Raw genomic sequence first — 115,343 nt, forward strand, 5'->3', positions numbered from 1 at the left:
AGACACAATAGGCAAAGCCACTGAACTCGTGTCTAGTAGCCATCAATCAGTTCGAAAATATGTCATTAGATGAATACGTATACCCATGAACTAATGCTAGGAAATTAAGTATGTTTGAACGGTTTTTTAATTATTCTAACGAGCTACTTTGTATTGCATCCCTAGATGGTAAGTTTATTCAAGTTAATGACGCTTTTATAAATTGCTTGGGTTTCGACAAAGCGTATTTGTTATCTGAATCTTTTCTAAATCTTGTTCATCCTGATGATGTGAGTAAAACCCTCCATGAACTTGAATGTTTGGGTGCAGGAAAAGAGGTTATTAATTTTGAAAACCGCTATATCTCCGCCAGTAAAGAAATCAAAATATTGAATTGGAAGGCGACATTCGATCAAGAAACGCAGTTGATATTTGCCACGGCTAGAGATGTCACGTCTGAACGACTAACTTCAAGTCGATATACACAGCTCTATCAAGCCATTACCGAGAATATCATTTTTGCTAAAACAGATGTGAGAGGTGTGATCTGTGAGGTTAATCAGAAGTTTTGCGATATCAGCGGTTACAGCAGTGAAGAGCTTATTGGTAAAACCCATAAAGTAGTGAACTCAGGGTGCCATGATAGGGCTTTTTTCAAAGAGATGTGGACAACTATTTCATCGGGTCAAGTTTGGACGGGGCTAATCAAAAATAGAAAGAAAGATGGTGACTTATATATTGTAGAAAGCATTATTATTCCGGTATTCGATTTAGATAACAAAATAGAAGCCTTTATTGCCCTCAGACAAGATATTACGGAGCGAATTCATTTTCAGAAATTGAATGATAAAACATTAGAGATGTTAAATCAGACGGGCGAAATAGCCAAAGTTGGTGGCTGGGAGCTTAATCTAGAAACTCAGCAATTAACTTGTACTCAAGAAACCTGCAAAATTTTTAATTTAGACTCAACTCATAATAACGATATCTCGTTTTTGCAAATACATTCATGTTTAACAGAGTTAGACCAACAAAGTTTACTTGAAGATATGACGTTTTGTGAAAAACAACAACGAGCATTCTCCAGAGAGTGTTTAGTGAGTTTACAAAGCGGTGAAAAGAAGTGGGTTAACTTTACAGGAAAGCCAAATAATACCGGTAAAGATGCTTTTCTCCTATCTGGCACAGTGCAAGATATTCACGAAAAAAAATCAAACGAGATAAAATTCAAGCAAGAAAGACAAAAGAGTATTCAAAACGCGAAGTTCTCCGCGTTAGGCGAACTTGCTGCGAGTGTGGCTCACGAAATTAATAACCCCTTGGGGATAATTTCTGGCTATGCAGAACTATTGCAAATGCAAGGTGGGAGTGAAAATGATAAGTACCAGGCAATTCTAAAGTCTTGCGATCGGATCACTCATATAGTTAAAAACTTAAAACGCTTCTCAAGAACCGATGATTCCCCGCAAAAATTACCCATTAACTTACTTGAAGTTGTTAATGATGCAATCTCACTCACTTTACCTAGAGCCAAACGTCAGCATTCAAAAATTTATTTTAATACGCATGAAGAAGTATGGGTATTGGGTAATCATATTGAGCTTGAGCAGGTGATTATAAATTTAATCAACAATGCGTTAGATGCGGTTGCAAAGCACAATTTAAGAACAGTCACTGTCGAACTCAATGAACAAAACACGATACCCACGTTAGTTATAGAAGATACGGGGGGGGGGATATGCCCATCGGTAATACAAACGATTTTTGAACCGTTTGTTACAACAAAACTTGCAGCAAATGGAACGGGGTTAGGTCTTTCGGTCGTAAAAGGTATTTTAGATGACCATCAAGCAACAATCTCGATGACAAACAATGAGCTGGGAGCCTGTTTTGTGATCACATTTCCGGCAATAGAAAAAGAGGTGCAAGATGGTCAGCATAGTGTACTTAGATGATGAAGTGTATCTAACCGATATTTTCCTTTGTTTTTTCAAAGAAAAAGGGGTTGATTTAACCGTATTTAATGATGAGTTTGCGGCCATTGAATTTTGTATCGCCAATCCGCCTGATATTTTATTTGTTGATTTTCGTCTTGAAACACTTAAAGGCGATGAAATCGCGCAAAGAGTACCGAGTCAGATTAAAAAAGTATTAGTGACCGGTGATATTCAAATTGATACTCGTTATGAGTTTGATGCCTTGGTTGCAAAACCATTTAGATTGGCAGAGTTGTTAGACACAGTTAAGTTGTTGTCACCAGACTTTGAAATGGCGCATTAGGAGGGATTATGTCGATAAATAGATTGATAGTCTTAGATGATGACCCCGGGTATATCGATATTTTGTCAGGATTCGCCGATGCGCTTGGGTTAGATTTCGAAGGGCACACATCGTATGCATCCTTTTGTATTTCTAATATGAGTAATGAAGATTTGTGTTTAATTGATATTTATATGCCAGATAAAGATGCCTTAGATGTCATTTTAGAGCTGGCTGAAAATAGCTTTTCTAGCAGTCTTGCCGTGATGTCAGGTGCTGATGAAGAAATTATCTCTTCGGTCGAAGCGACGGTGAAAAAGCTAGATATTGCTTTTGCAGGCTCGCTCAGCAAACCCATTAAGTTAACTAAGCTTTCACAGCTAATTGATATGGCGAATGCGTGTCCCAATAAAACCAGGGCTTTATTTGAAAAAGCGAAACCAAGTATAGAGTCATCTTTAAAAGCGACTGATTTAGCAATTTGGTTTAAAAATGAATACGTTTATCCTGTATTTCAACCGCAGTTTTCTAGCATAAACTCGGCTTTAACAGGATTGGAATGCCTAACCAGAATCAACCATCCTGAGCTTGGTAATGTGAGTCCTTTTGAATTCATTTCTGTGCTTGAAAAGTGTCAGTTGATAGATGATTACACGTTGAAATTGATAGATAAGGCACTTGAAGAAATCAGTCACTTTTTAGTGCAAGATAATACGCTGACATGCTCTTTTAATATATCAGCACAAAACTTAGACAAAGACTTTGCTGATAGCTTGGTGCAGTTATTTAAGCGCTACCAAGTCACACCCTCACAGATCACCTTAGAGCTCACAGAAAGCATTGCTATACAAATGAATGCAGAGGCGCTATATGCAATATCAAGATTGAAGCTCTTTGGGGTTAAATTGTCTATTGATGATTTTGGCACAGGTTATTCGTCTATTAGCCAACTCGTAGATTTGCCCTTTGATGAAATTAAAATAGACAGAAGCTTTGTTTCCCAATTAGGCCAAAATACCAAAGCACAAGCAATTGTGTGTGCAACCTTTAACCTTGTTAACTCCTTAAGCTTTACTTTGATTGTTGAAGGGGTAGAGACGCAAGAACAACTTAATTTCTTGCAAGCACAAGGGAGTTGTATCGTGCAAGGTTTCTTATTTTCAAAGCCGCTTAAAGCTAATGAACTCAATTACTTTATTTCAAAAAAAATCGAGAAATCTAGAAGCTCACATTAGAACAGAGTTTAGTGTTGGCTATACTTAAATTGGATGTAATCAAGCAACAAATATGACTTAGTTGAATATTTTATTTAAGAGACAGCGTTTATGCAGCTTCGCACCCTGATTATGGCAATCATGTTTTTCAGCACCATGCTGCCTTTGGTGGTATTGCATATGATTAACATAGACAACGAAAGGGCATTACTGCTGAGTGAAACACAGTTTAAGTTAAAAGAAATTGCAGACATACAACATCAAAGGATTAAGACGCTGCTTGCAAATAAAAAGCAAGCAGTGGCATTGATTAAAAGTCGAACTCAGCTTCGCGCAATTATAAAAGAAAGTGCATCAAATTTATCAAAGCAACAAACTGAAAAGCTCAGGAAAATCATTTCCGATGTCATTGAAGCGACTGATAACATTGAAGGTATCGCCTTGTACAGTAAACAGCAAAATTTACTCTTCTCATCTAATAATTGGCTAAATATTCCGACTTTAAATCGAGGCGCCAGTTACGAAAAAAATGCCTTTAATGTTGAGGTGATTTTCATTGAAGACCAGCAACAATTACTGTTTATTGAACCAATCAACTTGAACAATGAAGTGATAGGTTTTATGAAAGTTGCGTTTAAAAGTGACGAATTAAACCGAATTGTCAGTGACTTTACAGGGTTAGGCCAGACAGGGGAGATAGTCTTAGCTGCAAAAGACAAAAATGGCGATGCTATATTTTTAACCCCAACCAGACATGACCCTTCAGTTGCACTTACTCTCACAGTCTCAAAGAATAATTTAGAAATCCCCATCACTCATGCGATGAATGGCGTCAATGATGTTTTCCCACATTATGTGGACTATCGGGATATTCCTGTCTTAGCCATTTCTCATCACATACCAGAAACCAATTGGGGCATGATAGTTAAAATAGACAAGCAAGAGATGTTCAGAAAACTGGAAGCGCTGACTCTACGCTCTTTCAAAGTGTTACTAGCGGCGCTCTTAGTGGTTACTTTTACTTCAATCTTGATTGCTGCTTGGTTTACAAAGCCCTTCATCAACATTTATTTAGCATTGGCTAAATCTGCAAAAGGGAAAATTGAGTTTATCGAAGAGCATTCAGCCATCAAAGAAATTAAAGAAGTAAGTAAAGCAATTAACTCAATGAATAAGCAAAGACTTGAGTCTGATAATTTTTTGCATAAATCGATTTCGGAGTTAACAGAGTTAAACGCCAAGCTCGACTCAGAAGCTGAGCGGTTTAAGCGTTGGAAGGAGTCTAACTTTATTGGCATCATTCATTCTGATGCACAGGGGCACATTTTAGAGGCTAACTCGACCATATTAGATATGATTGGGTACTCAAGAGAAGAGCTTGAAAGTGGAGAGATTGATTGGAAAAATTTAACCCCACCTGAGTATCTTCATTTAGATATAAAAGCTGTGGAAGAGGCCAATATTAAAGGGTATTGGACTCCCTTTGAGAAAGTGTATATCCATAAAGACGGGCATCCTGTTCCGATATTAATTGGTGGTTCAATTTTTAATAAAGACAGCCAAGAATTTATCGTTTTCGTGGTTAACTTATCTGAGAAGTATCATCAGATGAAAGAGTTAAAACGTTACAAAGGGATAATAGAAAATTCCCGTGATATGTTTGCTTTTCTTGATTTAGAGTATCGATATAAAACTGTCAATCAAGCCTACCTTGATATACATGGTTTAACCCGAGAAGAAATTATTGGTAAGTCGGTATCTGATATCTTGGGAGAAACATTATTTTTTAATAAATTAAAAGAAAAAATAGACAAGGCATTACAAGGGGAGTCAGTGAGCTTTATTGAAACTAACTTGCCAAACACAACAAAGATTAAAGCTTTAAAAGTATCATATGTCCCCTATTGGTCTGATGACGGCATGATAGTCGGCTTTATTTTTAAAGGAGAAGATATCACTGAGCTCGAAGCTAAACAGAGGATCATTGAACTTAAAGAAGCCGAGCAAAAGCACATCATAGAGTCTATGCTTGAAGGCGTTTTTACCGTCGATAGTAAGGGTAAATTACTTTCATTTAACCCAGAAGCTGAAAATATTTTTGGTTATAAAGAGTCCGAAGTGGTGGGTAGGAGTGTTGATATGCTCACTGACGGCGTAGGCCACCATAAGGAAAAAGTTCAGAATTTTATTAAAACTGGATTCTCGCAGATTATTAATAATCGCCTTGGTCGGGATATACGAGCAAAACACAAACAGGGTCATACATTCCCTATTAGAATCGCGGTCGCAAGCATGCCTCCGACAGAGCAAGGTGACTTGCACTTTATCGCTAATTTTCAAGATATGAGCGAACATGAGCAGCAGAGAAAACTTATAAATAGAAGTTTAAAACTAGAGTCATTAGGAAATATCGCTGGTGGCGTTGCTCATGACTTTAACAATATTTTGGGGATCATATTAGGCTATACCGAACTGTTAAATGAATTTAAACAAGACCCCAGTTCATGTATTGAAGCCATTGAAAATGCGTGTTCACGAGGCCAGAAACTAACTAATAATTTGCTCACTTTTGCAAAAAAGAATAATTTATCTCCGGTGCAAGTGAATATTAATCAGTTAATTGACAAGAATAAAAAGTTACTTGAAACGGCAATGACTTCAAAAATCAAGTTGCATATTGAGTTAGACAAACAAATTGGTGACGCCTATCTAGAAGAAAATTTATTTGAAGATTTGTTATTGAATATGGCAATCAATGCCATGCATGCCATGCCTGATGGTGGGCAGTTTTTGATAAAAACGTGTCGACATACTTTAAGTTATGAAGAGTCCAGCGCTCTTGAGCTTAATGCTGAAGAAGTGATAAAAATGACATTAACAGACACAGGATGTGGCATTCCTCCTGAGCATGTCGATAAAGTATTCGACCCATTCTTTACAACGAAAAAAGAGTCAGGCAATGGTTTAGGTCTCGCGCAATGCTATGGCTTTATCAAGTCTTGCGGTGGCAGTATTGATGTGGTTTCTGAGTTGGGAATGGGAACATCATTTTTAGTCTACATTCCAATGTGCGAGCACCGTGAAGTTGTAAAAGCCGTAGATGATAAAAAATTAGAAAGTCGATTACCTGACACATTACAACAAATTCTGCTTATTGATGACGAAGAGAGTATTCGCTTTTTGATCAGAACTTTTTTAGAGGCTGAAGGCGTTAAAGTATTTGATACAGAAGACCCCGTTGAAGCGCACAATATTCTCAAAGAACAACAAATTGATTTTGTGATCAGTGATGTTGTTATGCCGAATAACGGCGGTATAGAGTTTATTAAGCAAGCCAAACTACATAATCCAAGCTTAAACTATTTATTTATCTCGGGGTACATAGGCACTGATGACCCTGATCAAATTATTGGTGATGCAATTCTCTATAAACCCTTCAATAAAGATAAACTGCTCAATATGATCAATACTATTTTTAAAACTTAGTAATTAAGCAGGAAGAATACAGCCTGCTTAATTTATTCAAAGCTATTAACGTTCACCCTGAACTTCGAATTCATCTTCAATAAGGCGCGCTTTACCATCTGCTTCAATACGCCAAAGTTCGCGATGAACGACACCAAATGCTTTGTTCATGGTCCATTTTGAAGTCAAAATGAAGCTTGTATCATCAAATTTGCTCCACTCTACATGAGTATATTCAACATCTCTGAAGCCCTGATCAATAATGCCTTGCCAGAATGACTCTATCATTTGCCTGCCTTCAAAGGTGCCAAATGGGCGCGCTTGCATAATAGCATTATCATTATATTGCTCAGCACAGCCTTTAGCATCTTGGCTATTAAAGGCTTTTTGCCATGTTGCGATCCCTTCTTTGCATGCCTCTAGTACTTGTTGTTCGGTCATTTCTAGTCTCTCTTTTACATCAATATTTGTGAGGCTAGATTAACGAACTGAAAAGTTTTGAAAAACAGATATAATAGAAAAAACTGTTTTTCTATACAGAACAATGAAATGAAACGCTTAAAACAAATGATGATTTTTGCCGCGATAGTTGAAGCAGGATCTATATCTGCAGCAGGTGAGCAACTATCACTCTCAAAGTCAGTGATCAGTCAAAACTTAAAAGACCTTGAGCATGCGCTTGGGGTTATTTTGTTAAAACGTACAACGCGAAAGTTGTCTCTCACAGATGCGGGAAATCGGTTTTATTTGCAATGCAAAGAGATAAACCAGATTGCCAGTAATGCGTGGGAACAGGCTCAAACTTTTCTAAATGAACCTAAAGGGCGAGTAAGGATCACAGCGCCAAATGCTTTGATGGAAACTTTAGTGACGCCAGTGATTGCTGAGCTGATCAAGCGCTACCCAGACCTAAAACCTGAATTGATAAGCGCCGATGAGCAGTTAGACTTTATGGAGCATGATATTGATTTGGCAATTCGAGTTGGCCGCTCTTCAGATAGCAGTTTAACGCAAAAGCGCATTGGCTCATTCAAAGATGTACTTTGTGGTATGCCAGAGTTTGCTGGTCAGCAATTAAGGTCGTTACCCTATATTGCCAATGTGTGGCAAGGTAAAAAGGTATCGCACACCTTTGTGGAAGAGAATAAAGAAGTGCAGCAATTTTCTACAGAGGCACAATGTATAACGAACTCGTTTTACTCATGTATATCATTGCTTAAAGCGGGTGCGGGCATTGGAGTTGTGCCTGATTTTTATTTGTCTCAATTTGCCGATGAGCTGGTGGCTGTAAATTCTGAATTAGTACTGCCTAGTAATCCTGTTTTCGCAATGCACCCTTATGGCAAAAATCAACCATTGAATGTCAGAGTGTGTATTGAAGCGATAACAGAGCAACTAACAAAATTAGTTGCTCAAAGTACCCATTAATTTAAGCTTGATAAAGTTCATAGAATGATACTTGATCAGGCTTACTGAGCGCCTTAGGGCGCATTGCTTGTACTTTTTCTTTCGCTTCAGCTTTGCTGTAGCCCAGCTCAACGAGCAATATGGCAATCATTAAGCCTGTGCGACCAGAGCCACCCTTACAATGTACAGCGACAGTTGCCGGTGTATTAAGTAAAGTCAGCAGCGCTGATCTTTGCTTTTGCCAAGCATCAAAAAATTGTTCATCAGGTCCTTTATCATCAGAAATAGGTAATTGAAACCAAGTGATGTTTTGGTTAGCACAGACTTCACCGAGTGTTGAGGCATTATTTTCAGCAAGTTCTTCATCAGACATCAGTGTCACAATGGCACTGGCACCAGCCGCTTTCAATTGCGATACAGAGTCGACTAAATTAGCGTCTTTTATCCCCGGACAAGGCGTGAACAAAAAACTAATGTCGTTTTTTACGGTTAATTTATCAAATGGATGTAAAGACATAATTTTTCCTTTCTAGAGTTAAGGGCAACAGGCTGAAACACGGGCTGGTCTGTCACCCATTTCATTTAAGCGCGCCAAGTCATTTGCTAAAAATTCAGAGTTATTCTCCGTGGTGCTGCTCAGCACAGTTTTAGCCCACTCTGGGAGTTCGCTGTTAATGCTGTAAAAGACCCATTGGCCCTGACGCTTGTCGGTAAGTAATCCGCACTTTCTGAGCTGCGCCAAGTGACGCGATATTTTGGGCTGGCTTTCTTCAAGTGCAGCCATTAATTCGCACACACACAACTCTTGCTCTTTCTCTATAAGAAGCAGGCTTTTCAAGCGAGTTTCATCTGCAAGACATTTATAAAATTGTACAGGTTCCATAATTTTCCTCAGCCTTGGATAGCAAGCTTCAACTCGTTCGCTTAATTAAGAGGGTTAGTATAAGAAGCTTGCTAAAACAAAGTGCGCTTTTATTTAAGCGAAAATTGAATATATGAAAAATCATATATTTAATTGTGTTTTCCAGCAAGATTTTACTAATAAATGTAGTCAGTTTATGTCTGCATGGAATGAAATGAGCTCAAAAGCCTCAATAGCGAACAGTTCCAATTGCTATTAATTGATAAATAAGTAGATGAAAATGATGGATATTTAAATTATTGTATATTGAATTCAAACTTTGGAGCGATGTATGGAACCAGACTATACGCATTACACTTACAGGGAATTACTTGAGGCTTTAGAAAGTATTGATAAAGAAGCCTACCCAAAGCGGGTTAAAGCGTTGGAGTTACGACTTAAAACTTGGTCTGAAGAAACGGTTCTGAAAGCTAAGCGGCCAAATAACAATCTGATAGGTAGCGTTACTATATTCATTTCCATGGCATATTGCACATGGATACTGTTCACGGAAGGATTAGTTAAAGCTAAACTTTTTTTTGCGCCTTTTATCTTGATAGCAACACCGTTTATTTATTTGCTGCAAAAGCGAAAGTATCAGCGACATAAAGACGATTATTTACGACTAGATAAACAAGGTGTCAGGTTTAAACTTGCTAAAAATGAGCACTTTCTACTTTGGACAAATGTTCGTAGTGTAATTTGTTCAGTGAATAAGTCTCATCAGGCTTATTTCTTTGAAGCAGATAGCAGTCAACATTCATGCTCTTTTGAAGCGCGCGAATTCGAGGTAGATGAAGACGCAGTCTTTGATTTTATTTCTCAGCAAGCAAAAAAGCATAGTTTTGACATGAAGTCCGATTAGCGCAGGTTTCTCAAGATTTGTTATGACTGAATAATATTATTGGTGCCGTATTGGCACTAATGTTTTTAAGAATTGCGTATTTTTCTGCACAGATATTCTCCGTACGATCACATTAATCACTTTTATCGGAGAATGTCATGAACAAACTTAGCTATACACTTAGCGCAGTTGCTTTAGCCTTAGTGCTGAGTGGCTGTGGTCAATCGAATGCACAACAAGGCCAACAACCGCCGCCATTAACTATTGATGTGGCTAACGTTCAATTAGAGGAAGTTCAGTCTTGGCATACGTTCACGACTCGATTAGAAGCACCTGAACGTGTTGTTCTTAAACCACGAGTATCTGGTCAACTTAAAAGCATGGCATTCAAAGAAGGTGAGCGAGTAGAAAAGGATCAATTACTTTTTAGCATTGACCCTCGTCCATTTGCAACTCAGGTTGAAAGCTTGAAAGCACAACTTGTAAGTGCAGAAGCAGCATTAAGCCAAGCGCAAGGCGAAGCGGAGCGCGCACAACGTTTGGTTGCTAAAAATGCCATGTCGACAGAGCAAGCAGATCAACGTGATGCGACTTTGCGTCGTGCCATCGCAAACAAAAATGCCATTGCTGCACAGCTTGAAAAAGCGCAATTAGACTTAGAGTTTAGCCAAGTAACTGCGCCTATCAGCGGCGTTATTTCTCGTGCCGATGTCACGCAAGGTAACTATGTGAGTGCCGGTGATACAGCCCTTACAACCATTGTTTCTGATGACTTGGTATATGCGTATTTTGATGTAGACGAACGCACATGGAGCAAGCAGTTTGCTGGCATGAATGCAGATACTGGCGTGATGGTGCAATTACAACGTATCAATAGCCAACAGCCAATTGCAGGTAAAGTCGACTTTATTGATAACGAAATCAACCCAACAACTGGTACGTTGCGTGTTCGCGCAGTGTTTGACGCGCAAGCGCATAACTTAAAGCCGGGTGCCTTTGCACGTATTTCAATGGCTGCACAAACGCCAAAAACCTTGGCAATTGTACCGGAGCGCGCAATTGGTACTGATCTCAAAAACCGCTTTGTTTTAACCGTAGATGAAAATAACACCTTGCAATATCGCTTGGTTGAGCTTGGTGAGCGCTACGGTGCGTACCGTGCCATTAAAAGTGGTTTAGTTCGTGGCGACCGTATTGCAGTAAATGGTCCAGCACGCGTTGGTCCAGGTATGCCAATTACACCGAATAAGGTGGCATTTAATTTTGAGAATACTCAGTTTGTTCTTAAGTCTACAAATACCTCAAGTGATTTATTAGTCAGCGCAGCGAAGTAGAGAGTATTATGAACTTTTCACACTTTTTTATCTCAAGGCCCATATTCGCGGCCATGCTCTCTCTGATCTTCGTGATCACTGGAGCAATTTCATTGTTTCAGCTACCAGTAAGTGAATATCCAGAAGTGGTACCACCTACGGTTGTGGTAAACGCAACGTATCCGGGTGCTAACCCGAAAGTTATTTCACAAACAGTTGCAACGCCCCTTGAGCAAGAGCTAAATGGCTTAGAGAACATGCTTTATCACTCGTCTCAAGCTACCAGTGATGGCCGTTTGACGTTAACTGTGACATTTGCACTGGGGACTGATCTTGACCAAGCGCAAGTACAAGTGCAAAACCGAGTGAATAACGCCTTGCCGCGTTTACCACAAGAAGTACAGCGCTTAGGTGTAACGGCACAAAAGTCGTCACCAAACTTGGCGATGGTGGTGCACTTGGTTTCACCTGATGGCGCTCAAGATACCGCTTATATGGCCAACTATGCTGATATTTATATCAAAGATGAGCTTAAGCGTTTACCGGGTGTGGGTGACTTACAGCTATTTGGTGGCTCAAAATATTCAATGCGTGTGTGGTTAAATCCAGATGCATTAGCGGCTCGTAACCTCACAGCGACAGATGTAATGGGCGCTTTGCGCACGCAAAACCAACAAGTGGCAGCGGGTTCTTTAGGTGCACAACCTTCGCCTGAAGAAAACCAGTTTCAAATTCTTTTAAACGTTAAAGGGCGTTTAGAAAGCATCGAAGAATTTGAGCAAGTCATCATCAAAGTGGGAGAAAACGGTCAGCTTACACGTCTTAAAGACATTGCTAAAATTGAACTGGGTCAAGAGAACTACGCATTGCGTGCCATGCTTGATAACCAGCCAGCACTCGCGATGCCGGTATTCCAGCGCCCTGGCTCAAACGCAATTCAGCTGTCAGATGATGTGCGCGAAACCATGGCGCGTTTGCAGCAAGATTTCCCAGCAGGCATGACGTATGAAATAGCCTATGACCCAACGGTTTTCGTACGCGGCTCAATCGATGCCGTGATTGCAACCCTAGCTGAAGCGATTCTATTGGTTGTTGTGGTCGTAGTGTTGTTCTTACAAACTTGGCGCGCCTCTATTATTCCTCTAATTGCTGTGCCAGTTTCATTGGTTGGTACTTTTGCCATCATGCAATTACTAGGTGTGTCTATTAATACCTTGTCGCTGTTTGGTCTTGTGTTGGCAATCGGTATTGTTGTGGATGATGCCATTGTTGTTGTTGAAAACGTTGAGCGTAATATTGCCGATGGTCATAGTCCATTTGAAGCTACTAAAATCGCGATGAGTGAAGTAACAGGCCCAATTATTGCGATTGCATTTGTACTGTGTGCGGTATTCATTCCTACGGCGTTTATTACCGGTCTTTCAGGACAGTTTTATAAGCAGTTTGCGTTAACCATTACTATTTCAACGCTTATTTCAGCGTTTAATTCATTAACGTTATCACCTGCATTGTCGGCAATTTTATTAAAGCCACATGATGCACCACAAGATAAGCTGACAAAATTACTGAACGCGTTATTCGGTACTTGGTTATTCAAACCATTCAATCGCTTATTTGATAAAGGCGCACAAGGCTACGAAAAAGTCGTGAAAAAGCTGATCCGTATGAGTGTGGTTGTCGGTGTGGTGTATCTTGCTTTAGTTGGCTCAACTATTGGCTTATTTAACTCTGTACCGGGTGGCTTTATTCCTCAGCAAGACAAGCAATATCTAGTTGCAGTGGCACAACTGCCAGATGCGGCAAGCCTTGATAGAACTGAAGAAGTTATTAAGCAAATGCAAGAGATTGCCTTGGAAGTACCGGGCGTTGCGCATACGGTTGCTTTTCCTGGTTTATCGGTAAATGGCTTCACCAACAGCACCAATAGCGGCATTGTGTTCACGCCACTGGATGATTTTAGCGAACGTAATGACCCTAGCTTGTCGGCCTTTGCCATTGCAATGCAATTAAACCAACGTTTTGCTGCCATTGATGAAGCGTTTGTGGCTGTATTCCCACCACCGCCAATTCTGGGTTTAGGCACAACAGGTGGCTTTAAACTTCAAATTGAAGACAGAAGTAACCAAGGGTTTGAAGCGCTGTTTGCTGCACTGCAATCAACCATTGGCGCTGCACAAAAAGACCCTGCACTCATGGGCTTATATTCAAGCTTTAGAATTCAAGTACCGCAAATGGACATTAACATTGACCGTGAGCAAGCGCTAATTCAAGGCATTCCGTTAGACGAAGTATTCAACGCACTACAAGTCTATTTAGGTTCTGCATACGTGAATGACTTCAATATGTTTGGCCGTACTTATCAAGTAAAAGCGCAAGCTGAAGCGAAGTTTAGGTCGAAGAAAGAGCAGATCAATAACTTAAAAGTGCGCAATGCTGCAGGCCTCATGGTGCCTCTAGGTTCTGTTGTGACTGTAGAAGAAACCACAGGTCCTGATCGTGTGATGCACTATAACGGTTATGTTACCGCTGAATTGAACGGCAGCCCTGCACCGGGTTATAGCTCAGACCAAGCGCAACAAGCCATTGAAGCGGTACTGGCGAAAACACTGCCAGAAGGGATCACCTATGAGTGGACTGAGGTGACGTATCAACAGATCTTAGCGGGTAATACTATGGTGTATGTATTCCCACTGGTGGTTGTATTGGTCTTCATGGTATTGGCAGCGCAATATGAAAGCTTACGTTTGCCATTGTCGATTATTTTAATTGTACCAATGACGATTTTCTCAGCGCTGGCAGGTGTTTACATGCTCGGTGGCGATAATAATATCTTTACGCAAATTGCTTTGATTGTACTGGTTGCGCTGGCTTCTAAGAATGCAATCTTAATGGTCGAATTTGCCAGAGATAAGCATTTACAAGGTGCAACGCATCTAGAGGCGATCATTGAAGCGTGTCGTTTACGTCTTCGTCCAATACTGATGACATCAATTGCCTTTACGGCAGGTGTAGTACCTCTGGTACTGGCATCAGGCGCAGGGGCTGAAATGCGTCAAGCAATGGGTAATGCCGTATTCTTCGGCATGATTGGTGTAACGGTATTTGGCTTGTTATTCACGCCAGTATTCTATCGTCTAGTAACGGCTAGGGAGCAATAAAATGCGCGTATTTAAAATGACGTTATCGGGTATTGCTCTGGCCGTGTTGGCAGGATGTGCAAGTGCCCCAAATATTGACCAAGCACTGCAAACGTCGCAAACCTTCAGTAATGCATTAAACACACATGTGTTGTTATCTGAAGTGGCGAAACAAAGCGAACAAAACTGGTGGCAGCAACTGAACATCGCTGAGTTAGACCAACTTGTGGTTGATGTATTGGACAAAAACCAAAACTTAAAAGCATCGTCGGCGCGTTTGCGCGCCGCCCTTGCTGGGTTATCAGTGCAGCAACGCGCAAACCTGCCGCAAGGTGGCTTATCTGTATCTGGTAACCGCTCTAATACGCCTAGTAGCACAAATCCAAATGCAGATGTTGTGAGCTCAGCAGCCGCGGGTGGTAACGTGAATTGGCAACTGGACTTATCGGGTCGCATTGCTGCACTTACTTCAGCGGCAGAAGCGGTTGCAGTTGATAGCCAAGCGCAATATCAGCAGTTACTGACTGAGCTAGTTAGCACGTCTGTTCGTAGCTTTTTACAATGGCAGAACTTACAACAGCAACATGCATTAACCCTTAACCAATTAAAAGCACTCGAAGACTCGATGGAGATCATTCAAGTGCGTATTGAAGAGGGCATAGCGACAGATCTTGAGTTAAATAGAACACGTGTGCAGTACTTTGAGCTTAAGCAACGATTGCCTCAAATTGGTGTTGAGCTTGCCCAAGTTGAGCAAATTCTAAGTGCACTAACCGATAAACGTGCCGATGAACTTAGTTTCACTGTGTTGAGTCAAACAGACTACGATGCGCTTAATTTAACAGTGAATGTGCAATCGGCAGATGACGCACTCATGCAGCGCGGTGATATTCGTTCAGCGATGGCCAAGGTACATCAACAAGGTTATTTGGCACAAAGTGCAGAGCGTGCGCTTTATCCTGATATTAGCTTATCGGCCTTTGCTGGCGTGTTAAATATACCGGGTATGAACTTCAATAATACCCAATCGAATTGGCAAGTTGCGCCAAGCATCAATTGGTCTTTATTCAGTTACCCGCAGTTATTGGCTCAACTTGACGCTCAAACTGCATTATCAGAAGCAAGCTATCACAGTTATAAGCAAACTTTGACCGATGCATTGTCGCAAACTGAGCTGTCTTTACGTGCTTTACAACATGCTCAGCAGCAGTTTGCACTCTCTACGCAAACTGTAAAAGCCGCGCGAGCTGCTTATCAACAAGCTGAAGCGGGATATCAAGAAGGACAATTAGCCTACCTTGATTTACTTGCAGCAAGACAAGACGTGCTCAGTGCTGAGCGCAGCCAAGTGTTGATCCGTAACCAATGGTTAAGTGCTTCTGTTGCAGCATATAGCCAATTGAGCGGTGGCTGGTCATCACAATTAATCTCTAATCTCTAACAGAGGAGGCCTCATGTACAAGGATAACAACAAAATGAATGCATTGGAGTTACGCCAACATGGGGCTGACTTCGATTTGAAAATGACACAGCTCGATTTGCCTACTCCTAGAGGCAATGAGCTATTGATAAAAGTAGAGTGTGTCGCATTAAATCATTTAGATGCCAGCTTTGCTGAAAAAGGCTTTAGCCAGTGGCAATATCCACATATTTTGGGCTCAGATGCTGTGGGTACGGTTGTTGATGCACCAAAAGGAGTATTTCCGGCTAAAGGCGCACGGGTTTTATTTCATGCGAACCTTGCCCAGCAAGGCATGCTAAAGCAATTTACTGTTATGCCAAATCATGCGGTTTCTGAGTTACCAGAGCAAATCGAAAGCGAATTAGCTGTTGCATTGCCAAACTCGGGTATGGCGGCATTGCTTGCAATTGAAAAACTTAAGTTGCAAGAAGGGGACACACTCGCAATAAATAGTGCACAAGGTGCAGTGGCTCATTTTGCGATTCAGTATGCAAAAAAACAGGGAGCACAAGTATTTGCGTTTGCTCAAAAGCCACATCATAAACGTTTGAAAAAACTGGGTGCTGACTTTGTGTTTGATTGTAGTAAAAAAGACGATGCAATCTGTGCGCAAATAAAGCACGAAATTGGCCCTGATGGCTTTGATTGTGTGATTAACACAATTGGCAAAGAAAGCGTCGTTCAAGATATTCAAAAACTAAGGTTCTGTGGGCGTATAGCTTGTCTAAATGGGTTTTCTGCGATCCCCGAAGAGTTACTATTCGAAAAAGCACCTAATATTGGCGTGGTGTCGATTGCAGGTGCTTGGTTGGCAAATAGTTTATGCGCACAACAGCATTTATGTTTTATGGGCGAAACGCTTTTAAAGGATATTGAAAGTGGTGTCATACAAGCACCAGAAATAGAGTTGATTGAGTTTAACGTCGAAAGCGTAAAAGACACGTTACAATGCCTTTTGAACCAAACCTGCATCAAGCGACCCGTTGTTAAAATTACTTAATGTTTGTGAAAGCTTATTGAAAATAAGCTTTCACAAAATCGATAAATACTCTCAGTTTGTAAGGCGGGTAAATGAGCTGAGGGTAGAACATATAAAGCTCGCCACTGTTTTTTATTTTCTCTTGTTGTAACACTTCAACGAGCTGACCTGAATTTAGCTCATCTTTAACGAAATAATTCGCGATCCTGAAAAGCCCACCGCCTTGTTGAGCTGAGCGCTTTAACATGTGATTATCGTTACTAGATAGCCAACCATTGATGTTTACTTGTTGGGAAGTAAAAGGCCAGATGGTTTGCTCAGTCACTGTCAGGCATTGGTGATTTTCTAAGTCAACAACCGAGGCTATTGGACCATTTGATTTTAGGTAACTCGGAGAGGCAACAATGATATGCTCATAGTTGAACAGTTTATTGGCAACCATGTTATCTGGCGGTGATGAGGTGGCACGAAAAGCCAAATCAAAATCTTGTTGGTTTAAATTAAACGTCCGGTAACTTGAGTTAATTACAAACTCAATATTCGGATGCTGTTGTTTAAACTTATGGCAAATGTCGAAAAGAAAGATGCTCGCAAACATTTTTGGTGCAGTGAGTCTTATAACCCCAGTAACTTGTTGTGAGTCAGTGGTTTTTTCGATATCAAACAACTGGGTTCTTATTCGCAATGCTTGTTCATAAACGTGAACACCTTGGGCGGTAAGTTTGACACTACGCGTTGTTCTTAGAACTAAAGGCGTTTTTAAGTGGGTCTCAAGCTGTTTTATTTTTTCAGAAAGATAACCTTTAGAGATTCCTAACTGTTCCGCGGCTTTTGTAAAGCTAAGTTGTTCTGCTAGTGTTAAAAATAGCATCAGCAACTCAACACGTTTATGTTCATTTATAATCATTACTGTTTGCTATATAAAACAATGTTTTCTTAATTATACCCTTTTATTCATTGCACAGAACAATAAACTAGAGAGACTAAAAAACTAATTAAGGTGACTTGATGACGAAACAGACTTTACCACTTAAAAAATATTACCCTTATGTCAGTCGCATTGCCTACGGATGTATGGGTTTAGGCGGTGAGTGGGATAATTCTTCGATTATGAATAAAGATATCTCACAAGCGCATTCTGTGATTGAAGCGGCACTGGCTTATGGTATTAATTTCTTCGACCATGCTGATATCTATCGAAATGGTAAAGCTGAGCAGGTTTTTGGTGAAGTGTTAAAGAAAAAACCGGAACTGAGAGAAAACATGATACTGCAATCTAAATGTGGGATCCGTTTTAAAGAAGGGGTTTTACCTGGCCGTTATGACTTTTCTGAAAAGTGGATCAAGCACTCGGTTGAAGGCAGTTTAAGACGTTTAAATACTGAGTACCTAGACATTTTAATGCTGCACAGACCAGATCCCTTAATGCAAATTGAAGAGTTGGCTGAGACATTATTAGAATTAAAATCAGCAGGCAAGGTTAATCATTTTGCGGTTTCTAATATGAGTCATCACCAGATTTCATATATGCAGAAACATCTTGAACTGCCAATAATCGCAAACCAAATCGAGATGAGTTTAGGAAAGCTGGATTGGCTCAATGACGGTGTCATGGTGGGCAGTGCGGGCAATCATCAGGTGGACTTTGTAAGTGGTACTCTAGAATATTGTCAAAATGAGCGGATACAACTCCAAGCTTGGGGATGTTTAGCTAAAGGTCGGTTCTCAGATCAAGGTTTGCAGTCAGAGTGTCATGTGACGAGACTAACTACCAAACTCATCTTTGAATTGGCTGAAGCACATCATGCAACACCAGAAGCGATTTTACTGGCATTCTTATTAAAGCATCCGAGTAATATTCAACCTGTTATTGGCACAACTAATTTAGATAGAATAAAAGGTGCGACCATGGCGCTCGATTTCGAGCTTACAAGAGATGAATGGTATAGCCTTTTTGTGAGTGCGAGAGGGCAAGCACTACCTTAGAATGAAGAGGAATTAATAAGTGCTATTGGTTGTTAAAAAGGGTCACATAATGTCACCCTTTTAGTTTGAAACTCTCTTATAAAGAGAATGTTCTTGCTACTGACAGCACGATACGTTCATCGGCTGTATCCCAATCTAGGTTGGTGTTTTCAGCAGCCACTTCAATATTAAAACCTTCGTAGCTTGTCTGATAAGCTAGACGATAATGATGGTAAGACTTGTCAGTTGCTTGCCAGCTAAATTTATCACCATCTAATGAGTTTGAGATATCAAAGCTGGCTCTTAAATTGTGGTTTGGCGCAAGTTCAACGGTGTGTGCCACCATCGCAATCGTATGGCCCGCATCTGTTCCAAAATAATCCCAGCTATACCAGAAGTTAAACTCGGTATTACCTAGCTCATTGTTAAAACCGAACTTGGCGTATACTTCAGGGTAGTTACCGTCGCTAGAAGCGCTTTCACCATGATACGTGTAATAAGCGATACCATAATCAATGCTCCATTGGCTGTTTAATTCAGCGTAGTGGCCTACATAAAAATCCCACTCTAAGTTAGTGTCGGTACCCAAATCGACATTCGATGCCCAAGAGCCTGCATATACGCCATTATCGAATGCTTTATCAAGACTCGCTTGAATAGCAGGGCCATTATCAGTTTGGCTAACACCATTGAAAGTATAATCAGATGCGCCAGTAACGGTTGTACTCCAATCTGCCATTGCCAAATTTGAGCATAGCGCGAGAGAAATAAGAGATGTTTTAATCATTGTTGTCATAATTAGCTTACTGTTTCTATTTTTGTATAGTCGATTTCATTTTCTTTTGGTGAACCTTCAATATTGGCTACGGCTTTATATTTTTTCACCAAGATATAACCAAAACAGGCGAAGAAAATGCCGATCACAATGGCGCCAACCCATTGGATCTGTAAAAAGTTGAGTTTGAAAAGTAGGGTCAGTAGAGACAATGCGCCAATGTTCAGCGCGATGTACTTTGCTTTACCTAATTTCTGTACTGTCATGCCCAAATTGTCGGTGTACAAACGCACAAGCGAGTCGAGAGAGTTGATCACAAATACAATACCAACAAACACCATGGCAAAATTCACTAAGCCATTTGTGGCAATGCCAGCTTCATGGTAGTGATAAAGCACTGCAAACCAAGCCGCAATTGGAATTGATGGGAATACCAGCATCGCAGCGAGTACTTGATAGGTCTTTAGTCCACCCACGAAACGTGAAGTAAATTGACCGATCATAATGCTCCAAGCAAACCACCAGAATAAGTAAAACTCATGGTAATCATTAATTGGCAATACAAACTGATGCATGTTGGCAAAATAGTCGCCGATCAAAGCAAAGTTATTGAAGTAACCCGAAATCGCACTGTCACCAAATACGAAAGCATTGGCCCACATTAACGCAATTAAACCAATGAATACCCAAGTGGTAGTGATACTTAAAAAGCGTACATACTTAATGTCAGTGCTTGAGTAAACGGCAAACGCGATGGCTGCAAATACAATGAGGTAGAAAGTCGGAATGATTGACTCACCGTCTCCCATGCTCGGTAAATACCAAGGCAGGTTTGAAAGTAGTAGATATGCAGTAAACGCACAGGTACCGATGATCACCACGTTATTAATAAGCTTTACTAGAGGGATCTCGAAGAACTTTACTTTAGGTTCAATTACACAGAAATAAAAGCAGGTAAGGAAGTAGAATCCCCAGATCAAGAAACCCCAAAAACCAAACTCGATAGCAAGTGGGTTTGTGAAGCCATATTCTGGGCTTGCGTTTATGTCTGCATAACCTGCAAACTCAGTGAGAGGAAACATCACTAAGCCAACATCTAGACCTGAAGTAAACAAGATAGCAATAAAGGTAAAGGTTTTGACCGGTGTAACACCGACCACTTCGACGTTGCCCCATTTATAAATAATGAAAGCAATTGAAAGTAGGGTAAATAAAATGCCCGCACTAAGCCATAAGGTCATTGTCACCCTCCCAAAATAAGTAGAAATAACTCATATTTTCTCCCGTTATGATTGTTATATGTCGTTGCTCTCATTCAACCTAAACGGCTCACCATGACAGCAAGGTGCAACAATTAAGTGCACCTGTGAGATTCTTTATCTTTGCTTGCTACGCCAACCTTCATGCAAATGCACTTTGGCATTCATAGGTGCCAATGGCGTGGTACCTAAAATCATATCTGCGGCTTTTTCAGCGACCATGACAGTGGGGGCGTTCAAGTTGCCATTCGGAATAGTTGGAAAAATAGAAGAGTCCACCACTCGCAGGCCCTGAATACCATGAACTTGGGTTTGCGAGTTCACAACGGCCATCTCATCTTCGCCCATTTTGCATGAACACGAAGGGTGGTAGGCACTCTCGACGGCTTGTCGGACAAACTCATCAATCTGCTCATCAGTTTGTATATGTTCACCAGGTTGAATTTCACCATCACGATAGTCATCAAAGGCAGGTTGAGAGATGATCTCTCGCGTGAGGCGCACACAGGCTCTAAAGCCCTCAATGTCATCTTGGTGTTGCAAGTAATTAAATTGAATTTTCGGCGGCACCAGCGGGTCATTTGACTGAATGGTTACACTCCCTCGACTCTTCGGTTTGTTATGTCCAACATGTACTTGGAAACCATGGCCATCAAATGCAGACTTACCATCGTAACGGATCGCCGCTGGCAAAAAGTGATATTGAATATCAGGCCACTCAATACTGGCTTTTGAGCGAATAAAAGCACAAGATTCAAAGTGGTTTGTAATGCCAAGCCCTGATTTATTCAACACCCATTCAGCGCCGATCAAGCCCTTTGAAATCAAGCCAAGTTTACCGTTTAAAGTAATTGGCTTTTTACACTTGTATTGGAAGTAAAACTCCAGGTGATCTTGTAAGTTTTTACCGACTCCCGGCAACTCATGCTTAACTTCGATACCCGCATTTTCTAAGGCTTTGCGTTCACCGATACCAGATAATTGCAGAATATGAGGAGAGCCTATTGGGCCCGCGCTTAAAATGACTTCTTTACTAGCATCCGCTTGGCATACTTTGTCACTCACACGATATTCAACGCCTGTGGCTTTTTTATCGAGCAAACACACCTTGCTGACAAGGGCACCTGTGACCACAGTTAAATTGCTGCGATGTTTAATTGGGTCTAAATACTCGCGTGAGGTTGAACTACGCACGCCGCCTTTTACCGTCATGTGCATCGGGCCAAAGCCTTCTTGCTGCTCACCGTTGTAGTCATTTGTCACTGGGTATCCGGCTTGAGCGCCCGCCTCAATAAAGGTGCTATAAAGCGGGTTTTTCATTTCATTACCGTTGTTGACGCCCAGTTCACCGGTGCCACCACGATAGGTGTTCTCACCTTGATACCAGCTTTCAGCTTTTTTGAAATAGGGTAAGCAGGCTTGATAATCCCAGCCTTGTGCACCGTGCGCTTGCCATTCATCAAAGTCTTTGGCGTGACCTCTCACGTACACCATGCCATTAATTGAGGACGACCCACCTAGCACTTTGCCACGTGGGCAGTGCATTTTTCGGTTGTCTAAATAAGGCTCTGCTTCAGTATGAAATTGCCATGCATACTTGTCAGTATTCATTGGAATAGACAGCGCAGTAGGCATCTTGATAAAAATACTCTTATCAGAGCCACCTGTTTCTAGTAATAGTACCTTGTTTTTTGCATCCGCTGAAAGGCGATTTGCCAGCACACAGCCCGCAGAGCCTGCACCGACGATGATGTAGTCGTACTGCATATTAGACTCCTAAAATGGGCTTTCGATTTGACTCATACCCACATAAACCGACTTGGTTTGTGTATAGCTATTTAAAGTCTCGATGCCATTTTCGCGACCAATACCTGATTGTTTGTAACCGCCAACTGGCATTTCGGCAGGGGAATTACCATAGCTATTTATCCAACAAATACCGGCTTTAAGCTGGTGGATAACACGGTGCGCGCGTTGAATATTTTGACTAAATACACCGGCACCTAGCCCTAGCTCAGTATTGTTAGCGCGGGTGATCACATCAGCTTCATTTTCGAAAACTAACACGCTCATAACTGGGCCAAAGATCTCTTCTCTGACAATGGTCATGTCGTCAGTACAGTCTATGAAAATAGTCGGTGCAACGAAGTAGCCGTTAGGTGCTGATTCAGGTGATAAAGCATGGCCACCTGTTAGTAAAGTGGCACCTTCGGCTTTGCCTTTTTCGATGTAATCCAGCACCAACTCTTGGTGTTTTTTGGAAATAAGCGCGCCCAGATTAACATTAGGATCAAGGGGATCTCCTGCGATAATATTTGCTTCAGTGCGCGCTTTAAGCTCTTTAATAAATTGCGTATAAACCGATTTGTGAACATATACACGAGTACAGTTAGTACAGATCTCGCCCTGGGTATAAAAATTACCTAACATGGCTGCACTTACAGCTTCTGTGATATCGGCGTCATCAAATACGATTAATGGTGATTTGCCGCCAAGCTCCATGGTCACATCTTTTAAATTCGATGCGGCGCTTTGCATGACTTTTTTACCTGTGCCAACTTCGCCAGTGAACGATACTTTTTCGATCTCTGGATGTGTTGTCAGCCATTGTCCGATTTCTGCAGCACCTTGCACAACGTTGAATACACCTGCAGGCATACCCGCTTCAATGAAGATTTCAGCTAGCTTAATTGCGCCAAGAGGTGTTTCTTCTGATGGCTTAAAGATTAAAACGTTACCAGCAGCAAGCGCAGGGCCTGATTTCCAACATGCAATTTGTAGCGGGTAGTTCCATGCACCGATACCTGCACAAATACCTAAAGGCTCTTTGCGGGTATAGAAAAAGTCGTTGCCAACGGGTTGTTGTGTGCCGACTTGTGTAGGTGCAAGACCTGCAAAGTATTCAATTACATCGGCGCCAGTTTGAATGTCTACACAATCCGCTTCTTGAATTGGTTTACCTGTGTCTAATACTTCAATTTTAGCTAGCTCGTCGTTACGCTCACGTAATAAACAAACGGCTTTGTTTAGAATTCTACTTCTTTCGATTGGAGCCATTGCTGACCAAGCAGCAAAACCTTCGCGTGCACTGGCAATGGCTTTTTTTTGAATTGACTCATCTGCAACTTCGACTTGATAAATTACTTCGTCAGTTGCAGGGTTTTTCACTGCAAAAGTTTCTTTACTTTGGTTTGGCACAAATTGTCCATGAATAAAATTCTGATAAACAGGAGTGGTCATTTTTAGGCTCCACAAGATGAAATGAGGGAAGACACATAATGTTTTGCAAGTTGCTCGGCTTGCTTAAATTCTTGCTCTGAGGCCTTACTTAAAACAGCCCTTAGCCATAAGCCATCGATCATACCCGCCGCTAATTTAGCAGCGCGTTTGGCATCGTTTTCTGGCATTAACGTTTTGAAAGAAAATGCTAGGTTACTGTATAAGCGTTTTGCATTTACGGTTTGCAATCGGTGCAATTGTTCATCATGCATTGATTGCGCCCAAAAACTTAACCAAGTTTTGGTACTACTGGTTTGCTGTTGAATAACTGAAAAGTTCGCCTCAACAATAAACATTAACCGTTCTTCAGCAGAGCAAGATAGCTGGGTTTTACTGATTAAACTGGTTTTCAAACTATTTAATAAAAAGCGTACAGTCGCCTCAATGAGGCCTTGCTTGCCTCCAAAGTAATGGCTAATGATCCCTGAGGATAAGCCCGCTCTCTTACTAATGCTGTTTATGGTCGTGGCATGTAAGCCCACTTCTGCGACCGACTCTAACGTTGCTTCAATGAGTTGTTGGCGACGTATCGGTTCCATTCCTACTTTTGGCATAACTTTTTATTAATTGATCGTTCAATTAAAATAAATTCTATAGAGTTCTAAGTAATTTTTCAAGCTTGTATAGGTTTTTGCTATTTGTTCTTATAAATGTGCTTGGTTTAACTTTTTGTTTATTATTGGTTTTAACTTTTTATGTTTGGTTTTAATTATTTTTGTTTGAGTAGTTAAATTTATAGTTAAAATTATTTGTTCCTGTGGTTTTTTACTGGTTTTTACATTGATTAAGTTGTTTTAAATTGCGGGGAGGGGCGTTTTTTATGGTGCTATTTTAAAATTTACAGGGTGTTTGCTGAAAATATAGTCTGAAATAGTGCTTGTACGGCTAGTGTTCCTAGTGATTTGTAATTTGATTCGAGTTCTAATAATTGTTAATATGCTTCGAATACAAAGTATTTGAAAGCCACTTTGTAGCGTCATGCCTTTCTTGGTTAAATTTATAAATCACTGAATATAAACAAATAACCTTAATTGGATTATTCGGGTGTGTGTGCGTTTTAAAGTTTTAAATCAAATTATTTTCGACAATGGTTTGTATTTAGTAAGTGTTTTCTCGCATTAACCTATTTATGGAGAGATCATGTCAGCCGTAGCAAGTAGTTATTACGACTGTGATGAAATTGTTGAATTTAATCAAATCCGCCATGGTCAGTTAAATAGCAGAATTTATGTGACTGACTCGACGATAAAAACCCCAAATACTTTCCATGAGGCATTAGTTCAAGTCGCTTTAGCGCAAGGTTATGGCAAGATAATCGCAAAAGTAAAAGGCTCACAATTATTATCTTTTTTGAAAAAGGGCTATAAGATTGAAGCGACAGTACCGGGTTATTTCGGGAGCGAAGATGCGGTATTTATTTCTTATTTTTTAGATAAAAATCGTGAGCAAAGTGAATTCAGTCAACAATACGATGAAATCGTTGCCGAAGCCTTAAAATCTAACCCTTGGCATCTGGGAAAGTTTAACGAGCCGGTTCAATTCAGAAGCTGTAATCTCACCGATATTCGTGCTTTAAGTAAATTATACGGGCATGTTTATACTAATTACTCATCCCCTGTAAGTAATGAAGAATTCATTAAGACGAGCATGAATAGTGGTGTGCAATACTACTGCGCTGATTATATGGGCGTTATTGTTGGTTGCTTGCGTGTTGAGCTAGATAAAGACACCAGCAATGCGCGTATTTACGATCTAGGCGTGATGACGCAATTTCAGAATCAAGGCATAGCATCTGCGCTTTTAAACAAAGTTAAGCAGTTTTTACAACAACAAGATATTAAATACGTTTATACCTTATGTTTGGCGACTTCATTACCTATCAACAAGATATTTTCGCAGCAAAAATATGAGTTTGGTGGACGGCTAACTAATAACAATCGAATTGAAGATGAATTCAAGTCTTTGAACCTCTGGTTTAAAAAGTTAGCAGAGTAATAATACCAATCCTCAAAATAGATCACTTAATTAAGAGGATTGGTAAAATCAGAAGGGTGACAATATAAGATTACTGTCTTTGATTAAAAAGCTTATTCTGCTTCTGTTTGCTTTTGGCTGCTGAGGTGCATCGGATCAATTTCAAGCACAGGTGCAGCATCGATTTCTGTTGCATCCATCATAGAAGCAATACGTTGCATAGAGGAAAGCAATAAAGATTGCTCCCATTCTTCTAGCTGACAAAACTTTTGGATAAAGTGCTCTTGTAGAGGTTGTGGTGCATCAATTAATGCTGTCTTACCATCTTCAGATAAAAACAACCCAACACGTCGTTTGTCTTCAGAGCTTCTAACTCGTTGGATCAAGCCGCGGTTTTCAAGTCTATCTAATATGTTCGTTACTGTTGCTGCACTGAGGTTAATTTGTTTGGCAACCTGACTCGCCGTCACACCTTTAACTCGCGCAATTTCTTGCATGATAAGTAACTGTGGACCTGTTAGACCCGATGATTTATTTAATTGCTTAGAATGCAAGTCAATCGCACGGATGACTTTTCTGATTGAGACTAGTAGCTCTTCGTATTTTTCCATGATTACAGCACTGATAGACTATTTGTGCCGATAATAGCATCTATCTCAAAAGGATTAAAATACTGATGAAGAATCAGTGATTTTAGTATTTAGCGTATGTTGGAAAGGCACTATCAGGCAAGTTTTGCGTTTATCAAAATCTTTTTTAGTGCCTTAAATTGTTCTTTTTGTAAATTTTTTGTTCTTTTAAGTCTAATTAAGTTCATCCTTTTGCATTAAATTTGTTGCTATAAATACTCTCGCTCATATAATGTTCACAAAAAGTGCATAGTAGTGCACTTTACTTTGTGGTGCGGTGTGTATGCGGTTTTGTGTTCTAACATTTTTTCTTTTACTTCCTAATTGGTGTTTTTCACAAACGCCTTTGGTGGTAGATATCATGCAAAGTGAAAACTTTACGCAGCGTTATCAAAGTTTTTTAAATGGTCGCTCCCCTTATGAAGTCAAAGACTTTCATGCCACAACAAAAGGATCACACATAGAAATTATTGAAATGATCCTGTTACAACAAGCGTTAAAACTTGGAGGTATTGATAGACCTATCGTTTTTAACCCAAAACCTTCTATCAACATTTTAGAATATTCAGATCTAATTGCTGGAGACAGTCTGGTTTTGGCTCGCTCTGTGTGGCATGAAGACATTCTCAATTATCGAGGGTCATTGTTTGTAAGTGAACCTTTAGTTAAATTTGGCGAATACGAAGCTGGTTTATATGTTGCTAAGCGTAACGTGCATCTCCACAATTTAGCTAAGGCTCAGCTAGAAAGCCTAACCGTGGTTGCAAACCCCAGGTGGAAGGTAGATTGGCGTGCACTTCATAATACCGACTTAAACATTGTGAGCTTTATTGGCCTTTGGGAAACCATGTTGGAAATGGTAGAGACCAGTGTGGTGGATGCTATGCTGATCAACTTTAGTGTTAGTCAAAGCTTAGAGTTAAACTTTGAGAATCGCTTATATGTGCCGATCAATAATATTAAGGTATTTTTGCCAGATTCTAGACATTTTGTCGTAAGTAAACGCCATCCAGAAGGTCGCGCAGTATTTAAGGCGCTCAATAAAGGTCTAAGTATACTTCGAACAAATGGCACAATAGAAAAAGCGTTGAAACAGTCAGGTTTCATTAATGAGAAAGTCACGGATTGGCAAACGATAAACATTCAAATGCTCAATCCGGGATTGCAATGATTAAATATACTTCTCAGCTTATTGCGTTATTTCTTTTCTTTTTTTGTTTTGAATCTTCCAGTAAAACATCTGCGTCTAAGTTTCAAACAAAAAGTTTTGCTGAGCTACCCGCAAAGCTAGAGGTGTATAAAAAAGCAGTATTGGCAACATATGACTTAAAATTATTGCCAAACCTAAAGGCGCTCGAGCAAGAAGCGGCTTCTGTTAACAATGCTAAAGTTCAAGCTGAAGCATTATTATTGGTGGCATTACTTAAACACCGTTACGGTGACTACAAAGAGAGCTTAACGCTTAATCAACAGGCGCTAGATATTGCGGTGGAGCAGGCCGATCCCGCTCTGTTGATCAGTGTTTACCTTTCAATTGTTCATTTAGAGGTATCTTTAGAGCGCTTTAAGCAAGCATCAGAAAAAATGAATAAAATAGCACTTTTAGTCAATCAATTACCTAAAGTCAGTATTTTGAGGGCTAAGGTTTTTCTTTGGCAGGCTAGGATCTATTTCAGTAAAGGTAGTTATTTGCAAGCATTGTATGTGCTAGATGACGCGCTAGACAAACCGAATATGAGCAAGTCGATTTACATTGAGTTGCTGATTGAGAAAGCCAAAGTAAAGTTAGAAATGGGTGAGCACATTGCAGCACAGAATTTGATTGATCAAATTAGCCAGTACAACTCAGACAGTCAATTCCATCATACTAAGTTAATGGTTAAAGTGCTGCAAGCGAAGACATACCTTCAAGCTGGTTTGTTTGCAAAAGCGATTTTAACTGCCCAAGATGGTCTACAAAGTACTTTTCACACACGTTTTTTAGAAGAGCAAGCACAATTACAACATACTCTGGCTGCCAGTTTTGCTCAAATCCAAGATTATCAATGGGCGCATCTATATCTGAAGCGCTATGCATTTACACAAAAGGCATTAGACCTGCAAAAAAGAAATAACAAGTTACTGCAGCTTGAGGCTAGGTTTGACTTTGATCAGCAAAGGCAGCAGTTGTCTTTACTCGAAAAAGATAATGCCCTAAAAGAGCAACAGATAACGCAACAGATGCAAGCAATCGAAAACACCGCTTTATTACAACAGCGAGTGATATTACTTGTGGTGTTGTTTTTTACATTACTATTTTTTATATATTGGCGCTGGCAAAACAGACGTACGTTGAAAATACTTGAGCAGCAAGTTGCTCAGCGTACACAAGAGCTTGCAATTAGAAATAAACAGCTTCAAGCATTAAGTTATACAGATAGTCTAACAGGGGCCTATAATCGTCACTTCTTATTCACCCACATTGACGAATATTTACCCACTGATATTATGACCGAGTCAACCATTATGTGTTTAATTGATATCGACTTGTTTAAGCGGGTCAATGACACCTATGGGCATAGCGCAGGTGATGCAGTTCTAAAATCTTTTGTAACTGTGCTAAAACAAACGATTAGGCAAAATGATGTCATTATTCGTTGGGGTGGTGAAGAATTTTTACTATTAATGCCTAATATCTCGCGTGACGCAGCAGCAGAAATACTAGAGCGGATCAGAGTTAATATAGAGTCTTTTGAGTTTAAAGATAATAACATACGAATTCCGGTTACTGCTTCATTTGGCTTTACACCATTTCCTTTGCAAAGAAACTCGGCTTTGCTTGACTGGGAGCAAACCATCGAACTTGCAGACTTGTGTTTATATACGGCGAAGAACGGTGGCAGGAATGCATGGGTTGGGATCACAGAAGCAAAGTTTGACAAAGCCCTTAAGGCTGAAGATATTGTTAATAATGCCAAGCAATTAATAGAGCAGGGAAACCTAAAGGCAATCTCAAACCGTGAGGAGATCGTCAATACCATGATAAACTAAACAAAAAGTTTATCTATTTGAGCGAAACTGTGCTGCCGATTGAATCTGTTTTTTCACAATTGACCGACTCCTTATCTTCTCACCCGAGTGTATTACTACAGGCCCCCCCAGGTGCAGGTAAATCAACTTGGTTGCCTTTACAACTCATGTTATCAAGGCAATTTAAGAAAATAGTGATGTTAGAGCCGCGCAGATTAGCGGCGCGCAATATTGCTAATTTTTTAGCTCAACAACTAGGTGAACAAGTCGGCGAGCAAATCGGATTAAGAATAAAGCAAGAAGCGAAAGTCAGTCACCGAACGCGTTTAGAAATCGTCACTGAAGGCGTTTTAACACGCATGATCCAGCAAGACCCAGAGTTAGATGGCATAGATCTACTTATCTTTGATGAATTTCATGAGCGCTCATTACAAGCAGATACTGCGTTGGCTTTATCATTAGAAAGCCAAAGCGCACTGAGAGATGACCTTAAAATTTTAGTCATGTCTGCGACATTAGACTCTGAGCGTTACCAGCAGTTTTTACAATGTCCTTTGATTCGCTCGGAGGGTCGAAGCTATCCTGTCGAAGAAATGTATGTGCCACTTCGCAACGAGCGAGAGTGGTTAGCAGCTATTCCAAATGTAATACATAAAGCGATTGAAGAGCAATCTGGCAGTATTTTGGTCTTTCTTCCAGGCCAAAAAGAGATTAATTTTGTGGCACAAAATTTAGGTGAATTGGGCGACAATATTGACGTTGTCAGCTTATTTGGCGAGCAAAATAAACAACAACAGCAAGCCGCTATTGCTCCAGCACCGCAAGGAAGAAGAAAAGTGGTATTGACCACCAATGTGGCCGAAACGTCTTTGACCATCGAAGGCGTTCGTGTAGTGATAGACAGTGGTAAAAAGCGCGCTGCGGTTTATAACTTGAACACCGGTGTGAGTGAGCTTAAAACACAGTCAATCTCAAAAGCGTCGGCGGTGCAAAGGGCGGGGCGTGCAGGGCGTATTGAGCCGGGAGTTGTTTATAGACTTGGTGAAAAAGCGCAGTTCGACCGACGCATAGCCCACGATTTACCCCAGATAAAAACATCAGATATTAGTGCCTTAATGCTCGAGGCCAAAGTATGGGGAGCAGAAGTGTCAGCTCTGCCATTACTTGATCAGCCATCGTTATCTCAGCAAGAGCAAGCGACTCAATTACTACAGATGTTAGAAGTGCTAGATGCCAACGGAAAATTAACTCCATTAGGCGCTCAGATCCATAGTTTTGGTACTGAACCAAGACACGCCCATATGATATTAAAAGCCCAACAACTTGAAGTTGAACTCCCAGGCATTACTGCTTTGGCATGTGCATTGGTTAGTCTTTGGGAGCAAGGAAAACAACATAACCCTGATGTAGCGATTGCACTGTCTACCATGCTAACTAAACCAACATCAAGCTTCAAGCAAGCGTATCAGCACTGGTGTAAAAGGCTTAAAATTGCAAAACCTGCAGAGCTCCCTATATCTGCCGTGCCACTCCTTATTGCATTGGCTTACCCCGATCGTATTGCAAAACGCAGAGGGCAAGGCTTTTTAATGGCAAATGGTGCAGGTGTCAAAGTTAATGAACAAGTGTGGCCAGTTGCTGAGTACTTAGCCATTGTATCCTTGGGTGGAGAAAAGGGCATGCAGGTGTTTAGTGCGACTCCCTTACATATTGAAGAGTTAAATGCCTATCTTCCATATTTGATAAGCGAACAAACAGTTTGCGAATTTGATGAAAAACAGCAGAAGTTTATTCATGAAGACCGAGAAATACTTGGGCAGATAATCCTTTCGAGCAAACCAAGCAGAGCCGAAATTGACACACAAGCAAGAACGCAAGCATGGTTAAGTTTGATAGCTAAACAAGGTCTATCATTATTCAAATCATACGGCGAGTGTGAGCAGTTACTTATTCGCTTTGAATTAGCCTGTAAGTTTTACCCTGACACATTCAATGATTTATCTGAGCATGCATTAACAGCAGATTTAACATGGTTGTCTCCATATTTAGAGCAAGTAAAGCAGTTCGGCGCGTTAACTAAACTCGCGCTCAAAGATGCACTAATGAGTCGTTTAGATTGGTCCCAACAGCAAGCTTTAGAACAACTCCTGCCCGTCAGAATACAAGTGCCCTCAGGGTCTAATATAAAGCTCACTTATCAACAAGAAGGACCAGCAAAACTCAGCGTTCGAATGCAAGAGGTGTTTGGTATGCTTGAAACCCCAAGACTGTGTGAAGGGCGGCTTCCTTTGTTAATGGAGTTATTATCCCCAGCGCAGCGTCCTTTACAGCTTACACAGGACTTAGCGAACTTCTGGGGCACAAGTTATAAAGACGTGCAAAAAGAAATGAAAGGGCGTTATCCAAAACATTTTTGGCCAGATGATCCAGCCAATAGTCCAGCAACAAATAGAGTAAAAAGTCGTATGTAGCGACTTTTTATCACTTAAAGTGCAGTTAGGGATCACGCTTTTAATTGTAAGAAACAGTAAGTTATTGTCAGCGCTTTGCGCCTAATTTATTGACTTGATGCTGCTAAGGCTAAGAGAAATAAATACAATCTAGATCATATTTACAATGAGTATGTCTACATTTTTTAAAAAGGGGTTTTGCAATTTTCTGAGGCTTTGCTAATCGTTTTATTAAAGCCAATCACGGAGTTTGTCGTATGAAACCTTACCTGCCTGCTGTTTTAACTGCTTTAGTATGTCTATCCGGCTGCGGTTCAAGTAGCTCTGAAGATAGTCAGAATATGACATCTACCCCAGAGCCGACACAATCAACAAATGACGAAACTGAAGCGCCTAAAGTTGCTTTACGTTTCCCAACTAGTTTAATGGTGTCATCACCTTTTTCTGACAGTTCACAGCAAAAACGCGCAAAAAACAGCCCGAATTACGCGCCAAATACACCTCTCTTTGGCCCAACTGTCCCTAGTTATTTTTCCGCAACAGAGCAAATAGGGCAGGTGTTAGCCGGGGAGCTTGCAATTTCAGATGCATTTGATGTTGCCTCTTTCTATCAAGTTAGCATTAACTCAGATTGTTTCGGCCCCCAGTTAATGTATGAAGGGCACCCTGAAGCGAGTGGCTCAGGCAGTAGTTCAGGTACATTACCCAGTGGTGATTTGGGTTTGTGGCTTGCAGAAGATAGCAGTGGGAACGCTTGCGCCGTATCGCAAATAAATGCACTGCTTTCTGGTGTTGAATCACAAACACAAATGGCGTTAATGGTTATTGCGAGTTTTATCAGCGTTGCAGACAGTGAAGGTGAATCTTTGCCGGAAGAGGGCGCAACACTAGATCTCACCACTTATATGAATGCCCAAGGGATAACCAGCGTTAGCTTCGATTCTGCAAGCATCTCTCTTGCGTCAGATACCTGGACATATAGCGCTGAAATGGACTATCAAGTGTCTGGCAATGACTATCGAATTACTATTTCAATGTCGCACGCGCCTAGTTCAGAAGAAACTGAATATACCGGGTTATTACAATACACGGTTGAAGGAAAGCAAGGGGTGTCTGGTATAGAGTGGCCAGGGTTTAATTGCAGTCAGAATGAACGTACGTTCGCAGCGTCTCTCGCGTATGAAAGAGAAGATGATGAGATGAACTTGCAATTAAGAAATGCCACCTTATGCGGCCATAGTGCCTCAGGAGTATTTAATAGTAATGGTTTAGTTGATGTTGATAATACGTATAGCGCTTCAAACAGCGATGGTTGGAGTGAAAATTTTGCAATCTTAGGTGCTGATTTCGATTTAACCTCTCTGGCTGGTAGTTATAGCTATGTTTGGCAAGCGGGTGTGAACGACTCTCACAGTCGGATATTTAATATAGGATTTAATGATACTAGTTTAGACAATGGTGAAGCGCATTTTGGTTATGGTGAACAAGTCACAGACACTGACGGTTGGATCCAAGGGTTTATATGTAACTGGGCTGGACCAGGTGCAAGCCATGCACTCGTTGCTAAAACACAAAGACAATTCTTCGAGTACGATGCCAGTTTAAGTGTGTATTTAGGCACTGATCATAGAGCTAATATTGAATATGCACCGACAACAAGTTGTGACTATGATGGCTCAGGTAGTTTCATATTTGATATAGATTTAAGTGGTGTTTTAGGTGATATCACTGACGAAGATAGCAGTTCAGTATTTACGAACGATCTGTGGAGCGCTTCAGACACTAGCCTGACAGTACCAGAAGCGTTGGCCGCGAGAGGGCTTACTGTTCCCAGTATTCCATTTAACTGGCCAAAGGATGAGTGATGCATATTGTATAAGAGAATGACACGATTAACGCGTCATTCTCTTTACGAAAACCACGACGAATAATGCCAAGGAGAAACTGCCTGTAAATGCTTCAACCGTGGCAATAAAGCGTGAAAATCCGATGGGGGTTATGTCGCCATACCCCAGAGTTGTAAATGTCACTACACTAAAATAAAAACTGTTAAGCAGTGCACTTATATTGTCAGAAAAGCTTTGTGAAAAGTTAATAGAAAGCACTTCATCCTGATAGCTGATGCCAAACAGGAAGTACATCAGTGCGCAAAATACAATCATTGAAAGGCTGAAACGGATCACATTTGCGGGTTTTTCACCATAACCACAGAGAAGATCAACAGCCGCACTCATAAAGCGCTTTTTTGAATGGGTCGGGTATTGATAATGACGCATACGCAGCTCTTTGTAGGTATAATTACCAGCCATTTCAAAAAGACCTTGTTGCTCAGCGCCTTTTCTAAGTGTGCGGTATGTCTCTTCAGATTGTAAGAAGAAATCAGCGGCATCTTCTGTTCGTTTCTCTTTGGCCGCTAAGCTTGCCTCATTTTCTTGCTGTAACTTACCACTTAAATCTATATTATCGATCCGAGTATTGTTTAGCTTTATACCCAATAAGTTGGAATTTGAAAGCTTACAGCAATGTAAATTGGCATCATGCAGATCTGCTTTCATTAAAGAGGCATTTTCAATTTTGTTGTTAAATAGGTGCGCGCCTCTTAAATTTGCACGATAAAAATTGCTATATGATAAGTCGTAACCAGTATGGTCATTATGTTTGACAAGGTTTAGTCCTTCTAGATTCGCTCTTTTCAACTCCAAACCTTGCAGAAGCCCACCACGCTTGGCATAACGTTCTAGTTTTTGCGATAATTCAAGCCCACTTTTATCGAACTTTGCGTCATGCCAAAAGCAAAGACCAGAGCCCATATCGATTTCTTGGCAGCGATGACCATCAGGAGATTGATATTGGCAAGTAGGTTTATCTTTCATAAATTAACCCCTTTATAGTCTTATTACACTAAAGGTAGCAGTAAATTTATGGCTTTGAATGTGAAGTAAAAAAAATTCTTAAAAATGTTTGATTATCAATTAAAGCTTAGTAAACGAAGAAAGACGGTTGCAATTAAAGTCACACCAGAACAAGTGGTCGTGACAGCCCCCGAAAACGTGTGTGAAGTCGCTTTAGAAAATTGGCTCAAGAGCAAAAAAGACTGGGTACATGCACAAAGACAGAAACTAGAGCTTGCGCCTAATAAACAAAAGCCTTTGCAAACAAGGTCACTTTTGGTTTTTGGTTCAGTTTACAAGGTTGAATTTTCAGATATAAACAAGCCTATATTAGATCATGAGAGCCGCTTTATATATTTACCTAAAGTGCTGCGCCAAGAGAAGCTTGAGTTTAGGCGAGCGATCATTGAATTACTGACAGATTTGCTCTCTAGTTATTTAGAGTTGTGCTTAGAGCAATTGTCTAAGCAAATGAATTGTCATGTTTCAGCGGTGAAAATCAGGGAGTATAAAAGCCGCTGGGGGAGTTGTAGCAGTAAACAAGCGCTTACTTTTAACAGCCTTCTTGCTGGGGCGCCAAAGCATATAATTGATTATGTCATTGTTCATGAGCTAGCACATTGTCATGTACTGGCACATAACACATTATTTTGGCAACTTGTTGAAAAGCACTATGAAGATTATAAGTCTGCAAGATTATGGTTTAACAAGAATGGTAAAGCGCTAATGATAGAGTGAAATAAGATGGTTTTATAAGAAAAAGATGGTGGAGGGGGCTGGATTCGAACCAGCGAAGGCAGAGCCGTCAGATTTACAGTCTGATCCCTTTGGCCGCTCGGGAACCCCTCCACAGGGGATATCTAATTTTGTACAACTTGGTGGAGGGGGCTGGATTCGAACCAGCGAAGGCAGAGCCGTCAGATTTACAGTCTGATCCCTTTGGCCGCTCGGGAACCCCTCCAAGTTGTAATGTGTTGTTGTGGTGGAGGGGGCTGGATTCGAACCAGCGAAGGCAGAGCCGTCAGATTTACAGTCTGATCCCTTTGGCCGCTCGGGAACCCCTCCTAAACAACGGCGCTGATAATAACAAAGTTTTTTATTAAGTAAAGAAAACAACTAAAGAAAATTAAAAAAATGCCGATAAAAATATAACTTTTTAAATAATCGGTGAAACTCTATGCAATTAGAGCGCATTTTAAACAAGGAGCATCAGCTTGGTGACACGCTAGCAAAAAGCGTGGCACAAGATCGTCGTGCCGACTTTGCGCTTTGTTTGGCTATGCTTTCACCAAACGCACTCGACTTCAGTGAATTTCATTTACCTGAATCAGAATTAATTGAGCCAGACAAGAGCGAAGATGCGTTAAAAAAAGAACTTCAAATCGGTCCGCAGCAACAAACGGCTCCCAACACCTACGATATGACCATAGGTGAAAACAATAGCCGTTTACTTCATGAGCAGGGACTTACAGAACTAAGGCTAAGAAATTGTCTTTCACCAGAACCTTTAAATATCAGAGACGATAAGAAGCACATTGAGTTGGCCATTATTGATAATTGTGAACCTACTGTGCAGGCTAAAATTTTCGCTCAAAGAGCTGGCGTATTAGAGATGGATAAACCCAAAATAGATGCAGCGGGTTTTTATGATCAATTAGCTAGTGGAGAAATGCAGCAGGCGGTTCAGTTGTCCGCCTAATGTGAGATGATAGTGAATTAGCTTAGGTACGGTTTAAATCAGCTAGCGTGACACTTTTTAAATTTTTTGCCACTGTCACAGGGGCAGGGATCATTTCTAGACACTTTTAACTCAGGCACGTCATATAATTGGCCATCTAAGTAACGCCATGCCTCTTCTTCTTTAATAAATCTTGAAACCTCATGTATTTGGCAATGTTTTCCGTCTGCCAAATAATGTGCTCTAAACTCCACATAATCAAAATCAGGTTCAGTTTTTGTTGCGACGATCTCAAGTTTAATAAAGTTGGCAAATGACGCGAATGCAGCGATATCTTCAAGGCTATGATTACTTTGCTCAGATTTGGCATAAGTCTCGAGTATATACTGTGCATTATTAGTCGCATAAGCACTGTAACGGGAGCGCATAAGCTGCTCTGCTGTGTCAGGCAACTTTTGCTTAGTAATGAATACATTGCAGCATGACTCATAAGGTTGAGTGTTAGAACAGTAACACATAAGAAAATCTTTTATTAACTTGCTATGCGCTCTATTGTACACGCTTTGCTGCTGTTTTCAGTAAAACAGTATAGCGAGATATCTGTTTGGCTTAAGTGCATTTGCGAAAGCTGCTCTGAATTCGTAATGCCAGTCCATGTAATAACCGCTGCAAAGTTGCCATTATTTAAAGCTGAATTTAGAACATACTCTAAATCAACGATGTGTTTTTTTCTGATCACTAACAATTTACTTGAGTCTATTGAACTGGCCTCAAGCATATCTTTATTTGGGATATGGTCAGGTGCAATTAGTAGTGTCCAGCCTTGTTTGTGATTACATTGGTGAATGATCTTAAGTAGTTCAAGACTGGCACAAATTTCGTCAGGGGTTTCAACAAAGTTAACGACTTTTGGGGCATCTACTTTTTTTACTGAGCTTGGTAAAACTGCGGTTGTCTGTAACATAATCATCTCACTGGTTGTTTATACAGTATTTATATACAGTAGTTTATACAGTGTTTTAATGCAAGCAGAAATGTTACTTTTTAATCAATTTTAATTGGGGTTATATAATAAAGCTATTATATTCAATTGGTTATGAGTTCTGGTGTTTTGGACTATTTTGACGTGCTATGGATACGGTGGGGTTATACAGTAGTTTTCACAGTGAGTACTGTATAAAACTACTGTATGGAAAAGTAGACTTAATTAGACTGGAACTGTAATTGATGAATTTGCTCGTACAAGGTGGCAGCATAGCACTGCGCATCTTTGATTCTTTTCGTTGTTAAATGCGGTTTGATTTGTTCTATTACTGCGTTGGCCGCATCTACACCTTGGCTTTGAGCGAGTGACAACCAAGCCATAGCATGGAATGCACTCTGTGGCACACCTTGCCCTTTTATAAACATCAAACCTAAATAAAACTGTGCTTTGTTATCTCCCGACATAGCAGCCATACGCAGCCACTTCGTTGCCAGCGGATAGGATCTTTCTTGTAGGTAGTACAACCCTTTTTTAAAAGCAGTGACAGAGTCATGCTCTTTCGGATAGCGTAGTTCACCATTAGGAGGTGTTGTAACGAACTCAAGCACATTAAATAGCTGTTGCTCTAAGTCGTGATGCGCCGCGCTATTATCTGGCGATTTATCCATACTCTACCTATTTTTGAAAAGCTTAATATTATTGTAGTCAAAACTTTGTGACCATGTTGGCCATAAATTTAGTTATGCTAAATTCTTGCCAAATGATTAACTAATTATATATTTTTACAGTCATTATGCAGTTATTTTTTAAAGCTTTTTGTGATCATATGCCTTTATTATTCATATAAGGCGCAAAAGCCCCTCCTTATTTTCTTTATGTCACAGCATCTCTACTGCTTTATCGACTGGCTTACATCGAATAAGCATGCTTTGCGACTTCAGTCAGCTAGTAGCTTCAGCCTTGAGTAAATATCAAACAAACTGCGGTAAAAATTGAATCTGGAATATTAATAGGCCTGACAAATAACCTTAGCTAAAAGAAACAGCAATTGCGTTTTTAATCACTGTCATTAACCGCTAAAATAGCGCCGCTTTCATAAGAATTATAAATTTCTTTTAACTTTTACCAATGGAAACATCTATGCTCGAAAAGCTATTTTCAATCAAGCATCAAGGCTCTAGTGTGAAAACTGAGTTAATTGCTGGACTCACGACCTTTCTTACCATGGTTTACATCGTTTTTGTAAACCCGGCAATGCTAGCGCAAACAGGCATGGATTTTGGTGCGGCCTTTGTTGCCACATGTATTGCTGCGGCAATTGGTTGTTTTATTATGGGTTTTTGGGCCAATTATCCTCTTGCACTTGCTCCAGGTATGGGTTTGAACGCTTTTTTTACTTATGGCGTTGTGTTAGGTATGGGCTATAGCTGGCAGTCTGCATTAGGGGCAGTGTTTTTATCTGGCTGTATTTTTCTTGTTTTAAGCTTATTTAAAGTGCGAGAGTGGATTATTAATGCGATCCCACTTGTATTGAAGCAAGCGATTGCAACGGGGATTGGCGCGTTTTTAGCTTTAATCGCGCTTAAAAATGCCGAAATAATTGTCGCAAGCCCTGCAACGCTTGTTCAACTGGGTGATATCACCAGTGCAGGTCCGCTACTGGCAATTTTAAGTTTCTTCGTTATCGCAGCATTGATGTTTAGAGACGTCAAAAGTGGCGTTCTGATCAGTATTTTTATTGTAACGATTACTGCTTGGGCATTAGGTTTGATTGAGTATCAAGGAATAGTGTCTGCTCCGCCAAGTATTGCCCCGACTATTATGCAATTAGACATCGCTGGTGCACTTGAGCTTTCTATGTTGAGTGTTGTTTTTGCGTTCTTGTTTGTAGACTTATTTGATACATCAGGCACTTTGGTGGCGGTAACGCAAAAAGCGGGTTTAGCAGACGAGCAGGGCAGAATGCCACGTTTGGGTCGCGCACTTTCTGCTGATAGTACTGCCACAATTGCAGGATCTATGTTAGGTACTTCAACAACGACATCTTATATTGAATCTGTATCAGGTGTGTCAGTGGGTGGTAGAACGGGTTTAACAGCCGTTGTTGTTGGCGTATGCTTCTTATTAATGACTTTCTTTGCACCTTTAGCGCAAATGATCCCAGCTTATGCCACCGCAGGGGCAATTTTGTACGTTGCGGTACTCATGTTGCAAAATTTAAAGTTAGTGAATTGGGATGACATGACAGATGCAATTCCAGTGAGTGTCGTGTTGCTGATGACACCACTGACATTCTCAATTGCACATGGTATTGCTTTGGGCTTTATTGCTTACACTGCAGTGAAGTTTGTATGTGGTAAGAAAGATGAAATCACGATTAGTGTTTGGGTATTAACCGCGCTGTTTTTAGTAAAGTTTGCTCTAAGCTAATTGGTGAGATTTGATGCCGAAGAAAAGTGTTACCACTTTTTCTTCGGTGCAAATAAAACATCTAAATCGTCTTGCTCTTGTTCTTTTTTCTGTTTAACTGATGATTCATTAGACGCTTTTAATTCATTACTGATTTCATTTAAATAAGACTCTAGCAGTTGCTTTTTGTTAGTGACATATTCATCAGAGTAAGTAACTGCACAAATTGTAGCATAAGCTTTTTCGAAGTACTGTCGAGCCGAGCCGACCATATTTGCCGTTCTTGCTGCAACACCACGTTTAATTTGGCTTTCAACATTAATTTTTAATTGTAGCTTTTCAAGTCTTCTGTCTTCGGCAACAAACTTTTGCGTTTCTACTTTGCCTTTAGAATGCTCAGAACGAAGTACGCCTCTCAGCTTTTTAATACCTTGTACTAAGGCGATAAGTTGTTTGTCACTGTCAGGCAAGTTTAAATTGTCAGAATTATTTGCGTTTTCAGGCGTTGAATTCATTCGCTCTTTTGATTCGTGCAAGCGGTTTTTTAATTCTCTTGATGTAGGCGAGAGCTCGACCATAACAGCCAGAGCGTCATGAACACGTCTTTGCAGTACTTGTATCATAAACTCAGACATTGGAATGTTACTGCTATTTACAATCACATCTTCAGACTCTTCAATGATGCGTTTTTGTTTAGCAAGCTCTTTTCTTCTTTCTGCTTCTTGCTTCTCTTTATGCTGCTGAACTGCACTAACCCATACGGCAATGATGATCAAAGCAACAATTAGCACAATAATTATTGGGACAAGCATAGCGACTTCTCAATCAAAATTTCTCAAACCATTTTTTATCTTACATGAAATTATCGTTTACTGAATAGCGCAACACGATATTCTGATAAAAAATACATTTAATTCATAGCTTTTTATTATAGTTTAAGATTCAAATAATGGTCAGTCACAAACAAATGAGGCAATTGCTACCTGAAAGTCTTCAAATATGCTAGCCTTAAAGAATTAGGGCAAAATGCTGTATGGCTCAATAACGACGCCGTTGCTCGTGAAAAAACTAAAACAATAAAAATATTATGAAATTACAACAACTAAAATATATTGTAGAAGTCCTCAATCACAACCTTAACGTTTCGGCAACGGCTGAAAGTCTATACACATCTCAACCTGGTATTTCTAAACAGGTGAGAATGCTTGAAGATGAGCTTGGCGTACAAATTTTTGGTCGAAGCGGTAAGCACCTTACGCACGTTACTCCTGCGGGTAATGAAATTATCAATATTGCTCGTGAAATACTCTCTAAAGTCGAAGGAATAAAAGCCGTTGCGAATGAACACACTTTACCTGATCAGGGTAAGTTGAATATTGCAACAACTCACACTCAAGCTCGCTATGCGCTACCAGGTGTGATACAGGGCTTCATGCAGAAATATCCAGCAGTGTCTTTGCATATGCATCAAGGTACGCCACAGCAAATTTCGGATGCGGCTGCTCGTGGTGACGCTGATTTTGCTATCGCAACAGAAGCGCTGCATTTGTACAGTGATTTAGTCATGTTGCCTTGTTACCACTGGAATAGAAGCATCGTAGTGACAAAAGAACACCCACTTGCAAAACTAGGTACAAATATTTCAGTTCAAGATATCGCAAAATATCCATTGATAACTTATGTGTTTGGATTTACCGGTCGTTCTGAGCTTGATAAAGCGTTTAACGCTCATGGTCTAGAGCCACATATTGTATTTACTGCAACAGATGCTGATGTCATTAAAACTTATGTTCGTTTAGGGTTAGGTGTGGGTGTGTTAGCAACTATGGCTATCGATACGCAGACTGATGACGACTTAGTTTGTATCGATGCAAGTCACTTATTTGAGGCGAGCACAACTAAGATTGGCTTTAGAAAAGGCAGTTTCTTACGCGGGTATATGTATGACTTTATTGAACGCTTCGCACCACACTTAACCAAAGAGTTGGTTGAAAAAGCGAGCTTGCTGCGTAATCAAGATGACGTAGACGAGCTGTTCAAAGACATTGAGTTACCAGTGAAGTAATGATCTTATCAATGAAAAAGGCTGCAATTGCAGCCTTTTTTGTATCTAAGATTTGGTATTAATTAACATTCGATAATATTAACCGCAAGACCACCACGTGCAGTCTCTTTGTATTTGGTTTTCATATCGTTACCCGTATCAAGCATGGTCTTAATGACCTTATCTAACGATACTTTTTGATCGCCCGTGCCACGCATAGCAAGACGCGAAGCATTGATGGCTTTCACTGCACCCATAGCATTACGTTCGATACAAGGAACTTGAACTAAGCCACCAACAGGGTCGCATGTTAAACCTAAGTTATGCTCCATGCCGATTTCAGCTGCGTTTTCAACGTGTACAACATTGCCGCCCATGATTTCAGTCAGCGCACCTGCTGCCATTGAACAAGCCACACCAACTTCACCTTGGCAACCAACCTCAGCACCTGAAATTGACGCGTTCTTTTTATAAAGAATACCAATCGCTGCAGCGGTTAATAAATAACGCGTGGCAATTTCTGCATCAACTTCTTTGATGAATGTATGGTAGTACATTAATACTGCAGGTAAGATCCCCGCCGCACCATTTGTAGGCGCTGTCACTACACGGCCGCCAGCTGCGTTTTCTTCATTTACTGCTAGAGCGAATAAATCAACCCAGTCCATTGCACGAAGTGGGTCGTTGTTATTTTCAACGTTTAGTTTTAAATATAAGCTCGGTGCACGACGTCTTACTTTTAAGCCGCCCGGTAAAATACCTTCAGTACGCATACCACGCTCTATACAAGCTTTCATCACGCTCCAGATATTAAATAGTTCGCCTTTAATATCTTTTTCTGCACGAAGTGTTTTTTCGTTTGCCATCATCAGAGATGACACACTTAAGCCTGTCTCTTTACACATATCCAATAATTCTTGAGCATTATTGAAAGGGTAAGGTGCTGGGTTTTCTGTACGAATATCAAGTGCGGCTTGCTTTTCTTGATCGAAGGCTTCTTCGGTCACAATAAAACCGCCGCCGATAGAATAATAGACTTGGCTGTGAACTAACTCTTCACCAGCATATGCGAAAATTTCCATAGCGTTTGAGTGCTTAGGCAAGGTTTTACGACGATGGAAAACAATCGCGCCTTGCTTTGGAAAAGCCGCTTTATGGGTTTTATCTAAGTAGATAATTTGTTCGTTTTCGATGGTGTCTAAAATTTCAGGTACTGCATCGGCATCAATTGTTTCAGGGTCGTAACCTGCTAAGCCTAAAATCACCGCTTTACCTGAGCCGTGACCAACACCAGTTTGACCAAGTGAGCCATATAGCTCTACTTTGACAGAAGTAACCTTGTCGATTAATTGTTTTTCTTGTAAATCTTTTACATAAAGACGTGAAGCGCGCATTGGGCCGACTGTATGTGACGACGACGGGCCAATCCCGATACTGAACATATCAAATGCACTAATCATAAACTTCTACTCAACATTGCCTTTGAACGGACGCACATCATAACGTTAAAGTATTTCAATGTAACTATTTTGCGCTGGCTAAGTGGTGGTTAGTTGACCAGTTGAGCAAAGTTTTTAACTAATTTAGCCGTCGCGCCCCATAATAAGCCATGCTCAGTAGGAAAAATATCGAATTTTCGGGCTTTTCCGCCTAATTGTACTTCGATTGAGCGCCAGTTTTTTTCGTCAAATAAACGTTCGAGTGAAATTGTAAATACGCGTTCTACCTCATCACTGTCAGTGTGCCAAGAGGCGTGGGATTGAAGTGTTGCGACAATAGGTGAAATAGTAAAACCTGTTAATGTGTTATGGGTAGGTAATTGGCCGATAGAATTGATGTGACTAGGACAAATACCTAGCTCTTCGTTGGTTTCACGTATTGCTGTGGCCTGCAATGAGGGGTCAAATTGCTCAAATTTACCACCCGGAAAGCAAATTTGGCTAGGGTGGTGTTTTAAGTAGGCTGCGCGTTTGCAGAATAACAACGCGGCTTTGTTGTCTACTTCAAGCAGAGGTAATAAAACCGCGCTTGCTCTGGTATTTTCAAAGTGAGCAGAGTCAATGAGGGGCGCACTGAGGTTAAATTTACATACAATGTCAGATAACTTCATTTGCTCCTCCCGATTTTTGCTTAGCTATTACTTAGTATAGGTAATATTTTGTTTACCTTGTCTAAAGTTTCTTGGTATTCCAATGCGGCTTTTGAATCAGCAACAATGCCACCGCCAGCCCAGCAATGAATTTTATCTTCACTACATACCAAAGTACGAATGGTGATTGACGTATCCATCTTGCCACACGCGCTGATATAACCAATAGAGCCACAATATACGCTGCGACGGTGAGGCTCGAGCTCTTCAATAATTTCCATCGCACGAATCTTAGGCGCACCAGTGATTGAACCACCCGGGAAAGCAGCTTCTAATTGATCAATAGCGGTTTTACCTTCAGCTAGTTCACTTTGTACGGTACTCACTAAGTGATGAACAGCAGGGAAACTTTCAATATCGAATAGTTTAGGCACAGTCACAGTACCGGGTTTGGCGACTTTACCTAAATCATTACGGAGTAAGTCAACGATCATCACATTTTCGGCGCGATCTTTAGGGCTATTTTTAAGTATTTCAGCTTGCTCTTTATCGGCTGTTGCTTCTTTTAATCTAGGCAGTGTACCTTTGATTGGCTTAGTTTCGACTTTGCCATCTTCAACTAAAATAAAACGCTCAGGAGACACCGATAAAATTGCTCCTTGTGGGTGATTTATAAAAGCAGCAAATGGTGCTTTGTTGTGTGCTCTAAGAGTTTTGTAGGCTGACCAAGGGGCGCCATTAAACTCTGCACTGAAGCGCTGAGCTAAGTTAATTTGATAACAGTCGCCACTTTTTAAATAAGCTTGAATTTTATCAAACTGTTTTTCATACGCGCTTTTATCAAGATTCGATTGCCACTCAGAAGTGAGCTTAAAAGGGACTGCTTTTGCAGCTTGTTTGTTAATTGCCGCTAAATACGTGTCAAGGCGATCGAAGTTTGGCTGAGAAACATAAAACCACTCAGATGTCTGATTATCAAAAATCAGCGCATCTAAATATAGACCTGCACTCATATCAGGCATATTAATGTCTTCGATTGCCAACTCGGGCATGGATTCAATATAACGACCCAAATCGTAACCAAAGTAACCTAACCATCCACCGGTAAAAGGTAAATTTTCAGCGGCTTGTGTATTCGATAAATCACTTAACAGTGATTGCATAATAGCAAAACAACTTTGCGTTTGTTGTTTACCATCCAAAAATACGTGCTTATTTTTCGCTTCGACGAGGTGTTTTGGCTCAAAACTGATGATGTCGTAACGGCTATTTTCGTGTTGCGCGTTACTTGAATCTAATAAAACTGCGTGAGGCAAATGGGCGAATTGCTCAAAAACTAACTCAGTAGATAGCTTAATGTCTAATTTTTTACAATTGATTTGCTCATTTATCATTTACTTGAACCTGAAAACTAGCCCGAAACGGGCGAGGAGGGTATCATATTTGCCAGTTTTACAATAGTGATGCTCAATACCAATTGAATTAAAAATTCGATCATTCTAACGCGCTAAATGATTCACTCACGTCGTTGAAAATTATTTGTATAGAACCACTATAAACAATAATTTTCGCCTAGTTATTGAACCATTACAGTTAACCGATTCTCGGTAAACGTTATCTGTCGTTATAATTGAGCAAAACTCTAATACAATTGGTAAAATCACTTAAAACCGTCAACATGTTAAAGGCGTAAGCTATTTTGACTTACGATTATTAAGGAACCGTCATGAGTATGATCCGTCAACAAGACTTCATCGACAGCATTGAAGATGCATTGCAGTATATCTCTTATTACCACCCACTCGATTTCGTTCAAGCGCTAGAAAAGGCATACCACAAAGAAGAAAGCAAAGCGGCTAAAGATGCGATTGCTCAGATCTTAATTAACTCTCGTATGTCTGCTGAAGGCAAGCGTCCACTGTGTCAAGACACAGGTATCGTTACGTGTTTCGTTAAAGTAGGTATGGATGTTAAGTGGGATAAAACAGACTTAACTGTACAACAAATGGTTGATGAAGGTACACGTCGCGCTTATAACAGCCCTGACAACCCACTTCGTGCATCAATTGTTGCCGACCCTGCTGGCGCACGTAAAAACACCAAAGATAACACGCCATCAGTAGTACACATCGATATGGTACCAGGTGCAGAAGTTGAAGTGATGATCGCAGCGAAAGGCGGCGGCTCAGAAAACAAAACTAAAATGGTTATGCTTAACCCATCTGACGATGTTGCTGCTTGGGTTGAGAAAACACTACCTACTATGGGCGCAGGCTGGTGTCCACCGGGCATGCTAGGTATAGGTATTGGCGGTACGGCTGAAAAAGCAGCGGTACTAGCGAAAGAATCACTGATGGATCCGGTTGATATTCACGAACTAATCGAGCGTGGTGCAGAAACAGCCGAAGAAAAGCTACGTTTAGACATCTTCGAACGTGCTAACAAATTAGGTATTGGTGCACAAGGCCTTGGTGGTTTAACAACAGTAGTTGATATTAAAATCAAAACAGCACCAACACACGCTGCATCTAAGCCAGTTGTAATGATCCCGAACTGTGCGGCAACACGTCACGTACATTTCACGCTAGACGGTTCAGGTCCAGCTGATCTTAAAGCTCCTAAAGTTGAAGATTGGCCAGAGCTGACGTTTGAAGTGGGTGAAGACACACGTCGAGTTAACTTAGACACACTAACGAAAGAAGACACACTAGATTGGAAGATGGGTGAAACTGTGCTTCTTTCAGGTAAAATCTTAACAGGTCGAGATGCTGCGCATAAGCGTCTTCAAGACATGATCTTGTCAGGTGAAGGCTTACCTGAAGGTGTAGATTTCGAGAACAAGTTTATCTACTACGTAGGTCCTGTTGATGCAGTAGGCGATGAAGCAGTAGGTCCGGCTGGTCCAACAACGGCAACGCGTATGGATAAGTTCACCGACCTAATGCTAGAAAACACAGGCATTGTAGGTATGATCGGTAAAGCTGAGCGTGGTCCAGCAACCGTTGAGTCTATTAAGCAAAACAAATCAATCTACTTAATGGCAGTAGGTGGTGCAGCTTACCTAGTATCTAAAGCAATCAAGAAAGCGCGTGTAGTAGCGTTCGAAGATTTAGGTATGGAAGCAATCTACGAGTTTGAAGTAGAAGATATGCCTGTAACAGTTGCAGTAGACAGCGATGGTAACAACGCACACACTGCAGGCCCTGCGATTTGGAAAGCGAAAATCGAAGAGCTAGACAGCAAATTAAAATAAGCAATTAGCTTGTTTTAAATGATAAAAAAGGAGTGAATTTTCACTCCTTTTTTATGCCCGATAATGACTGAATATTATTGAGATTGGGTATTACCCAGTCCAATTGTATAAATATAAGGATGGTCATAGTGAAGTATTTTGAAGTGCCAAAATGTTTTCATGAAGTATTTGGAGAGCAACAAACTCGATTAGAAGTGTTTTTAACAGTATTGTTCGCTTGTATTGCGACAATAGTTACTTTTTTCTTGTCAGGTTTATCACTTAATCATTGGCAGGTAATCGCCGCCTTTTTAATTGTGTTTGATGTTTATGCAGGCTGTATCGCTAACTTCAGCCAAGGAACAAATCAGTTTTACGCTCAACGTTATAAAAGTAGATTAATATTCATCGCGATACATTTTCATAACATGATCATTGCGTTACTACTTGATATGTATGTTCAAGAAAGTTTATTAATTTGGGGTTATACAATTGTTTCAGCGTGTATTGTTAATTTTTTAAAGAGTAATAGACTACAAACGTTTATTGCCGCCAATTTATTTTGTTTTGGTATTTTAGTACTACTAAGTTTATCTATGCCAAATTGGCTGATACTCATCAGTTTATTCTTTATGTTTAAAGTCATTGTTAGCTTTGCTGTTGATCATCATAAGCAGAAATAAATACACAAATGTAACTCAACTCTCGTTTTTATAGCCTCACAAAGTTACGCTTTTAGATTTAAGCCTGATTATTATTTGTCAGTATCAGGCTTACTTCATCACTCCCAAGTAAATTCTTCAAATTCAAACTTGAAAACCAATTGATTAACTGTAATGATAATGATTATCAATTGTGATTTTGAAATCGGTTCATATGTGTTTGAAAGAAACTATTGCTTGTTACACACCTTGTTTAAAAACCCACTGTCGAAGACCTCAATTAGAAGCACCTGTTTTGGTATCTCAATATATTGAGGGCAGTTTGGCATTAGCAAAATGGTACGGCAGCAGTCACTGCACATTGTTACAAGAACTGTATTTAAAAAGAGTATTCAATGAGTTACTCAATAAAATTGCTGATCCACTCGTACATGAGTCAATCAGAAAGCAATGTTTTGAGCAGCTATATAAACCTCTTCTCGCTTTGAAGCGATTCTACAAACAGCAGCAAGCCGATAAACAAAAATATTTGGCGCTGGAGCTTGAAGCAAGAGTGCTGTGTCGTGAATTTAATCCATTTTTATAGGAGTCAAAGATGACTACATTTCGCCAAGAATCAGACAGCATGGGTGTATTAGATGTGCCTGAAGCCGCACTTTATAAAGCGCAAACCCAGCGTGCAGTCAATAACTTTACAGTTAGCAAGTTAACTATGCCGCAAGAGTTTATTCGAGCACTTGCTTACATTAAACAAGCGGCGGCCGAGGCAAATGCAGAGCTAGGGCATCTTTCACAAGATAAAGCACAGGCGATTGCCAAAGCAGCGCAAAGTATTATTGAAGGTGAGCACTTAGACCAATTCCCGGTTGATGTGTTTCAAACAGGCTCGGGTACAAGCTCGAATATGAATGCCAATGAAGTGATCGCGACGCTCGCAACACAACAAAGCGGTATTCAGATCCACCCTAATGACGACGTAAATATGGGTCAAAGCTCAAATGACGTGATCCCAACTGCTATTCATGTCAGTAGTGCGGTTGCTGTAGTTTATGAGCTATTACCTGCGTTAAAACACCTATCACAAGTGATAGAGCAAAAGTCGAAACAAGTGGGTCATGTAGTGAAAACAGGTCGTACGCATTTAATGGATGCAATGCCCGTAACATTTTCGCAAACCTTAGGTAGTTGGCAGCATCAGATTGACTGCGCGTACCAAGGTATATTAAGTAGTGTAGAAAGAGTCTATGAACTTGCACAAGGTGGCACAGCCGTAGGCACAGGTGTAAATGCCGATGCACAATTTGCCAAGGTGTTCACGCAATATTTAAGTACAAATATTGGTATTCGCTTTAAACCAAGTAGCAATCATTTCTACCATATAGGTTCACAAGACGCGATTGTAGGCCTTTCAGGACAATTAAAAGCAATGGCTGTGGCGAATATGAAAATTGCCAATGATTTACGTTGGATGAACTCAGGCCCGTTGGCAGGTCTTGCTGAGATTGAACTTGAAGCGCTACAGCCAGGCTCATCAATTATGCCTGGTAAAGTAAACCCGGTAATCCCAGAAGCGGCAGCCATGGTCAGTGCACAAGTCATTGGTAACGACACGACAATTTCGGTAGCGGGTCAATCGGGTAACTTTGAGCTCAATGTTATGTTGCCTGTGATTGCGCATAACATTATTGAAAGTATCGATATTTTGGCGAATGTCAGTCGACTCCTCGCCGATAAAGCGATTGCAACATTCAATGTGAACGAAGAAAACGTCAATAAAGCACTGGCAAAAAATCCTATTCTAGTGACAGCTCTCAACCCTATTATAGGTTATGAAAAAGCGGCATTTATTGCCAAAACAGCATACAAAGAAGGGCGCCCGATCGTTGATGTAGCGAGTGAACATACCGATTTATCTGTTAATGAACTCAAAGAGTTATTGAACCCAGAGAAGCTGACTAAAGGTGGTTTGTAAATTAAAACGTTCTAACGTCTAGCAACTCTTAACTTTTAAAAGGTGAAACATATTTGTTTCACCTTTTTTTGATCTGTAAATCGGCTTCTGTAATCTCATGTAATTACCCTTTATTAGCCTTTGGTCTACATTTTGTTTTCTTGGGAATGAAACATCGCGTAGAAAACTTAATGGATTGAGTAGTGTTGCGGTGAATTAAATCTTCATTGGCGATTAGCCATAAATTTTATCTGTGAATACGTTAAGGAACTATGATGACTCACTACAAACTCGGTGCTGGCATTCAAGCAAACACACTATCAAACAATCAAAAGGTTAAAGTTGCAATTGTTGGCGCAGGTATGTCAGGCCTCTACAGTGCATGGCGATTACAAAACGAGGCTGGTATTGAAGACTTCGCCATACTCGAACGCTCGAACAGAACGGGTGGAAGACTAGATTCAGACTTGGTTAATTTCAAAAACCAGCACCATGAACATGGAGAGCCTGAATACATCGAAGTAAAAGAAGAGCAAGGCGGCATGAGGTTCCTATTCGACGATATGGATACACTTATGGCACTTTTCCTATCGCTCGATCTCGAAGATCAGATTGTGCCTTTCCCAATGAATAGTGGCGGTAACAACCGCTTATCGTTCAGAGGTAAGAGCTTCTCTGTAAATGACGCGCAAAAAGACGACTATGCGATTTGGTCTGAGCTATACAATCTTGCGCCTAGTGAACAAGGCGTCAACCCAAAAGACATCGTCAATGTCGTTTTCAATCGTATTTTAAAAGCAAACCCTCAATTCAAAGCGCGTCCTGAATCAAAAGGGCCTGAGTTTTGGCAAAACTTCCGATTAGACTGTAAATGGAATGGTAAAGCACTAAACCAGTGGACATTATGGGATTTATTCACTGATATGGGTTACAGCCAAGAGTGTATTACTATGTTGTATCGTGTATTGGGCTTTAACGGTACATTTTTATCTGGCATGAATGCAGGTGTTGCTTATCAATTACTCGAAGACTTCCCAGCAAATGTACAGTTTAAAACTTTCACACAGGGCTTCAGTACGTTACCAAATGCACTGGTAAAACAAATAGGTACTGAAAAGATCCATTTAGAAACGTCTGTTGAAGGCATTGAGTTTGATGAGTGTAATCAAGAGTACATCTTAACGTTAAAGCAGGGCCCACAAGGAAAAGAGACTAAACTGATTGCTGAAAAGGTGATTTTGGGTCTGCCTCGATTAGCGCTTGAAAGACTTTTTGTAAAATCAAATGCATTCAATAACCTTCCAGTTGAAAAGTCAGAACCACTTTGGAACACATTACAAAGCGCAAGCAATCAGCCGCTATTAAAAATTAACCTGTATTACGACAGTGCTTGGTGGGGAGAAGGTTCAACGGGCAGACCTGCTGTAGAATTTGGTCCTAACTTTGCTGATTTACCTACTGGCTCTGTATATCCATTTTATGCGGTTGATGAGAAATTAGCTGCACAATTGATGTATCAAGAGAGTGGTCAAACTGCGTCTAAAGAAACTCAACTAGAGTTAGATAAAGTGGCAAAGGCGAAATATAAAAAGCCTGCAGCACTAACTATTTACTGCGATTATATGAACATCAATTTTTGGAGTGCTTTACAGGCATCAGGGCCTAAATATCAACACCCAAATCAACAAGATTATGTTGAAAGTGTTCCAACTGATATGTACCCAGCTACAGCGGCAGTTGTCGAACAGGCCACTAAATTCTTTAAAGAAATTTTCAACACCCATTATGTTCCAGCGCCAATTTTAACCAGTGCACGTATTTGGCAAGGGTCGGTTAATTTTGATGTGCCTGCTGAGCAACAATTTGGTTATGGCGTGCATCAATGGGCGGTTGGCGCAGACGACCGACAGGTAATGAAAGACCTTATTGAGCCTTTGCCTAACTTGTTTACCTGTGGTGAAGCATTCTCAGATTATCAAGGATGGGTTGAAGGTGCGCTACGCTCGACAGATTTAGTCCTTCAGCAAGGCTTTAATCTAAACACCTTTGCGTCGCTTCACCCTGATGCGTCAATTGTTATTCGAGAAAAATACAACGCACGCCGTGAATCTCTGATCAATAAATATTTTGATTTAGGATATCGAGAAACGACCGACGTTGAAGAAGGCCAATGTCATATTGAAACACTTCAAACTGTTCTTGGCGTTGATTTAACCTACTTCGATAAAGCTTAACTACTTCCCCAAGACTTAGGGCCTTTTTGGCCCTTTTTTCATTTTGTATTTCCAGGAAAGAAACTATGAATATCACCGAGAATTTTACCGTTGCAGATTACTTAAAAGTAAGAATGGAACAAATAGGCATTGAACAAATGTTTGGGGTTGCAGGTAATTATACAGCTGCGTTATTAGACACGATTTTGGCAGATGACAATTCCCCGATAAAAATATCAGGCAACGCCAACGAAATTTGCGCAGGCTTTGCCGCGGATGCCTATGCAAGATTAAAAGGCGTGAGTGCACTTTATGTGACTTACAGTGTGGGGGCATTTAGTTTACTCAATACGATTGCCGGCTCTTATGTCGAGCAAGTGCCTGTGATTTTAATAAACGGTGCGCCAACCAATAAAGAAGACCAAATTTCAAAACAAGCAGGCTTACTGTATTCACATACAACGGGGTATGAGTTTGTCGACATTCATATGTTTAAACCTGTGACTGTCGCAGCTGAGCGGATCACCAATGCCAAACAAGCGCCTTATCAAATTGATGCCGCGATTACCGCCATGTTGACAGAGCGTCGCCCCATATATTTTGAAGTAGCTGAAGATGTATGGCGTGCAGGTTGTCAAAAACCAAGTGGTAAACTTAGCTCTGGTTTGGGTGCAACGGTTACAGTGAGCGAAGCAAAACCAGCAGCCAAAGCTGCGGTACATTTAATGCGCAGTAAACCAAAAAGTATTTTCTGGGCGGGCGTCGAATTACAAAGGTATGGCCTGCAAGACAAGTTCTTATCATTGCTCGATTTTATTAATGAAACCCATACTGTGCCGGATCAACATATTCATTTTGTGACATCAGCATTGAGTAAGTCAGTCATAGAAGAATCACATCGTTACTTTGAAGGCTGTGTCACACTAAAAAAACAAGAAGTTGATAACTTAGTCGGTGAAGATGGCGTGTTAGTTGGCATCGGTGCATGGACCACAGGTAAAGATACTGGCAATGAAGATATACGCAGCAGTAACACTATTCTAGCTGCTCACGGTGGGGTGTTTGTCGGCGCTGAGTTTTATGCATCCGTCACTCTAGAAGCTTTTATTGATGCCATGCTGGCTGAATTTATTGATATAGCTGCGAAGAAGGAATTGCTAGAGCTCGCAGGCTTACGCACTCAAAATAACACGAGCTTTAAACTTATGTCGAGTCAGAGTAATTTAGCGCAACCTTTAGGGTATGACAGCTTTTTCTCAGCCATGAGTCAGTGGCTAACCGAAGATGATATCATGGTCGTCGATGCTGGCTTCCCTTTGATTGGTGCGCAGAGTGTTAAAGTACCGAGCCGAAATGGTTTTGTTGCGCAAGCTGCTTGGCTTTCTATAGGTTACTCAGTGCCAGCTGGCACTGGTATTAAATGTGCATTTCCTGATAAGCGTGCCATTGTTGTGGTCGGAGATGGTGCATTCCATGAAACTTGCCAAGCGGTTGCTGACCAACATGCTTATGGGCAAAACACGGTTGTATTTGTTATTGCAAACGGAATTTACGGTATAGAGCAATACTTAGTTAATCCGAATCCATTTAGGCAACCCCCAGTCGATTATCCAGATAAATTGTTAAATGATGTTTATCAATATAATGATTTACCCAATTGGGAAATTGCTAAAATCACTGATGCATTTGGTGGACAAGGCCGTAAAGTGACCTCTGTTGAGCAATTATACGGGGTGCTAGAAGAAATTCGCGCTGATGAGCATAACAATTACGTTGTTGAACTCTGTATTCCTAAAGACAATGTGCCTAATGCAATTGCGGTTGAAGCTGACAATGCAGTGGGGGAAGATGAAATCGATAACCCAAATTGGCCACCAGCAGGGAAGTTTTAACTTATCGAACAAACAAAAAAGGTAGCTAAATAGCTACCTTTTCTCGTTTTAGGGCTTTAGGTTAAGCACCAGCTTCCATGATAGAAGTACTACCCGTTTTCGCTAATTCAGCAAGATCTTTGTCTATCCAGAATAGTGCTTTACCATCTTCACCGATCAGTTCAAGCTTATCTAAAATACCTTTGAACAGCTTTTCTTCTTCATGTTGTTCAGCAACATACCATTGTAAAAAGTTAAACGTAGAGTAGTCATGTGTAGTGAAAGCAACATGAGTTAGCTCGTTAATTGCTTTAGTGATAGTGCACTCATGCTCAAGAGTGGTTCTAAATACATCACCTAAAGAATTAAACTCATGAGGAGGCGCTTCAATAGCACCTAAGATTGGTAATGCACCGGTTTCACTTACATAAGTGAACAAACGGTTCATGTGTTCCATTTCTTCAACGGCATGCTTTCTTAAAAACTCAGCAGCACCTTCGAAGCCTTTGTCTTCACACCAAGCACTCATCTGTAAGTATAGGTTTGAAGAATAGAATTCTAAATTAATTTGCTCGTTTAATTTTTCAACCATTGCTGGGGCTAACATAGCGGTTACTCCTCTAAGAATTTATGCACGCATTGTTCTTTAATACGCTCATGAATACAAGTAGATCATAAAGAAAAACAAATAAAAATAACAATTTAGGCGAGAAAAAACGCAAAAATCCAGTTAAGCAAAAAGCGCAATCAATCTCATTAAAGCTCACCGACTAAAAAGTGGTGTGCAATAAAAATTTAGGTACAACTACAAGTAAGAATGCGAATGATTATTTCAGTTTTGTACCTTTGCATAGGTACTTTTTATCGCTCGCTGAACGGGCGCATTTCTTACAAATAAAGTGACTGGGTGAAACAATATCTCCAAGCTGAGATAGTTTGCTTTCGATGTCTTTTCTTTTCCACTCACACAGGGTTTTACTCATTTATACCTACTACAAAATAGTTAAATACAAATAAACATTATTATCATGTTTAAATCAAAGGGTGCTTTTTACATGAAATATGGGCAGATTACTAGCACAATAAATGAAGAGCTTAGAGCTAAAAAAGCCAAGACTATGAATTGCCTTGGCTTTGTTGACGGGTAACTATTTTATAAATGGGATTGTAAAAACTTTAAGTAAGCGTCAGATGCCGTGATGCGGTTTTTCTTTTTAGTAAAACCGTGGCCTTCGTCTGGGAATAGCACGTACTCAACCGGTGTGCCATTCTTCTTAACCGCTTCAACCAGTTCATCACTTTCGACCTGTAAGACACGAGGATCGTTTGCACCTTGCACAACCATTAATGGTTTCACAATATTATGCGCATGGAATAGCGGGGAGATAGCTCTATGCCTTGCCTCATCTGTTGCAGGATCCCCCATTTCGTCATATAAAGCTTTACGGAAGCTTTCCCACCAAGGTGGAATAGACTTAAGCGTTCTCACCCAATTTGTGACGCCGAATATGTTTATTCCGACTTCAAATTCTTCTGGTGCAAAGGCCAATGCAGCAGCCGTTAAATAACCACCGTAACTGCCACCCATAATGCCGATTTTGTCTTTATTAACCCAATCTAAGCTTTGTAGGTATTTTTTACCCCAAATAAGATCGTTCAAGTCATCTTTGCCATGTTTTTTATCATCTAAATGAAAGAAGGTCTTACCATATCCACTACTACCACGGTTATTGATGGCATATACGGCATAGCCATGATTCACTAAATGTTGGATTTCAGGTCGGTAGCCTCTGACACTTTGTCCACCTGGACCACCATGAACAAAAATAACAACTGGCACAGGAGAAGCTTTAGATGCTTGCTTTGGTTTATACATTACTCCTGGGACTTCTAAACCGTCGAAGCTGTTAAAGCGCTCTATGGTACTGGTTACTAAGTGCTTTTCATCTATGGCTTTATTCAACGAAGAAGTTAACTGAGTTGCTTGTTGAGCACCGAATTGCCAAACATATAAGTTGTGTGGAGAGGTATCTGATGTCAGATAAAAAGAAATTTTCTGCTCGTCTTTAGAGAAGTTAACACTTCTTAAATTACCAGCGGGTAATTCTGGCATCTGGATGGTTTTTTGCGTTTTTAAATCGGTGGCGACCAACTTTGTCATTGAATCTTCATTAACAAAATGAACGCGGTAACGGCCCGATTCTGAAAAATACATATGGGTGATATCCCAATCAGCAACCAAATAAGGTTGATGCGTTTGGGTCGTTAAATCGTATTGCCAAATTTGTGCAAATTCACCATGGGCATTCGTTTGATAGTAAAGTGTTTGCCCATCTTTAGAAAACGAATTAGCTGAAAACGTTGCATCATGCTCTACGTTAGAGAGCAAAACTGGCTTTTGACCTTTAGCTTGGTTATCAACCAAGAACAAGTCAGAATCTTTATTGCTATTTGATTTACTCAATACAAAATAGCGCTCATCAGGACTGACTGTTTCAATGTTTAAGCCTGACTCATTCTTATATAATAAAGAACGCTCATAGGTTTTAGCATCGTACTTATATAAGTCCATAAAACGCATATCACGTTCGTTACTCAGCACGTAAAAATGGCTTTTATCACCTGAAAAGCCAAATATGCTTGCACGTGTTTTTTGACCAGGTGTTAAATCTTTAACAGAGCCATCTAACTCACGAACATATAGGTGGAATAACTCATTACCGCCCGCGTCTTTAGTAAATAAAACGCGATCATCATTTGGAAAATAGCCAACAGGGTATGTGGTATCGGTATTATTGGTCAGTTGCGTTTTATTACCTGTTTTAGTATCTACTTGATACAGGTTGAAAATGCCTGTTTCATCACTACTGACTAAAATGCTTTTCCCATCATTAGAAAAGCTACTGCCCATGACGTTAACAGTATCGTAGAAAGTTTCAGCACTATATTGTTTAAATGCTTGGACACTTGCAGCTGGCTTAACCTCTAGGTTTTGTGGGGAAGAGGTCGTGTTACACGCGCTTAATAGCGAGAGTACCGCACAGGTAAGTAAAGATTGTCTGATCATATTTATTCACACTTGCTTTGGTTAAAAATAAGCGAGCAACCCCCCGTTGAATAAGGTTGCTCACTTGGGTTTCGATTAAAATTGGTATTTAAGACCTAAGCGATAGTTTCTTCCTACCACATCATATAAAAGACTGCCTTGGTTAAGTCCTGGTAATCTTGGAGGTCGTTTATCAGTGAGGTTATTGACGCCTAAATACATAGATAAAGAGTCAAGCCATTGATAGTTAATTTGCAGGTTATGACTGGTGTAGCTACCTACTTCATTTGCAAACGCAGAAGGGTAGTACTCATCAGAGCGCGTTTTATCAAATGTAGAACTGCCAACATAGTTGCTATTTAAACTTGCTGTTAGATCGTTGTAGGTGTAAGAAGTACTGAAGTTTGCTCTTACACGAGGGTAAGTCACTGAGCCTGCTGCGTTCTCGATAGGTAAACCTGCTTTCGGGTTTTGCTCGTTAATGCGTTCAGCTAGGTATGAGGCATTGACTCTGAAGCTGAGTTGCCCAAAACCAGTTTCGTAACGTAATGCGGTTTCTAAATCAACGCCTTTTGCTGAGAAGCGAGCGGCGTTTACGGCATTAACGCCAACAAATAAAATGTTGCCGTTTTCAGCGCGTTTCACCTTGCTACAAAATGCGTCATCAAGCTGACTGCCATCAACACAGTTCGACAAGATATCACTGCCATCAATTTGCGTGATGGCATCTGTGATTTCAATATCCCAGTAATCAACAGCAATATTTAGGTTAGCATTAGGCGAATAAGTCAAACCTAGCGTAAAGGTATCAGCTGTTTCTGGTTTGAGTTCGGTGTTACCGGTAGTGTGTGTCAGCACAGTACCAAATGACGCGTTTGAGGTAAATTCAGCATCTAAGCCTAGTAGCTCACAGTTTGCTTTACGATTTGCAGCAACAGCAGGCTCTGCATCTAAATTATCTTTGTGACATGGGTCGACTAAACGTGCTGCACCTGAAGAAGCCGGCGCAAACAATTCTTGAATATTCGGAGCACGTACTGCACGAGAATAACTAGCACGAGAGCCTATATCATAACCAAACTGCCAATTTAAAGACGCTTTATAGGTGCTATCACCACCAGTAATACTGTGATCGGCATAGCGTGCAGCCACTTCTAGATCAAGCGATTCAATTAAGGGTAAGTCTGCCAATAAAGGCACGCTGACTTCACCAAAAATTTCTTTTACGTTATAGCTACCTTCTACAGTGCTAAAAAAGCTATTAGTAGCAGGGGTTTGACCTGTTGTTGTACCTACTAGACCAAGGCCTACGCCATTTTCATCACGTCCTTGAGTGAGTGGATCAGGGTCGGCAAGTGATCGCTCGTTTCGGTATTCAAGACCTGCTGCAAATGCAATAGGCCCCAAATCGGTATCTACTAAGTCACCATGAAACACAAAACTGGCAATGGTTTGCTCCATCTCTTGTTTGTTGTGCAGTTTCACACCAGCGTAGTCTAATGCCGCCTGACTGGCTTGTTTGAAGATAGGGTTATACGGCACACAGGCAGGATCGCTGGTATCACGACAAATGGCATTTCCACTGGCATCTGTGGTTGCATCTAGTGAGCGGTAGTAGCGCTCATTGAATGTTGTGAGCTCATAAATATCAGCGGTGACTCTGCCATGTTGCACATAAGTATCAAAATCGTAATCAGCAAATGTTCCTTCAGCACCTAAAGTGATCTGCATGGTTTCACGAATGTTTTCAGAGCTTGATGGCAAACCTACCACTGCTAATGCTGCATCTTGCACATTACGCTCTTGCATTAATGTTCTTAATTCACTTGGTATAAATGGGTTATCTTGCTTTAAGCTGATCAATGGGCCGAAGTTATCATCGTGGAAGATACTTGCTTGGCCAATCGCAAAAGACTCAACCTTACCGTATTTGCTATCAAGATATAGGCTGACATCGTCACTCAGATCGTATCTAGAGCCTAAATTCATTAATAGTCTTTCACTAGGCGCAACGGCGTAGTTAGTTTCAGAGATCCTAAATCCATCACCGTTAGAACAAGTAACCGGACCATCACAAAAATCACCATTTTGGAAAGGTCTAAAGTGGCCATCTTCGCGGTCGATGGTAAACGTGTCGTACCCTACATGACCAAACGGAAATGCAATAGGGTCATTTGCGAATGTGGGTACAGGGATCTGGCTGATAGGGGCATCGCCAAAGAAGTAGTTACTATTAGGTAAGTAGATTAAGCCCTCGGCGCTGAGCGCTTGGAAACGTAAATCTTCTACAAATACAGTATCAGAAATACCGTCATCAGGCCCAGTATTTTCAGGGTTTGGTAAAAAAGAGTGGTTTTTATTGGCATATTCACGCGCCGTAACTGAAAGCGCATCACGGTCTGAATAACTAACGTGAAAAGTAACGTTACCCGCGCTATCTGCAAAGTCTGCACCCCAAGTAAGCGAAATATCATTGCTCTTTGCATCATCTTCAGCACTTTGTGCATAAGATGCATCAAGTTCGAATCCAGTGAAGTCCTTCTTCATAATAAAGTTAACAACACCAGTTACCGCGTCAGCACCATAAATAGCAGATGCACCGCCGGTAATAATTTCGACACGCTCAATAAGTGAAGTCGGGATCATAGAAATGTCGACAGCAGAATTACCGGCATCACCCGATACATGACGACGACCATTGACGAGTACTAAGCTTCGCTCTGTACCTAAACCACGTAAGTTTATGAGTTCTTGACCTGCAGACTGAAGGCCTGTTCCATTGCCTGTCGCCGTAGTTGAGCCTACACCACTGATCATAGCGGGCAGTTTATGCATTAAGTCGCCAATATTCTTTACACCCGATTGCGCGATTTCTTTTGCATCAATCATGGTTGTTGGTGTTGTCATTTGCGCACTAGTACGCGCAATACGAGAACCTGTAACCTGAATCTTTTCGACTTCGTCTTCATTCACCTGATTGGCAAAAGTGTTACCTGAGAGTAAAAGAGAACTCGCAACGAGTCCTTGCATAATTGCTGATAATCTTAAGTTCATAAGAGAACACCCTGTTGTTGTATTTTATTATTTTATATCTCAAAACGTATCTGAGATACGATCTAGGCTATCAGCACTTGTAGCAGATGTACATTTTTTATTCTCATGTGAGACTAGAGATATGTGAAAGTTTGTGAAATAAGTAAATTAAAATTACAAATATCGTTATTTTACAATTGGTTATGGTTTTTTGGTGCGGGGAGTAAGCACATTGTGTGCTTACTTAGTGATTTTAAGTGAAAAGTCGCGTTAAAAAGTTTTACTGGTGTTCGAAATATATACGGTAAGTGCTCGACCAAATAGGAAAGTTCACATGAGTTGAGTAGCAAATGTAGTCTTCGATATTGACTTGCGCGATATCTAACAAATAGCGCAGTTTGTCTTTGTGAGCTTGCTGCAATTGAAAGTGCGCTAAATTATCTGTGGTTTGAGAAATTTTGAGTTCAGGAAATTCTGGGAATCGTTCAGTCCACATATCACTTGCTTTTAATTTGCCATCTTCGACCTTTTGATTGTTGTGATAGCAGCCAATATTCACGGTACTACATTTATCAATTTGTTTTTCTATCAGCACTAACATGGTCATGGCTTTAGTTGGGTTTTTAATTGATAAGCTGGTGGAGCTGCACGGACTGCTTTGATTGAGCGGGTTCATCACTTCATCAGGGTTATTAACCACAAAGGTTGCATCGCAACTGTCACTTGGGAGTGGGTCAAACACTAAACCTGAATTACTCGGCGAAAAGGTACTAAACGCATTTAAAAAACCAGGTGTCGAGTACTCTTCAGATACACCAATGGTAAAAAGATTGGTTTCTAATCGACTTTGCTTAGAAATATTCAGTGGTTGAGTAAAATTATCAGGGTTAGGGTGAGTATAAAACTGTACAAAAGGCACAGCACCGGCTTCACGTTTAATGCCAGATTTACTTATCAACGCAACCTCTTGTAAAAAAGCAGGGTTTGCTTTGTTCTCTCTGAGAATATAAATACAGAATACTTCTTCGACGCTGAATCGAAGTAGAGACTTAGCGGCATAGTAAAGCTGCGCTTTGTGGTCATCACCGTGCGTGGTATTTTGTGTTTTCTGTTTCGCTGTCGATAGCATGCGTTTGAGTTGGGCATGACTTGAAGCATGTTGATTGAGGCACTGTTCAAATAAGTCGGTAACTTGTTTTAGCTGCTTCAACAAAGGGGCTGGGATAAGCGGTGTCAACTTTTGCTGCATGAGTACCAAAGCTTGTAAACCGGGCAACTCTACTAATACTTGTAAACCATCACTTGCTTTACAGGCAGTAAAAAAGCGTTGGCTATTAGAGCGGTTATAATCTAAATACCGAGCAAATCCACCAATGGTTTTGGCTTTTTCTGGTAGTTCAGCTTTGATTGCTAAAAAAGTTTTTTGTATACGCTCGCCAAGGCGTGTTAAATCGGCTTTTACTTGTTGACTAAGTCCCATGTCGCAGAAAATATGGTTATATATTTCCTTTAGGTTACACGGGACTTAAAATGATTAAAAGATTTCTTTAATCAGCTTAGCTACATAGACCAATCGTTTTCCAAGGTCCCCAAGGTCCAGAAGAAGCAGGGCTTTCACCTTGTACCCACCATTTAGCCTCGTAAATTACCCCGTTTAAGCTCACTCTTTGACCCTGTAAATACACGGTACTTTCTGACCAAGCTGGTGTGCCTTTACAGGTATCGACATTTTCAGAAACTGAGATAGTTTTGGTTTTTTGAGCGGTTTGGCCTTTGTCATCAGTAACACTTAAAGTTACTGAATAGCTGCCTGCTTGTGCAAAGGTGTGTGACACAACACTGCCTTGGTAGCTTTCACCGTTGACAATCCAGCGAGTGCTAACGATTTGACCGTTATCTGTGCTCGTGCTGGTGAGTGTTGCTGTTAATTGATCCGTCGCTACTGAGAAGTCAGCTACAGGCGTTGGGTCTTCAACGTTACCATCACATTTTGCTCCACGACGCCACACATTGCTATATAGGTCTGGTTGAGCACCCTGAGACCACCAAGTAGATTCATATTCATATCCTTTGTAGCTAACCTTGTCGCCTAGTGCATAGCTTTGTGTTGCACTCCAAGGTGCTGCATTACATTCACCATCAACGATAAAGTTAACGACTTTAGATACGCTACTCGTTTGGCCAATTGTATCTGTTACTGTAAGCGTGACGTTGTAGCTACCTGCAGAAGCATAGGTAAAGCTTGGGTTGGTTTGAGTTGAACCCGCATTACCTTGTCCAAACGACCACTGATAAACTGTAATCCCTTTATCGTCAGTAGATTTGTTGGTGAAACTTGCAGTTAAAGACGCCGCATCCGTTTGGACCTCAAAATTGGCGACGGGTTTTTTATCTTCGCCGTCGATAATTCCTGTTTTTTGTTTGATCCAATTTAAGAAGCTGGTTGTTCTTGTGAAAGCAGTTGCACCTTGACAACCTTGCCCCCAACTCACAGTGCCTATGCTGTAAAAGTCATTGCCAACTCTAACAGCATAAGGACCGCCACTGTCTCCATTACATGCAGAACGACCACCTTCACCACCGCCACAAATCACAGAACTCGGCAAATTGAAATTAAGTTGTGAACTACAGCTTGAATTAGTGATAACTGGTAAATCTGCTTCTCGAAGTACATCACTCGGACGACCACGGTTAGAGGTTAAACCCCAACCTGATACCGTAACGTAATCGCCTGGGCTTGCATACTGTGACTCGATAGCCGCAGTAGGAAGTTTAGCTGGCGTATATTGACTTGGTGCAGGTGAAGCAAGTTTTAAAACTGCGATGTCATAACCAGAGCGGATCCCATTTGCGCCATTCCAACGTTCATGGTTGATAATCTGAGATACACGTAATGTGACACCATCATTTTGACTGATTGAGTGCGCACCAACACGCACAGTTAAACTTGATGTTGACGCACTGTCTAAACAGTGTGCCGCAGTTAAAACCCAGTTTGGATCGATTAACGTACCACCACAACCTTGACGACCATTCATAAGTAGCGCGACTTGATAAGGACGGGAGTATGCAGGTGTTTCAATACCACCAACAACAGTTGGGTTTATATCTAACTCAGCTGCAGCGTATGCATTCATGCCATACAAACACATGGCAGAGAGTAAAATATTTCTTTTATTCATGATTACATTTCCTTTAATTGCTCAAAATTAAGCCTATCTAGAAATAATCTGAGATACACTTTTGTGCAAATCTAGAATAAAAATAAAACATGGTTAGACCAGTTGGTTGTGTGTGTTCAAAATGGGTATGGATATGATTTGGTTAAATAATTAATGTAACATTTTGTTTACATTTGGGGTGTGTTTGTTAGACGTTTAAGTCTTAGTTTATGCATGACTACGTCAATTTATAGCTATAAATGAATTAAGTAGCATAAAGGCAGTGTTATTTTCCTGTCATTAGAGCTTTGGGCTTTAATCTCAGTTAGTTTTAATAGATATAACGTCATCGCCAATTAGATGGTGAGAGTTATGGGAACGAACCAGTTGTTAATCATTTAACTTAATATTTGAGATAAAAATGAAGGATAATTTTTTACTTTTTTGTTTTGTAGTTTTTCTTTTAAGCGCATGTGGTGGCAGTGATAGCGCCCCAGAGCCAGAAGTCCCTAACCAAGCCCCAACAGCCATCGCCATTGCCAGTAAACAAGTATATGTAAATAGCTTAGTGACCTTAAATGGTGAACAAAGCTCTGATCCTGATGGGGATAGCATTCAATATAGTTGGAAGCTAATAAAAGCACCAGAAGGCAGCAAGGTATTATTAGCAAAAGAGCAATCTGCCACACCACAGTTTTCGCCAGATTTACCTGGTGAGTACCTTGTTTCATTGGTGGTGAGCGATGCAAAAACGCAAAGTGCTGAGATTACTATAAGTATTACCGCACAAATTCAAAATTCGGCACCGGTTGCACAAGTAACACAAAACCCGTTGTCGCTTCGTGGTGTGATGTTTAGTCTTAATGGCGTAGACAGCAATGACGAAGATGGAGACCAACTAACATATAAATGGATGCTTGTTTCATATCCTGAAAATAGCCAAGCTAAGCTTGGCAACACCAATTCAGTTAATCTGTTTTTTACCCCCGATTTAAACGGACAGTATGTTTTTAACTTAGTGGTAAATGATGGCACTTTAGACAGTGCACCCACAGAAGTAAAAGTAATGGTGACAGACAGGGTAACCGAGGACTCTAAAAATCTAGCGCCTGTTGCTTTATTTAATAAAGAAACAATAGATTGTTTTATATACAAAAATGACAGTGCCGTATTAGAGCTGGATGCGTCGAGTAGCTACGATCCTAATCAGGGCCAAAAAGTAACAGCCGTTTGGTCGATAATTGAGTCACCTGAGGGTAGCCAAGCAGAGATTTCAGCTATCACTGGCACAGGCGGTGGAGACGAAAGTGATATAGCTTTGTCAGAGTCACTACGTGTCACCTCATTAGATATGCCAGGTACATATGTTGTAGAGCTCACTTTAACGGATGATGAGGGCCTAACAGGTCGAGCTTCAGTCACAATAAACGAGACAGAGTTAAATATTAAGCCAATAGCAAATGCTGGAGAGCATAAGCAAGTAGCGGTTGGAGAGCTAGTGCAATTGAGTGCAGCTAACAGCCTTGATGAAGATGGCGACACGCTTACCTATCAGTGGCGATTTGTATCTAAGCCAGAATCTAGTGTTGCAGCATTAGATGATGCGACTTTAGCTGATCCGAGTTTTACTGCGGATAAAGAAGGTGAATATATATTATCGCTGGTGGTCAATGACGGAGAGCTTGATAGCGACTCGGTTAACCTGTTGGTAGAGGCAACGCAGCCAAGGCTATCAATGCTGGCTTATAATGACTTTACTAATACGTACACTGAAACAGGGCTACCTTATCAGTTAAGCAGTACCAGTACATTATCTGTAATACCTAAACCAAATGAACTGACACTCAGTAAGTTTAAGTTACGTGCCATTGGTGATGCTTACACAATTGTAAATTTGACAGCCATTGATAGCACAAATAGCGTGACAGCAAGCTTCAAAGGGCTGGAAAATAACCAAGTTATCGCACGAGGCGAAGAGGTTGAGTTTGAATTAGTATCGTCCATGACTAATGGGCAAACTGTGAACCTTACCTTTAGTTTTGAAATTGCAGAAACAGATCAAACTTTCTCAGTTGTATATAGATTAATGACTAATTAAATATTTCATTAGAGGTAAATAGTTTTTAACTAATAGTTTGTCTCTAATGTTAAATATAACGAGAAGTCAAGGTATATAAAAGACATCAAATGATGTCTTTTATAGTGTTTGTAACATGCATTATTGTGCCTGATTTTCAATGTACACAGAGCGACTTTTGCGTTTACCAGAGTGTGTGGTACTTCTTAGCTCGACGACATCAGTTAAGTCAAAAGGGTGTTGATATAGCAGCCATGGACCATCACCAAGTTTGTATTCAATTGGTAAGCCTCGATAATGCACATTTGCATGCACTTTACCTTTGATGACTTTGGCACCAGGGGGAGGCAGTCTAAAAAATACCTGTTCTAGCTCTAACTTAGCAAGATAGTTACTTCCTAACTTTTGGCTAAATCTGCCATAATCTTCAGCAAGGGCTGCTTTTTTCAACGGGCCAATATAATTGCTGGTGGCACTGTATTCTCGGCCGGCATGGTCATATTTTAGTTCCCAAGGTGCTCGGTGCCATGCGCGTTCAGCCAACGCTAATAATCTAGGGTAAATCATGTAGGCCTTGTGATTATCTGTGTGTGTGGTTTCACTCCATAAATGGCCTTGTATTCCTGTCAGTAGGCGGTTTTTTAATCTTGGACTATGTGCCATGTTGATATCTTTATTAAAGTGCTTGGTGTCATTTACCGTGAATGGATGGCCATTGCGTGTTGTCCATATTTCTGCCATCGCCGGTAAGTTATCAGGCATGGTGCTAAACACTTTGAAGGTGTCGGTTTGTCGAGAAGACCAATAAAAGCCTCTTTCATCTTGATGGGGCTCATAGGGAGCATCAAAATAAAGCGAATCAGGTGTCGACAGCACAAGGTTAACATCATTGTTGATCAGATGATTGGTGAGTGTGGTACCCGCCCAAGGTAAATGCTCCCAGCTGTTACCAAGTACTTTACCTTTAAGTTTGGTTAAGTCTGTTTTATGTAACCCATCACTCCAAGCCCCTAAGGTGATACCTTGCTTATTGAGTATACCGGCCACTTTAGTAATAAAGTGGCCTACTAGATCTATATTGTTGTCATTTAGCGCTTTACAAGCAGGTGAGTTTACCCAAGCTTTTTCGGTTTCATCAGCGCCAATGTGAAAGTGCGTTAAGGGTACGCCAGCTGATTTATATAATTTTGCAATGTCAGTAACCACAGTTTCTACAAACTCATAGCTTGCATCTAAACATGGATTTATCGAATTATCGCTGTAGTACTGCACGGTTTCGTATTGACTGGTGTTGTGTGGGTCGATAAGACGATATTGTTCGGCCTTTGCTATATCACCTATCGCCATATAGTCGCGATAACGCTTTTCCATCGACTGCACGGCGGCTCTGGCATGTGCGGGCATGACTATCATGGGCATAACAGTAATATTGCGTGCTTTAGCAGCTTGTAGTATGTCGATAAAATCTTGTTGGGTGTAATAGCCACTGGCTGGGTTTTGTTTACTTGGACCATGACCTAATTGGGGTAATAAGCAGTCTTGCTCCTTAGTTGAGTGACAGCGGTAAGCACCAAATTGCGTTAATTCAGGCAGTGACGCTATTTCAATGCGCCAACCTTCGTCATCACTTAAGTGTAAATGCAAAAAGTTAAGCTTATAGGCGGCCATTTGATCGAGCAGCTTTAAAATGAACTCCTTATCACTAAAATTACGCGCTACATCTATTAACATACCTCGGTGTGGGTAGCGGGGTTTATCTTTAATGGTAATCGCGGGGAGCGTTTTATTGGTGTGGTCAATTAGGTTAACAACTGATTGTAATGCGTAGAATATGCCCGTTTCATTGACAGCTTTGATCTCTATACCTGAGTGAGAAGTTTGTAATTGATAGTATTCAGGGTTATCACTTAGCTTTTTATCTATCTCGCTGATAATAGGCAAACCATGCTTGTTTGAAACAGTCATATTTAATTGCGAAAGTCTTTGCTTTAGCACAGTTAAACTCGCTTCAGATAAATTAAGCCCGCCAATGTTAAAACCTTCCTTTACTGAGATCGCACCCGCGCCAGTATCTAATTTGGCTGTATATGGGCTAGGAATAAGTGGCACAAGCTTATCGTCAGTGATTGCCAACTTTTGGTTGTGTTCATACCTTGCTTGTGGGGTAATTTTGCTCGTTTTGTCTGAGGCATTTCGCTTTAAGTTACCGTTGGCAAGGTGTTTTAAGTGTGGCAACTTAGTCAGCTGCGTCTCAGGGTCAATAATAGGCGCGGTACTTTTAATAACCTGCGCTTTTAACTCTCCACTTGTTATGTAGTAGTTTGGCTGAACATCTGAATGTGCTAGGTGCCATAGTCTAGCTGTAAAGTTAATATGGTGAGTTTGGTTAGCACTCAAAGCAGTAAAAGCTTCGGTAGGTTGTAGTTTATGCAAGTCGCCATTGATATGGGTGATATCAAAAAAAGGGCTATCGTCTTGATATATAGGCTGTAAGTGAGAGAAATAGATAACCCAGTCTTGTTGGTCTATTTGCTCAGTTGAATGGAGTTCAATATTACCTTTAAAGCAGGCGTTGTCACCTTTAAACGAAGCGCAGTTAGTGTGATCATGATTACTGAACACTGAATATTTAATGTCGAGCGTGTTGGCTATTTTATTGAGTTCACTTTGGCTAAGTGGCGCACTATGGGCACTGTTCATTGCTATTACACATAGCGCTGTGCTGCATACCTTTATAAATGTATTCATGGCTATCTCACTTAAAAAAGGTAATGATGAATAAAACAGTTTGCAGCAGTAACGAAATACTGTTGGTAATAATGATTGCTGGGCGTTTAAACCTTAATCCATATAAAAACCAAAATAGGTAGATAAAAAAGAAAGAACCGACAAAGGCGGTTGAGAGTGAAGAAGTCACCTGTTGCAACTCAAAATAAATCTGATTAGCAAGTGCGATACAGCCGACCATACCAAATAAAACACCAGCAAAGTCCCAATGCTGTTCTTTGCTGGTCATAAAGTTAGAAGAAATGTTAAGCATGATGTTATTTCTCAAATGTGAGTTCTGAATAGTGAGCAATGTGTAAGCACTGAGCATTGTGTTTGCCTGATGGGTTATTTATGGCGGCTACGCTTGCCCCAGAAGCCAAGGCCGCAGCAATGCCGTTATTTGAATCTTCAAAGATAAGGCAGCTATTGATATTTACATGCAATTGTTTTGCTGCCAGAAAAAAACACTCTGGGCTAGGTTTCGCCTCTTTATAATCTTCTCTGGTTACAAAAACGGTTGGATGAGGTAGACATGCACTGCTTATTCTTTTAACAGCCAATTCTCGCGGGCATGAAGTGGCAATGCCCCAAGGAATACCTTGCTTGTCTAACCATTTAAGCATTGTTCTCGCACCGGGTAATGCCGGGGTTGTTATAGTACTAGTCAGTTCTTGTTGCTCAATATATTGGGCTTCACGCTTTGCATTAAGCGTAGGCGCAATTTGCGGTAGAAAATGTTCTAAATGAGAGCCGAAACTAACGCTTTTTACATGTTCAAAGTCGAGTTTATGCTTGCTACACCAAGCTGTTAAGATTGCGTCGGTAACGTGTTCTGAATCAATTAAGGTGCCGTCTAGATCAAAGATCACCCCTTGATACACTCCCTTCTTTAGGTAATTTAATATGATTGCATTATTTTGCATGTTTTCCATTTTTAACACTCCTAAATTTTAAAAAGCTGCGAAATAATGCATTATTATTTGCTTGTTTATTCTATTTTGTCGAGTAAAATATTTTAAAAATGCAAAAAGGTGCAAAAAGTGTTGTTGGCAGAAAGGCAAAAAACGATCTTAGATCTGATCAGTAAGCAAGGTAAGGTATACGCGCTAGAGCTGGCAGAGACTTTAAATGTATCAATTGATACTGTGCGCAGAGACTTAAACCAGCTGGGCAATAAGCGCTTACTTAAAAGAGTGCATGGTGGAGCGATGGCGCTAAAAGAAACCGGCGCCGATTATGCAGATAGGTTTAAAGAGGTTGATGAAGTTAAGCAACAGCTCGCATTGGCTGCTTTACCACTGATTAAAACAGGTGACGTGATATGGATAGATTCAGGAGCAAGTTGTCGTTATTTAGCCACAGTATTACCTGAAGATTTAGTGATTACAGTTGTCACCTCAAGCCCTGTGGTGGCCGTTGAGCTGATGAAACTCCCTAGTGTAGACGTCATTTTGTTGGGTGGAAGAGTCTATAAGCCTGCGATGCGCTGTGTTGGGGGCGTAGCAGAGCAAATTCGTAACATTAAGTTTGATAAAGCGTTTTTTGGTGCATTTGCATTTTCATACACAGGAGGCGTAATGGTGAATAACTACGAAGAGTCAGTAGTTATTCAAGCAGCCGTTGAGCAATCAGGCGAGGTTGTTGTAATGCTTTCTAAAGATAAAATTGGCGTAGACTCCACCTATACAGCAATCAAACCAGCAAGCATTGATAGAGTTATATCTAATACGCATGGAGAACATGTGGTCAGTTTACCACAGTATTCAGGAGTTAACTGGATACCTTGTTAATTGAAGCGTTTGAAAATACACAGACCTTCGACGCTCACTTTAAACATGTTCTGGCTCATCAATTCTTACGTAAGTATGTAACTGCGTATATTGATACCTTTAGAAGGAAGTAAATACACCTAATTAGATTTATTCTTGGCACACTTATAATCCTCAACATTTAAATAAGACCGCTCAAGTGAAGTTGTTAGCGCATCTGTGCCAAGGGAGTGTTTGATTAGGGCACGTTAATATAAAAACCACGGGGTAAGCATCGGATTTAAGTGCCGAATGTTAGGCATAAAAAAGACATCAAATGATGTCTTTTTTATACGTTTGGTGGAGCTGGGGGGATTTGAACCCCCGTCCAGAAAGCGTCGATTTTAATAGCCTTACATAAAAAACAGTAACTTACTAACTTATAAGTAATTTGTAATCTCATGTAATATTACATCGTCTTGTAATAACTTTTGATTGTGGGCACAATATGGACAGTTTTAAAAGGAAATTGTATGCACGCTGTAACACCATATCTAATTCAATCGTTTTTTAAACGAGAAAATAACGAATCTTTATTTCACGACTTATCTAACATAAATGGTAAAATTGACATTTTAGAAATCATTCATGATTTCATGTTGAGTAAGTCAGCTCATGTTTATGATTATCCAGATGATAAGCGAGTCTATTCTTTTAAAAAAATAAAATATGATAAGAAAAATAGAACTGTTTCTTCATTTTTTGTAACCGGTCAATACGGAGTTAAAAGTGATATCTTGGATAAAGCAACTGGTGCAGTAAGGTTTCCTAAAAAAGAGTCTGATGCAGAGGTATTACGACACTTTGTCCAGTTCACCGTTCCAAAAAATACTACAGATGGAATAGCGTTGTTTCACAAGAGTATGGGGGTTGGTGTTAAGTCATTATTCTCAAATATCTTTTCTATTTACTTTAAGAATAAAACTAATTCTACACTGCAATTTCTTCCCTATTCACACGAGTCAGCTATCACAGAGTGGATAGACAATGCCAAAATTAAATCTTTTAATGTAAAAGGCTATACAGGTGATAAAGATGTATTAGACGCAGTTACTGCAGTTGGTGCGTGTAATATTGAATACTCAATAAAACCAAAAAGGCAGCGAAAAGGTTTCGATGCATCTTTTGGAAAGTTAAAAGATTTGATAGGGCCTAAGCCAAACCCAGCCTTACAACAGATAGTCGCAATTTTGGGTCAACAAGGTGCGGAAGTTACAACAACTGCTAAACTGAATAAACAATCCAGATCATTTAAAGTTGGTACAAACTCTAGTGGAACGTTTTGTGATATTTTGATAAACGAAGATGGAAAAAAGGATGTTGAGATGGAAGGAAACCAACCTAAGTTAGAATCGATTAGAAAATGGTCTTTTTTATTAACTAACGATATTTTAAAAGGTGTTTACGGAAAACAAGCATTTCAATTGAATGTGCCTTAAGGGGGCTATATGAGCGAAAAAATTAATGTTTGCGATATAATCAAAGGACATTATTCAACGTTAAGGGATTACAGCTCAGAGAAAATATCAATAGCAGATATATCTTTATTCATATTGTTACCAGTAATTATCTCACTTGCGAATGTCTTTTTTAGTTTAACAATAGGAAAAGAGCTTAGGGCTGCCCTAATAAATTTTGGAGCAATCTTTACCGCTCTATTAATAAGTGTTCTAGTACTGGTATATGATCAGAGGAATAAATTAAATTCTTTAAAAGATATAGATCAGAGTTTGTTGCCAAACTATAAAGCAATGAAGCAAGTATTTAAGGAGCTGTATAATAATATATGTTTTGCTATTTTAGTTTCACTTACGTTAGTCGTATTTTCAATGCTTCAAATTGTTACAGTAGATCTAAAACTTGATAGCTTAAATATTTATTTAGTAAACCCTATTGTTGTTTTTAGCATTTGCACAGTGATATTAACTACTCTAATGATAATCAAGAGGCTTCATAAACTGCTATCGACATTTGATAGAATTGCCAATTCCGAGTAAATTTAATTTAGGCTAGGACCAAATCTGATCGCATCCTCCAAATGACTAGGTGCGAAGTGCGAGTAAACCATAGTTTGTTCAATCTTCGCATGGCCTAATATCTGTTGAAGGACTAAAATATTTCCTCCGTTCATCATAAAATGACTTGCAAACGTGTGCCTTAAAACATGACTACATTGACCTTTGGGTAGGTTAATTTCAGTTTTCGTAATTGCTCTTTCAAACGCTTTCCTACAATCAGAAAATAATGCACCTGTATGTTTCGGTATTTCGTTAAATAGGCTTTCTGATATTGGAATAGTTCGATTTTTCTTATTCTTAGTATTAGTGAATGTAATCTTAAAAGTATTGTTCGATTTGAAAACCTGAGAGCCTTTTAAATTGCAAGCTTCACTTATACGGCAGCCTGTGGCTAAACATATTTTAGTAACTAGATGGAGGTGTGGGTTGGATGATTCTTTAGTTGCAGCTAATACAATCTTTATTTCTTCATCATTTAGAAAGGTGAGTTCTGTTTGCTGTAGTTTGAATGGTTTTACTTCAGAGAGTGGGTTAGGGTAAGAAATTTCACCTACTTCAATTAACTTATTGAATAAGCCTTTCAAAGAAATTAGGTCATTATTGGCTGTTTTACCTGAAATTGGGTTTTCACCAGACATTCTTTGTCCTCTCCAATCTACAAAAGCTTTAGCTTTGAATTCTGACCCAATAGGATTTTCTAAGGCATCACAGATCATATTCAGCTTATTTAAGATCTTTTGAGGCTCTGTATATGTTTGTCCATGAATTTTGAACCAAATATCGACCAATTCAGCAAGCCTTCGAGAATCTTTTTTCTCTTGTTTCCAAGGCTTATTTTCGGCTTCTGAGATAGTAAAATTCACAAACCTTTGAGCTTCTCCTCTAGTCGCAAATACCTTCCTAATTCGCTTTCCTTTTATACCCCAAGGCCTAATATCAACTTTATAGCCACCGTCGACTTTTTTAATACTCATTTCCCAAATTTCCCAAATTTCCCAAAAACAAAAAAACCGCCTAGGTAGCGGTTTTTAGTTTGCATTCATAGAAGAAAGCGTTATCTGTATTTGTAGCACAAACAAATTAGCATTAAGAAAAGTGATTTGTCAAAGCTATTGTAATTCTAGCGCTATAGTACTATTTTATTTATGTCGGCTTCATACTCAAAGTTCACTCTTACCGACATTAAGGGTATTAACTTTTAAGTTTGAATTACTCAGGCTTTTTAGGTCTTTTCAATTGCATTAAATTTTGCAATTTAGTTAAAGCGTTTTGCTTTAGCAGCATCATTTTTGGTGCTTTTTAATTTTTTTATTCATCAATTTAATAAATTAAAAGGCTGACCTATGGACTTAGAACTTTGGTTAACTGTTATATATGGCAGTTTCTTCTTCTTGCTATTCTTCGCTACTAGCAATACAGATGACGATCTGCCATTAGATGAACTTTCTGAGCTACTCTTAACTGAATACGATTCATTGAATAAATTGCCACTGTCAGAAAGATTTCAAGCAAAGAAAAACTGGGATAAAAGACTTGAGCGTTATTTAGAGCGCTTGAATAGAAAGAATGAAGCAAGGGTTACTGCATAATGAACTCGAAAATATTCTTTTGCCCTGATTGCGGTAAGATAAATTTACGGAATAACTCTAATACAAAACTAAAAGAAATTAGCTTCAAACCAGCAAGTGAAGGTTCTGAATTAACACTGATTTCTGAAATTTGGATGTGCGAAGAAGATTCTTGTAATTACACAAAAGTATTTATTGTCATAAAAACTGGTGGAAGCCACTTTAAAGTTGATGATAGGGTCATTTATTCAAACCGAATCCATTAATAAACAAAATGCAGCACAGTTTAGTGCTGCATTTTTTCTATTCGACTTACTATTATTGCTGAAGTTGAAATCAGCTTGTCTGAATTAAGCTCGGGGATTATTCCAAGTTCATGGCTTTCATAAAGTCCTTCCTTTACTTCATGTAATAAAGCTTTCTTATCCAAGAAAGGCCTATATTTACCATATAAAAGCCAATCCATAGAAACTTGTTTTTCGTCACAAGCTTGAAGGCATTGAGGGAAAGGGATTGACCCTTTTTTTGCCATTTGAGCAGCCCAATTTCCATTTTTTTCAAAATAATTTGATAACTCAGTTAAGTTTTTGAAGTCGTAAAGAACCCTAATACTTTCAAATACTTCCTTCGCACTTTTTAACATTTCAGACACCTGTAACCCGAAACCTATAAAAAATATTGCTTTACCAATATAAAATATGGGTTTAGTCTATTTTGTATTGAATTATTTTTGTTAAGGATAATATAGCATGAGTAACCAATTAATTTTATCTCTTACAACACCAATCCTGACTTATGACGAATATGCAAAGTTGCAGGGACAATCTGTTAAAGATGTGGTGAATGCTGTCGCAAATGGTCGATTGCCTATTTACACGCCTCCATGTGCTCCCCATGAAAATCCTGCTCGACTGAAAAAGTATATCAACATGGTTGCACTTTATGCTGAAGCCGCAAGAGCTGCAAATATAGAGTTTGGCATAAGAGGGTAAATCTAATGTTGAATGAACGTAATCTATCAATTTTTGAGAAAACCTTCCCTTCGGAATCAGCTGCTAATGCGCTTTCTCATATTACTCAAGATACAAGGGCTAAAGCTGTTTTTGAAAGAGCAAAACTGACTCCCGTTGAAAGATTAAAACAAACAAAGCTGGATAGTCCTGATTTACGTTCAAGAATATTTAATACGCACAGTAATTTAGCTGTAATGCTTGCAAATGGTTTTTTGCAGATAGAAAGGTTTTTTGGGTATCAAGAAGCTAGAGAACGTCTTTTAGAGGCAGATAAGGTTTTAACTCTTGGTGGGATAAATCTTAGTGTTTCAGACGATGAACTTTGTGAAATAGCTGAAGAAAAAGCAAGGCTTTTTGAGCTACGCATCAAGCAAAATCAGCCTACTTATAAATTTTATCAAAAGCTTTGTAACGATTTCAAAATCTATTGCATCACGCCACCTTCATTTAATGACGATTATTTTACTTTACCTGCATACGAAAGAGTAAAGCTGAATCCAAACTATAAACATACAATCATGACCTTGCTCCAAGGAGCTCTCAATAGGATGGCCTGCCCTCTATGGTGGAGGAGAAAGTTAAGATCTAAACAAGCTCTAGTTATAGAGCAGTTGGCTAGAGAACTCCGCACTGTGCATAAGAAAGCTTCAACATATGTTAGTGAACATACAATACGAAATAAAAGAGATAGAAAAGCTAAATCTGAAGCTTTGATGTCTGAATTATATGTTGTTCCTCATTGTTCAAATCCTTTCGATGAATTTGAGACATTAAAAGAAATTGCAGATAAAAGTTCTACTTCAGGAAAGCAGCAAGCTGCTGAATTGATGGTAAGAATGAGAGGCTTTGAAGAGTGCGCAGAATTATTAGGGCACAGAGGTCAGTTTTATACTATTTCAGCTCCTAGTAGATTTCATTCAGTTCTCTCTAGCGGAATTCCAAACCAAAAATATGATGGTTCTACTCCAAACGATGCCCAAGACTATTTCAATCAATTATGGAAACGAGCAAGGGCACTACTAGCCAAAAAAAACCTTCGCCCTTATGGGTTTAGAGTGGTTGAGCCGCATCATGATGGTTGCCCACATTGGCATATGTTGCTGTTCATTGAAAAAGGACAAGCAATGTATGTAAGGAAAATACTGAAAAAGTTAGCAACGGAAGACACACCAAGTGAATTCAGAGCATCTTCTACTCGCTTCAAAGCAATTTCTATTGACCCTAAAAAAGGTTCTGCTGCTGGTTACATAGCGAAATATATAACAAAGGCCGTTAGTGGCGAACACATTAACTCTGTTACCTGTGAAAAGGCAGGTGAGTTATCTGTTGCACCAGCTGAAGCAGCTGAGAGAGCTTCAACTTGGGCTAGCACATTTAATATTAGACGTTTTCAACAAGTTGGAGGCCCAAGCGTAACAACTTGGCGAGAGCTTAGAAGACTTGGTCAAGGCAACACAGGGAAATGCGAGGTAGCAAACTCAATGAACACAAATCTAGACTCGGTTTCTCGTTTTGCGCTTGAAAAAGTTCGAGTAGCAGCTGATTCATCTAATTGGGCTGCTTTCTGTTTGGCAATGGGTGGTGTTCAAGTCAAAAGAAAAGACCAAACAGTGAGAATTCATTATCAAATTCCTGACATTGTAGATCATATCACGGGCGAGATTAGTAGAAGTGAGTCAAACTCTCCTTATTTCACAACCAAATATGGTGACACTCCAGCAAAAAGAATTCTAGGTGTTGCATGGGACTCTGTTGTTGTAATCACAAGGCGAGGAACGAGTCAGGTGGTAACTGAGAAAGAGTTACAAGCACAAAGAAAAATAATGTTAGGTGTATCAGAGTCAATCCATAACTGGATTGAAGATGGTAGATATTTCCAGCCAAGTCATGAAGAAATTCAGTTCTTAGAATCATGTGTAATAGAAGATTATCAAAATATGTGCCTTTTCATGGATTACGAGGCTCTTTCTGTTTTTGGTAGCGACGAAGTCGCCTTGGACTTGTGTCATTAACTGTAACTACAAAGGAATTCACATGGAAAAAGACAGATTAAAAGACTTTTTACAATCTCAATATCAACTAATCGAAGAATATTTAAAGGAGCATAACTATGGCCAGTATTGAAGGTGCAATCACTGATTTACAAAGAGTTAATCGCACAGACGACAAAGGCGCACCCTTGCCTGAAACAGCAGAGTTTAAGTTTCACACTAAAAACCCTGCGAGCATTTGGTCAGTGAAAGTGACTAATGACCAAATGGCAAACGGTACTTTCTCTCAGCTTGAAAAGCTGCAATCAGATCCTAATGGCTGGGGTTTAAAGCCTGTTCTATTGAACCTTGAGTATTACGAAGGTGCGAATGTAGCTAGACAAATGGAGTGGAAGGGATTCCGACTTAATTCAATTGCTCCTATGCAAGCTAAATAGAAGTATCTAGCAAAATGTCGGGTGAGCAATCCCAGCTATTAATCGAATTAGGTCGTCATATTTACGACCTCATTTTGAGCTTAGGCCTTGTTGTGTGTTTTGGTCTTGGCTTGGTATCAGGAGGGCAACGATGATTACGTTAACTTCCTATTTTCTTGGTGCTTTTGCCCTAGGTTGGGCAATAGGTACTACTTGGCAATTTTTTAAACGATTAACAGAGGAATCAATATCGTGAAAAATTTAATCAAATCAAAACTAACAAAAGCAGGCCTTTTATTTTCTTCAGTTTTAGTGAGTTCAACAGCGTTTGCTTCAACAACTTTACCAAGCGGTATATCAGCAGCTTTCACGAAGTTTACATCACAAATTAGCGAGTTAGAAACTTTGGCTTGGCCAATTTTAATCTCAGTTACTTCAGCTTTTGTGATTATTAAGTTATTCAAGCGTTTTGTTTCTAAGGCAACCTAACAGAAGTATTTTGATGACTAATCAAAGGGCAGTTTAACTGTCCTTTTTTGATCTAAGGAATGATTATGAGGCTTCTAATTATAGTGTCTTTATATTCTAGTTTTTCATTTGCTGAGAATTGCCAGCCAACTACAAATTTAATCCCAATAGTTACAGAAAATGCCCCTAGTGGAGTTTCATTCGTCGAATCTTACTCTGAAATGGCTGAAGGGAAGTTTCTAATTGGTAATGTAGTTCTAGATCCAATTAAGTATAGAGGGCAACATTGGTTTGATCCTAATGGCGCAAGCTGTCCTCAAACTTCAAATGGTGTCCGTTTAAATACAATTGTTCAAGTTCCTTATATTGACCCTGTAGATAACGTACAAAGAAATAAATCAGTATGTCTATACATGGATTTCTTTGATAAATATTGCCCTGATGGTTACACGATGGATTTTATGAATAAAGATTGTGTATTGTCAGACCCAGCACAATGTAACAATCAATGCTCTGATGGGTTTCCTCCTGATTTACTAGGTTATCCCGGTTGTGACCGTCCAACATTAAAGCAGTGCAGTGATGGTTCATACCGCCTAGCCGATTCAATTTGTCCAACTGACAATACAGACCCAGACCCAGACCCAGACCCAAATCCAGACCCAGCGCCTGATATAGATTTTACTGCTCTTATTTCTAAAGTAGATGAATTTAAACAGCAAGGGAAAAATAATACTGAAGCAATGCTAGATAAGCTTTCATCATTGAGTCAAAAAGTTGAGCAGTCAGCAATGTTGGTTCGTGACGGGATTAATAATGAGCTTAAATCTCAAACAAGTGAGATTAAGGCTTCAATAAATCAATTAAGCGAAGATAACAAGCTTCGATCAGACTTAATGAGAGACTCTGTATTTCAACTTAACACGGCTGTGAGAGGTTTGCAGGATGGAAACGCTTTTGAATTCAGCTTATTACGAGAATCAATTAATCAACAAACAGGTTTTTTAGGGCCCAAAATTGACACTACTAACTCAAAATTAAATATTACAAACCAACTTCTTAATAGTATTCGACAAAATACAGAACCAGAACAAAAGAATGAATGCATTCCAAGCCTTGAAAATAATTACTGCGAAAATCCACATGGAATGACAGGAGAAGATATGAAAGGGATCTTCGACACGTTAGCGAGTTTCTTTGATGGCGAAATTTCAACTTATCAGCATAACTTTGAAAGCAAAGTAAGTGAGCTTTCCACAAACAGCCCATTAGGTACTGAGATGAATGAGTCTTCCATTGAATCTTTAATGTCTTATTTCACAAATGTAATTCCCGAAGCCTCAGAGTGCAAACCACTTAATCTCTTCGATTACAAGGGTAAAAAGTACGAAATTTCATGCTCTTTTTCTACGAAGTTCAAAAGTCTTTTTGGTTGGATTCTTGGGGTTTATACGATTTTCAGCCTTATAAATATTCTCATGTCAGGAATAGTTCCGAGAGGAACGCCGACAAAACAAGGAGTCTAAAATGCCTGTATTTTTATTACCAATAATAACGGGTGTCGCAAATATGATGCGATTCCCAGCTTTAGTTGCATTTTTAGCGGGGATCTTTGGTCAGCTTGTAGCTTTCTTTACAAAGTATCTGACAACCAAAGTTGCAATGCAATTAACTATCATAACGGCTGTAACAGGTTTAACACTGGCTGTTTTTGCAGGAATAAAATCCTTAATTTTCGCAATTTCGGTTGTCGCGCCTGAAGGCTTGGTACATGGCGCTTCATTAGTAATTCCTGATAACGCGGCTATATGCCTTTCCTCAATAGTATCAGCTCATGCGATTAGATATGTCTGGATTTGGAAAGTTTACTTTATCGAGTCATTTGGGCAAGGGAGGTGATATGGCTGTTCATTTTATAACAGGAAAGCTTGGCTCTGGGAAAAGCCTGAACTCAGTTTCTAGAATCAAAGAGAGGCTACTTAAAGGCTTACCTGTAGCAACGAACTTGAATATTAACTTAGTTGAAATGCTGGGGAGAGTCAAAAGAAACACGAAACTTTATCGCCTACCTGATAAACCATCAATTCAAGATTTTATAAATATTGGGATTGGAAATAAAAGCTACGACGAATCTAAAAATGGGTTAATTGTTTTAGACGAATGTGGTACTTGGTTCAATTCTAGGACTTGGAATGATAAAAGTCGGCAAGAAATTATAGATTGGTTTCTGCACGCTAGAAAAAGAGGCTGGGACATTGATTTTTTAATTCAAAATATTTCCCTTGTTGATAAACAGGCTAGGGAAGCATTGGGTGAGCTTGTAGTTTATTGCAGAAGAACTGATAGGCTGAATATCCCTATCATTGGGTCTATTTATGGGCTTTTTACTGGCGAAAAGTTGCCTCTTCCTCGAGTGCACTTCGCAATTGTGAAATATGGCGTAACTAACAACTCTGTAACGGTTGATAATTGGTATACGGTTGGTGGTGGATTATATTCTTGCTATGACACAAAACAGATTTTCAGTCCTCATTATCCGCATAGCACATATTCAGTTTTACCCCCTTACTACACACATGGTCGTTATCAAGTTCCATACACCATCAAGAATATTATGAGAATCACAAAAATTTATTTAAAAAAATGGTCTCGTCTAAAACTTATTTTTCTGGGTGCTTTGATACCAAGCATCTATATATATGCTTCATACGAGCCGAATACACATCAACAAAAGCCTGTATCAATTAACAATTTGCAAACAGAACCAAGTTCAATTGAAGAACCTTTAATATCATTTGATGAGTTCAAAATTATATCTTTTTCATCACTCCCTAAATATAGAAGCTTTGAGGTATCTAATGGTGATTTATCATTTACTAAACATCAACTTGAGGGTGTTGGGTATCAGGTGGTTATTAAGAATGCTTGCCATATAACCTTACAGAAGGGAGATATGAATGAAACTGTTTATTGCTAGTTTACTTTTGATTCTGTCCTTCAATGCTTTTTCTAGTGAAGATAACTCAGCTATTCAACTTAGAAACTCACCAATTACCGAGTTAACGCAATGGATTTCAGAGGTCACGAACAAAACTATTGTAGTATCTTCTTCTGTGTCGGGGACGACAATAACAGCGGATATACCAATAATCTCAAAAGTCGACTTATTAGATTTGTTGGAACATATAGTAAAGTCTAATAACTTAGTGATGCTTAGGTATGAAGGTGTAATTAGAATCGAGAGTGATTCCAGTGAATTAATCACTGTGGGTGCATTAGAGTCGGTGGTGTATCGATTTTCGAATATTCAAGCAACAAAAGTTCTGCCTTTGTTCTTACAGGCTGTAAAGACACCTGATACAGATAAGAAATTTATGGAAAAGTTTGATGACATTAAATTTCAAACTCCTAGTGCAAGTGTTTTACCTAATTCCAACTCGCTTCTTGTAATTACATCACCTGAAGTTCATGAGCAATTAGTGGGGCTTCGAAATGCGCTAGATACTTCAATTAGGCAAGTATTAATTGAGGCTATCATAATGGAAACCGATGTAGGTGATGGAAGTTCAATAGGAATAGATCTTTCTACAGCATTGAAGCAAACAGGTTTTCAATTAACAACAAATACACTTGGAGCATTGGGAACTGGGTTAGGTGGAAATCTCATCTATGCTGAAGGTGATTTTAAATCAGTCATATCAGCAGCCTCAAAAGTGAAAAATACCAAAATCCTTTCGACTCCGACTTTATTAGTAATGGATAGAGAACTGGGTGAAATATCAGTAGGCCAAAACGTTCCTTTTCTTGTTGCACAAGAGGTCACTGACGGGGGGAAAAGTATCACAAGGATAGAGCGAAAAAATGTTGGTATCTCTCTTTCTGTAATCCCTCACATACTTGAAGATGGAACAGCAATTTTAAAAATCAATCAAGAGTCTTCAAGTGTCACTGACTCAACAACTGCAAGTGACATAGTTACTAATCAGCGCTCAATAAAAACAACGGTATCAGTGAAGAATGGTCAAACAATTGTTTTGGGGGGCTTGGTAAATGAAGAAAACCGTAAAAGTGAAGATGGTGTTCCAGTGCTAAAAGATGTTCCTTTGCTAGGCTATCTTTTCAAGACTGAGAGTGAAAACATCGTACAGAGGGAGTTAACGATGATGCTCAAAGTACAAGTATTCTAAACAATTTTTTAGCCAGCTGCCTAATCCACGAAGTGGGTTAGGTGGCTGGCTAAATTGAGCTACTAATCTCTTCTTTTACCTACAACTACAGCTCCTCGAGTTATAGAAAAGCCGACATCTCCCAAGTATTGATCATCTCTATTTAAGCATTCTTCCGATTGCCCCATATTAATAGGAACGACATTTACAACATCGTACCCTTCGGCATCCAACTCGTTGTATTTAGCTTCGAGAAGCTGTGCGTATTCGTGATAATTTACTGTTCTTTGTATGGCAGTTTCTCTGATTTTTGTTCGGAAAATTCCCACATCTTCAGTGTGCTTTTCTAAACCAGCATAAAACCAAGTAGTAATAAATTTCTTAGACAACATTTCTCTCCTTAAGTGTCTACTATATCAACATCGAATTATTATATTTGCATTTCGGCTCTGTATTGTAAATATGAACGGGTTTTAAGTGTGTTAGCTTTAAAATCTAGATGAAATATTTTCCTTTAGGTCAAAAAAGCTAACACGAAGGCCGCTCTACTAAGCTGAGGGATGCTCGATTTTTGACGGCCGCGGAATTGCAGTATTGATTTGAAAACTAGGTCCGCGCAAAGCGCCCCTGATTAGCTCTCTTATCTTTTCTTTTTCTAATTTCTTACCTACGACTTCAACTATGAGAAATTATTAAGAGTACGTATTTTATCTCATATGCTTCTGTTTTTGTTTAAGAAAGTGTTTAATGTGAATTTTTATTATAGGGAATAACTAATGAGTAGAATTTGGACAGTCGCTCTTAAAAATGATCAAAGAAGTCAAACTAATCTTGCCACTGCACGCTATCACTCCCTTTGGGGCATGAAAAATAAAGGAATACATCAAAATATTAAGAAAGGAGATTTTGTTGTATTTCTGGTAGGTGTTTCTATTGAAAACATAGAAGATATGCGCTTATTTGATGTGTTTACTGATAAAAAAAATGTTTTTCCAAACTATAAAGACGCAGTTCTAACAGAAGAGTTTGTTGAAAAATTTAGGTTTCATGTAGATGAAGTTCTTTTAGGAACAATAGAGTCTGACTTTTTCCAAAATGAAAGCGAAGTATGGGAACCAAAAGTTGACAATAAAGGAAAGAAAAATTTCTACATTAACCGCTTTCGTTGGCAACTGACTCATGAAGCAAGAGATATCCTATTCAGTAATGCAGACAGTAACATTGATTTCCATCGAAATATAATAAAAGCATTAAGAAGTAAAAGGGTTGAACCAAGCGACATCTCTTTAAATGAAATAGCACGAATTAAATCTTCAATGCTTAAAACAAACAATGTATTTTCAGATGAAGAGTCATACCAAAACAAGATACTTGAAAGCTCACCTTTATACTTACCTGATGGAGGTATTCCTGTAAATGATGCGACTACTATTAGCGAAACGAAACGTTGGAAAAGGAATGTTAGTGTCGCTAAACAAGCTATTGTCACAGCTGGTTTTAGATGTGAAATAGACCCTTCACATAAAACTTTCACCTCAAAAAAAACAAATAATAATTTTGTTGAGGCTCATCATTTAATACCAATGGAAAAGCAACCGCTTTTTTCTTTCAATCTTGATGTTCCTGAAAATATATTAGCTTTGTGTCCAAACTGTCACAGGCATTTTCACCATGCAGATACAAAAGAACTAAGAGAAATATTGTCTGTAGCTTATGCTAAAAGACATGAATTGTTAAAGAAAAGAGAGATTGGTTTATCTTTCGAAAGTTTAGAATCACTTTACTATGAGGGCTAGTTATGGATGAGTTGACAGAATTAAAGTCGTTACAATTTAAGCTACAGAACTTTGCTAAAGATAGAGATTGGGAGAAGTTCCATAACCCCAAAAATTTGGTGATGGCTTTAAGTGGCGAAGTAGGAGAGTTAGTCGAAATATTCCAATGGCTAACACTTGAGGAAAGTAACAATTTGAGCTCGAAACAGAAAACACAGCTTCGAGATGAGATTTCTGATGTTTTTTTATATTTATTAAGGCTTGCAGACATAACTGACATTGACTTAATAAGTGCAGCACATTTGAAAATAAAAAAGAATAGCGAAAATTATCCTATTGAAAAGTCTTATGGGATATCTAGAAAATATAATGAGTTGTAATGTTAGATGAAGTCAGATTTTTATTTTGTTAAAGAGCTTTTAGGTGACTTTTTCAATTTAAAACACATAATCGAAATGTTTTTATTGTTTGAAAAGGAAGGTATTTCTGGTTGGGAAAATTGGCTGCAGATTGAACTTGTATGTTTTCTTGCAAATCATGACAATGTTGCTGATGTCAAAAAAGAACAGAAGAAATATATAGATAGGCGTTCAAATCTAGGTAAGGATTATGTTTTTATCGATGTCGTTTTTAGGAAAAAATTTACAAGAAAAGACCTTAGAATCGGTTTAGAAATAAAACAGAGCTCAGTTAATTCTGATTGTGTTATTAAGATGTTGAGGGACGTACATAAAGTAAATTCGATTAAGAGTTCAGACAGAAACTTTAGTAGTTTATGGAATGTTGGGATTCATCCTACGTCTTGCAAAGAAAGATTAAAGGAGTTGGTTGAATCTAAACTCCTCATATCAGACAACTGCTTTCACACACAGCACATTAAAAAAACTGGCCTGTCATTTACACTTTTCTAGTAGAGTGTAGACAAATTCAGTCACTTTAAAAAATAATGTGGTCAAGGTATGGACAGTAAGTTTTAGATATAAAAAAACCTGTAACGATTTTACTCGTAACAGGTTGTTTTATAACACTTTAAAGTGGTGGAGCTGGGGGGATTTGAACCCCCGTCCAGAAAGCGTCGACCTTCGGTCCTACATGTTTAGTATCGTCTATTGGTTAACCTTTAAGTCTCGGACGAACACGATAAATAAAGGCGAGGCCGCTTAGTTTTAGCCCTTCAACCCCGGCCAGGGTTTCTGTAGCGATCTTGTGTAGGGTGACACTCCAGAACCAGAACCACAAGCATTTCTTGGAGGAGTGCTAGCGGGCTATTATGCCGCTAGAGCGTAGTTATCGTCGTTTGCGATTACTTTAAATGCGGCTTTTTTACGAGGCCAACCGCCCCTCGACATGCACCTCAGGCTTCATGAATCCTGTCGAATCCTAATCAGCCCCTGAATTTGTATTCAGAGTCACAACGTGACTTAGTGATTGCATTCTAACGTCTATAAATTTGCTTCGCAATCATTAATCACTTTAAAAGTTATCATTAATTAATGAGTTGGCTGATATTTATGCGGGTTGTGTGTTAGTTGAGCTATTCATAGTAAGGAATAGTCGAACTCATTAAATAATACGATGAAATACTCGACTTATTGCTAAGCTATTTTCAAATCTGGTTGCTTTATTCTTGTGGCATTAAATAACACTAACATCCGAAGTAGGAGATGTGATGACAACACAGAGTTTAGATAACCGAGACGACTCAGCACAAAAAGACAGTTATCAAAATTTACACCGTGCAAGTTCTGAATTTAAAACACGTGACGAATATTTAGAGCATGAATTGCAAATCATGCAGCCAAAACGCTGGCGTCCTAACCTGCCTTTTAAAGACTACCGATTTGAACTAGAAGACACCATTCCAGCTATGGCGGGGACCATAGGTAAAATTGTGATGGTTGGCGCAATTGCCGCAACCTTTGCCGCACCGTTAGGGCTAGGCGAAGGTTTTATTCTGGAAAATGTGCGCTATGAGTTACTGATAGTCGCTCTATTTATTTTACTGTTCTCTGGCTTTTTTTTACCAACAGCTAACTTAGCGGGTACCCATGGGCCTTTAATTCCTCTTATTCCTATTGTGGTTGCGGCGGGTGGTCACCCTATGGCGTTCGGTTTGCTCATAGGGGCATTTGGTTTATTACTGGCAATCAGTAAAGGCGGGAGTGTTTTGGCTGGGCTTACCAGTCGAGGAGTCTGTGGTGGTTTGCTTTTGTACCTTGGTTTTATTGGCACAACTTCGCAAGTAAAGAAGTTGTTTGCTTGGGCAGAAGGTATTGATATGTCTCATATCGCTTTCATAATTATTCTCAGTACCATCGTTTTATATGCGTTATTAGAGCACTTTAAAAAGCGTTGGCTGGCGGTGCCATTAAGCTGTTTACTTGGCGGTGGTGTTGCTTTTGCTCTTGGCGCGCCATTTGAGTTTAAAACTGGCCCTGGCTTACCAAACATGAACCCTATGTATTGGTGGGGTGAAAACACGGGTTGGATGCTAGGTTTACCTACGCTTGAAAGCTTTATTGTAGTACTACCTTTTGCCATTTTAGCTGTCGCTATGTGGTCACCTGACTTCCTAGGTCATCAAGTTTTTCAAAAAATCAGTTATCCGGCCCGTACTGAAAAAGTACAAATGAATATTGACGATACGATGACGAGTGCGTCTATACGCCAGACGTTCGGCTCTATTTTAGGTGGTGCTAACTTCACCTCATCTTGGGGGACTTACATTGTGCCTGCAGCTATAGCAAAACGTCCAATTCCTGCTGGTGCGATTTTAACGGCATTGTTTTGTGTCATTGCTAGTATCTGGGGTTACCCAATGGATTTAGCCATTTGGCAGCCAGTATTGTGTGTAGCCTTAATCGTTGGAGTGTTTATTCCTTTGCTTGAGGCGGGTATGGAAATGACGCGAGAAGGTAAAACAACTCAGTCAGCAGCCATTGTTGTTTTCTCGTCCGCATTAGTTAATCCTGCGTTTGGTTGGTCTTTGACTATGCTGTTAGATAATTTAGGTTTAATTGGTTGTAAGGAGCGAAGTAAAGAGCTGAGTTCTATGAACCGTTGGATCATACCTTTAATTATGTTTGTAGTGTTAACAGGTGTCATGGCACTTGTTGGCTTGTTACCAGGTTTACCTGCAATTATGCCAAGTTTCAGATAAATTAAATAGGCAGAACGCAATAAGTTCTGCCTATTATTCCTTTCCCATATTAATTGTCATACTCAACTGCTAGCTTATCTTTTTAGTATTTACTACGTTATATTTTGCCTGTAATGTACAATTTAAGTTTCTGTTTTAGTTACACCTGTAAAATAATGCTTTATTCTTATTTTCTAGTTTTTATTTAAAGCACAGGTTCTGCTGGTCGATAAGCTAATGTAACTAATAGAAATATTTTAATAGAGTGTTTATGATTTTAAACGCTCAAAAACTAGTCATTTACAATTCTTTAAGCTTTGTAAGCTGTTTGTTCAAAATCAACTTAACAATACCTAAAGGTTGTGGTGAAATGACTTGGTCGTGTTTTAGTCAATAACAATAATAAATCATAGTGTGGAAAGACTTATGTCATTGTTTCGTTTTGATGAGGGTGATGGATATGTGTACTTATTGTCACACCCTGTCGAGTCAGGGTTTCCTGCTAGTGCTTCGCAGCTCTTAGAGTTGTTAGAGCAATCTAGTTATGCTGATTTTGAAGTTATACATGCCAATATAGGTAAGTTATTTTCTTCGGGCGATGATTATGATAAAGATTCATTAGTCGTTGCTAAAGCGATTGATGCGTCAATCATGATCAAAGTTGATGAGTCCAACATGATGGCTAATGCGCAAGTGACTACTGCTTGCGGTGGAAAAATCGTATCTCTAGATGATGCTAAAGCGGCACTTCAAAAAGCCGGTGTGGTGAAAGGCGTAAATCGAGATGCACTTGAACAATGTTTAGGTCAGCAATTCGAACAACCTCCTGGTTCACAATATAGTGCTATTGTAGCTCATGGCCAGCGTGCTAAAGACGGAACTGATGCACGATTTGTGCGTTTATGTATGACAGCGCAAGATAGAATTTTAAGCCCTCAAGAAAAAGATGGTGGCAAAGTAGATATGCGCGATTTAGGCGCAATAATCACTGTTAAGCCAGGCAGTCCTCTAATGAAGCGTATTCCCGCAACAGAAGGTTCACAGGGTTACTCGGTTTTCGGTGATGTGATAGAGGCTAAACCAGGTAAAAACTTTGCGATTGAAGTACTTGAAGGCACTAAAATCTCAGACAAAGATCCAAATTTATTAATAGCAGACGCGAAAGGTGTTCCTGTAGCGCTGCCAAGAGGTATGCGTGTTGATGACGTATTGTGCTACAACGATGTTGATGTCAGCACAGGGCATATAGAGTTTGATGGTTCGGTGATCATTAGTGGCGACGTTAAAGATGGTATGAAAGTTAAAGCGACTGGCGATATTACCGTACTTGGCTTTGTTGAGTCTGCTGACTTACAAAGCGAAAATGCTATTACTATTGTGCAAGGTGCGATAGGTCGCAAAGTCACAGAAGAACTTGATTTTTCATGCTTTGTTTGTGCAAAAAGGAGTATTTCAATTGGCTATGCGCAATATGTTCATATTGAAACACAACAAGATTTGTTGATTGAAAAACAAGCATTGCATTGTAATCTATCTTCTAGAAGACTTATTCGAGTAGGTAAGGGTGACACGCCTCGAGGTAAGTTAATTGGCGGTAAGGTTTTAAACGCACTGCGTATAGAGACAGGTGAATTAGGCGCGCCTTCTGGTACCAAAACACATATTGCCATTGCACAGTCTTTTCATGAATTAAAAGATAAACAAAGCGAGTTTAAGTTATTTGAAAAGCGTTTGTCTGAAAAAGCAATTGCGTTGAATAAAGCCAAAGCAAAAGCGGCAAAAGCTCCGGAAACCCCACAAAGAACAGCATATTTAAATAAACTTTTGGCTAACGAGAAGCAGTTGAATGCGCACTACCAACGAAATCAACGTAACTTAAAGCTGGTTCAGCAAAAACTTAAGCGCTTGTTGATGAGTAGTCGGGTCAAAGTTAATGATTTAATGCACCCTGGCATTGAGGTAACAATAGCCAGAGACTCAAAGCAATTTACGCGAATTTATCCTCCTCATTTAGTTAAATTAGACGAAGGCAAGATCACCCAGCAGTTTTTGTCTTAAATTTTTAAATTAAATTTCCTTTCTCAATTAAAGGCTCCTGTGTTTCGGAGCCTTTACATTTTTTGTTCCTCGAAATTATTTCATCTTTAAAACTTTATATAAATCAATCTTCTGTAGCTAGTTGTAATCTTTTCATTAAAAAAGTGTGCAGCTTTTTCTCACACAACTGAAATTTGTTCATTTATGAATCTTTGACTAAATTGAGGGTTAGGTGTTGACACCGGTGTCAGCTTTATGGCTCAATAATATGACACCGGTGTCAGGTTGAGGTGAGAGACAACCTGATAGCGTACCTTTGAACGGGTAAATCTAAAGATGCTCGGTACATTTAGAGTGGAGTCTTTAATTGTACTGAGCCTTTTATCCTCTTAAATTTTGAGTAGAGTAGAATTTTATGTTACATCCTCGTATCCAAGCCGTCACAGAGCGTGTTATCGAACGCAGCAAAGCAACACGCCAAGCCTACTTAGCACGCATCGAAGAAGCAAAAAAACAAACACGTGTGCGCGCTGGTTTAGGATGTGGCAACCTAGCTCACGTTATGGCTGCATGTTCAAGCTCAGATAAAGATCGCCTTAAAGCTGATGAGCAACCTAACTTAGCAATTATCAATTCATACAATGACATGCTTTCGGCGCATGTGCCTTACCTTGATTTTCCACCGCTAATTAAAAAAATTGCAGAAAAATATGATGCGACCGCACAAGTTGCTGGTGGCGTTCCTGCTATGTGTGACGGTGTGACTCAAGGCCGTGACGGTATGGAATTATCACTGTTTTCTCGTGATGTGATTGCGATGTCTACAGCCGTTGCACTTTCACACGATGTATTCGATGGTGTTTTTTGTTTAGGTGTGTGTGACAAAATTGTACCGGGACTATTAATTGGTTCGCTTTCATTCGGTCATTTACCTATTTTCTTCTTACCAGCAGGCCCAATGCAATCTGGTATTCCAAATAAAGAAAAAGCACGTGTACGTCAAAAGTTCGCACAAGGCTTAGTATCTCGTGAAGAGTTACTTGAGGCAGAGAGTGGGTCATACCACAGTGCAGGTACTTGTACTTTCTACGGTACTGCAAACTCAAACCAGATGTTGATGGAGATCATGGGTCTTCACCTTCCTGGTAGTTCTTTCATTAACCCATACACTGAATTACGTGATGGCCTTACGGGCAGTGCGGTTGAGTTAATGCTTAAGCAACTTATCGAGAGCAAAGATGCAAACCCAATTGGTGAAGTAGTTAGCGAAAAAACCGTGATAAATGGCCTAGTAGGTTTGCTTGCAACAGGTGGTTCAACAAACCACGCAATTCACTTAGTTGCTATGGCGAAAGCGGCAGGTGTTCAAATCACTTGGAAAGACATGGCGGAGCTCTCTGAAGTTGTGCCTCTACTAACACGTATTTATCCAAATGGTTCTGCGGATGTGAACCATTTCCAAGCAGCGGGTGGCATGGGCTTCTTAATGCGTGAACTGCGTGACGGTGGCTTCTTACATAATGATGTGAAAACCATTGTTGGTGAAGGCCTAGATGCTTATACCCAAGAGCCAGTTTTAGATGTTGATGACAACCTAATCATGTCTAGCAACACAGGTCCGAGCAAAGTGAAGTGGGTGCCTTGTCCTGAAAACTCACTAGATGAAGAAGTACTTCGCCCTGTGAGCAATCCATTCAATAAGCAAGGTGGCCTTCAGCTACTAACTGGCAACATTGGTAAAGCGGTTATCAAGGTATCTGCTGTTCAAGAGCAACACCAAACTGTATCAGCGCCTGCAAAGGTATTTAGCTCTCAAGCTGCATTACAAGATGCGTTCGCTGCAGGTGAGTTAAACACAGACTTTATTGCGGTGATTAAAGAGCAGGGCCCTAAAGCTAAGGGCATGCCAGAACTTCATAAATTAACGCCTGTAATGGCAACGCTTCAAGACCAAGGTTACAAAGTCGCGATTGTGACTGACGGCCGTATGTCTGGCGCGTCAGGTAAAGTACCTGCAGCAATCCACTTAGCACCAGAAGCTGTTGAAGGCGGGGTCATCGCTAAAATTCATGATGGTGACTTGATCACATTAGACGCACCAAATGGCGACTTAATTCTCCATGTATCAGATGAAGAGTTAGCAAAGCGTGAGCATGTGATCAGCCATACAGAGCCAACTTATGGCACAGGCCGTGAGTTATTCGCAGGATTCAGAAATATCGTAAGCAGTGCAGACCTAGGCGCAAGTGCCTTTGGACTAGAAGAATAAAAGCATTGGGAATGAGGAACAAGATGAGTATTGAAAACATTTTAACATCAGCACCAGTTGTACCAGTGGTGGTGATTGAAAACTTAGAAGACGCTGTACCGTTAGCAAAAGCGTTATATAACGGTGGTCTAAAAGCACTAGAAATTACCCTTCGCACACCGGTGGCGGCAGAAGCGGTAAAGCTAATGAAAGAAGCAGTACCAGAAGCTTATGTCGGCACAGGTACTGTGATTGATAAAGCAACATTCGAAGCATCAGTAGCAGCAGGTGCTGACTTCATGGTGAGTCCTGGTGTAAATGATGAGCTTTTAGCGCTAGCTAAAGAAACTGACATTCCGTTCTTACCGGGTGCAGCAACGCCAAGTGAAGTGATGAATTTAGCATCACATGGTTTCAAGTTTTTAAAATTCTTCCCTGCAGAAGCTGCAGGTGGCGCACCAATGCTTAAGTCAATTGGTGGTCCATTACCACAAGTTAAATTCTGCCCAACAGGTGGTATTAGCTTAGCAACTGCACCTAAGTACCTAGCCTTAAATAACGTCGTGTGTGTTGGCGGTACTTGGATGCTAGATAAAGAACTTATCGCAAACAAAGATTGGCAGGCGATCGAAGCGCTTGCGAAACAAGCAAGTGAAGTAAAATAGTCGAGGAACTGAAAATGATTAATATCGCAATTAATGGTTATGGCCGTATCGGTCGCAATGTTTTACGAGCGCTTTACGAGTCTGGTCAAAACGAAGAAATTAAAATTGTCGCTATCAACGACCTAGCACCTGCTAACGTGAATGCGCACTTAACTCAGTTTGATTCAGTACATGGTCGTTTCAACCAAGAAGTTGTGCTAGCTGAAAATACGTTAGTGATTGGTAATGACGAAATCACGCTTACGCAAGAACGTGATCCTGCGAACCTTCCTTGGAAAGCGCTTAATGTTGATATCGTATTAGAATGTACAGGCATCTTCACGTCTCGTGATGCTGCAGCTAAGCACATTGAAGCGGGCGCGAAAAAAGTAATCGTTTCAGCGCCAGGTACTGATCTTGATGCAACGGTTGTTCATGGTGTGAACTCTGAAGTGATCAATGCATCAAGCAATATCATTTCAAATGCATCTTGTACAACCAACTGCCTTGCCCCAGTTGCTAAGGCATTAAATGATGCAATTGGTATCGAACAGGGTAGCATGACAACTATTCACGCTTACACAAATGACCAAGTTCTTACTGATGTTTATCACCCAGATCTTTACCGTGCGCGTAGTGCAACTCAGTCTATGATCCCAACTAAAACAGGTGCTGCAAAAGCCGTTGGTTTAGTGCTACCTGAGCTTGCTGGCAAGTTAGACGGCATGGCGGTTCGTGTTCCTACAGTTAACGTATCTTTAGTCGACTTAACATTCATTGCTTCTCGCGAAACAACTGCTGAAGAAGTTAATGCTGCGGTTAAAGCGGCTGCAACTGAAGGTGCAATGGCTGAAGTACTTGAGTACAACGAACTTCCGCTAGTTTCAATTGACTTCAACCACAACCCAGCGTCATCAGTATTTGATTCAACGCAAACTAAGGTTGATGGTAAGCTTGTTAAAGTTATGGCTTGGTACGACAACGAATGGGGTTTCTCTAACCGTATGATCGACCAGGTTAAAGCATTAGGCCAATACCTATAAAGTATACCAAGCTTTAATAATACTTAATCAATTTGAAGAGTTAAAACTGACACTAACGGCGTTAAAAATTTCTCATTTAGAACAACTAAATATCGATATTTTTGCCTTGTTATTGCCTAGTTTTCTCTACTTCAAATAGGCCACTTTATTATTAAGTTTGGTATTAAGTTAAAGTTAACAATAAAAAACCGCTTCGATAAGCGGTTTTTTTATGTCTACTGAAAGTTGTTTAACTAACTAGAGAAGTTTAGATATTTCAATTTTTCATTAATTTGAAGCTATGCTTCTGTTTCGTCTTCTTCTAGTTCAGGCAACGGCCAACCACCCAATGCTTGCCATTTATTGACAATAAAGCAAAATAACTCGGCTGTGCGTTCGGTGTCATAAAGGGCTGAATGAGCTTGGCTGTTATCAAATTCAATACCGGCTGTGCGGCACGCTTTTGCAAGCACAGTTTGGCCTAATGCAAGACCTGCCAAAGAGGTTGTATCAAAGCTAACAAACGGATGAAAAGGAGTGCGCTTTATTTTATTGCGTTCTATCGCTGCATTTAAAAATCCATGATCAAACGCGGCATTATGTGCAACAACCACTGATCGAGAGCAACCCGCAGCTTTTTGAGCTTTTCTCACCATTTTACAGATTTCTTTGATCACAACATCTTCATCTTCAGCACCGCGTAATTCTGAAAACGGATCAATGCCGTTAAATTCAATTGCAGCTTGCTCGATGTTTGCGCCTTCGAAAGGCTTTACATGAAAGTGTAGAGTTTGATCTAAACTTAGAACGCCTTCATCATCCATTTTTAAAGTTGTGGCAGCGATTTCTAATAGCGCATCTGTGTCTTTGTTAAAGCCAGCCGTTTCTACGTCGATAACTACAGGAAAGAAACCACGAAAGCGTTGGGAAAATAAAGTTTGCTCTTGATCTGCCATAATGCACTTATGTTATGAATTTAAGGGGCGTATTATACTGTTTAGATAGATTTTTGCGACCCGAAATATGTCTCAATCATTTAGAGTTATTGAGTGTTAAGGCTGGCGGCATATTTCTTGCTTTTGAGTTGTTGAGATCATCAAAGCGGCATTATTTTGTCAGTACGGAGAACGTTGTGAAGTACAAAGCATATTTATTCGGTTTAGGACTGTTATTCGCAGACATTGGATTTGCAGATGCGGCTATGCGTCAGTACAGCGCCAATGCAGACAGTTCAAATTGGGATGTAAATAAGACCAAACGCCTTTCTTGTGCTTTGCATCATGAGATCCCATATTATGGTGAAGCTATTTTTAATGTCGTGGCCAGCAAAAATAAAGATCTAACTTTTAATCTCGATATGGTCGTTCGCCCTGAAAGCTATGACTTTGCAGGTTTACAATCGGTGCCGCCGCAATGGCGTGCAGGGGTACCTGTACGTGATATTAGTAAAATGCAGCTGTTAAAAAAGTTTGATGGCGAGTTAAATAATGATGTCTCTTGGGAGATGCTTACTGAGCTTGAAAAAGGCTTTCACCCAACTTTCTATTATAAAGATTGGCAAAATAGTGCAGACCGCATCTCTGTCGCACTCTCTTCTGTTAACTTTCGTCAAGCTTATTGGGCGTTTTTACAATGCCGCGATAATTTGCTGCCATACAGTTTCGAAGACATTGCCTTTACGGTAATGAATTATAAAAAGAACTCTAGTGATTTAACTAAATCGTCTCGTAAACGTCTCGAGATGATAGGCGAGTATCTTAAAAACGATGACAATATTGAATCTATCTTTATATCGGCTTATACCGACAGCTATGGTGGTCGATGGATAAATATGGAGCTTTCGAAAAAACGCGCTAAAGCGATAAAAGACTATATGGCGAGTATGGGTGTGCCAGCCGATAAAATTCGAACAGAAGGGTTTGGTGAGAAACGCCACGTACAACCCAATGACAATGCCATCGGTCGGGGTAAAAACCGTCGAGTGGTTATTCAGATAGCAAAACCTTAATTATCGATAAAAATATATAAAAGGCGACCTAAGTCGCCTTTTCTGTTTTAGTGCTTAAATCTTATTACGAATAAGATCTCTGACAATAAAGCGGTTAGGGTGTATGGCCTCATTGACCCTTAAACTATAAGGGCTTGGTTCATTACATAGTTTGGCAATCAAGTGCTCTGTTGCCAATGGCGCACTGCACAAGCCTCTTGCCCCAAAACCTGTAACGATATGCAGCCCAGCATAAGGTACTTGTTCTTCAGAGAAATCGTACTGCTTACCTTTGCTTAAGTTTGCATAGGCATGACATAAATCTGATTTCTCAGGGACTTGACCGAGCATGGGTAAGTGGTCATTGAAACAGCATCTCACCGCGGCTTTCGCAGAAGTTATTTCGCCAAGGCTTTGCGCAAAGTCACTCTGTTCATAAAACTTCATTAACTGTGCTCTGTTGGTGACATTGTCTTCGTCTTTCAATTCACGACTTTTGGTATGCTTATCAAAGGTGGCCCCCATACAGTGATGGCCATCATGACTTGGCGTAAAATAACCTTTATGACACAGTACGGTTTTTAATTTATCAGATACTTCTCCAGATCTAATATGTGAGACTTGGCCTCTGACACCGTGTAAGCCGATGTCTTTTGTTTGCTCGAACCTGTCACTGTGTTCACCGGCGCAAACAAATACATCAGAGAACGGACCAAATCGGTTGTCTTCAGTAACCAAATACCAACCGTCATTGCTTTGCTCTAAAGTTTGAATATCTGTATTGAAATACGTTTGCACGTTTTGCAATGTATTAGCAGCGTTAAATACAGCATGGGTTAACTGTGCAGGGTTTACCCAACCAGCTTCTGGAAAGAACAATCCAGAGTAGGGTAATTCAGTACCAGCTAGTTCGCTGGCTTGTGATTCATTCACAGAATAAATCAGTGCATCAGGCCATACCGCTTTTTCTACTAACTTTTTGTGTTGCAGCGCTTTGCTGTCATTTACCGCTTGGAGTAAAACCCCACACCAATCATGGTCATATTCAAAACCTTGCGCGGCAATATCTTTGTATAGCCTTAATGCATATAAATAGCTGTGGGCATAGAACTCGCTTGATGGGCTATTTTCAGATTGTAGATTCGGGTAAACCGCGCCTTGTCGATTATGTGAGGCGCCTTTTGCAAGTGCATCATCTTGGCAAAATAAAGTAGCGCTAATCCCACGCTTAGCTAAATGATATAGTAAACAGCTAGAGCCAACGCCCCCACCAATGATGGCAACGTTATTGAGTGGCCTTTTGTTTAAATTGTAAAACTCAGGGGTATTGTGTGTGCTGTTAGCGGTATTTAACTGACCAACAACCATCTCACGTTTGCGACCAAAGCCTTTTACTTTTTTACATTCGAATCCTGCTTCTTGTAAGCCTCGACGAACAAAACCTGCGGCAGTAAATGTCGCAAAGGTCGCATTGCTTCGGCTTAAATTCGCCATGGCGTTAAACAGCGGTTGCGTCCACATATCTGGATTTTTACTTGGTGCAAAGCCATCTAGGTACCAAGCGTCCACAATACCTTGTTGGGTGAAATTCATTTTAGGTAAAGTGTCGTGCACATCACCAAACCATAAATCAAGGACTACACGAGCATTGTCGAACTCAATGCGGTGGCAACCCTCTAGTGCAATCGGATAGTGCTTACAAAGCTGCTCTGATAGAGATGCTAGACTTGGCCAAGCTGCTAACGCTTTTGCAAGTTCCGACTGTTTTATTGGAAACTTTTCAAAAGAAATAAAATGTAATTTCGCTTTGTTACCTTCGATTTGACGCCATTGCTGCCAAGTATTTAAAAAATTAAGACCTGTACCAAATCCAGTTTCTGCGATTACAAAGTGTTTTTGATCGTGTGAGGTTAAACGTGCTGAAATGTTGTTATTTTCGTAGAAAACATAGTGAGATTCAGCAAGACCATCATCATTCGAGAAATAAACATCATCGAAGTCGTCGGCAACCGGTGTACCTGATTCATTAAAGTGAATTTGTGCGTTTTTGATCATGATTAATGCAATTAGGATCGAATTAATGCAGTATTCTACGTGTTTTAATTGTTTTCGTCCGTTGAAATTTAGTAAAAAACAATTCAGAGTACGTGTGTAAGCTGGAAAGCTGACCACTTGAGGTCACAATTCAAAGTAGAATACACAGAATTTAGAAATAAAATTAAGGGAATCACCCATGAGAAGAGCCGTTATTACAGGTATCGGTATTGTATCGAGCATCGGCAACGACAAGAACGAAGTATTAGAGTCTTTAAAAGCGGGTAAAAGTGGCATCGTTTTCAATCAAGAATTCGCTGACTACAATCTTCGTAGTAATGTTTCAGGTAACATCGACATCGATGTTAAAGCACACGTAGACCGTAAAGCACACCGCTTCATGGGCGATGCTGCTGCATTCTCTTATATCTCAATGGCACAAGCGATTGAAGATTCAGGTCTATCTGAAGAGCAAGTGTCTAACGAGCGCACTGGCTTAATCGTTGGTTCAGGTGGTGGTTCTTCTAAATACCAAGTAGAAGCGGCTGATATTCTTCGTGAAAAGGGTGTTAAGCGCGTAGGTCCTTACATGGTTCCTCGTACTATGGCATCAACAGCGTCAGCGTGTCTTGCAACGCCTTTCAAAATTAAAGGTGTTAACTATTCAATCAGCTCTGCATGTGCAACATCAGCGCACTGTATCGGTAATGCGGTAGAGCAAATTCAACTTGGTAAGCAAGACGTTATCTTTGCAGGTGGTGGTGAAGAACTTCACTGGACACTGGCAATGGAATTCGACGCGATGGGTGCGCTTTCAACAAAGTACAATGAAACGCCTGAAAAAGCTTCTCGTACATACGATGCAAACCGTGACGGCTTCGTAATCTCTGGTGGTGGCGGTATCGTTGTTGTTGAAGAACTAGAGCACGCACTTGCTCGTGGCGCACACATCTATGCTGAAATCGTAGGTTACGGCGCAACTTCTGATGGCTACGACATGGTTGCACCATCTGGTGAAGGCGCAGTTCGTTGTATGAAGCAAGCAATGGCTGACGTTGAAGGTGACATCGATTACCTAAACACACACGGTACATCTACACCAGTAGGTGACGTGAAAGAACTTGGCGCAATTCAAGAGTTATTCGGCGAAAAGTCTCCTGCTATCAGCGCAACTAAAGCAATGACTGGTCACGCACTGGGTGCTGCAGGCGTACACGAGGCTATCTTCTCACTACTTATGCTTGAAAATAACTTCGTAGCACCTTCAATTAACGTTGAAGAGCTAGACGAGCAAGCACAAGGTCTAGACATCGTAACTGAGCGTCGTGACGTTGAGCTAAATACGGTTATGTCGAACAGCTTCGGCTTCGGCGGTACTAACGCAACACTTGTGATGCAAAAGTATAAAGGCTAATACTTAAGAAAATAAAGTGTTACCAAGGATACAGCCCAGTTAATTGACTGGGCTTTTTTATGCGTGATGTTTTTGGGAGTTTTATACCAATCCTCTTAATTAAGCGGTCTATTTTGAGGCAAGGAAAACTAGTCGATAACGAGACAGAGATTTTGCTATTTAGTTGTCCTAAATAAGAAATTTTTAACGAAGTTAGCGTCAGTTTTAGTCCCTCAAAATGATTGAGTATTATTGAGGATTGGTATTAAACACAAAAAAGCCCGCAAGATAGCGGGCTTTTGACGTGTAATTGTTAATTACATGACACGCATGCCAGGCTCTGAGCCTTCATCTGGGTTCAGAATGTAAATTTCTTTTCCACCCGGGCCAGCTGCCAGCACCATGCCTTCTGACATACCGAAACGCATCTTACGCGGTTTAAGGTTAGCGACCATAACCGTTAGTTTGCCTTCGATGTCTTCCGGTGCGTAAGCTGACTTAATACCGGCAAATACTTGGCGTGTTTCACCGCCTAAATCTAACGTCAGTTTAAGCAGCTTTTCAGCGCCTTCAACGTGCTCAGCTTTAGCGATTTTTGCAACACGCAAATCAACTTTAGCGAAATCGTTAAACTCGATTTCATCTGCGATAGGCTCTTTCGCAAGCGGGCTATTAGGGTCAATCTTTGGTTTATTCGCCGCTTCTAAGCTTTCTTTTGACTCTTCAACCATTAGATTTACTTTATCCATTTCAACACGTTGCATTAGTGCTTTGAATTTGCTGATTTCATGGCCAACTAATGGCGTTTGCGCACTTTCCCAAGTTAATTCTGTATTTAGGAAAGACTCAACGTTTGCAGCCATTACAGGAAGTACTGGCTTCAAGTAAGTCAGTAGCACTTTGAATAAGTTCAAACCAAGAGAGCATACTTGGTGAGCTTGTTCTTGTGTGTCTTCGTTCTTGATCAGTACCCAAGGTGCTTGTGCATCGATGAACTGGTTTGCTTTGTCAGCAAGGGTCATGATCTCACGGATCGCTCGGCTATATTCACGGTTTTCATAATGCTCAGCAATGGTGTCTGATGCATTTTGGAACTCAGCTAATAGCTCAGGCTCCATGATCACATCACTTAACTTGCCGTCAAACTTCTTAGTGATGAAACCTGCACAACGAGACGCGATGTTAACAACTTTACCAACCAAGTCTGAGTTCACACGTTGTGCGAAGTCTTCTAGGTTTAAATCTAAGTCAGTAATGCCACTGTTTAGTTTAGCAGCGAAGTAGTAACGTAAGTATTCAGGGTTTAAGTGGTCTAAATAAGTACGCGCCTTAATGAAGGTGCCTTTAGATTTAGACATTTTTGCCCCGTTTACGGTTACAAAGCCATGTGCGAATACATTAGTTGGCTTGCGGAAGTTCGCTCCATCTAGCATTGCAGGCCAGAACAGACTGTGGAAGTAAATGATGTCTTTACCGATGAAATGATAAAGCTCTGCATCAGAACCTTCGCCCCAGAATGCATCAAAATCTAAGCCTGATTTGTCACATAGGTTTTTGAAGCTAGCCATGTAACCAATTGGTGCATCTAGCCATACGTAGAAGTATTTACCCGGTGCACCTGGAATTTCAAAACCAAAGTAAGGCGCGTCACGGCTGATGTCCCATTGCTGTAGACCTTCAGCAAACCACTCTTCTAGTTTGTTTGCCATTTCAGCTTGCAGGCTACCTGAGTGTAGCCACTCTTTAAGCATGTCTTCAAAAGCAGGTAGGTCAAAGAAGTAGTGCTCAGAATCTTTTAATACTGGGATCGCACCAGACATCGCTGAGCGAGGATCTTTTAGCTCAGTTGGGCTATATGTTGCACCACAAGCATCACAGCTGTCACCGTTTTGATCCTCAGCGCCGCACGTAGGGCAAGTACCTGTTACGAAGCGGTCTGGTAAGAAAATTTCTTTTTCTGGGTCAAATAGCTGAGAAATCGTACGCTTTTTAATATGACCTTTATCGTTCAAACGGTTGTAGATCAATGCGCTTAGTTCTTTGTTCTCTTCACTGTGTGTGCTGTGGTAGTTATCAAACTCAACGCTGAAGTCTGCGAAGTCACGTTGACGCTCGACACTCACATTTTTCACCATTTCTTCAGGTGTAATGCCTTGCTTTTGTGCATTGAGCATAATTGGCGTGCCGTGCGCGTCATCAGCACAGACGTAATAAGTTTCATGACCACGTAACTTTTGAAAACGTGACCAAATATCAGTTTGAATGTACTCAAGCATATGACCAAGGTGAGTTGGACCATTGGCATACGGTAAAGCACTAGTGATGAGAATTTTTCTCTTGCTCATAAACGGTTCCATGAAATTTAAGTGATGTTGCTTAACTATTAAACAAACCACTAATTTGAGCCAAAATAAGGAACATTAAAGCCTTAGCTTAGCTGAATTGACTGGTGTTAATGGGTTGAATGTTACATAATTCCGAGGTCTTTTTCATCATTCGAGCACGTTTTATTTTTATGTTTGGACTCAATAAACTGTTTGGCAAACTTAACCCCGAAAAAACGGCGATTTTGACCGCATTATCTCAGTATAAAAGTGCGGTATTTCCTTTTGGTATCGCCAATGACTGGGTAGAGAAAGTAGATAAAACGAATAACGGTTTTGAGGTGCACCTTAATTTACCCTTTGCAGCAAAAAGTGCGTTATTAGACATTGAAGCTGAACTGCTCGAGAAAACACAGACAAAAATCAGGCTAAGTGCTGAAATTGCATTAACTTCAACTAATAAATTCAAACAAACAAAACACATTGTCTTAGTCGCATCGGGTAAAGGTGGGGTAGGTAAGTCGACGTCTGCGGTAAACCTTGCTTATGCGATGGCTGCACAAGGTGCCAAGGTCGGTATTTTGGATGCTGACATTTATGGCCCGTCTATTCCGTCTTTGTTTGCTTTAGAAGACGAAAAACCAACAACTAAAGACAATAAAACGCTACAGCCAATTATCAAAGATGGTATAAAAATGCAGTCTATTGGTTTTTTAGTACCAGCAGAAGATGCCACAGTATGGCGAGGCCCTATGGCTTCTCAAGCGCTCAACCAATTACTGAATGAAACAGACTGGGGCGAGCTGGATTATTTATTTGTTGATATGCCTCCCGGTACAGGTGACATTCAGCTCACCATGACGCAAAAAGTACCAGCCAGTGGTGCGGTGATTATTACTACACCACAAGATTTAGCCCTTGCCGATGCACAAAAAGGCATCGCGATGTTCAATCAAGTGAACTTGCCCATACTGGGTCTGATTGAAAATATGAGCCACTACATTTGTGGCCATTGTGGCGGCAAAAACCATGTATTTGGTCAGCAAGGGGGCGAGCGTTTGGCTAGCCGTCATGGTGTACCATTATTGACCGAAATTCCTTTAGATATTGAGATAAGAACGCACTCTGAGCAAGGTCTTAATATTGCAAAACAGCCTATTAAGGCAACAGAACATTACATAGCATGCAGTCAACTTATCGCAAGCATGCTGCATTACCAATCAAGCACAGACTCACAGGTTGAGATTGTGATGACGGACGACTAAGAAATGAGATTATCTGATACCCATATTAAACAAGCCATTGCAGATCAAAAAATTATTATTGAGCCTTCACCAAGTGATGACATGATCTCAGGGATCACCCTTGACTTGCGTTTAGGTAATAAGTTTCGTGTATTCCAAGATCACGGTGCACCATATATCGATTTAAGTGGTCCAAAAGACAAACTGAACGACGCAATGGAATCAATCATGAGTGATGAAATTGAATTGGGTGAAGATGAGCAATTCTTTTTACACCCGGGTCAACTTGCTCTGGCAATGACCTATGAATCAGTTACTTTACCTGCGGATCTAGTAGGTTGGTTAGATGGTCGTTCTTCACTAGCTCGCTTGGGGTTAATGGTGCATGTTACAGCTCACAGAATTGACCCAGGCTGGTCAGGCAACATTGTTTTAGAGTTTTACAACTCGGGCAAGTTGCCATTAGCTTTACGTCCAAAAATGAAAATTGGTGCGTTAAGTTTTGAAACTATGACAAGCCCTGCTGAGCAACCTTACAACGCCCGTAAAGATGCGAAATATAAGGGCCAGAATAGTGCGGTGGCTAGCCGTATTAGCGACGATAATTGTAATAATTAAATCAATATAAAAGATTAAATTTATTTACACTTTTAATCTGGCAGATCCCAAAAAAACCGACATAATTACATCTTAGGCGGCAAGCTTGTATTCAAGGAGATGGTATGTCGGTTTGGGCTTTGAGAGTTTTAGCAATCATTTTGCTACTTGCTTTTTCTAAAGCAAGTGCAAAGGAATATGATGTCTTCTATCTTGAAGAAGTGCCCAACTCTCAGATTTCTATTTTAGACGTCATTCAAGACGATGTTCGTTTTAAAGCTCAAAGTTCTGACTCCTTATCTATCCTTTCAGGACAAAAACACTGGTTCAAGATAGAGCCTAATTTAATGTCATATACTGACAGTTTTCATTGGGTGCTTCACACCGACCCACTACCAAAAGGTCAACTTTCTTTCTACTGGGTTCAATCCGGAAAATTAGTCAGTAAATCGGTTTTCTCTCGTCTTAGTAATAGCGCACCTGAAAATAAGATTTTTCCTCACATAAGGCTAACTTCGCGAAATAGCGATGTAGCTATTTATATCGAAGCTAATAACCCAGATAACAAACAACTCAGTGTAAAGTTATCTACTGCAGAAGAGTTTGATAATTTAAAACAAACACGTCAGTTCTGGTACGGTACTGAACTTGGCTTACTCTATTTTGTTGGCTTATTTATGTTCTTAATGGCTGCAACGAGCAAATATAAGTACCTTGCATATTTAGGCGGCTATTTCACCTTTATAGCATTACAATATAGTGTGATCACTGGGGTCATTTACTTTTATGTCCCTGACTTAGCTGCTGATTATGTGTCATCTTTGACCGCTGCTTGGCTATTTTTTAGTGCCGCTGCTTGTATCATGTTTAATGCTAAGTTTTTTGCATTAAAGCAGCATTACAAAAGAGCCTACAGAGTGGTTCAGACTACAGCTCGATTTCTGTTGGCGGCAGCCTGTTTTGTTTTAATTTTTCAATCATCAATATCAACAGCTGCACAAGTTGTAAGCTTTACAGCTTTAATGACTTGTATGCTGACCATTTATTATTTTGCATTTATAAGTCAGCGGCCTCTGATAAAACTGATGTTTATCGCTTGGTTGCCCGCATTATTCATTGAAATAGGCCGATTAGGTCTTGAATCAGGGGCCATCGCTCAAAGTGATTTGGTTTGGCCTGTCAGAGTGTTGGTTTTTGTTCATGTCATTCTTATTTGCGTCGCTATTTATTTACTAGATAAGAAAAAGCAGGATTCATTTTTATTTTATAGCTTACATGATAAAGATACCGGCTTAGCAAATCGTCAAGCACTTCAACAATTCTTGGATACTTTAGTTGCAACTAAGAAGAACCACACAGTTTTAGCGTTTCGACCCATGATGTCGGATCAAATTAAGTTAAGCTTCGGTGTGGAGTATGCAAATAAGCGTTTAAGGGTATTGTTTAAAGAGCTTAAGTCACAAATCAACCCTTATCTTGAAAATGAAAGTGCTCAGCAATCACATCAAATTTATAAACTCTCTGATGGCACTTTTGCACTCGTGTTGATTGGTGACCTCTCCCTGAATCAAATAGAGCAATATGTTTGCGTTATTGCCGGTGTGTTTGAAGAAGGGGTTGAACACAAAGGCTTTCAGCTTTCGGATCAAATAAAAGTAGGGGTTGCACATTACCCGACTCATGCAATTAATGCTGAGCTATTAGTGCAAAGAAGTTTATTGGCTTTGGCTGATAACCATTCATTTGGGGTCAATTGGCATATTTATGATCCGAGTATAGCGGCTATGGCTGAAAGGCGATTAAAGCTATCGGCATCGCTTCAGCATGCGATACAAAACAATGAGTTGTCACTGTTCTTACAGCCACAAGTATTGCTTTGCACCGGCCAAGTATATGGTGCTGAGGGTTTGTTACGCTGGCATCATCCGGATCTAGGTTTTGTTGCGCCCGATGAGTTCATACCCATAGCTGAAGCTTCAGGGCAAATTAATGCCTTAACTGAGTGGGTTATTACACAGGGGTTAAGTTATCAGAAAGAAATTGTTGAGCTATATCCAAACCACATGCTTTCTTTGAATATTTCTGGTAAGGACTTATCAAGAAAAGAGTTAATAGTGCAACTTATTACTCAGCTAAACGAGCTTTCATTAGACCCCTCGCAAATCATTTTGGAAATCACAGAATCTGTTGCGATTGCTGGTAAAGGTAAACTAAAAGAAACCATAGAGGATTATCGTCATTTAGGAGTGAAAATTGCGATTGATGATTATGGTACGGGTTACTCTTCACTTGCATATTTAAGCGAGCTTGGTTTTGATGAACTAAAAGTAGATAAACAATTTGTCATGGATATTGAAACTTCGAGTAAAAATCAAACAATCTGCAAGACGACGTGTGATATGGCGAGAAGTCTAGGGTCAATGGTTGTTGCAGAAGGTGTCGAGAACTTAGCAAGTTATAATAAGCTGATGCATTATGGCTGTGACATAGCACAAGGTTATTTTATTTCGAAACCCATTAAGTTTGAAGATTATATGCAGTGGTTGAGCCAAGCTAATTTAGCTATCGATGTAAAGCAGCTCCTAGTGCGTTGAAATAACGATAAATACTAGTTTCTAACTGCTCTCTAAGTGTTTTATCGGGAAACCCCCCTTGTTGGGCGAGCTTACTTTTTTTGACGCCAGACACTAAGTAGTGGTTTTTAATTTCAGTATGATGGCCGATGCAGGATTCAAACGCGCGGGCTGTCATTTCTTGCGGACGGCTGAAATAATTTTGTTGATAGGTTTTATCGAGCATAATCGACTTTTTGAAGAAGGTGCTTTCTTGCTGACCCGTTTCATCTAAAAAGCAGTGTTCGTAAAAGTTTGAGAGTTCATCATTCAGTGGGTGAGGGTGATAAGACGCTTCAGTAAGCCATTTCACTGAGGCAAAATCAAAATATTGGCTGTTTGGGTATAAGAATTTACAGATGTAATGATCAAAAGCATGCCACCATTCATGGGCTAACGCCCCTGCGCCAGCGTTTTTAGCTAAAGCGAGTATTTTCCCATTGCTGTCATAATGAGCTTGCACACCTTTTTGTCCACCTGAGCCAAAACTTAAACTTAACGTTTTTCTTAAACCTATGACCTCAGGGGGAATATTCAATATTTGTGTTAAATCAGCGAGACTGTCGTAAATTAAATTAGCAGCGATAAAGCGCTCTTCTTTGGTGACCCAAGCGCCGACCGTGATAGTTTTAAAGCCAAAGGTACGTTTAATATCTTCAAATAAAATTTGGTCACCAAATCTATAATCTGGTCCTTGTCTATAAAAGTCACTCGTTAGCCTAGCCATAGTTAATCTTCAAAGTACCTTGCTTTAACATGTTCGGGCATAAACTTGGTTTGTTGTTTAATCATGCCATTTAGCAGATTCAGTAGAGGTTTATTATCACAGCCGTCAACAATATTTATGAAGTGCCCGACGGCTTCTAAGGTCGAGAGACTATAGTTTTGTTCGGCTTTACGGATACGATATTGGTTTTCAGGTATAGTTGAAAAGCTGATTTTTTGTAATGACCGCAGCCAAGGGTTTAAAGCAAAAATTTTATTGGTTTTCTTCCAAGTCCCATCAATAACTACCAAATGCGTGAGCTGTGGAACAAGTGCTGAGCAATTATTTACATCAATAGTATCTTTGCCCGGATATAAAAGAGCAGTGCTTTCTTTAGGCAAACCCATGAGTACTGATGCGAAGTTACTTTCGGATTCTCCGACAACAACTTGAATATCGCTTAATTGTAGTTGTAAAAGGCGAACGGTATTTTTAGCCAAGTTTACTTCGTCAGGGTGCTGCAGGATAATAATTTTGGTGCGGTTCTTTACTTTTTTAGAGACGTACTCGCAGACACACGTTGCTACAGGATAATGACATTTTGTACAGTTTGATCGTTTCATTTTCGTTTTCAAGCTCATAACCTAAGCTGATTTTATCATATTGAAGATTATCTTTTGCCATCATCCAGGTATTTTACTACATTATTGAAAGATATAACGAAAGAGAGCAGTTATGAATGTAACAATCAATGAAGATGCGCTGGCCGGGATGCAGGCTCTGCTAGGAGAGCAATTTGCTGATACGGTGGTGTTTTGCTGTAGTGAGTTTGAGAGACTCGAAAATGAACTGAGAATGGCATTGAACAATGATAAACAAGAGGCCATCCGCCATGCTCATAGCTTAAAGTCAAATGCGGCTCAATTTGGTGCGACTAGCCTTAGTAATCTTGCGCGTGCGATTGAACAGGGTCTTATTCAAGATGACTTGGCTAATATGGACGATAATATGGCACGATTGTCGGCTCAAGTCTCTGGTTCAAAATCGCAACTATTACAATGGCTAGAAGCAAATTGCAGCTAGAATAAAATTCATTTCATTTATCTTATTTCCCTCTAGTTTTTGCCGTGTGCTTTAGGCTATGCTGTCTCTATTGGGGGAAATATGTCAAAAATTACTAAAAGCAATAAATTACATGGCGTTTGTTATGACATTCGCGGTCCTGTTTTGCAACAAGCAAAGCAGATGGAAGATGATGGTTTAAAGGTTTTAAAGCTAAATGTAGGTAACCCTGCTGCTTTTGGTTTTGATATGCCAGAAGATATGCACAGGGATATCATTCGCAACTTGTACTCAGCACAAGGTTACTGTGATTCAAAAGGGCTTTATTCAGCCCGAGTCGCTGTTTATCAACATTATCAACAAAAGCAATTACCACATATTAGTGTAGATAACATTTACATTGGTAATGGGGTGAGCGAGCTTATTCAGATGACTACACAAGCGCTGTTAAATTCGGGAGACGAAGTACTTATTCCTGCACCTGATTATCCGCTTTGGACAGCATCAGTGAAATTATCGGGTGGTAAGCCTGTGCATTATATGTGTGATGAAGAGCAAGATTGGTTTCCGGATATAGCTGATATTCGCGCTAAGATCACAGATAAAACTAAAGCGCTGGTGTTAATTAACCCAAATAACCCGACAGGGGCGGTTTACGACAAAGCACTATTAGAAGAGTTGGTTAAGGTTGCCCGTGAGCATAATCTGCTTATTTTAAGCGATGAGATTTACGAAAAAATACTTTACGATGGAGTAGAGCACTGCTCTATTGCTGCATTATGTGACGACCTGCCTGTTATTACTTTCAATGGGTTGGCGAAAACTTACCGTGCAGCAGGTTTAAGAATGGGCTGGATGATCCTAAGCGGTAATATAGAGGCGATGAGCGATCTTATTACCGGTTTAGATATACTGGCCTCTATGCGTTTATGTGCTAACGTACCAGCGCAGTTTGCCATTCAACAAGCCCTAGGTGGGGTACAATCTATCGATAACTTAATTGAGCCCGGTGGCCGTCTATACGAGCAAAGAAACATAGCCTACGAAGGACTAAATGCCATTGATGGGATCAGCTGTGTGAAACCTAAAGGGGCGCTTTACGCGTTTGCGAAAATTGATGTAGAAAAATTTAACGTCACTAACGATGAAAAAATGATGCTGGACTTATTAAAGCAAGAAAAAATATTACTCGTACATGGCCGAGCTTTTAATTGGTACAAGCCTGATCATTTTAGGTTGGTTTTCCTACCTCATAAAGATGAGTTGGTTCCGGCAATGGACAAAATGCAGCGATTTTTCGCAAGTTACAAGCAGTAAAAAGCTCAATACATAAAAAAAGCGCCATCAGGCGCTTTTTTATGTTTATATCTTTTACACAGGCGCAGGACCTGTGCTTTCCCGAACCACAATAGACGGTGTAAAGTTTGTAATGATGTCTTTTTCTTGCTTACGGCTGCTGCGAGCTTTACTAAATAGTAAACGTGCCGCATGTTCTGAGATCACGTTATTGGCCTGGTGAGCGGTGGTCAGTTTTGGCCAAGTCTGACGAGAGAAGGGGGAATCTTCGAACCCAGAAATAGACAGTTGTGCTGGAATTTCAATGTTCATCAAGCGAGCTGCAAATAATGCCCCCGCGGCAACCTCATCGTTACCGCCTAAAATAGCGGTTACACCAAGCTTGTTGTTATCAGCCAAAAGGTGTTTTGCACCGTTGACACCCGACTCGAAAGAGTAGTGGCCTTCAAAAATGAGTGATTGATTAAAACTGATATTGTTATCGGCTAGTGCTTGTTGGTAACCCGCTAATCGTTCAGCTGTAGATTTGTGCTCTTTATCACCCAACACAAACGCAATATTTTTGTGGCCGTGTTTAATAAGGTGCTCTGTAATTTCGTATGCTGCCGCGAAGTCATTCACCAAGATGCAGTTGTTTCTTCCTTCATTCTGTTCTTCTCGACCTGATAGTAAGCGAACATACGGCATATTCATTTCATCAAGCATTTCGATGATATTTTGTTGTTCTGAAAGTGGTGGTGTTAGCACAAGACCTGCAAGGCGAGAGCGTTGGATCATAGTTTTGAACTCATCCTGCATTTGGTCATCAGTACTGCTACAGGGGTGAATAACCAACTCAAAGCCTTCATCTCTACAACGAGAAAGTACACCATTTTGCATATCAATCACGTAATAAGCATTCGGGTTATCATAAACAAGCGCAACTGCGAATGAAGAAGTACCAGCCAGATTTCGCGCTGCGATATTAGGTTGATAGTTCAGTTCTTTGACGGCTTCCATAACAAGATCATAAGTCTTTTTACGTACAGAAGGCTCTTTGTTGATAACGCGAGATACGGTCTTCATAGACACGCCAGCTAGTTTGGCAACGTCATTAATAGTCACTTTCATAATTTATTATTCTTCAGCGTGAGAGAGCGAAACGGGCTCTTATTTCATTAAATGGTAATGATGATTAACTATTTTAACCAGGAAAGGAAATAAATAGCATCCTATCTGGAAATAAAAATTTGACTGATACCGGTGTCATTTTAAAAATAATCAGGTATTATCCACATTCTAAAATTGGAAATTAGCCAATTGACAGCGTTGTCATTTTAACTTATGGTTAACTCTGTCGAGTAAATTTAGTGCCGTTTTCAATATACAAGTATGTGCACAATCGTGTTTAGAGGAATGAATTATGAACTGCCGAAGTGAACTAAGTAGCTGGCAAGCACTTGAGAAATCTGCAGAAAGCTTGAAGCAACAACATTTGAAGTCGTTATTTGCAAACGATGAAAAACGTTTTGATAAGTTCTCTACTCAGATCCCAGGTATTCTTTTCGATTACTCTAAACAGTTAATTGACGATTCGTCATTTGCTCAACTTATTGAGCTTGCCGAACAGTGTGATATCGCGACTTGGCGTGAAAAAATGTTTTCAGGTGAAAAAATTAACATCACTGAAGACAGAGCAGTGTTACATACAGCACTAAGAAATCGTTCGAATTCAGTGGTTGAAGTAGATGGCGAAGATGTCATGCCATTAGTAAACGCTGAGCTTGAAAAAATTAAAGTATTCACCGAAAAAGTGCGTTCAGGTGAATGGTTAGGCTTTACAGGCAAGTCAGTAAAAGATGTGGTTGCAATTGGTGTTGGTGGTTCTAACCTAGGCCCTCAAATGGCAACTGAAGCGTTAAAAGCTTACGCAGATGACACGTTAAATGTGCATTACGTTTCGAACGTTGATGGTGTGCAATTACATGAAGCACTTGCAGGCTTAAACCCTGAAACTACGTTATTTGTTATTTCTTCAAAAACGTTTACAACGTCTGAGACCATGACCAATGCACGTTCATCAGTTGCGTGGTTCTTAGAGTCTGATGCAACAGATGCTGATATTGCAAAACACTTCGTTGCAGTAAGTACCAACCTTGAGAAAACACGCGCGTTTGGTATTGCAGACGAAAATGTATTTACCATGTGGGATTGGGTTGGTGGTCGCTTCTCTCTTTGGAGTGCTATCGGTTTACCTATCGCACTTTATTTAGGTTACGAGCAGTTTGAAGCTGTGTTAGAAGGCGCTTTCGAAATCGACGAGCACTTCAAAACGGCTAAATTTGAAGACAATATTCCGCTGATAATGGCGCTTTTAAGTGTTTGGAATACCAGCTTTTTAGGTCATACAGCGCAAGCAATTTTACCTTATGATCAAGCGCTACATATGCTTCCAGCTTACTTACAACAGGGTGAGATGGAGAGTAATGGTAAGCACGTTTCATTTGATGGTCGCCAAGTGCCATATACAACTGTCCCGCTTATTTGGGGTATGACAGGTATTAATGGTCAGCACGCATTTTATCAGTATTTACACCAAGGTAATACGATTGTACCAGCTGACTTCATTGCGTCATTGAAGCCTCAGCATAATGTTGGCCTGCATCACGATATTTTATTGTCGAACTTCTTCGCACAAACTGAAGCCATGATGGCGGGTGTTGATGCGGAGCAGGTTCGTGCAGATTTAACTGCAAAAGGCAAATCTGAGGCAGAAATTGAGCAATTAATTGCGCATAAAATACATCAGGGTAATCGCCCAACAACGTCTATGATATTAGATGTTGTGGATGCCAAAGCGGTAGGTCGATTAATCGCTTTATATGAGCACAAAATTTTCTGCCAAGGCATTATTTTAGAGATTTGTTCTTTTGATCAATGGGGTGTTGAACTAGGTAAAGGTTTAGCATCAGCGATTGAAGCAGAATTAACACAAGAAAATGTTGAGCACCAACACGATAGCTCAACAGCTGGATTAATTGCTTATTACAAGCAAAATCGTTAATGGATTTCGCCTCATCCGAGGCACACCGGTTTCACGCAAAGTGAAAACAATACCTTTGAACGGGTAGCGCTGGAGTTCTTAGGGCCTGTATTTTTGTGAGAGGAATTACAGAGCCCCTAAGACTCATTTTAATCTTTTTCATCATTCCAGCCCCCGTAAAATGCAAACGAATTCAATACCGCAAACCAAGCTTGCTTGGTAAACTACCCAGCAAGCAAGTATTTAGCGCGCCAGAGCCAAACGTCGCGCCTAACCATGTAGAGAGTAAATTATGCTTAACCCTTTTGATATTGTAATTTTTGGCGGTGGTGGTGATTTAGCACTTCGTAAATTATTGCCAGCGATGTATAGAGCTTATCAAGAAGGCAACTTACCTGAAGGCTCTCGTATTTTGCCAACCGTTCGTGGCCAAGAACAACAACAAGAATACATTGAAACGGCGCATCAGGCACTTAAGTCATTTTTATCTGACGGTGAATTTAATGATAAAGATTGGCAAGCGTTTTCAAGTTATCTGATCCCTGTAGTGATCAACGTGACTGAAGCGGATGATAACTGGGACGAATTACACAAAATTCTAAATTCTGATGCAGAAGACAAGTCTCGCGTTTTCTACTTATCACTTCCTCCTGCCGTATACGGTCAATGTTGTGAGATCTTATCAACTAAAGGCCTTATCACAGAAACGTCACGTGTCGTGGTCGAAAAGCCAATCGGTTATTGCGGTAAGTCTGCAGAAGAAATTAACGCGCGCATCGCAGAGTTTTTCAAAGAAGAGCAGATCTTCCGTATTGACCATTACTTAGGTAAAGAAACAGTACAAAACTTAATGGCACTTCGCTTCTCGAATGCATTATTCGAAAACTTATGGGATGCCAAAACCATTGATAATATTCAGATCAGCATTTCTGAAACGGTTGGTTTGGAATCTCGTGCTGGCTTCTATGATAAAGCCGGTGCGCTGCGTGATATGGTTCAAAACCACTTATTACAGCTACTTTGCTTGGTAGCAATGGAATCTCCGCATAAGTTAAATGCAAAGAGTATTCGTACAGAGAAATTAAAAGTACTCGAGGCGCTTCGTCCATTGCTAGGCGAAGACGTAGATAATAACGTGGTACGCGGTCAATATGTACCTGGTGAGTTAGGTGGCAAAATTGTCCCAGGTTACCTAGAAGAGCTAGCAGAAGGCGCGAGTACAACTGAAACATTTGTGGCTATCCGTGCGCATATCGATAACTGGCGTTGGTCAGGCGTACCTTTCTACCTAAGAACAGGTAAGCGCATGAAGCAGCGTTGTGCCGAAATCGTGGTTGAATATAAGCCAGTTTCACATAACGTATATGGCAACAATGTTGGCCCTGTTCAACCAAACCGTCTTGTGATTCGTCTGCAGCCAGAAGAAAGTATTCAATTGACTTTGATGTCTAAAAAATTAGACAAGCACGAAATGCAACTTCAACCTGTTACGCTAAATATTGAGTTAAGCGAACAGTACGAAAATGGTTTTCACTCAGATGCTTATAAACGTTTAATGTTAGATGCTGCGGCAAATAACCCATCACTGTTCATTCACAGACAAGAGGTACGTCGTGCGTGGAAGTGGATTGACCCAATTATTGCTCGTTGGCAAGAAAAGGGGACACCTTCACTTTATCGTGCAGGTTCATGGGGCCCAGAAGCGGCAGATGAGCTTTTAGAAGAGTGTAACCACCAATGGTTTAATGTAGGAGAGGGCGCATAATGGCTAATTTAACAGAGCTTTTTTTTGATTCAAAAGAGCAAATGACAGAAGCCTTGTCTACTTTATTAAAAGAGCAATTGACGTCAGGTATTGAGCAAGATGGTCAAGCCGTGCTTATGGTTTCTGGTGGCTCTTCACCTGCACCAGCTTATAAATATTTGGCAAACTTAGCGTTTCCATGGGAAAAAGTGTCTGTTGCTATGGTTGATGAGCGCTGGGTAGATGCAACTCATGAAAAGTCTAACGAGGCATTTATTAAATCAACGCTTCTACAAAATCATGCGGCAAAAGCAAACTTTATAACAATGAAAAACTCGGCAGAAACTGCAGTTGCAGGGCAAGCTGAATGTGAAAAAGCCTATGCTGAATTAAAAACAGCAGATGTGACTATTTTAGGTATGGGGCCGGATGGTCATACAGCCTCTTTATTCCCTCATGCAGATGGTTTAAAGAATGGCCTAGATAGCACCGACAAAGTATGTGCAATTAATGCTATCGAGAGTGAAGTGACTGGTAGTATTACTGAGCGTATGAGTTTAACGCTTAGCGGTATAGCAGACTCTCGTAAAGTCGTATTACTCATTTCAGGTGATGCGAAAAAAGCGGTGTATGAAAATGCGAAAGCTGAAGGTTCAGAACATGATGTGCCTTTACGAGCAGTTTTAAATCACCCTAATATAGATTTGACGGTATTTTGGACACCTTAGTTTATTAGTTCTATAAGACTGAAAAGCGCGCCTAATGGCGCGTTTTTTATTTTAAGAGTTAACTTTTTTGCATTTTAATTTTTATTAAGTTCATTAGTAGGAGTTTTAGTTACCAGGGAGTCTGGGTAAAAAAGATACAAGCTTTAAAACTGTTATCATTTCACTGCAAGAGTTAACTTAATTTTTTAATTGATTACATTGAATTAAATCGAAATAGACATAGACATAATTGTAATTAAATATGTATAATGACAGCGCTGTCATTGAGAGTAGTTATCACCCTTGAATGCTTCTGCCAAAGCAAAGAACTCTTTATGTAGACCAAGAATTGAGATCCACAAGGACATTATGTGGCTCAGTTTAATGGTCCGACTTATCCCTTTTATCTATCCACAAACAAAGATTTTGTGCTATATTCAGCTTGTTTTATGTAACAAATTGTCTTTCATATACGTAAAATCACAATACTTTCAGAGCCTTACATTTGTTGTTGAATATTTTTTGAGTAGTGCAACAAAAAAAATGTAGCGAAATTGTAATTTACGGTGTATGGTTTGTTATTAGATGACAACGCTGTCATCTTCACTGGGCAGAAGTGAATAAAAAACCAACAAAATGATTCAAGGGGAATCCTGTGTTAGCTAATAATTTTAAGAAAAGCTTAATCGCTGCCAACATCGGTCTAGTACTGACTGCTGGCGTATCGGGCGTTGCATATGCAAATGAAGGCAGCAAGGCTCAAGAAGATGTTGAAGTAATTGAAGTACGTGGTATTCGTCGCTCTTTAGAAGCTGCGATTAATACTAAACGTTTTGCAACATCAGTAGTTGATGCTGTTTCAGCAGAGGACGTCGGTAAGTTTCCAGACAGTGATGTAGGTGAAGCTTTAGGTCGTATCTCAGGCGTTTCAGTAGGTCGTCAATTCGGCCAAGGTCAGCAAGTTTCTATCCGTGGTGCTTCAGCACAATTAACACGTACTCTATTAAACGGTCATACTGTTGCTTCTACAAACTGGTATGATCAACAAGATATTGACAGAAGCTTCAACTATTCATTAATGCCTTCAGAAATGGTAGGCGGAATTGAAGTTTACAAGTCTTCTCAAGCTGACCTTCCTGAAGGTGGTGTCGGTGGTGTTATCATCGTTAACTCTCGCAAACCATTAGATTTAGACGCTAATACAGTTTTCGGCAGTGTTAAATTCGATCATGGTTCTGTTTCAGAGCAGTGGGATCCTGAAGTTTCAGGTCTATACAGCTGGAAAAATGACGACGAAAACTTTGGCGCATTAGTTGCGATGTCTCGTAAGGACACTGAATATCAACGTCGTGGTACAGAAACGATTCTAAACTGGGGTGGTGCAGTAGCTCCAACTGTATTTAAGCAAGATCGTGAGCGTACAGCTCTAAACGTTGCGCTTCAGTATGCGCCAACTGATGAGATGGAGTTTGGTTTGAACTATACTTCATTAGACCTTCAGGCTGACAACATCAACTCTTCATTATTCCTTTTCTCTCAAGGTGCAGATGCTGCTCGTTGGATCCCTTACGGTGACAAATACAGCAACGGTGGCGTTGATGAGAACGAGGTAGATGGTCCTCTTGGTAACATGCCAACTTGTCAAGCTACTAATGCAACAGGTGATTGTGTTAAAACAACTCTAGATGCACTGGCAGGCGGTAGTTGGGGTCAAACTTGGGTTCGTGATGCAGAAATGAATTCAAAGACTCTAGAAGTAAATGGTAAATACTCAGGTGATGGTTTTGTAATCGATGGTCGTATCGGTAATACTAAATCTGAAGGTGGTACTAACTTCACTGCTGCACAGCGTAATGGTATCGGTGAAGCGTCTGACTTTGCTGGTGTTTAC

General features: G+C 40.1%; 95 protein-coding genes, 3 tRNA genes and 1 other RNA gene (2 of these 99 cut by a window edge). 60 read left to right on the forward strand and 39 right to left on the reverse strand.

The annotated features are described in order from the left end of the window. The 5 genes from ACXAC4_RS05840 to ACXAC4_RS05860 form a co-directional block, all read left to right on the forward strand. Window positions 1-73 carry the end of a response regulator gene (locus ACXAC4_RS05840; RefSeq protein ID WP_475159739.1) on the forward strand. It extends 953 nt beyond the left edge of the window, so the window shows 73 of its 1,026 coding nt (coding positions 954-1,026); the start codon falls outside the window, past its left edge; its stop codon occupies window positions 71-73. A 37-nt stretch (window positions 74-110) separates the two neighbouring features. Next, complete coding sequence (locus tag ACXAC4_RS05845) at window positions 111-1,934, forward strand: PAS domain-containing sensor histidine kinase (protein ID WP_475159740.1); 1,824 nt, start codon at window positions 111-113, stop codon at window positions 1,932-1,934. Next, window positions 1,909-2,259, forward strand: coding sequence for a response regulator (locus tag ACXAC4_RS05850; RefSeq protein WP_475159741.1), 351 nt, complete (start codon window positions 1,909-1,911; stop codon window positions 2,257-2,259). The genes ACXAC4_RS05845 and ACXAC4_RS05850 overlap by 26 nt, the downstream gene beginning before the upstream one ends. Before the next feature lie 8 nt (window positions 2,260-2,267). After that, window positions 2,268-3,473 carry an EAL domain-containing response regulator gene (locus tag ACXAC4_RS05855; protein ID WP_475159743.1) on the forward strand — a complete coding sequence of 402 codons (1,206 nt, stop codon included), beginning with the start codon at window positions 2,268-2,270 and terminating at the stop codon, window positions 3,471-3,473. Between the two features lie 90 nt (window positions 3,474-3,563). After that, the gene (locus tag ACXAC4_RS05860) at window positions 3,564-6,938 is read left to right on the forward strand and encodes a hybrid sensor histidine kinase/response regulator (protein ID WP_475159745.1); all 3,375 of its coding nucleotides are present in this window, start codon (window positions 3,564-3,566) and stop codon (window positions 6,936-6,938) included. Window positions 6,939-6,983: 45 nt separating this feature from the next. Here the strand turns inward: ACXAC4_RS05860 and ACXAC4_RS05865 are convergent, their stop codons facing one another. Then, window positions 6,984-7,358 carry a nuclear transport factor 2 family protein gene (locus tag ACXAC4_RS05865; RefSeq protein ID WP_475159746.1) on the reverse strand — a complete coding sequence of 125 codons (375 nt, stop codon included), beginning with the start codon at window positions 7,356-7,358 and terminating at the stop codon, window positions 6,984-6,986. A 108-nt stretch (window positions 7,359-7,466) separates the two neighbouring features. On the opposite strand from ACXAC4_RS05865, the gene ACXAC4_RS05870 reads away from it, so the two are divergent. Continuing rightward, the gene (locus ACXAC4_RS05870) at window positions 7,467-8,345 is read left to right on the forward strand and encodes a LysR family transcriptional regulator (protein ID WP_475159748.1); all 879 of its coding nucleotides are present in this window, start codon (window positions 7,467-7,469) and stop codon (window positions 8,343-8,345) included. Window position 8,346: 1 nt separating this feature from the next. Here the strand turns inward: ACXAC4_RS05870 and ACXAC4_RS05875 are convergent, their stop codons facing one another. Both ACXAC4_RS05875 and ACXAC4_RS05880 read right to left on the reverse strand, forming a co-directional pair. Continuing rightward, window positions 8,347-8,841 carry a phosphatase domain-containing protein gene (locus ACXAC4_RS05875; protein ID WP_475159749.1) on the reverse strand — a complete coding sequence of 165 codons (495 nt, stop codon included), beginning with the start codon at window positions 8,839-8,841 and terminating at the stop codon, window positions 8,347-8,349. 18 nt (window positions 8,842-8,859) lie between these two features. Further along, window positions 8,860-9,207, reverse strand: coding sequence for a metalloregulator ArsR/SmtB family transcription factor (locus tag ACXAC4_RS05880; protein ID WP_475159752.1), 348 nt, complete (start codon window positions 9,205-9,207; stop codon window positions 8,860-8,862). 310 nt (window positions 9,208-9,517) lie between these two features. Here ACXAC4_RS05880 and ACXAC4_RS05885 point away from each other — a divergent pair, with 310 nt between their 5' ends. The 5 genes from ACXAC4_RS05885 to ACXAC4_RS05905 all read left to right on the forward strand — a co-directional run bounded on the left by ACXAC4_RS05885 (window position 9,518) and on the right by ACXAC4_RS05905 (window position 16,981). Next, window positions 9,518-10,090 carry a hypothetical protein gene (locus ACXAC4_RS05885; protein WP_475159753.1) on the forward strand — a complete coding sequence of 191 codons (573 nt, stop codon included), beginning with the start codon at window positions 9,518-9,520 and terminating at the stop codon, window positions 10,088-10,090. 137 nt (window positions 10,091-10,227) lie between these two features. Continuing rightward, window positions 10,228-11,403, forward strand: coding sequence for an efflux RND transporter periplasmic adaptor subunit (locus ACXAC4_RS05890; RefSeq protein ID WP_475159755.1), 1,176 nt, complete (start codon window positions 10,228-10,230; stop codon window positions 11,401-11,403). Window positions 11,404-11,411: 8 nt separating this feature from the next. Further along, a complete protein-coding gene (locus tag ACXAC4_RS05895; RefSeq protein WP_475159756.1) occupies window positions 11,412-14,540 on the forward strand; it encodes an efflux RND transporter permease subunit in 3,129 nt (1,042 codons plus the stop codon). A 1-nt stretch (window position 14,541) separates the two neighbouring features. Beyond that, window positions 14,542-15,960 (forward strand): TolC family protein, encoded by a 1,419-nt coding sequence (locus ACXAC4_RS05900; protein WP_475159758.1) that lies wholly within the window; start codon window positions 14,542-14,544, stop codon window positions 15,958-15,960. A 13-nt stretch (window positions 15,961-15,973) separates the two neighbouring features. After that, window positions 15,974-16,981 (forward strand): zinc-binding dehydrogenase, encoded by a 1,008-nt coding sequence (locus tag ACXAC4_RS05905; RefSeq protein ID WP_475159759.1) that lies wholly within the window; start codon window positions 15,974-15,976, stop codon window positions 16,979-16,981. A 13-nt stretch (window positions 16,982-16,994) separates the two neighbouring features. Here the strand turns inward: ACXAC4_RS05905 and ACXAC4_RS05910 are convergent, their stop codons facing one another. Beyond that, window positions 16,995-17,867 (reverse strand): LysR family transcriptional regulator, encoded by an 873-nt coding sequence (locus ACXAC4_RS05910; protein ID WP_475159761.1) that lies wholly within the window; start codon window positions 17,865-17,867, stop codon window positions 16,995-16,997. Between the two features lie 101 nt (window positions 17,868-17,968). On the opposite strand from ACXAC4_RS05910, the gene ACXAC4_RS05915 reads away from it, so the two are divergent. Then, window positions 17,969-18,946, forward strand: coding sequence for an aldo/keto reductase (locus tag ACXAC4_RS05915; protein ID WP_475159763.1), 978 nt, complete (start codon window positions 17,969-17,971; stop codon window positions 18,944-18,946). Window positions 18,947-19,022: 76 nt separating this feature from the next. Here the strand turns inward: ACXAC4_RS05915 and ACXAC4_RS05920 are convergent, their stop codons facing one another. From ACXAC4_RS05920 to betI, 5 genes are all read right to left on the reverse strand, one after another. Continuing rightward, window positions 19,023-19,721: a TorF family putative porin gene (locus tag ACXAC4_RS05920; protein WP_475159764.1), complete on the reverse strand. Its 699-nt coding sequence runs from the start codon at window positions 19,719-19,721 to the stop codon at window positions 19,023-19,025. A gap of 2 nt (window positions 19,722-19,723) precedes the next feature. Further along, window positions 19,724-20,941 (reverse strand): BCCT family transporter, encoded by a 1,218-nt coding sequence (locus tag ACXAC4_RS05925; RefSeq protein WP_475159765.1) that lies wholly within the window; start codon window positions 20,939-20,941, stop codon window positions 19,724-19,726. A gap of 135 nt (window positions 20,942-21,076) precedes the next feature. Further along, complete coding sequence (gene betA / locus ACXAC4_RS05930) at window positions 21,077-22,726, reverse strand: choline dehydrogenase (RefSeq protein ID WP_475159767.1); 1,650 nt, start codon at window positions 22,724-22,726, stop codon at window positions 21,077-21,079. A gap of 9 nt (window positions 22,727-22,735) precedes the next feature. Then, window positions 22,736-24,199: a betaine-aldehyde dehydrogenase gene (gene betB, locus ACXAC4_RS05935; RefSeq protein WP_475159768.1), complete on the reverse strand. Its 1,464-nt coding sequence runs from the start codon at window positions 24,197-24,199 to the stop codon at window positions 22,736-22,738. A 2-nt stretch (window positions 24,200-24,201) separates the two neighbouring features. Beyond that, complete coding sequence (gene betI, locus ACXAC4_RS05940; protein WP_475159770.1) at window positions 24,202-24,792, reverse strand: transcriptional regulator BetI; 591 nt, start codon at window positions 24,790-24,792, stop codon at window positions 24,202-24,204. A gap of 586 nt (window positions 24,793-25,378) precedes the next feature. Between betI and ablB the strand changes: the two genes are divergently transcribed. Beyond that, complete coding sequence (gene ablB / locus ACXAC4_RS05945; protein ID WP_475159771.1) at window positions 25,379-26,233, forward strand: putative beta-lysine N-acetyltransferase; 855 nt, start codon at window positions 25,379-25,381, stop codon at window positions 26,231-26,233. 92 nt (window positions 26,234-26,325) lie between these two features. On the opposite strand, the gene ACXAC4_RS05950 is transcribed toward ablB, so the two are convergent. Continuing rightward, window positions 26,326-26,823 carry a MarR family winged helix-turn-helix transcriptional regulator gene (locus ACXAC4_RS05950; protein ID WP_349285918.1) on the reverse strand — a complete coding sequence of 166 codons (498 nt, stop codon included), beginning with the start codon at window positions 26,821-26,823 and terminating at the stop codon, window positions 26,326-26,328. A 379-nt stretch (window positions 26,824-27,202) separates the two neighbouring features. Between ACXAC4_RS05950 and ACXAC4_RS05955 the strand changes: the two genes are divergently transcribed. The 4 genes from ACXAC4_RS05955 to ACXAC4_RS05970 all read left to right on the forward strand — a co-directional run bounded on the left by ACXAC4_RS05955 (window position 27,203) and on the right by ACXAC4_RS05970 (window position 34,165). Continuing rightward, entirely contained in the window at window positions 27,203-28,012 is an 810-nt protein-coding gene (locus ACXAC4_RS05955) for a hypothetical protein (RefSeq protein ID WP_475159774.1), read from the forward strand. Then, window positions 28,009-29,871 carry a diguanylate cyclase gene (locus ACXAC4_RS05960; protein ID WP_475159776.1) on the forward strand — a complete coding sequence of 621 codons (1,863 nt, stop codon included), beginning with the start codon at window positions 28,009-28,011 and terminating at the stop codon, window positions 29,869-29,871. Before ACXAC4_RS05955 ends, ACXAC4_RS05960 begins: the two co-directional genes overlap by 4 nt. 29 nt (window positions 29,872-29,900) lie before the next feature. Beyond that, window positions 29,901-32,321, forward strand: a complete 2,421-nt coding sequence (gene hrpB / locus ACXAC4_RS05965) for an ATP-dependent helicase HrpB (protein WP_475164058.1) — start codon at window positions 29,901-29,903, stop codon at window positions 32,319-32,321. A gap of 236 nt (window positions 32,322-32,557) precedes the next feature. After that, entirely contained in the window at window positions 32,558-34,165 is a 1,608-nt protein-coding gene (locus ACXAC4_RS05970; protein ID WP_475159778.1) for a hypothetical protein, read from the forward strand. 27 nt (window positions 34,166-34,192) lie between these two features. Here ACXAC4_RS05970 and ACXAC4_RS05975 read toward each other — a convergent pair whose 3' ends face one another. Further along, the gene (locus ACXAC4_RS05975) at window positions 34,193-35,173 is read right to left on the reverse strand and encodes an ion channel (protein ID WP_349285922.1); all 981 of its coding nucleotides are present in this window, start codon (window positions 35,171-35,173) and stop codon (window positions 34,193-34,195) included. Window positions 35,174-35,257: 84 nt separating this feature from the next. On the opposite strand from ACXAC4_RS05975, the gene ACXAC4_RS05980 reads away from it, so the two are divergent. After that, window positions 35,258-35,929: a M48 family metallopeptidase gene (locus ACXAC4_RS05980; RefSeq protein WP_475159779.1), complete on the forward strand. Its 672-nt coding sequence runs from the start codon at window positions 35,258-35,260 to the stop codon at window positions 35,927-35,929. Window positions 35,930-35,955: 26 nt separating this feature from the next. On the opposite strand, the gene ACXAC4_RS05985 is transcribed toward ACXAC4_RS05980, so the two are convergent. The 3 genes from ACXAC4_RS05985 to ACXAC4_RS05995 form a co-directional block, all read right to left on the reverse strand. Continuing rightward, window positions 35,956-36,040, reverse strand: a tRNA-Tyr gene (locus tag ACXAC4_RS05985). 27 nt (window positions 36,041-36,067) lie between these two features. Next, window positions 36,068-36,152 (reverse strand) — tRNA-Tyr (locus tag ACXAC4_RS05990). Between the two features lie 19 nt (window positions 36,153-36,171). Further along, window positions 36,172-36,256: transfer RNA gene (locus ACXAC4_RS05995), tRNA-Tyr, on the reverse strand. Between the two features lie 112 nt (window positions 36,257-36,368). Here ACXAC4_RS05995 and ACXAC4_RS06000 point away from each other — a divergent pair. Next, a complete protein-coding gene (locus ACXAC4_RS06000) occupies window positions 36,369-36,890 on the forward strand; it encodes a VC2046/SO_2500 family protein (protein WP_475159781.1) in 522 nt (173 codons plus the stop codon). A gap of 38 nt (window positions 36,891-36,928) precedes the next feature. On the opposite strand, the gene ACXAC4_RS06005 is transcribed toward ACXAC4_RS06000, so the two are convergent. From ACXAC4_RS06005 to ACXAC4_RS06015, 3 genes are all read right to left on the reverse strand, one after another. Then, window positions 36,929-37,387, reverse strand: a complete 459-nt coding sequence (locus ACXAC4_RS06005) for a YchJ family protein (protein WP_475159782.1) — start codon at window positions 37,385-37,387, stop codon at window positions 36,929-36,931. 14 nt (window positions 37,388-37,401) lie between these two features. Continuing rightward, window positions 37,402-37,833 carry a SulA-like leucine-rich domain-containing protein gene (locus tag ACXAC4_RS06010; RefSeq protein ID WP_475159783.1) on the reverse strand — a complete coding sequence of 144 codons (432 nt, stop codon included), beginning with the start codon at window positions 37,831-37,833 and terminating at the stop codon, window positions 37,402-37,404. Between the two features lie 239 nt (window positions 37,834-38,072). After that, window positions 38,073-38,522, reverse strand: a complete 450-nt coding sequence (locus ACXAC4_RS06015) for a tetratricopeptide repeat protein (protein ID WP_475159784.1) — start codon at window positions 38,520-38,522, stop codon at window positions 38,073-38,075. A 472-nt stretch (window positions 38,523-38,994) separates the two neighbouring features. Here ACXAC4_RS06015 and ACXAC4_RS06020 point away from each other — a divergent pair, with 472 nt between their 5' ends. Beyond that, window positions 38,995-40,284, forward strand: coding sequence for an NCS2 family permease (locus tag ACXAC4_RS06020; protein ID WP_475159786.1), 1,290 nt, complete (start codon window positions 38,995-38,997; stop codon window positions 40,282-40,284). 29 nt (window positions 40,285-40,313) lie between these two features. Here the strand turns inward: ACXAC4_RS06020 and ACXAC4_RS06025 are convergent, their stop codons facing one another. Beyond that, entirely contained in the window at window positions 40,314-41,075 is a 762-nt protein-coding gene (locus tag ACXAC4_RS06025) for a hypothetical protein (RefSeq protein WP_475159787.1), read from the reverse strand. Window positions 41,076-41,350: 275 nt separating this feature from the next. Between ACXAC4_RS06025 and cysB the strand changes: the two genes are divergently transcribed. Further along, a complete protein-coding gene (gene cysB, locus ACXAC4_RS06030; protein WP_475159789.1) occupies window positions 41,351-42,328 on the forward strand; it encodes an HTH-type transcriptional regulator CysB in 978 nt (325 codons plus the stop codon). Window positions 42,329-42,390: 62 nt separating this feature from the next. On the opposite strand, the gene ACXAC4_RS06035 is transcribed toward cysB, so the two are convergent. From ACXAC4_RS06035 to pabB, 3 genes are all read right to left on the reverse strand, one after another. After that, complete coding sequence (locus ACXAC4_RS06035) at window positions 42,391-43,767, reverse strand: L-serine ammonia-lyase (protein ID WP_475159791.1); 1,377 nt, start codon at window positions 43,765-43,767, stop codon at window positions 42,391-42,393. An 89-nt stretch (window positions 43,768-43,856) separates the two neighbouring features. Then, complete coding sequence (locus ACXAC4_RS06040) at window positions 43,857-44,417, reverse strand: CoA pyrophosphatase (protein WP_475159793.1); 561 nt, start codon at window positions 44,415-44,417, stop codon at window positions 43,857-43,859. A gap of 20 nt (window positions 44,418-44,437) precedes the next feature. Further along, window positions 44,438-45,790, reverse strand: coding sequence for an aminodeoxychorismate synthase component I (pabB, locus tag ACXAC4_RS06045; RefSeq protein WP_475159794.1), 1,353 nt, complete (start codon window positions 45,788-45,790; stop codon window positions 44,438-44,440). Window positions 45,791-46,122: 332 nt separating this feature from the next. Between pabB and ACXAC4_RS06050 the strand changes: the two genes are divergently transcribed. The 6 genes from ACXAC4_RS06050 to ACXAC4_RS06075 all read left to right on the forward strand — a co-directional run bounded on the left by ACXAC4_RS06050 (window position 46,123) and on the right by ACXAC4_RS06075 (window position 54,346). Further along, window positions 46,123-47,649, forward strand: a complete 1,527-nt coding sequence (locus ACXAC4_RS06050; RefSeq protein WP_130255919.1) for a fumarate hydratase — start codon at window positions 46,123-46,125, stop codon at window positions 47,647-47,649. 128 nt (window positions 47,650-47,777) lie between these two features. Continuing rightward, window positions 47,778-48,311, forward strand: coding sequence for a hypothetical protein (locus ACXAC4_RS06055; protein ID WP_475159795.1), 534 nt, complete (start codon window positions 47,778-47,780; stop codon window positions 48,309-48,311). A gap of 193 nt (window positions 48,312-48,504) precedes the next feature. Next, the gene (locus ACXAC4_RS06060; protein ID WP_349285932.1) at window positions 48,505-48,876 is read left to right on the forward strand and encodes a hypothetical protein; all 372 of its coding nucleotides are present in this window, start codon (window positions 48,505-48,507) and stop codon (window positions 48,874-48,876) included. A gap of 9 nt (window positions 48,877-48,885) precedes the next feature. Beyond that, window positions 48,886-50,262, forward strand: coding sequence for a class II fumarate hydratase (locus ACXAC4_RS06065; protein ID WP_475159797.1), 1,377 nt, complete (start codon window positions 48,886-48,888; stop codon window positions 50,260-50,262). Between the two features lie 251 nt (window positions 50,263-50,513). Further along, window positions 50,514-52,475 (forward strand): FAD-dependent L-amino acid oxidase, encoded by a 1,962-nt coding sequence (locus ACXAC4_RS06070; RefSeq protein WP_475159798.1) that lies wholly within the window; start codon window positions 50,514-50,516, stop codon window positions 52,473-52,475. Window positions 52,476-52,540: 65 nt separating this feature from the next. Then, window positions 52,541-54,346: an alpha-keto acid decarboxylase family protein gene (locus ACXAC4_RS06075; RefSeq protein ID WP_475159800.1), complete on the forward strand. Its 1,806-nt coding sequence runs from the start codon at window positions 52,541-52,543 to the stop codon at window positions 54,344-54,346. Window positions 54,347-54,407: 61 nt separating this feature from the next. Here ACXAC4_RS06075 and ftnA read toward each other — a convergent pair whose 3' ends face one another. From ftnA to ACXAC4_RS06100, 5 genes are all read right to left on the reverse strand, one after another. Then, window positions 54,408-54,932: a non-heme ferritin gene (ftnA, locus tag ACXAC4_RS06080; RefSeq protein WP_058029484.1), complete on the reverse strand. Its 525-nt coding sequence runs from the start codon at window positions 54,930-54,932 to the stop codon at window positions 54,408-54,410. Window positions 54,933-55,478: 546 nt separating this feature from the next. Next, window positions 55,479-57,392 carry a S9 family peptidase gene (locus ACXAC4_RS06085; protein WP_475159803.1) on the reverse strand — a complete coding sequence of 638 codons (1,914 nt, stop codon included), beginning with the start codon at window positions 57,390-57,392 and terminating at the stop codon, window positions 55,479-55,481. Between the two features lie 75 nt (window positions 57,393-57,467). Then, window positions 57,468-60,425, reverse strand: a complete 2,958-nt coding sequence (locus ACXAC4_RS06090; protein ID WP_475159806.1) for a TonB-dependent receptor domain-containing protein — start codon at window positions 60,423-60,425, stop codon at window positions 57,468-57,470. Window positions 60,426-60,684: 259 nt separating this feature from the next. Further along, window positions 60,685-61,884, reverse strand: coding sequence for a hypothetical protein (locus ACXAC4_RS06095; protein WP_475159808.1), 1,200 nt, complete (start codon window positions 61,882-61,884; stop codon window positions 60,685-60,687). A 76-nt stretch (window positions 61,885-61,960) separates the two neighbouring features. After that, complete coding sequence (locus ACXAC4_RS06100) at window positions 61,961-63,586, reverse strand: trypsin-like serine protease (protein WP_475159810.1); 1,626 nt, start codon at window positions 63,584-63,586, stop codon at window positions 61,961-61,963. Between the two features lie 400 nt (window positions 63,587-63,986). Between ACXAC4_RS06100 and ACXAC4_RS06105 the strand changes: the two genes are divergently transcribed. Beyond that, complete coding sequence (locus ACXAC4_RS06105) at window positions 63,987-65,663, forward strand: PKD domain-containing protein (protein WP_475159812.1); 1,677 nt, start codon at window positions 63,987-63,989, stop codon at window positions 65,661-65,663. Between the two features lie 120 nt (window positions 65,664-65,783). On the opposite strand, the gene ACXAC4_RS06110 is transcribed toward ACXAC4_RS06105, so the two are convergent. Genes ACXAC4_RS06110 through ACXAC4_RS06120 form a run of 3 tightly spaced genes read right to left on the reverse strand, consistent with a single transcriptional unit; the run spans window position 65,784 to window position 69,343 of the window. Next, entirely contained in the window at window positions 65,784-68,390 is a 2,607-nt protein-coding gene (locus tag ACXAC4_RS06110; protein ID WP_475159813.1) for a family 20 glycosylhydrolase, read from the reverse strand. Window positions 68,391-68,397: 7 nt separating this feature from the next. After that, complete coding sequence (locus ACXAC4_RS06115; protein WP_475159814.1) at window positions 68,398-68,682, reverse strand: hypothetical protein; 285 nt, start codon at window positions 68,680-68,682, stop codon at window positions 68,398-68,400. A gap of 4 nt (window positions 68,683-68,686) precedes the next feature. Next, the gene (locus ACXAC4_RS06120; RefSeq protein WP_475159816.1) at window positions 68,687-69,343 is read right to left on the reverse strand and encodes an HAD family hydrolase; all 657 of its coding nucleotides are present in this window, start codon (window positions 69,341-69,343) and stop codon (window positions 68,687-68,689) included. 108 nt (window positions 69,344-69,451) lie between these two features. Between ACXAC4_RS06120 and ACXAC4_RS06125 the strand changes: the two genes are divergently transcribed. The 3 genes from ACXAC4_RS06125 (at window position 69,452) to ACXAC4_RS06135 (ending at window position 72,216) form a co-directional block, all read left to right on the forward strand. Continuing rightward, window positions 69,452-70,201, forward strand: a complete 750-nt coding sequence (locus ACXAC4_RS06125; RefSeq protein ID WP_475159818.1) for a DeoR/GlpR family DNA-binding transcription regulator — start codon at window positions 69,452-69,454, stop codon at window positions 70,199-70,201. A 491-nt stretch (window positions 70,202-70,692) separates the two neighbouring features. Further along, window positions 70,693-71,658, forward strand: coding sequence for a hypothetical protein (locus ACXAC4_RS06130; RefSeq protein ID WP_475159819.1), 966 nt, complete (start codon window positions 70,693-70,695; stop codon window positions 71,656-71,658). 9 nt (window positions 71,659-71,667) lie between these two features. Continuing rightward, window positions 71,668-72,216 (forward strand): hypothetical protein, encoded by a 549-nt coding sequence (locus ACXAC4_RS06135; protein WP_475159820.1) that lies wholly within the window; start codon window positions 71,668-71,670, stop codon window positions 72,214-72,216. A gap of 2 nt (window positions 72,217-72,218) precedes the next feature. Here ACXAC4_RS06135 and ACXAC4_RS06140 read toward each other — a convergent pair whose 3' ends face one another. After that, a complete protein-coding gene (locus tag ACXAC4_RS06140) occupies window positions 72,219-73,211 on the reverse strand; it encodes a phage integrase (RefSeq protein ID WP_475159822.1) in 993 nt (330 codons plus the stop codon). 369 nt (window positions 73,212-73,580) lie between these two features. Here ACXAC4_RS06140 and ACXAC4_RS06145 point away from each other — a divergent pair, with 369 nt between their 5' ends. Continuing rightward, a complete protein-coding gene (locus ACXAC4_RS06145; protein ID WP_475159824.1) occupies window positions 73,581-73,826 on the forward strand; it encodes a hypothetical protein in 246 nt (81 codons plus the stop codon). 265 nt (window positions 73,827-74,091) lie between these two features. Here ACXAC4_RS06145 and ACXAC4_RS06150 read toward each other — a convergent pair whose 3' ends face one another. Next, a complete protein-coding gene (locus ACXAC4_RS06150) occupies window positions 74,092-74,448 on the reverse strand; it encodes a hypothetical protein (protein ID WP_475159825.1) in 357 nt (118 codons plus the stop codon). A 106-nt stretch (window positions 74,449-74,554) separates the two neighbouring features. On the opposite strand from ACXAC4_RS06150, the gene ACXAC4_RS06155 reads away from it, so the two are divergent. The 9 genes from ACXAC4_RS06155 (at window position 74,555) to ACXAC4_RS06195 (ending at window position 81,880) form a co-directional block, all read left to right on the forward strand. Then, window positions 74,555-74,797: a DNA-binding protein gene (locus tag ACXAC4_RS06155; protein ID WP_475159827.1), complete on the forward strand. Its 243-nt coding sequence runs from the start codon at window positions 74,555-74,557 to the stop codon at window positions 74,795-74,797. A 5-nt stretch (window positions 74,798-74,802) separates the two neighbouring features. Continuing rightward, window positions 74,803-76,830, forward strand: coding sequence for a replication endonuclease (locus ACXAC4_RS06160; RefSeq protein WP_475159829.1), 2,028 nt, complete (start codon window positions 74,803-74,805; stop codon window positions 76,828-76,830). 98 nt (window positions 76,831-76,928) lie between these two features. Further along, on the forward strand, window positions 76,929-77,246 hold the full coding sequence (locus ACXAC4_RS06165; RefSeq protein WP_475159832.1) for a hypothetical protein: 318 nt from the start codon (window positions 76,929-76,931) through the stop codon (window positions 77,244-77,246). A 14-nt stretch (window positions 77,247-77,260) separates the two neighbouring features. Continuing rightward, window positions 77,261-77,380 (forward strand): tail virion protein G7P-2, encoded by a 120-nt coding sequence (locus ACXAC4_RS06170; RefSeq protein WP_475159833.1) that lies wholly within the window; start codon window positions 77,261-77,263, stop codon window positions 77,378-77,380. A gap of 97 nt (window positions 77,381-77,477) precedes the next feature. Then, a complete protein-coding gene (locus ACXAC4_RS06175; protein WP_475159835.1) occupies window positions 77,478-77,714 on the forward strand; it encodes a major coat protein in 237 nt (78 codons plus the stop codon). Window positions 77,715-77,779: 65 nt separating this feature from the next. Beyond that, window positions 77,780-79,219 carry a hypothetical protein gene (locus ACXAC4_RS06180; RefSeq protein WP_475159837.1) on the forward strand — a complete coding sequence of 480 codons (1,440 nt, stop codon included), beginning with the start codon at window positions 77,780-77,782 and terminating at the stop codon, window positions 79,217-79,219. Window position 79,220: 1 nt separating this feature from the next. Beyond that, window positions 79,221-79,592 carry a DUF5455 family protein gene (locus ACXAC4_RS06185; protein ID WP_475159839.1) on the forward strand — a complete coding sequence of 124 codons (372 nt, stop codon included), beginning with the start codon at window positions 79,221-79,223 and terminating at the stop codon, window positions 79,590-79,592. 1 nt (window position 79,593) lies between these two features. Further along, window positions 79,594-80,670 (forward strand): zonular occludens toxin domain-containing protein, encoded by a 1,077-nt coding sequence (locus tag ACXAC4_RS06190; protein WP_475159841.1) that lies wholly within the window; start codon window positions 79,594-79,596, stop codon window positions 80,668-80,670. Then, window positions 80,651-81,880, forward strand: a complete 1,230-nt coding sequence (locus ACXAC4_RS06195; RefSeq protein WP_475159842.1) for a hypothetical protein — start codon at window positions 80,651-80,653, stop codon at window positions 81,878-81,880. Before ACXAC4_RS06190 ends, ACXAC4_RS06195 begins: the two co-directional genes overlap by 20 nt. Window positions 81,881-81,942: 62 nt before the next feature. Here ACXAC4_RS06195 and ACXAC4_RS06200 read toward each other — a convergent pair whose 3' ends face one another. Continuing rightward, window positions 81,943-82,251, reverse strand: coding sequence for a hypothetical protein (locus ACXAC4_RS06200; RefSeq protein ID WP_475159844.1), 309 nt, complete (start codon window positions 82,249-82,251; stop codon window positions 81,943-81,945). A 384-nt stretch (window positions 82,252-82,635) separates the two neighbouring features. Between ACXAC4_RS06200 and ACXAC4_RS06205 the strand changes: the two genes are divergently transcribed. Genes ACXAC4_RS06205 through ACXAC4_RS06215 form a run of 3 tightly spaced genes read left to right on the forward strand, consistent with a single transcriptional unit; the run spans window position 82,636 to window position 84,545 of the window. Continuing rightward, entirely contained in the window at window positions 82,636-83,655 is a 1,020-nt protein-coding gene (locus ACXAC4_RS06205; RefSeq protein WP_475159846.1) for an HNH endonuclease, read from the forward strand. Between the two features lie 2 nt (window positions 83,656-83,657). Then, window positions 83,658-84,014: a nucleotide pyrophosphohydrolase gene (locus ACXAC4_RS06210; protein ID WP_475159849.1), complete on the forward strand. Its 357-nt coding sequence runs from the start codon at window positions 83,658-83,660 to the stop codon at window positions 84,012-84,014. Window positions 84,015-84,020: 6 nt separating this feature from the next. After that, window positions 84,021-84,545, forward strand: coding sequence for a hypothetical protein (locus ACXAC4_RS06215; protein WP_475159850.1), 525 nt, complete (start codon window positions 84,021-84,023; stop codon window positions 84,543-84,545). A gap of 124 nt (window positions 84,546-84,669) precedes the next feature. Here ACXAC4_RS06215 and ssrA read toward each other — a convergent pair. After that, window positions 84,670-85,026, reverse strand: a transfer-messenger RNA (tmRNA) gene (gene ssrA, locus ACXAC4_RS06220). 277 nt (window positions 85,027-85,303) lie between these two features. Here ssrA and ACXAC4_RS06225 point away from each other — a divergent pair. The 5 genes from ACXAC4_RS06225 (at window position 85,304) to gap (ending at window position 92,745) form a co-directional block, all read left to right on the forward strand. Then, window positions 85,304-86,794, forward strand: coding sequence for a DUF3360 family protein (locus ACXAC4_RS06225; protein WP_475159852.1), 1,491 nt, complete (start codon window positions 85,304-85,306; stop codon window positions 86,792-86,794). Between the two features lie 405 nt (window positions 86,795-87,199). Further along, a complete protein-coding gene (locus tag ACXAC4_RS06230) occupies window positions 87,200-88,831 on the forward strand; it encodes a DUF342 domain-containing protein (RefSeq protein ID WP_475159853.1) in 1,632 nt (543 codons plus the stop codon). Between the two features lie 394 nt (window positions 88,832-89,225). Beyond that, window positions 89,226-91,079: a phosphogluconate dehydratase gene (gene edd / locus ACXAC4_RS06235; protein WP_475159854.1), complete on the forward strand. Its 1,854-nt coding sequence runs from the start codon at window positions 89,226-89,228 to the stop codon at window positions 91,077-91,079. A 23-nt stretch (window positions 91,080-91,102) separates the two neighbouring features. Further along, window positions 91,103-91,723, forward strand: a complete 621-nt coding sequence (locus ACXAC4_RS06240) for a bifunctional 4-hydroxy-2-oxoglutarate aldolase/2-dehydro-3-deoxy-phosphogluconate aldolase (protein ID WP_138559641.1) — start codon at window positions 91,103-91,105, stop codon at window positions 91,721-91,723. Between the two features lie 14 nt (window positions 91,724-91,737). Then, on the forward strand, window positions 91,738-92,745 hold the full coding sequence (gene gap, locus ACXAC4_RS06245; protein WP_138482830.1) for a type I glyceraldehyde-3-phosphate dehydrogenase: 1,008 nt from the start codon (window positions 91,738-91,740) through the stop codon (window positions 92,743-92,745). 278 nt (window positions 92,746-93,023) lie between these two features. Here gap and rnt read toward each other — a convergent pair whose 3' ends face one another. Next, window positions 93,024-93,680 carry a ribonuclease T gene (rnt, locus tag ACXAC4_RS06250; protein WP_138482832.1) on the reverse strand — a complete coding sequence of 219 codons (657 nt, stop codon included), beginning with the start codon at window positions 93,678-93,680 and terminating at the stop codon, window positions 93,024-93,026. A 209-nt stretch (window positions 93,681-93,889) separates the two neighbouring features. Here rnt and ACXAC4_RS06255 point away from each other — a divergent pair, with 209 nt between their 5' ends. Continuing rightward, window positions 93,890-94,732: a flagellar protein MotY gene (locus tag ACXAC4_RS06255; RefSeq protein WP_475164061.1), complete on the forward strand. Its 843-nt coding sequence runs from the start codon at window positions 93,890-93,892 to the stop codon at window positions 94,730-94,732. 54 nt (window positions 94,733-94,786) lie between these two features. Here the strand turns inward: ACXAC4_RS06255 and mnmC are convergent, their stop codons facing one another. Continuing rightward, a complete protein-coding gene (gene mnmC / locus ACXAC4_RS06260) occupies window positions 94,787-96,766 on the reverse strand; it encodes a bifunctional tRNA (5-methylaminomethyl-2-thiouridine)(34)-methyltransferase MnmC2/FAD-dependent 5-carboxymethylaminomethyl-2-thiouridine(34) oxidoreductase MnmC1 (protein WP_475159857.1) in 1,980 nt (659 codons plus the stop codon). Between the two features lie 178 nt (window positions 96,767-96,944). Between mnmC and fabB the strand changes: the two genes are divergently transcribed. After that, entirely contained in the window at window positions 96,945-98,159 is a 1,215-nt protein-coding gene (gene fabB / locus ACXAC4_RS06265; protein ID WP_058029499.1) for a beta-ketoacyl-ACP synthase I, read from the forward strand. Window positions 98,160-98,455: 296 nt separating this feature from the next. On the opposite strand, the gene metG is transcribed toward fabB, so the two are convergent. Next, on the reverse strand, window positions 98,456-100,483 hold the full coding sequence (gene metG / locus ACXAC4_RS06270) for a methionine--tRNA ligase (protein WP_475159859.1): 2,028 nt from the start codon (window positions 100,481-100,483) through the stop codon (window positions 98,456-98,458). 170 nt (window positions 100,484-100,653) lie between these two features. Between metG and apbC the strand changes: the two genes are divergently transcribed. The 3 genes from apbC to ACXAC4_RS06285 all read left to right on the forward strand — a co-directional run bounded on the left by apbC (window position 100,654) and on the right by ACXAC4_RS06285 (window position 104,897). Then, window positions 100,654-101,727, forward strand: a complete 1,074-nt coding sequence (apbC, locus tag ACXAC4_RS06275; protein WP_475164066.1) for an iron-sulfur cluster carrier protein ApbC — start codon at window positions 100,654-100,656, stop codon at window positions 101,725-101,727. Window positions 101,728-101,730: 3 nt separating this feature from the next. After that, complete coding sequence (dcd, locus tag ACXAC4_RS06280) at window positions 101,731-102,324, forward strand: dCTP deaminase (protein WP_138482842.1); 594 nt, start codon at window positions 101,731-101,733, stop codon at window positions 102,322-102,324. A gap of 104 nt (window positions 102,325-102,428) precedes the next feature. Beyond that, a complete protein-coding gene (locus ACXAC4_RS06285) occupies window positions 102,429-104,897 on the forward strand; it encodes an EAL domain-containing protein (RefSeq protein ID WP_475159860.1) in 2,469 nt (822 codons plus the stop codon). On the opposite strand, the gene ACXAC4_RS06290 is transcribed toward ACXAC4_RS06285, so the two are convergent. Next, window positions 104,866-105,642: a CLCA_X family protein gene (locus ACXAC4_RS06290; RefSeq protein WP_475159862.1), complete on the reverse strand. Its 777-nt coding sequence runs from the start codon at window positions 105,640-105,642 to the stop codon at window positions 104,866-104,868. The two genes, ACXAC4_RS06285 and ACXAC4_RS06290, sit on opposite strands and share 32 nt — an antisense overlap. A gap of 2 nt (window positions 105,643-105,644) precedes the next feature. Then, the gene (locus tag ACXAC4_RS06295; protein ID WP_475159865.1) at window positions 105,645-106,256 is read right to left on the reverse strand and encodes a tRNA-uridine aminocarboxypropyltransferase; all 612 of its coding nucleotides are present in this window, start codon (window positions 106,254-106,256) and stop codon (window positions 105,645-105,647) included. A 100-nt stretch (window positions 106,257-106,356) separates the two neighbouring features. Here ACXAC4_RS06295 and ACXAC4_RS06300 point away from each other — a divergent pair, with 100 nt between their 5' ends. Both ACXAC4_RS06300 and ACXAC4_RS06305 read left to right on the forward strand, forming a co-directional pair. Beyond that, complete coding sequence (locus ACXAC4_RS06300) at window positions 106,357-106,704, forward strand: Hpt domain-containing protein (RefSeq protein WP_390445784.1); 348 nt, start codon at window positions 106,357-106,359, stop codon at window positions 106,702-106,704. Between the two features lie 81 nt (window positions 106,705-106,785). After that, on the forward strand, window positions 106,786-108,000 hold the full coding sequence (locus ACXAC4_RS06305) for a pyridoxal phosphate-dependent aminotransferase (RefSeq protein ID WP_475159867.1): 1,215 nt from the start codon (window positions 106,786-106,788) through the stop codon (window positions 107,998-108,000). A 54-nt stretch (window positions 108,001-108,054) separates the two neighbouring features. On the opposite strand, the gene ACXAC4_RS06310 is transcribed toward ACXAC4_RS06305, so the two are convergent. Beyond that, a complete protein-coding gene (locus ACXAC4_RS06310) occupies window positions 108,055-109,089 on the reverse strand; it encodes a LacI family DNA-binding transcriptional regulator (protein ID WP_475159869.1) in 1,035 nt (344 codons plus the stop codon). Window positions 109,090-109,381: 292 nt separating this feature from the next. On the opposite strand from ACXAC4_RS06310, the gene pgi reads away from it, so the two are divergent. From pgi to ACXAC4_RS06330, 4 genes are all read left to right on the forward strand, one after another. Next, window positions 109,382-111,022: a glucose-6-phosphate isomerase gene (gene pgi, locus ACXAC4_RS06315; protein WP_475159871.1), complete on the forward strand. Its 1,641-nt coding sequence runs from the start codon at window positions 109,382-109,384 to the stop codon at window positions 111,020-111,022. A 271-nt stretch (window positions 111,023-111,293) separates the two neighbouring features. Then, on the forward strand, window positions 111,294-112,766 hold the full coding sequence (gene zwf, locus ACXAC4_RS06320; protein WP_475159872.1) for a glucose-6-phosphate dehydrogenase: 1,473 nt from the start codon (window positions 111,294-111,296) through the stop codon (window positions 112,764-112,766). After that, a complete protein-coding gene (gene pgl, locus ACXAC4_RS06325; RefSeq protein ID WP_475159873.1) occupies window positions 112,766-113,473 on the forward strand; it encodes a 6-phosphogluconolactonase in 708 nt (235 codons plus the stop codon). The genes zwf and pgl overlap by 1 nt, the downstream gene beginning before the upstream one ends. A gap of 634 nt (window positions 113,474-114,107) precedes the next feature. After that, on the forward strand, window positions 114,108-115,343 hold the 5' portion of the coding sequence (locus tag ACXAC4_RS06330; RefSeq protein ID WP_475159876.1) for a TonB-dependent receptor. Its footprint extends 1,488 nt past the window's final position; 1,236 of the gene's 2,724 nt are visible here — the first part of the coding sequence; the start codon lies at window positions 114,108-114,110; the stop codon falls past the right edge of the window.

This window comes from Pseudoalteromonas sp. AWM4_233 (assembly GCF_056158285.1).

Coding starts and splice junctions, on each gene's coding strand:
- ACXAC4_RS05845 (WP_475159740.1), top strand. CDS start 111: ATGTTTGAACGGTTTTTTAATTATTCTAACGAGCTACTTTGTATTGCA.
- ACXAC4_RS05850 (WP_475159741.1), top strand. CDS start 1,909: ATGGTCAGCATAGTGTACTTAGATGATGAAGTGTATCTAACCGATATT.
- ACXAC4_RS05855 (WP_475159743.1), top strand. CDS start 2,268: ATGTCGATAAATAGATTGATAGTCTTAGATGATGACCCCGGGTATATC.
- ACXAC4_RS05860 (WP_475159745.1), top strand. CDS start 3,564: ATGCAGCTTCGCACCCTGATTATGGCAATCATGTTTTTCAGCACCATG.
- ACXAC4_RS05865 (WP_475159746.1), bottom strand. CDS start 7,358: ATGACCGAACAACAAGTACTAGAGGCATGCAAAGAAGGGATCGCAACA.
- ACXAC4_RS05870 (WP_475159748.1), top strand. CDS start 7,467: ATGAAACGCTTAAAACAAATGATGATTTTTGCCGCGATAGTTGAAGCA.
- ACXAC4_RS05875 (WP_475159749.1), bottom strand. CDS start 8,841: ATGTCTTTACATCCATTTGATAAATTAACCGTAAAAAACGACATTAGT.
- ACXAC4_RS05880 (WP_475159752.1), bottom strand. CDS start 9,207: ATGGAACCTGTACAATTTTATAAATGTCTTGCAGATGAAACTCGCTTG.
- ACXAC4_RS05885 (WP_475159753.1), top strand. CDS start 9,518: ATGGAACCAGACTATACGCATTACACTTACAGGGAATTACTTGAGGCT.
- ACXAC4_RS05890 (WP_475159755.1), top strand. CDS start 10,228: ATGAACAAACTTAGCTATACACTTAGCGCAGTTGCTTTAGCCTTAGTG.
- ACXAC4_RS05895 (WP_475159756.1), top strand. CDS start 11,412: ATGAACTTTTCACACTTTTTTATCTCAAGGCCCATATTCGCGGCCATG.
- ACXAC4_RS05900 (WP_475159758.1), top strand. CDS start 14,542: ATGCGCGTATTTAAAATGACGTTATCGGGTATTGCTCTGGCCGTGTTG.
- ACXAC4_RS05905 (WP_475159759.1), top strand. CDS start 15,974: ATGTACAAGGATAACAACAAAATGAATGCATTGGAGTTACGCCAACAT.
- ACXAC4_RS05910 (WP_475159761.1), bottom strand. CDS start 17,867: ATGATTATAAATGAACATAAACGTGTTGAGTTGCTGATGCTATTTTTA.
- ACXAC4_RS05915 (WP_475159763.1), top strand. CDS start 17,969: ATGACGAAACAGACTTTACCACTTAAAAAATATTACCCTTATGTCAGT.
- ACXAC4_RS05920 (WP_475159764.1), bottom strand. CDS start 19,721: ATGACAACAATGATTAAAACATCTCTTATTTCTCTCGCGCTATGCTCA.
- ACXAC4_RS05925 (WP_475159765.1), bottom strand. CDS start 20,941: ATGACCTTATGGCTTAGTGCGGGCATTTTATTTACCCTACTTTCAATT.
- betA (WP_475159767.1), bottom strand. CDS start 22,726: ATGCAGTACGACTACATCATCGTCGGTGCAGGCTCTGCGGGCTGTGTG.
- betB (WP_475159768.1), bottom strand. CDS start 24,199: ATGACCACTCCTGTTTATCAGAATTTTATTCATGGACAATTTGTGCCA.
- betI (WP_475159770.1), bottom strand. CDS start 24,792: ATGCCAAAAGTAGGAATGGAACCGATACGTCGCCAACAACTCATTGAA.
- ablB (WP_475159771.1), top strand. CDS start 25,379: ATGTCAGCCGTAGCAAGTAGTTATTACGACTGTGATGAAATTGTTGAA.
- ACXAC4_RS05950 (WP_349285918.1), bottom strand. CDS start 26,823: ATGGAAAAATACGAAGAGCTACTAGTCTCAATCAGAAAAGTCATCCGT.
- ACXAC4_RS05955 (WP_475159774.1), top strand. CDS start 27,203: ATGCAAAGTGAAAACTTTACGCAGCGTTATCAAAGTTTTTTAAATGGT.
- ACXAC4_RS05960 (WP_475159776.1), top strand. CDS start 28,009: ATGATTAAATATACTTCTCAGCTTATTGCGTTATTTCTTTTCTTTTTT.
- ACXAC4_RS05970 (WP_475159778.1), top strand. CDS start 32,558: ATGAAACCTTACCTGCCTGCTGTTTTAACTGCTTTAGTATGTCTATCC.
- ACXAC4_RS05975 (WP_349285922.1), bottom strand. CDS start 35,173: ATGAAAGATAAACCTACTTGCCAATATCAATCTCCTGATGGTCATCGC.
- ACXAC4_RS05980 (WP_475159779.1), top strand. CDS start 35,258: ATGTTTGATTATCAATTAAAGCTTAGTAAACGAAGAAAGACGGTTGCA.
- ACXAC4_RS06000 (WP_475159781.1), top strand. CDS start 36,369: ATGCAATTAGAGCGCATTTTAAACAAGGAGCATCAGCTTGGTGACACG.
- ACXAC4_RS06005 (WP_475159782.1), bottom strand. CDS start 37,387: ATGTGTTACTGTTCTAACACTCAACCTTATGAGTCATGCTGCAATGTA.
- ACXAC4_RS06010 (WP_475159783.1), bottom strand. CDS start 37,833: ATGTTACAGACAACCGCAGTTTTACCAAGCTCAGTAAAAAAAGTAGAT.
- ACXAC4_RS06015 (WP_475159784.1), bottom strand. CDS start 38,522: ATGGATAAATCGCCAGATAATAGCGCGGCGCATCACGACTTAGAGCAA.
- ACXAC4_RS06020 (WP_475159786.1), top strand. CDS start 38,995: ATGCTCGAAAAGCTATTTTCAATCAAGCATCAAGGCTCTAGTGTGAAA.
- ACXAC4_RS06025 (WP_475159787.1), bottom strand. CDS start 41,075: ATGCTTGTCCCAATAATTATTGTGCTAATTGTTGCTTTGATCATCATT.
- cysB (WP_475159789.1), top strand. CDS start 41,351: ATGAAATTACAACAACTAAAATATATTGTAGAAGTCCTCAATCACAAC.
- ACXAC4_RS06035 (WP_475159791.1), bottom strand. CDS start 43,767: ATGATTAGTGCATTTGATATGTTCAGTATCGGGATTGGCCCGTCGTCG.
- ACXAC4_RS06040 (WP_475159793.1), bottom strand. CDS start 44,417: ATGAAGTTATCTGACATTGTATGTAAATTTAACCTCAGTGCGCCCCTC.
- pabB (WP_475159794.1), bottom strand. CDS start 45,790: ATGATAAATGAGCAAATCAATTGTAAAAAATTAGACATTAAGCTATCT.
- ACXAC4_RS06050 (WP_130255919.1), top strand. CDS start 46,123: ATGAGTATGATCCGTCAACAAGACTTCATCGACAGCATTGAAGATGCA.
- ACXAC4_RS06060 (WP_349285932.1), top strand. CDS start 48,505: ATGTGTTTGAAAGAAACTATTGCTTGTTACACACCTTGTTTAAAAACC.
- ACXAC4_RS06065 (WP_475159797.1), top strand. CDS start 48,886: ATGACTACATTTCGCCAAGAATCAGACAGCATGGGTGTATTAGATGTG.
- ACXAC4_RS06070 (WP_475159798.1), top strand. CDS start 50,514: ATGATGACTCACTACAAACTCGGTGCTGGCATTCAAGCAAACACACTA.
- ACXAC4_RS06075 (WP_475159800.1), top strand. CDS start 52,541: ATGAATATCACCGAGAATTTTACCGTTGCAGATTACTTAAAAGTAAGA.
- ftnA (WP_058029484.1), bottom strand. CDS start 54,932: ATGTTAGCCCCAGCAATGGTTGAAAAATTAAACGAGCAAATTAATTTA.
- ACXAC4_RS06085 (WP_475159803.1), bottom strand. CDS start 57,392: ATGATCAGACAATCTTTACTTACCTGTGCGGTACTCTCGCTATTAAGC.
- ACXAC4_RS06090 (WP_475159806.1), bottom strand. CDS start 60,425: ATGAACTTAAGATTATCAGCAATTATGCAAGGACTCGTTGCGAGTTCT.
- ACXAC4_RS06095 (WP_475159808.1), bottom strand. CDS start 61,884: ATGGGACTTAGTCAACAAGTAAAAGCCGATTTAACACGCCTTGGCGAG.
- ACXAC4_RS06100 (WP_475159810.1), bottom strand. CDS start 63,586: ATGAATAAAAGAAATATTTTACTCTCTGCCATGTGTTTGTATGGCATG.
- ACXAC4_RS06105 (WP_475159812.1), top strand. CDS start 63,987: ATGAAGGATAATTTTTTACTTTTTTGTTTTGTAGTTTTTCTTTTAAGC.
- ACXAC4_RS06110 (WP_475159813.1), bottom strand. CDS start 68,390: ATGAATACATTTATAAAGGTATGCAGCACAGCGCTATGTGTAATAGCA.
- ACXAC4_RS06115 (WP_475159814.1), bottom strand. CDS start 68,682: ATGCTTAACATTTCTTCTAACTTTATGACCAGCAAAGAACAGCATTGG.
- ACXAC4_RS06120 (WP_475159816.1), bottom strand. CDS start 69,343: ATGGAAAACATGCAAAATAATGCAATCATATTAAATTACCTAAAGAAG.
- ACXAC4_RS06130 (WP_475159819.1), top strand. CDS start 70,693: ATGCACGCTGTAACACCATATCTAATTCAATCGTTTTTTAAACGAGAA.
- ACXAC4_RS06135 (WP_475159820.1), top strand. CDS start 71,668: ATGAGCGAAAAAATTAATGTTTGCGATATAATCAAAGGACATTATTCA.
- ACXAC4_RS06140 (WP_475159822.1), bottom strand. CDS start 73,211: ATGAGTATTAAAAAAGTCGACGGTGGCTATAAAGTTGATATTAGGCCT.
- ACXAC4_RS06145 (WP_475159824.1), top strand. CDS start 73,581: ATGGACTTAGAACTTTGGTTAACTGTTATATATGGCAGTTTCTTCTTC.
- ACXAC4_RS06150 (WP_475159825.1), bottom strand. CDS start 74,448: ATGTTAAAAAGTGCGAAGGAAGTATTTGAAAGTATTAGGGTTCTTTAC.
- ACXAC4_RS06155 (WP_475159827.1), top strand. CDS start 74,555: ATGAGTAACCAATTAATTTTATCTCTTACAACACCAATCCTGACTTAT.
- ACXAC4_RS06160 (WP_475159829.1), top strand. CDS start 74,803: ATGTTGAATGAACGTAATCTATCAATTTTTGAGAAAACCTTCCCTTCG.
- ACXAC4_RS06165 (WP_475159832.1), top strand. CDS start 76,929: ATGGCCAGTATTGAAGGTGCAATCACTGATTTACAAAGAGTTAATCGC.
- ACXAC4_RS06170 (WP_475159833.1), top strand. CDS start 77,261: ATGTCGGGTGAGCAATCCCAGCTATTAATCGAATTAGGTCGTCATATT.
- ACXAC4_RS06180 (WP_475159837.1), top strand. CDS start 77,780: ATGAGGCTTCTAATTATAGTGTCTTTATATTCTAGTTTTTCATTTGCT.
- ACXAC4_RS06185 (WP_475159839.1), top strand. CDS start 79,221: ATGCCTGTATTTTTATTACCAATAATAACGGGTGTCGCAAATATGATG.
- ACXAC4_RS06190 (WP_475159841.1), top strand. CDS start 79,594: ATGGCTGTTCATTTTATAACAGGAAAGCTTGGCTCTGGGAAAAGCCTG.
- ACXAC4_RS06195 (WP_475159842.1), top strand. CDS start 80,651: ATGAAACTGTTTATTGCTAGTTTACTTTTGATTCTGTCCTTCAATGCT.
- ACXAC4_RS06200 (WP_475159844.1), bottom strand. CDS start 82,251: ATGTTGTCTAAGAAATTTATTACTACTTGGTTTTATGCTGGTTTAGAA.
- ACXAC4_RS06205 (WP_475159846.1), top strand. CDS start 82,636: ATGAGTAGAATTTGGACAGTCGCTCTTAAAAATGATCAAAGAAGTCAA.
- ACXAC4_RS06210 (WP_475159849.1), top strand. CDS start 83,658: ATGGATGAGTTGACAGAATTAAAGTCGTTACAATTTAAGCTACAGAAC.
- ACXAC4_RS06215 (WP_475159850.1), top strand. CDS start 84,021: ATGAAGTCAGATTTTTATTTTGTTAAAGAGCTTTTAGGTGACTTTTTC.
- ACXAC4_RS06225 (WP_475159852.1), top strand. CDS start 85,304: ATGACAACACAGAGTTTAGATAACCGAGACGACTCAGCACAAAAAGAC.
- ACXAC4_RS06230 (WP_475159853.1), top strand. CDS start 87,200: ATGTCATTGTTTCGTTTTGATGAGGGTGATGGATATGTGTACTTATTG.
- edd (WP_475159854.1), top strand. CDS start 89,226: ATGTTACATCCTCGTATCCAAGCCGTCACAGAGCGTGTTATCGAACGC.
- ACXAC4_RS06240 (WP_138559641.1), top strand. CDS start 91,103: ATGAGTATTGAAAACATTTTAACATCAGCACCAGTTGTACCAGTGGTG.
- gap (WP_138482830.1), top strand. CDS start 91,738: ATGATTAATATCGCAATTAATGGTTATGGCCGTATCGGTCGCAATGTT.
- rnt (WP_138482832.1), bottom strand. CDS start 93,680: ATGGCAGATCAAGAGCAAACTTTATTTTCCCAACGCTTTCGTGGTTTC.
- mnmC (WP_475159857.1), bottom strand. CDS start 96,766: ATGATCAAAAACGCACAAATTCACTTTAATGAATCAGGTACACCGGTT.
- fabB (WP_058029499.1), top strand. CDS start 96,945: ATGAGAAGAGCCGTTATTACAGGTATCGGTATTGTATCGAGCATCGGC.
- metG (WP_475159859.1), bottom strand. CDS start 100,483: ATGAGCAAGAGAAAAATTCTCATCACTAGTGCTTTACCGTATGCCAAT.
- apbC (WP_475164066.1), top strand. CDS start 100,654: ATGTTTGGACTCAATAAACTGTTTGGCAAACTTAACCCCGAAAAAACG.
- dcd (WP_138482842.1), top strand. CDS start 101,731: ATGAGATTATCTGATACCCATATTAAACAAGCCATTGCAGATCAAAAA.
- ACXAC4_RS06285 (WP_475159860.1), top strand. CDS start 102,429: ATGTCGGTTTGGGCTTTGAGAGTTTTAGCAATCATTTTGCTACTTGCT.
- ACXAC4_RS06290 (WP_475159862.1), bottom strand. CDS start 105,642: ATGGCTAGGCTAACGAGTGACTTTTATAGACAAGGACCAGATTATAGA.
- ACXAC4_RS06300 (WP_390445784.1), top strand. CDS start 106,357: ATGAATGTAACAATCAATGAAGATGCGCTGGCCGGGATGCAGGCTCTG.
- ACXAC4_RS06305 (WP_475159867.1), top strand. CDS start 106,786: ATGTCAAAAATTACTAAAAGCAATAAATTACATGGCGTTTGTTATGAC.
- ACXAC4_RS06310 (WP_475159869.1), bottom strand. CDS start 109,089: ATGAAAGTGACTATTAATGACGTTGCCAAACTAGCTGGCGTGTCTATG.
- pgi (WP_475159871.1), top strand. CDS start 109,382: ATGAACTGCCGAAGTGAACTAAGTAGCTGGCAAGCACTTGAGAAATCT.
- zwf (WP_475159872.1), top strand. CDS start 111,294: ATGCTTAACCCTTTTGATATTGTAATTTTTGGCGGTGGTGGTGATTTA.
- pgl (WP_475159873.1), top strand. CDS start 112,766: ATGGCTAATTTAACAGAGCTTTTTTTTGATTCAAAAGAGCAAATGACA.